We start from the raw sequence: 115,343 nt of genomic DNA, 5'->3' as shown, positions 1-115,343 counted from the left end.
ACAATTAATAATCTTAATGGTGAAAGGTGTCGTAAAGGACGCATAGAGGTAATATGCGGAAGTATGTTCTCTGGTAAGACAGAAGAGCTTATCCGCCGTATGAGACGTGCTCAGTTCGCTAAGCAGAGAGTAGAGATCTTCAAGCCATCGATAGATACTCGCTACTCTGAAGAGGATGTTGTCAGCCACGACCAAAACTCTATTCACTCCACAGCTATCGACTCCTCGGGTAACATCTTATTGTTAGCTTCAGATATAGATGTCGTGGGAATTGATGAAGCGCAGTTCTTAGATGAAGGGCTCGTTGACGTTTGCAACCAACTAGCCAATAATGGTATTCGAGTCATCATAGCCGGTCTTGACATGGATTATAAAGGCGTTCCATTCGGTCCAATGCCTGCCCTCTGTGCCATAGCTGATGATGTAACAAAGGTACACGCCATCTGTGTTAAGTGTGGAGCCTTGGCCTATGTCAGTCACCGACTCACTGCGGATACACGTAGGGTTATGCTTGGCGAACAACAAGAGTACGAACCCTTATGCCGCGATTGTTACCAGAAAAGTATAAAAGACGAGCTTTCTTTAAAAGATAAATAATATGCCTCAGACGATAACATTTGATAAATTCATACGCTGGTCACTAACGGCTCTTGCCGTGGTCGCAGTTTTCTTAATCATAAAAGGGCTTTCGAGTGTATTGCTACCATTCTTCATTGCATGGTTATTAGCTTATCTCCTCTATCCGATTGTGAAGTTCGTACAATACAAGTTACACGTTCCAGGGCGTGCACTCAGTATCATCGTTGCAATGACATTTGTTACTGCCATTATCGCAGGAGTGTTCTACTTCATCGTCCCACCAATGATTGGTCAGATAGACAGACTTATGACTATCTCTAATAGATACTTACATGAGACCGCCCATACGAACAACATCTCGGCTATGATACAACAATGGGTTACGGAGAACCAACATGAGATAGAACGATTCTTAAAGAGCCCCGATTTCACTAATGCGATTAAGAATATCATGCCCAAACTGTTCTCTGTTATAGGACAGACAGCTAGCATCGTGCTATCCATCATAGCGTCATGTATCACCTTACTCTATATGTTCTTTATCCTGCTGGATTACGAGACGCTCACCTCCAATTGGATAAGAATCTTCCCTAAGAAAGCGCGCCCTTTCTGGCGTGGACTAGAGCAGGATGTGGAACGAGAACTCAATAACTACGTGCGTGGGCAGGGACTTGTATCACTCTGCATGGCGGTTCTCTTCTGCATAGGATTTACCATCATCGACTTCCCTATGGCTATTGGTTTGGGCATCCTGATAGGTATTCTCAACCTTATCCCATATCTCCACACCTTCGCCCTCATCCCAACTGCCTTCCTAGCATTGCTTAAAGCGGCTGATACAGGGCAGAATTTCTGGATCATCTTTGGCTCGGCTCTGGCTGTATTCGCCATCGTTCAAGCACTAATGGATATGGTGATTACACCGAAGATAATGGGTAAAGCCATGGGACTTAACCCAGCCATCCTCCTCCTATCACTCTCTGTTTGGGGTGCCTTATTAGGCTTTATCGGTCTTATAATCGCTCTTCCACTCACCACACTCATCATTGCTTATTGGCAAAGATACGTCACGAAGGAGCATCAAGATGAGGAGTTAAAGGAAGTGATGGACGTTATTGAGAAGGGAAATAAGCCCAAAGAATCATAAGATATAGGTTTCCCTACCCCCCACCTCGCCTCCACAAAGAATAGGAGTGGGCAACGGAAGTCAATTAGCATACAACCTACTGATTTAAACAAGACGCTCTCTTTCATTCAAAGAGGGCGTCTTGTCGCATGAAAGAAAGCCTCTCTTCACTTGCAAGAGAGGCTTTCCTTGTTTCCACCTAATGGATAGCTCTTCACGAGAAACGCTATAACTAACTTGCCTTATACGGCAACTTTATACCATACTGCATATAATCTGCGATACTGACTAATAGCTCTCCGCATCCTTTCTCATACGTTTCTGCATCCGTTCTCATACGTTACCTCTTCCTTTCCCATGCGTCTTGCGTCTTTGTGACCCGTATCTTTTCTTAGTTTCACCATGGTGAAACGAGTGTCTCATCATGATGAAACTAGTGTCTCTTCATGATGAAACTTGTGTCTCATCACGATGAAACTAACGTTACAAGCGTGTGTAAAGGATGCGCAACACGCTACACGGAATGCGCACAAACGTATCTAAAAGATGGGAATAAGCCTATCTAAAGGATGGGAATGCTACTAGTTGAGAAAGCACATAGGGTGAGATAATGGAAAAACTAGGCTGTCTTTCCCTTCATTATACCCCTAAGCTAATGATAAGAACTGGTAACTTCTGATCAAAAAAAACGCCTAATATCACTCATGCACGTCATTCGTACAAGTGATATTAGGCGTCGTTTCTCTTGTAAAACAAGTCCTATTGGAGCGCAAAAGTTACACGTAAGACTCCAAGAACTTGATGGTTCCAGACACTTTAATAGTAGTTGCTGTTGCAGGAATAAGCACACTCTCGCCAGCACGGAACGACAAGCTATTGCCTTCCGCATCTGTTATCTCGCCCTCACCCTTCAGTCCGACAAAGATCACGAAAGAGTCTAATTCGCTATAATCCATCGTCATAGGCTCTGTAAGATCATATACCGAGGTGGTGAAATAAGGACAACTAACGAGTTCAACTGGCTCATTCTGGCGTGGTTCGTATTGTGTCTTATAGTCAGGATAGACCGTATAATCAATACACTCAGCAGCCTCCTTAGTGTGTAACTGGCGATAATTGCCGTTCTTGTCCTGGCGTTTAAAGTCGTAAATGCGGTAAGTTACATCGCTAGTCTCCTGTATCTCTGCCAAGAAACAGCCCGTCCCGATAGAGTGGATACGCCCTGCAGGGAGGAAGAATACGTCGCCCTCTTTCACTGGATATTCTGCCAAAGCATTGGTAATGGTGTCATCTTCCACCATCGCTTTGTACTCCTCGGGTGTTATCTGTTGCTTTAATCCACTGCGTAAAGAGGCATTCTCATCACTTTCCATTACGTACCACATCTCCGTCTTACCACGACCTAAACCCTTAGCCTGCGCTTGTTCGTCAGTAGGGTGAACCTGAATGGAGAGTTGCGCACGTGCATCAATAAACTTCACAAGCAATGGGAACTCATTGCCGAAACGTGCATAATTATCTTTACCGACGAGCTTCTCTTTCAGAGTATCAACCAAGTCGTTTAACTTCCAACCCTTGTATTTACCATTAGAGACGATACTCTCGTTGTCTTTCACGCCTGATACTTCCCAGCTCTCACCCACTTGTTGCTCATCAGAAGATAGGTGCTTGAAAGGGATAATCTTCTCTCCTCCCCAGATGGTAGACTTTAGGAGGGGATTAAACTTAAACATTTCCATACGTTATTATTGCTTATTTTAGTTGTTTTGTTATATGCTTATGAGGCAAAGTCATGTATTTGCTTATGCCTGCAAAGGTACACTTTATTCTCTACATGACCAAAGAATCAAAGTGAAGAGACGATATCTATTGTACTGCACACATGATGATTTAGGCTTGATGGAGCCTACTTACAATCCCTTTTCACTGCCTTTTCTATGTCATCTGCATTATGACTAATTACATAACCAACATGAACATGTACTCTTAATAACACTCTTTTCTCACTTTTATTTGCTAACTTTGTAGCCAAATGCACAATCAATTCATAGACATAGAACAACTACTTAGGGATCAATCGGGTGAGAAGCATTTCTCATTTGAGGTACTCCCTCCATTGAAGGGGAATGGTACAGAATCCTTATTCAGTAATATTGCGAAGCTAAAAGAGTTCAATCCGAGCTTTATAAACATAACGACTCACCATAGTGAATACGTATATCACGAGCGTGAAGATGGCTTAATAGAACGTCAGCGCATACGCCGAAGACCAGGAACAGTGGCTATTGCTGCTGCTATTCAGCAACGATACGAAATCCCAGTGATACCTCATGTCATCTGTTCGGGGGCTACCAAGGAGGATATTGAGTATGAGTTGCTTGACTTGCAGTTCTTAGGTGTCAACCACTTATTGCTCTTGCGAGGTGATAAAGCACGTGAGGATCGAATGTTCACACCAACGGAAAACGGGCATAGTCACACAACGGAGCTGATAGAACAGGTCAACCTATTCAACAAAGGAGTATTCATTGATGGTTCAGAGATGAAGAATCCAGGTGCACCTTTTACTTACGGCGTAGCTTGCTACCCTGAGAAACATGAGGAGGCACCTAATATTGAAGAGGATTTAAGATACTTGAAACAGAAACAGGAGTTGGGTGCTACGTTTGCTGTCACGCAATTATTCTATGATAACAAGAAGTTCTTTGATTTCGTAGAGCGCGCTAGAAGCATTGGTATTACCATCCCCATCGTGCCAGGAATCAAGCCTTTTGCAAAGCTATCACAGCTTACAATGGTTCCAAAGACGTTCCATTGTGATATTCCAGAAGAGCTTGCTAGTCTTGCAAAAGAATGTAAGACGGACGAAGAGGCACGTCAGCTCGGTATAGAATGGGCTACTCAACAGGTGAAGGAACTCTATGCGCATGGTTTCAATAACGTACACTTCTATATGGTATCAGCCGTAAAGAGTGTGCATGAAGTGGTCAGCCGACTCTTGAAATAAAGCTTTTCTCAATAACAGAACATCAAGCAAATAAAGATAAAGAGAGGATGAACTTTTCTGATGTAATAGGTCAAGAGGCTACGAAACAACGCCTCCTACAGATGATAAAAGAGGATCGTGTGCCCCATGCAATGCTCTTCTGTGGTCCAGAAGGAGTAGGGAAAATGGCACTCGCAATGGCTTTTGCCAACTATCTCCTTGCTGGCGAAGAGGTCGATAACACTGCCTCTCCACTCATCTCAAACGCTATTGCCATGCTTCGGAAGTGGGAACATCCTGATTTACACTTCTCTTTTCCAACCATAAAGTTGCCCAGTATGAGTGGAGACCACCAACCCGTAAGCGCTGACTTCGCAAAGGAATGGCACGAACTCATCATGCGTGGCGCCTATTTCACTATGGCTCAATGGATGAAACAGATGGGTGCTACAACGCAGCAGGCGATTATTACAGGTGCTGAGAGCGATGAGTTATCACGTGTTCTAGCCTTAAAATCAAGTCAAGGAGGCTATAAGGTGTCCATCATCTGGCGTCCGGAACGCATGAATCTCACCTCTGCCAACAAACTACTAAAGCTCTTGGAGGAGCCACCGCAGGGCACTATCTTCCTCATGGTATGCGAGGAACCAGAGAAGTTACTAGAGACTATTATCAGTAGAACACAGCGAATTGATGTGAAGCGCATTGATGACAATGCCATAGAACAGGCTCTTATCCATAAAAGGGGGATAGAACCTGATGCTGCACAACGCATTGCACATATCGCACATGGCAGTTGGCTCAAAGCCTTAGAGACCCTCGATACGAGCAACGAGAACCGTGAGTTCCTCAATATGTTCCAAATGCTTATGCGCTTATGTTACCTTCGTAACGTCAAAGACCTCAAGCGCTGGAGTGAAGTAGTTGCTGGTTATGGTCGTGAGAAGGAGCGTCGTATGCTCGTTTACTTCCAACAGCAAGTGCGAGAAAACTTCATCTTCAACTTCAGAAATGCTGAACTTAACTATATGACAATCGAAGAGGAGAACTTCGCCAAGAACTTTGCTCGTTTCATCAATGAGGCAAATGTGATAGAAATTAACGAACTCTTCGAACGTGCCAATCGTGATATTGGACAGAACGCAAACGCTAAGGTAGTCTTTTATGATGTAGCTCTAAAGCTCATTGTATTGCTGCTCAAGAAGTGAGAAAACCCACCAACAAAAGAGATACAATCAACAATATATATAGGCAGAAATGCCAAAAAGAAAACAAATAGATAGATTTCAATGGACTATAAAGATATGAAATTCAAGGTCTGGCACGGCTGCGATCGAGGCTTATGTCATAAAGGTTGTGGCAGACAAGATCGTCAACTTAACACATACGATTGGTTAGCTGATGTTCCAGGGAACAACCAGACGACCGATCTTGTTGAGGTTCAATTCAAGAACACACGCAAGGGTTACTATCATAACGTCAACAACTTAGACCTAAAGAAAGGTGATGTAGTTGCTGTCGAAGCAAATCCTGGACACGACATAGGCGTCGTTACATTGACAGGTAGGCTCGTTAAGCTACAGATAAAGAAGTCGACAGCGGTCAAGTCACCCGATGATATCAAGCGAGTATATCGATTGGCTAAAGAAGTCGATATGCAGAAGTATCATGAGGCAAAAGCCCGTGAGCACCGAACAATGATAGAGAGTAGGCAGATAGCTAAGGGCTTGGGACTGAAGATGAAGATTGGTGATGTGGAATACCAAGGCGATGGCAACAAGGCAATCTTCTATTACATTGCAGACGAACGAGTTGACTTTAGACAGCTCATAAAGGATCTTGCAGCTGCTTTCCACGTCCGTATTGAGATGAAACAGATTGGTGCTCGACAGGAAGCAGGGCGCATTGGCGGTACAGGTCCATGTGGAAGAGAGCTTTGCTGTGCTACTTGGATGAAGAACTTCTCGAGTGTCTCCACCACAGCAGCACGTATTCAAGACATCTCTCCGAACCCAACTAAGCTCGCCGGAATGTGTGCTAAGCTCAAGTGCTGCCTCAACTACGAGGTTGACCAGTATATGGAAGCTAGCAGAAAGCTACCAAGTAAGGAGGTATTGTTGGAGACTATGGATGGTGAGTACCATCTCTTCAAGACGGATATACTAAGTGGTCAATGCACTTACTCTACTGATAAGAATCTAGGAGCAAACCTTGAGATAATCAGTGCGGCTCGTGCTAAGGAGATCATAGAGATGAATAAGCGTGGAGAAAAACCTCTCTCGTTGCTTGAGGATGGTAAAGCTAAGCCTGCAAAGAAGTCTGCTGACTTGCTTGCAGGAGCCGACCTCAGTCGTTTCGACAAGGCAAAGAAGCGCAAAAAGGGGAATCAACAACGCAATAACAACCCGCAACAAGGAGGACGCCCACAGCGTGATAACAATCGCAACCAGCGTAACCCACAAGACAACCAACGCCAGAATAACGACAAAAACCGCTATCAACAGAATGGTAATCGCAAGCAGAATAACGTGCGAAAACAGCCCCAAAAGCAGGAAGATGGCGTAACACAAAACAAGAAACAAGAGGACAAGAAGCCTCAACAAACGCAAAGAACACAGGAATGAGGATGAAGGTTTTCACCTTTATATATATAGTGGTACTCGTGCTATGGGGCATGAGTACCACTTCATGTAACGATCCACGCACCTATGACCACTATGAAAGTGTATCGGTAAAGGGCTGGGAACGTAATGATACTCTTACCTTCAACTTACCAAGGCAGTGGGAAGGTAATTATAAGCTAAGCCTTGGGCTTCGCGCTTCGCAAACTTTTCCTTATCGCAGTGTGAGCCTAATCGTGGAGTCGACGATCATCAATTACAAGCATAAGAAGAAGCAGGAAAAGGTGATAAGAGACACTGTTCATTGTGAGATTATCACCGATAAGGGTATGCTAGCAGGTCAAGATGGTATCAGTAATACGGAGATTCGCCAGCACATAGCGTCTTTCCAACTAAATAGGAACGATTCTCTACACATTACCATACACCATGTCATGAGCAGAAATAGTATTCCTGGTATTAGTGACATAGGCTTGAGATTGCAGAGAAGGTAGCCTCTACTATCCCTCCAAAAGCCTCACCCCCACCCCCTCTCCGAATGGAGAGGGGAGTAGATAGTACCATTTCCCACAGAACAAACAAGTCGTTTACTTGTCTACCAGTCAACTCATCAACTCGAAGTAATCATAATTTTGAATTATGAACTTTGAATTTTGAATTACACGAGGGCGTTTCTTTGATGCAAGGAAAGCCTCTCTTCGATACGAAGGAACGCCCTTCTCAATTAGAGAAGAGCGTTCCTTTAATCAATGATATTGCCACAATGTAGGGACAGACGCCCTCGTCTGTCCGCATAGGAAGATGTTTTTCACAAAGAAGTAAGGAGGTTAGACCGGACAGACGAGGGCGTCTGTCCCTACTTTATGATACTGTCTTCGTATGCAAATAATGCTATCTACTCCCCTCTCCATTCGGAGAGGGGACGGGGGTGAGGCTTTAGAAGGGGCTTGATGAGGTTTCTTCTCCCTTCTACTGACGTATCAAATTACGTCCAGCATCTATACGAAGGAAGATGAAAAGAAGTAATGTAAAGCCCCATAGTGACGAACCACCATAACTAAAGAAAGGCAGTGGAATACCAATAACAGGCGTTAATCCAAGCACCATTCCTATGTTGATGAACAAATGGAAAAGGAAGATTCCTGCGACACAATAGCCATATACACGTCCAAACTTGAATGGTTGACGGTCGGCTAAGTACATTAGTCGAAGGATAAGACATAGGAATAACACCAGAACAGACGCTGAACCGAGGAAGCCCTCCTCCTCTCCTACGGTGCAGAAGATGAAGTCTGTGTCTTGTTCTGGTACGAACTTCAACTTCGTTTGAGTACCATTTAGAAAGCCTTTGCCCTGTAATCCACCCGAACCAATGGCTATCTCACTTTGATGCACATTGTATCCAGCACCCGCCAAGTCCTCATCTAGCCCTAAAAGAACATTGATACGCACACGTTGGTGGGGTTGCATCACATCGTTCAGCACGTAATCAGCTGAATAGAAAAAGGCGATTGAGCCCAGAGCAAACAAAGCTATATAGAAGTAATGGGCAAAGCGTGTATTCATTGCATTGTATATCAAATACCCAATCACACATGCCGACAGAACCAGCTGTACCCAAACAATATCGAAAGGAATAACAAACTCAGAGAAAAGGAGAGCCAAACCTGTCATACCGAAGATGTATGTAAGTAATAAACGAGTCTTCCGCTTATCATTAACATATACCCATACCATCACCGAAGAGAATATTTGAACCAGCAACAATACGACAAACTTACCTACAGACGTTGGTGTATCCCATAGCAAAACCTCCTCATATTTAATTCCAACAACGAAGTATATGACCATTGCTAAGCCCATGAAGAGGAAAGAGCCAGGCATTCCTTCACGATACAACATGAGGAAGAAAGACAGATAAACAAGTGCAGAGCCTGTCTCACGCTGCCCAACAATACATAACATGGGTAAGAAGATTATGCCACAAGCACCTGCAAAGTGTTTCCAGTTATGGATAGTAAAGCCGTAAGCAGACATAAACTTGGCTATTGCTAAAGCTGTGGCAAACTTAGCAAACTCGGCTGGTTGCAACCGCAAAGGTCCCATAACAATCCATGACCGTGATCCTTTAATGGAGTGTGGATTGAAGATTGTGGCAAAGAGTAGCAATACCAAGAGCCCATAAATGACGTAGGCAAAGGTATCATAGAAGCGGTCGTCCATCATAAGGAGTATAAAGCCTAAACAGATGGAAGTCCCTATCCATACTATTTGCATACCCGAACGACTGGCAAGAGAGAATATCTCGGTGTCGCCATAAGTATAACTGGCACCGCAAACACTCACCCAGCCGAAGCTAAGTAATGCTATATAGATAGCGATTGTCCACCAGTCTAGTGAACGAAGAACGCCCGGTTGCTTATCTGTTGAATAATTACTTGCCACGATTTATATTCTCCTTACGATTCGACTTAGCCTTATCTTGGTCATTGGACTTTATCTTTGGCTTGTCTTTCGCTTTATTATCTTTACTCTTCTGTTGCTTATCTTTATTATTATCCTTACTCTCTTTGCGTGCTTCTTTAGACTCCTTAGCTTTGTCCCGTTCCTTTTCACGCAGCTTCTCCTTGCCCTTATCAGACTTATCTTTATCCTTGTCTTTCCCCTTCTTCTCGGTCTTTATCAACTCTTCAGGCTCCACCTTTATAGCAGGCTCGTTCTGTGGTTGCTTCTTCTTCTCCTTCTCCTCAGCCTCTTTTTGCTGTTGGGCTTCCTTGAGTTTAGCAGCTTCTGCCGCCTCTAACTTCTGGTTTACCATCTTTAAAGAGTCCTTTATCTGATTAACGCGTTTGATAGAATCAAGGCGAAGAGAGTCTGCTCGAGACAAAGGACGCTTGAAAGGATAAGAGATATGACGCTTCTGAAGGGCGTCAGCTCTAGCTGCGTCACCTGGTGTTAACTTACCATTGATATATTGCTCTATCATCAAAGAACCAATAGGAACACCATAGTCGGCACCAAAGCCACCATTTTCTACATAGACAGCAATGGCAATTTTGGGTGTATCAACAGGTGCAAAGCCCATGAAGACAGAGTGATCTCGTCCTCGGTTCTGCGCAGTACCCGTCTTACCTGCAAGTGAGTAGCCAGGGTGAACAGCATGCGCACAGGTACCACCACGTACTGATGACATCATACCAGCTATGACTTCTTGATAAGATTTAACACTTCCTTTGGTGCGATGGTGCTCCAAATACTTCTTATCAAGTTTCTTTCCTTCAATATGACGAACAATGTGTGGCGTAACATAATAGCCTCGATTAGCTATCGTTGCACCAAGATTTGCTATCTGCAATGGGGTCAAGTTGACCTCTCCTTGACCGATAGAGATAGAGATAACTGATAATGGATTCCATGTTTTGAAGGCATGATCATAGAACTGCGCATTCGGTATCATACCACGCTTCTCACCGGGAAGATCAATGCCTAACTTATACCCGAATCCCATGGATACCATGTAGTTTCGCCATACAGTCATAGCATCATCAAGCGTTTTATACTTCTTTCTATTGGACAGCATGTGGTAAAGTCCCCAACAGAAGTAGCCATTACAGGATGTACTGATGGCTGGTACAAGTGCTAAAGGTGATGCATGTGAGTGACAACCTACATGTAAGCCCTTAAAGTTAAAACCATGGTTACAAACATAACGAGTCGAATCATTGATGATTCCCTCGGTGTAGTAAGTAACCGCCTGGCTAGTCTTAAAGGTAGAACCAGGTGGATATTGACCCATGATTGCACGATTGAGTAAGGGTTTAGCAGGGTCTAGCGTCAAATCGCGTTGATACTTACCACGTAACTTACCAATCATCATACTGGGATTAAAGGTTGGTGAGGAGACCATTGCGAGCACTTGACCCGTCTTGGGTTCAATCGCTACTATAGCACCAAGTTTACCTTCCATTAAGCGTTCACCTAAGGCCTGTAAGTCGGCATCAAGTCCTAGTTGAAGGTCGCGACCTGGCTGTGGTCTTTGGTCATACTCACCATTCTTATAACGTCCTTGTATCTGACCATGAGCATCTCGCAAGAGTATCTGTACCCCCTTTCGACCACGTAGATCTTGTTCGTACTCACGCTCTATACCCATCTTACCTATATAGTCTCCAGGCTGGTAATAATCGTCTTCTTCAATATCACTCTGACTAACTTCTGCCACGTCACCAAGCACATGTGCTGCTATAGGACGTTGATATTGTCTGACACTTCTCTTCTGTATATAGAAGCCAGGAAAGCGATAGAGCTTTTCTTGGAAAGCACTAAATTCCTTATCACTCAGCTGACTCATGAAGAGTTGTTGGGTGAATCTTGAGTAACCAGGGTTCTTGTTTCTATCCTTAATATCGTGTAGGCGCTTTAGGAAGTCTGCCTTCGTTATACCTAAAGCATTACAGAAGTCGAGTGTATCAAGATGACCTGCCATCTCATTAGTAACCACCATGATGTCATAAGCTGGCTGGTTATATACCAACAGCTTACCATTCCTATCTGTGATAGTACCACGTGATGGGAACTCAATCTTCTTTAGGAAAGCATTTGAGTCGGCACTCTTTCTATAGTCGTCACTTGCTATCTGAAGAGCAAAAAGTCGGAGAACATAAATCACAACTATGCCTATTGCAACTGCACTAAGCACTAAGCGACGTTTCTCAAGATCATAATTCTTCATCCTTCTAACGCCTCCTTACGTTCTCAATAACAAGGATTAGAATCAATGTAAGCAATGAACTCCCCCCAATACATTCTAACCACTCTAACACATTAAAGAAGCTGAACATCTCTAAAGAGAAGAACACAACATTATAGATAAACGTTAGGATAGCCGCATACCACGTATATTGGGGCACTCCTAATGTATCCATTCCTGGCTGAAAGTCATCACTACTATCCCTAGGAATGAATGGTTGAAGTATAAAAGGTTGTAAAGCTGCAATGAAGGTAAGCGCACCGGAGGCTACACCTGGCGTATTGGAGAATGTATCTATGATAACTCCCATCAAAAAGCCCCACAACAATATAGCCCACTGGGGATAGTTACGTGGGAATAAGAGAACGAAATATACATATAGTAATGGTGTGGCAACAGCAAACAGATGGATGTGGTTAAGAACAAACACCTGTGCTACTATTAGCACCAAAAACCATAGTAATCGTTTTAAGAAATCTACATTCATTCTCTCTTACCTTATTATATAAAAGAACTGCCAGATGGTTTCTTTCCCACACGGAAGTCCTACTTTACATCAAATAAAAACTCGTTTCTATACCTTACTCACCTTGGTTCGCATTCTGCTCCTCTATTGGCTTGATAGAATCTTGTGCTGCTTTGATAACCTGTCGCTGCTCTCTAATGGATGCATCATCGATGACACAAACATCACGAAGGTTTCCGAAATCGGTTGACAACTCTATGGCTAGACGATAAGAAAGTCCATCCTCAGAATTATAGACATGCTTTATCTTACCGACTAACACGCCTGCGGGGAACACAGAAGAGTAACCACTCGTTACAATACGATCGCCTAACTTAAATTTAGCATGACGTGGGACATCATCAAGATAAGCCATATCTGTTGCGCCACCATTCCAATGGAGATACCCAAAGTAGTCTCTTCCCTGAATAGAACAGCTAATATTCGACTTGGAGTTAAGCACAGGAATTACTACAGCATAATGAATACCAGCCATATAGACAATACCCACAACACCATTACCACAGGCTACTCCCATATCCTTTCTAACACCATCCCATGTTCCTTTATTTATTGTAATAAAGTTATCTGGTCTATCCAGACTATTGGAAACAACCTTTGCTTGTATCAGACGGAACTTTGAAAGGAAACGATACTGACCACGTAAGAAGGTTGAATCTCTCGTCTTATCATAAAGTTGAGAGGATAGTTCACGTACTTGATGTTCTAACTCCAAGTTGCGTTTAGTCAGTCTTTCATTCACCTCACCCATAGTAAGATAGGACGTAACCTTCGAACTCGCCTCATACGCTAAACCAGCAACATAGTTGGCAGATGTGAACCACACACTGCCCTGATAGTCATTGAATCGGAACAAAAGAACCATACTCAAGACTTCCAGGGCAACGAACAAGAACCAATGCTTGTACCTAGCAAGGAACTCTGTCAGATTGTGCATGAACGATGATTGTTATCTCATTAAGAACGAGAAACGATCTACGTTCTTCAATGCAATGCCTGCTCCCTTAGCAACACTGTGCAATGGGTCTTCGGCAATATGGAATGGAATGTTAATCTTATCAGTAAGTCGCTTATCGATACCACGTAGTAATGCACCACCACCACTAAGGTAAATACCGTTCTTAACAATATCTGCATAAAGCTCTGGTGGTGTATTCTCCAATGCTGAAAGAACTGCATTCTCTATCTTAGCAACAGTCTTATCAAGACAATGTGCAATCTCTTGATAACATACAGGAACCTCCATTGGGAGAGCTGTAATACGATTAGGACCATGCACTATGTAGTCTTCTGGCGCCTCATCCCCTAGATCTGTAAGGGCTGAACCAACATGAAGTTTGATACGTTCTGCCATACGTTCACTGACCTTCACATTATGTTGACGACTCATATATTCCTGTATATCAGCTGTGAGGTCATCGCCTGCAACACGAATAGAGTTATTGCAAACGATACCACCTAATGATATAACGGCAATCTCTGTACTACCACCACCGATATCAACAATCATGTTTCCCTCTGGAGCTTCTACATCTAATCCCATACCAAGAGCGGCAGCCATTGGTTCAAAGATTAGATAAACATCACGTCCATCTGCATGTTCTGCAGAGTCACGAACAGCACGCAACTCAACTTCTGTGGACCCAGATGGAACGCCAATTACCATCCTTAATGATGGAGAGAAGAATCGGTTACCACTATGAACCATCTTTATCAAGCCACGCATCATTTGCTCACAAGCAGTAAAATCAGCGATAACTCCATCACGTAGAGGTCGAATAGTACGGATGTTAGGGTGCTCTTTCTCGTACATCATCTTTGCGTCTCCACCAACCGCAATCATCTTATCTGCACGACGATCCAAAGCTACGACTGACGGCTCATCTACCACAATCTTGTCATCACTGATAATGATTGTGTTGGCCGTTCCCAGGTCCATAGCAATCTCCTGGATAAATGAAAATAATCCCATTAATATATGTTTTGTAAGTGTATATTTCTATTTAGAGTATTCCTTCTTGTCAAGAAGTTCCTCTCTTAAAAAGCGACTCTTATATGTTTACTCAGCAACGAACCAAGAGTGAATAGCCGTATCGTAATGACTACTAACACCAAAGGCACGCTCTGCAAACATCTTTCTGTCTTCCACATCTGTTTGTGCTCCTTTCGTATTGAGTACCTGTAACAACACAGGATATTCAGCCTTACTTGGAATGATGACTACATCTTTGAAGTTCTTTGCACCAGCACGAATTAAAGAGATTCCGCCAATGTCTATCTTCTCAATAATATCCTCTGGACTAGCTCCACTAGCAACTGTCTGTTCAAAAGGATACAAGTCTACAATAACTAAATCGATTGCAGGAATATCATATTCTGCCATCTGCTTCTGGTCACCTTCATTATCACGACGTGCCAAAATACCACCAAAGACTTTCGGATGTAACGTCTTTACACGACCACCAAGGATGGATGGATAAGAAGTAACATTTTCTACCTTCTTACATTCATAACCTAGTGACTCTATAAATTCTTGTGTACCTCCAGTACTAAGAAACTTAACCCCTTCGGCATTTAACTTCTTGAGTAAATCCTCAAGCCCATCCTTATGAAAGACCGAGATAAGCGCAGTCTTGATTTGTTTTGTACCAGCCATTGTAAAACATTTTATGGATTTGAATTGCAAAGTTACTAAGTTATAAGCGACTAAGCAACATTTTATCTCAAAAAAAACTAAAACCTATCAACTAATTGTGTAATATCAAATTAGCTACTAGTCTACCGCTTTTAACTACCTCTAACGTTTGATACCAATGGCATCTAAAATACCTTGGATCTCACTTCCAATCCCTAGTATCTGATCCAAGACGCCATCTTTTGCACCCTTTGCCATATAACGAGCACAATCACCTTCGAGCTTTCCTATACGCTGACGTTCAGCCACAGTATAGTCATGACGGGCTATTCTACGACGAATCTTACCAAATTTGTTAACAGCTTTCTTCCATTTCTTTGCTGTATAGTATTGGCTATTATCACGCAATTCATACGAGAAGTTCTGTAAGTCATTAATAGCTGACTCACGTGTAGAACAGGAACTAACGGATATCGTTGCAGCAACTATTGCTACACCCATAAGCATAGTTTTAATATTTCGCTTCATCTTTATAACCTCTAATTTATCACTACTTAATGGGACAAAAGTAGAAAATAATAATGAAGATAACAACAAATGATCTTATTTGTTTTCATTCTTTTTCTACTTTTTAACTACCTTTGCTTCATGAATTTTGCATCATCTCTATTACTTTGGTTCGATAATAACGAGCGCCCATTACCATGGCGCGAGACAAAAGATGCCTATGCGATATGGCTTAGTGAGGTCATCTTACAACAGACTCGCATAGCACAGGGTATGGCATATTGGCATCGTTTCATACAACAATGGCCTACTGTCAACGACTTAGCTAATGCTTCTGAGGACGAGGTTCTAAAGGCTTGGCAAGGATTAGGTTACTACTCACGTGCAAGAAATCTACATAAAGCAGCTCAACAAGTGGTCGATAGAAAGGGATTTCCAAAAACTTCCAAAGAACTAAAGGAACTAAAGGGTGTGGGAGAATATACCGCTGCTGCTATTGCCTCCTTCGCCTTTGATGAAGCGGTGGCAGTAGTGGATGGGAATGTTTATCGGGTACTTGCTCGATTTAAAGGTATCGACACTCCTATAGACACGACATCGGGAAAGAAGGAGTTTCAAGAGCTAGCACAATCACTCTTGCCAACACAGAATTCAGCAAGATATAACCAAGCCATCATGGACTTTGGAGCCATTCAATGTACGCCAACTTCCCCTCATTGCGCAGTTTGTCCCTTATGTGAGTCTTGCGTTGCTTATCGTGAACAGCGTATTCAATTATTACCTGTTAAAAGTAAGACGATTAAACAAAAAGAGCGTAAATTGACCTATCTTTACATCCAATATAATAATGAGATAGCTTTGCATCAGCGTGGCGCGGGAGATATATGGCAAGGACTTTGGGAACTACCACAGGCATGTCATCTCACAAAACAGACTGAGAAGGATTGGAAAAAGAATGCTATAGAAGTTTGTAAAGACGTGAAACACGTTCTTACCCACCAAGTTCTTTTTACAAATCTATATTATTGGGCACCACAAGAACGCCCCACTCTGCCTGCTGACTTTATATGGGTTCCTACAGAAAAGATTGTAGAATATGCACTTCCAAGATTGATGGAGATTCTATTGGGTAAGCTTAGTAACAGCAACTTTACACCTATCCACACGCTTTAATATTGATTTGTATCTATCAAAATAATGCACATAAGTAAGAAAAGATACCATCTTATAGAAAATAACAGAACAACAAATGAGGTTTATACTAAGGAGAAGAAGTTTCTAATAATAGCCAAAATATAAAGAAGCAAGGGATGAGTTCATATGTAACAAAGCAATATCTCGTTAACAATGTACCAAGAAATAAAAAAGAGGAAAGCCTTTCTTCAATTTGAAAAGAGCGTTTCTTTGATGTGAAAAGAGGCTCTCTTCATATCAAGAAGGGCGTCTACTTGTTTTGTTTAGATACATAATTCAAAAACAGAAGATAGTTTGAACCCAAATTACTGATGATAGAAAGCTGATTTTGAGAGCATTAGTGGGATATTAAAACATTACTTAAGTATTATACAACCGACAGCCTATTAAAAGTGATAGGAGTGGATAACACCCCTTATCATGAGCCGAATTCTTCAGGAATTAAGCATTGACAGCATAACATAGGACTTAGTATTTCTTGGGAAAATAGCCTTATGTTAACATTCAATTATTCCCTTACTCTTTCTTGCCAAAGTTCCCTTCGATGCGCAGTTGATGGGCTACAAGGAATGGGAATACGCAGACAATCATCACTATAACAAAGAACCAACGATAGCCAACAGCCTCTGCTAAGGCTCCAGCAAATAGTCCTGGTATCATCATGGAAAGCGCCATGAAGCCTGTACACAAAGCGTAATGACTAGTCTTGTGTTCACCTTGACTGAAATAAATCATGAATAGCATGTAAGCACTAAAGCCAAAGCCATAACCAAAATTCTCGATAAATACAGCGATACTAATAGCTACGACGCTATCTGGGAGTATGTAAGCCAAATAAACATAAGCAATATTAGGTAATGTGATCGCTGCTGTCATTGGCCACAACCAGCGTTTCAACCCATCACGACTAATCATCATTCCACCTATGATACCACCTAATAGAAGTCCAAAAACACCTACAATACCATTCACCGTACCAAATTCTATCTCTGATAATGCTAACCCTCCCTTAGCAACTGGGGCTTGCAAGAATATCTGAGAGATGGGAGTAATTAAGGCTTCTGGCAATCGAAAGAGAAGAAGGAAGGCTATCGTTATTAACGATTGGTCTTTTCGAATGAAGGAAATAAACGTGCGACCAAAATCTAAAAGGAGTTGGGACTTTGAAACACTGACTTTATTTGCATCTTCTGATGGGTTTGGCAGAATAAAACGATGGTACAATGAAAGACCAATAAACAATGCTGTAAGACCATAAAAGACTAATGCCCATGAAAGTTGAATGCCCATCATCTTATGTAAAAGGCCTGCTAAGGCTATCAACCCACCCTTCCCAACAACCATAGAAATGCGATAGAAAGTTGAACGAATACCCACAAAGAAGGCTTGATCGTGCTGATTAAGTCCCATCATATAGAACCCATCAGCTGCAACATCGTGTGTTGCACTACTGAAAGCCAATAACCAAAAGAAGCAGATAGAGCCTTGTAACCATAAAGATGTATTCACGGTGAAGGCTACTCCAGCAAAGGCTGCACCAATAAGGAGCTGCATAACGACTATCCACCAACGTTTCGTCTTAATCAAATCGAGGAAAGGACTCCACAAAGGTTTGATGACCCAGGGAAGATATAGCCATGAAGTATAGAATGTTACTTCGGCATCTGACAAGCCTAACTGCATATAGACTTGGATTGATAAAACAGTCACAGCTATGTAAGGGAGCCCTTCAGCAAAATAGAGCGAAGGTATCCATGCCCATGGAATAATCTTTTTTTCAGCTTTCAATGTGCTTATTCTCTTTTATATGTAAATATCTGCTAACGAGCACAAAGATACACAAAATTAATGAGAATACATAGTGATAGGCTTTTGTAATTACATTGCAAAAACCAATAATCATGATAGATTGGTAATAGATTATCCCTTACATTTTGATTAGCAATAGGCGTTTTAAAAACGAAAACATCGCAAGACTATTCATATAATAGCTACAACTGTCTTACATTAGATGTTCGTTAGGAGGAAAGGATACTAATCGTTCATTCCTAGGTAATATTTCCGTACACATAGTAAGGTTATCCAATTCTCTGCTGAGAAAGTTCTAATTCGCTTATAAGACAATTCAAATTCTCTTATAAGAGAATTTATCTTCAATTCTAAGTACTACTTATCAAGAAGTTACAAAATGCGTATATAACATAAACAAAAGGTAGAAATAATAAACATTTCATAGAACGATATGGTTAAAAGAAATATTGGGTATAGCACTAAATCCAGCAAAGGCTTATACAAAAACAAGAGTTAGGTAATATGCAAAGAAGTAATTTTGCCTTCACTACTATCATTCTTTTATTATTTACAACCAGCTGATAAAGGGATTATGAATTTAAATTTTAAAAGTGACAGCAAATAGTATTAAAACTAAATTAGGGGTTTTATATAAAATACTTAAACTCATGCTCTAGCACAAATAATGTATATGAAGCCTTACCCAACAAGTTGATTCACACATAAAACAGACTATTCTGAAAGAGAGTAAATCGAAAAAGGGCAATAGTCATAATGACTATCGCCCTCATAGATATTGATTGTTTCAGATATTACATACCTAAAGCTTTCTTTGCATTCTCATTGTTTGGATTAACCTTTAATACCTTCTGGAAGTACTCGTCAGCTGCTGCCTTATTGCCTTTCTTTGAGTTGTAGAAACCAAGACCATAGTAAGCACCTTCTAAATAAGCTTTACTATCTTCATCAAGATTTGGCTTAGCTTCCTCGAAAGCAGCAACTTTTTGGTAGATAGCTGCGACCTTATCAGGGTCATTCATCAGTTGGGCTACATTTGCCTGATTCAACCATACCCAGTCAGAGATTGATGGGAACTTTGTTACCATCTGCTCATATACATCAAAAGCCTTCGCTAACACAGCATTCTTCGCAGCACGATCTGTAATGCCTTCAGCCTTTGTTACATAAGTATTGGCAAGTGATGCCCAATCATTATTAGTTGCTTTCTTACTCTTTGAAAGATAATCCTGCTGTACTTCAAGAGCCTTATCATCATTGCCCTGAGCTACATAGATTGCAGCAAGAGTCTTCATTGGCTCTAGGTTATTAGCATCAAGTTCGAGAGCTTTATTAACAGCTGCAATTGCTTCATCATACTGCTTATTACCACAGAGAGCCTTCGCATACATGTCATAATCATTTGAAACCTTCTTACCCTTACCTGCAAACACAGCATTTGCGAAGTTAACTGCTTGTGGATAGTCCTTTAACTCAACTGCAGCCATCATAGCAATACGACTGAGATATTCGCTACCAGGGAACTTAGTTAGACCTTGCTTTGCTACATCCAAGGCTTTACTATAATCTTTGGTGATATAAGCAGCAAAACCATAGTTATAGAAGTTATCTTCTGACATGTTGGCAGGATTAGCCATATTATACCATTTCAAAGCCTCTGCATACTTACCATCATTAAGCATAATCTCTGCGGCGGTAGCTTCAACTGGATAATCTGGCTTTATTTTACGAAGTTCCTCCAACTTTGCAACAGCAACCTTTGCATTCACATGACGATATACCTTTGCATAACGCTCATAAGCCGTTACATTCTGTGGATCAAGGCTGATTGCAGTCTGATATTCTGCTGCTGCTGCACCTGCATTACCAACAGAATCCTTCAAAGCAGCAATATCACCACGAAGAATATAAGCCAAAGCGCCATTAAACTTCTTATTATCAATCACGCTCTGTGCTATCGCTGATGCCTGATCATAATTGTGCTGTAAAAGGTAAACATTACCCAAGGCAACCATAGCTTCCTCATTCTTTTTGAAAGTCTTCTGATACTCCTTGATGAGATCCTTAGCAGCCTTTGGATCATTAGGTGCTGCTTCAAGAGCAGCAACAATAGGCTTTAAAGCCTCGGCATAATTAAACTCCTGTGCCATTGCTGGAGATGACATAACCAACATCAAAGCTCCAGCTACCAAATATTTCTTTGTTTTCATAATTCTCTCTTTTAAATGTTTAATACGAATGAAATCTATCCTTAAGATGTATTTTTAACGATATGGTTTAAGTGAAATTGCTTATAAGAAATTAATATAACCATTTATAAGAGATGATAACATTTATACAACTAATAAAAGATAATCATCCTAACAATAACATAAAACTAATCAAACTGCAATTTTTATTATTCACCTAACTTCTAACAATCGCTTAGTTCCTATCAAAATTTAGCCATTTATTGAGTCTTAACTTCGACTTCTCTGATGTTTATCTGACCACGGTAAGGAAGCAAACCTGCTTTAAAAATAATCTTTTGACCAATAGGATTAGTCACAAAGTTTGCAAATGCCCAAGGCAAGGCCTTATGAGGATCAGCCACAATAGCATAAATTGTTCGAACAAACGGATATCTACCATCTAAAAGATAAGCCTGATAGGGTTGCCAACTATTGCCTGGCTGTGCTATGGTCGCCTTTGAGAGTCCAACCACAATTATATTCTTATTAAATGTGGTGTTGGTTGAGTCTCGATGATCATTTAACCAATTCGAACCAATAACACCTATAGCATTGGGAGTCTTATGAACATAATCAACAACAGACTTACTATTGCTTGCTGCAACAATGTTCGCACTCTTGATATTTTTTCCACCTAAAATGGAGTCGACTACATAATGTAAAGTAGCTGAAGCCTTATTGTCAAAAACAACTTCAATATTACCTTGATTATTCTTAGGATTCAACTGCTTCCAATTTGCAATCTGTCCGCTGAGAATCTTCTTCACATCATTAACCGTCATACATGAATCATTATTTGCACGATTAACAATGAAAGCAATTCCATCATATCCTATTGGAAAAACTTCTGGAATAGGACCTTTCCCTCGTAATATAGCATCTTCTCCTTTTGTCAAAGCATGTGAGGTAAAGAAGAGATTAACCTTCTGATCGAGGATCAGTTTCATACCTGTATTATCGTCTGTATATATAGGCAATAAGTGGGTTTGTGGGTAACGGAACTGATACGTCTGCAACAGCTCCTCAATAATAGGACTAAAACTTTCGTCAGAGGCGAACTTAATCGTCCCTGACGTCGGTGTATCAGTTCTGCCGTCTTTAGCTCTCTTCTGTCCACAAGAGGACAGAAGAAAACTAAGACTAAGCATCAATCCTACTATGATGTAGAATTTGGATCTTTTCATATAATTTGCTTTTACTGCAATTTGAACGTAATAGGTAGAGTGAACCAAACGTTTGCAGCTTGGCCGTTATTCATACCTGGATTCCACTTCGGCATGCTGTTTACAACACGAAGAGCTTCACGATCGAGTGATGGGTCAACGCCACGAACAACCTGAGCTTGACTAACACCACCATCACGTCCTACAACGAACTTAACGATAACACGACCTTGAATACCATTCTCTGCAGCAACTGCAGGGTACTGAAGGTGAGAGCTCAACCATGCATTAACATTACCCTTAAATGAAGGCATCTGCTCTGCCACAGTAAAGATCTTGTTTTCAACCTCTTCTTTTGGCTCTGGTTTTGGAGCCTCAACAACAGGTTTCTCAATCTTTGGCACAATCTGCTCAGGAGTAGCTACGGTTGTACGAGCTGCAGTTTCAGTACGGTTATCCGTACCTTCCTTCGTCTCAACACCGACAGCTTTGGTCTCCTTATTCATCTTGACCATAGGTGGCATCTCTTCCTTTACATCCTTATCATCCTTGATGACAGGGGCTGTAAACTTAACAGTAGCACGAGTCTCAGGAACTACCTTTTCAGGTTCAATTTTCTTTGGCTCTGGCTGTTTCTGCTGTTTCTTACGTTCAGCTTGCTCCTTCTTTGCTGCCTCAAGAGCAGCTAATTCCATCTTAGCTGCATATGCACGTTGAGCTTCTAAGTCATCATTGTGCTTCTTGATCTGGTATGCTAAGTAACCACCACCGAGGAATGCAGCAATAAGCAGAATAGCTAATGCTTTGATATTACGCTGTGAAACAGACTTACGAAGCTTATATGCACCGTATTCCTTATTCTTTTCAGCGAACACCATCTCGACCCATTTAGGATCGTATAGATCTATTTTTGCCATTGTTCTTCTTTCTTTAATTGTTTACGAATCAGTGATTAAGCCTTAATACCCTTCTTGGCTAAGAGAGCCTTGTCTTGGTCTGTCAGCTTGTCAATGACGTAAGTTCCAATGTATGAAATCTGCATTTCATCGAGGATGTCAACCAAATGACGATAAGAAGCTTTATCAGTTGGTTTGATAATAACAGTCATTGTAGATACCTTCTTGCCATTAATCATACCACCCTTTATTTGAGCAATCTCAGACTGATAAACACTATCTGGATAAGCAGCTGGGTTCGCAGCTTTCTTACGATCCAATTCTTTCACAGCAATCTCCATATCTTGATATGGGAGTGAAATAGCCTCACCTGTTGAAGGATCACCTACTTGCTTATGCTGGAGAACGTATCGGATACCCTTAGAAGTATTGCTCCAATCAGCAGCATGCAGCCAATTTGCGTTATCATACTCTGGTTTACCATTACCATAGAAAATCTTGTCCCCATCGGCAATGTAAATCGTAATAGAGTGTGACTCTTTGGCCTCATTCTTCTTGGTATCATCCTGAATCTTATCATTACTTGGCATAGTCAACTCCATAGTTGAAGGCTTGCTAAGTGAGGTACAAAGCATGAAGAAGGTTATAAGCAACATAAGCATATCCACCATAGGCGTAAAGTCTACGCGTACAGTCATCTTCTTCTGCTTACCGCCTCCGCTTTTTCCTGTTTCCATCATATCCATGTCTTAGACCTCCTTTTACTTACCAGCTGCCTGAGCAGCCTTTTTAGCGTCCAACTGTGTGATCATGTAGTAATGGCTCTCATCCATATCTTGGAGTTCGCTCATTACCTTCTTAACCGTTCCATAAGGAGAGTTTCCATCAGACTTGATAGCAAGTCTAACTTTGGGATTCACCTGGCGGGCTGCGTTAACCCACTGCTGAAATTCTGTCATCTCCTGTCCCTGGATACTATCGAGAGGGATTCCCATCTTCGGGAGCTCTTTGCTACGCTCAGCTGCAGGCTTAGAAAGATATGCAGCCAACTTATCAAGTGGAGTACCAAATGTAGACTCTGCCATGAATGTTTTCTTCATCTTAGGAGTCAAATCTGGTGCCATTTGGTCTATAATCTGACCAAGCTCATTTGTATTATCGTAGCTCATAAACACTTGGCCTTCGCCAGTTGGTGTTCCATTAGGTCCTTTTTGAGGACTAACGAGAATAGTTAGGACGCCGTTCTCTGGCACCTTCATCTCAGATACAGATCCTGGAGTATTTACCTTCACTGGCTCATTCTTAACGAATGTAGAAGTCAACATGAAGAAGGTAAGCAACAGGGTCATAACGTCTGACATAGGCGTCATATCGATCCAAACGTCGCTCTTCTTAATTTTTACTTTACCCATAGTGATAAATATTTAAAGGGTTAGCAAAAATTAAGCCTCGTCTGTGTGGTTTGCTTCGTATGTCTGAGCGATAGAATAACCAACCTCGTCGAGGGCATAAGTCAACTTATCAACCTTATTAGAGAAGAAGTTGTAAGAAACTACTGCACACCATGATGTACCAATACCGAATGCTGTATTGATCAACGCCTCAGAAATACCAGCAGAAAGAGCAGCAGAGTCAGCGCCACCACCTGCAGACAAAGCAGAGAAAGACTTGATCATACCAGTTACAGTACCGAGAAGACCAGTAAGAGTACCAAGTGTAACCATCGTTGCGAGGATAGGGAGGTTCATTGTAAGAACTGGCATCTCAAGCTGAGTTGCCTCCTCATGAGCCTGCTGAATCTTTGCAACCTTCTGTGCCTTCTTAAGATTAGCATTAGCACCTGTTTCCATGTCCTTATAAGCATTCAAAGATGCCTTAACGACGTTTGCAACAGAACCCTTCTGCTGATCGCAAAGCTGATTAGCCTTTGCAAGATCATTAGCATTAAGAGCAGCCTTAATGTTTGCTACGAACTTTGGAAGAGAACCCTTACCAAATGCTGTCTTCAAAGCCATCCAACGCTCAATAGACATAGCAAGTACTGAGAGTAAGAGAGTGTGGATTACAGGAACGACGACACCACCCTTAAAGATAGTACCCCAAACGTCTGCTGGGTTTTCACGTGCTGCTCCATCTTGGAAGTGCATTGGGTTATTGAACCATGTGTAGAACAATGTGAATGCAACGATAGCGCAAACGACGATAACCCAGAATGCACCTCTAACTCCTGTGAAGCCCTCAGATTTCTTCTTTGGGGCTGCTTTTTGTTGTGTAGTTGCCATAATTTGATGAAATTTTAATTTTTAGTTATTAATGAATTAAATTGTTAATATCTTTCTGATTTTTAATTGTTTGTGTGAGACAATGCCATTAGATACGTGTCACAGCATCATCTTATTTCCGCAAAGATAACAATTAATGAGGAACTAAAACTACGATTAATAACATTTAACAATTATAGTTATATAGTTTCTAACCTTGCTTTCTTACGATTTAATCAATTACTATTTCAGTTTCAACAAGACCTCCTTTATGCGTGAAAGAGCTTCAATGATATTGTCGTCACTGGTCGCATAACTCATACGAAAATAATCAGGCGAACCAAATGCATCACCTGCGACTGTCGCTACATGACCTTCTTCGAGAAGATACAAAGCAAAATCCGTTGAATTATTAATTACATGCTTTCCGTCAGTCTTACCAAAGTAACTTGAGCACTTAGGAAATAAATAGAAAGCCCCTTCAGGAACGTTTACCTCCAATCCTAGAACCTCCTTCGCCAGAGAAACTATTAAATCACGACGACGCTGAAAAGCCTTGCGGAAATCTTCGACACATCCTTGATCACCTTCATAAGCTGCTAGAGCAGCTATCTGACTAACACTACTTGTACCAGAAGTATACTGACCTTGCAATTTATTCAAGCCTTTGATTATCCACTCTGGAGCAGCTACCCACCCGAGTCTCCAGCCCGTCATGGCATACGCTTTGCTAACACCATTACAAATAATCGTGCGTTCCTTCATCCCTTCACAGGCGGCAATACTTGCATGACAACCTATATAATTAATGTGTTCATATATCTCATCCGAGAGAACAAAGAGGTCATTATGTTCTAAAACTATCTTTGCCAAAGCCTCCAACTCTTCCTTCGTATAAACACTACCTGTGGGGTTACTTGGGGAACAGAGTATGATGAGTTTCGTTTTCGATGTAATAGCAGCTTTCAACTGATCAGCTGTTACCTTGAAATCTTGCTCTATCCCTGCAGAAACAATGACAGGTTCTCCACCCGCCAACTTTACCATCTGTGGATAACTTACCCAATAAGGAGCAGGAATAATAACTTCATCACCAGGATTAACAAGAGCTAAGATTGTATTACAAACGCCTTGTTTTCCACCCGTACCAACAATTACTTCAGATGCAGAATAGCTGAGGTTATTTTCACGTTTGAGCTTATTTGCTATCGCCTTACGCAAAGAGAGATAACCAGGAACAAGTGAATACTTTGAAAAATTATCATCTATAGCTTTCTTACCAGCCTCTTTCACATGATCTGGAGTCATAAAATCGGGTTCACCAACGCTCATATTAATAACGTTAATACCCTGTGCCTTCATCTCACCACTTCGTTGTGACATCGCCAATGTAGCAGAAGGAGCTAACCTATTAAGTCGGTCTGATAACTGTGCCATATATATAATCTTGCCTAATGAATATCGAATACAAAATTACGCATTATTGTTCTTATAACGTAATTTTTCCATCTTTATTTCATATAATTATCGTTTTCACTATCGTTTTGATAATTATCATCAGATACTTGGGGACAATTATTATACACGTTTGTATAATTTGTTATACAAACTTGTAGAACTCTTTATACACACCTGTATAATATGACACATTAACTTTCTGATGAACTCTTCCAATTTAACTAGACAACTTTTTGTTATATTAGCAGAATAAGCAGACTGTCTTTTTGTAAGTCTACTTGAAAGCTAGACACAAGTTGAAAGCCATACTGAAAAGATAGACGTAAAGAGGAAACACACCTTATTATATATATAGCTCAAATAATTTCTTTATGCTTTACTTGTAAGAATGAGAAAAAAATTGAACCTTTGATGTCACAAAAACCTACTTATTACGTATTATAAGCAAAGACGAAAAGAAGTCATGACCATCAACGAGTACAAAGAAGAGGTGAAGCTGGTACGACCACAGATGCTCGCCATTGCCTGTAACTATCTAAAGGACAATGATGAGGCAGAAGATGCTGTGCAAGACGTACTACTGAAGCTTTGGCAACTAATTGACACGCTACATCTCCCGATGTCTCCTCTCGCTTCGGTACTGTTGAAGAACCATTGCATTGACATTCTTCGCCGACATCACTACACAACTGAAGTGAATGAAACCATTCCTAATGAGGAGGAAAAAGCCGACGAACGATACGAAAAGGTAATTGCTCTCATTGACACATTACCTACAATGCAGCAAACTATCATGCGACTGCGGCACATGGAGGGAATGGAGATTAACGATATTGCCAAACTCACGGGCAGTAAGGAGACTGCAGTAAGGAAGGCTCTAAGCCGCGCTCGCCATGCTATTAAGAATCAATTTCTAAAAACTGAATGGGAATGAACAAATACGAAGATATAAAACAACTGGTAAGTCGCTTTATGGAAGGGGAGACTTCACTTGACGAGGAAAGACGACTCTACGATTATTTTAGATACGAGAAAGTGACAGCAGAGCTACTTCCTCTGAAAGAAATGTTTTGTTCGATAAGTACACTCATGGAATCCAAACAGAAGGAAGTGCATCAGAAGAAACAAGCAACGTTTATCCTCCTTCATAGGAAACTGATAGGTATAGCTGCTTTAATAATCATTTTATTGGCAGTTGGAAGTATGGTATGGCATGCTCAACGGCAAGATTATTGCGAAGCATACATCTACGGCAAACACATCACTGATCCACAACAGGTAACAAAGGAGATTAGTGGGACACTACAGGACTTGCAACAAGAAGATGCTACCAACGTAGATGATCAGTTGCACGACATCTTTCATCAATAATAGAAACTAATAAAGTAAACGTTATGAAACAACGATTATGCTTGATATTACTGCTGATGTTTACCTCACTTTGCATTCATGCACAGCAAGGTTTGAATGTTACTCCTCTCTTTCAAGGGAAGATAGTGCCTCATGGTGATTTAATTGATGTGAGAGCAAAAGGAAGAGCTATCAGTAAGTATAAACTTGATTACTATCATAGCATTCGCTTCAAAGCTTCTGAACAGCAACGTGCAACAGTGTTCGAACTGGTTGAACGAGACCATAAGAATGCTATTGGAGCAGAACAAACTATGAAGAAGGGAACCTTCACACTCATCCTCGCCTTACCTACGCAAGGAGCGTTACACAAATACCTCTGTTATTTAACACAACAAAGAGGGCGCACACTTACCATCACATTAGTTTATATGGAAGGAAAGGTTTCAAGTATAACAGAACTTAAAAAATTAATACAATAAAATCAAAGCTTATGAAAACTATCTTACTTAGCATGTTGCTAACTTACAGCTCATCTGCTCTCGCATCCATAAGTATCAATGACACACTAACGGTAGAGGAACCACGACAGGTAAAGATTATCACAAACGATTCTCTACAACATATCGAGGTGCTGGGGAGTAAGGATAATCCCAATTACCGATACGTGAACACCATTCAATTGGTGGATAGCAACTACGTGAGCACTTCGTCAATCAATGAGAAATCATGGGATTTCTCTATTGCGGGGTTTAACAAGCCTAAGGATAGCAGCCGCACACTAGAGTTTGCTACTCGATTAGCTTTCGGTTTCAACAGTGCGCCTGGGATTCCTCATGCTGCAGATATACAACCTTTCAAGTCATGGGAGATATGGTGGATTATTGCTGACTGGGTATATAAGCCATGGCGTAGCAATCATAAATTTTCTGTAGGAGTAGGTGTTGACTGGCGCAACTATCGCATTACGGGCAACCAACGATTTGTAAAAGATAACAACGCAGTGTCACTTACCAGCTATCCCACAAATAGTAGTCCTAAGTTCTCACGCATTAAGGTCTTTAGTGTTAACTTCCCACTTACCTATGAGTATGATGGGAAATACTTTGGTTTCACTCTTGGACCAGTTATAAATCTCAACACATATAGCAGTTTGAAGACTCGTTATAACCTCAATGAACATAAGATAGAAGACGAAAACAGTGGTGTTCGCGTGAAGCCTGTGACCATTGACTTTATGTGTTCTGTCAACATTAATGGCGGTCCTGACTTCTATGTGAAGTATAGTCCATGCGACTTAATGCGTAACGGATATGGACCAAAGTTCAAAACTCTCTCATTCGGTATCTTACTTCGTTAACACCACGAACAATCTCAGACAAACAAAAAGCTTCGAAAGCTATAGGCTTCCGAAGCTTTTTTATTTCTTAGCGATTATAAAGGTTTATAGGTGCAAGTCATGCCCCATACGATCACGCTTTGTCTTTAAATAACGATAATCGAACTTATTAGGAGCTATCTCGATGGGCACGTTCTCTTCAATCTCAAGTCCGTAAGCCTCTAAACCGACACGCTTTGTGGGGTTATTCGTCATCAATCGCATCTTATGAACCCCGAGGTGGCGTAGCATCTGAGCCCCACAACCATAATCACGCTCATCTGGTCGGAAGCCAAGATGTATATTCGCCTCAACCGTATCAAGTCCTTCATCCTGCAATTTATACGCTGCTATCTTATTCATCAGACCGATACCACGCCCTTCTTGTTGCATATAGATAATAACGCCTTTACCCTCTTTCTCTATCATTTCCATCGCTTTATGGAGTTGTTCCCCACAATCACAACGCTTACTGCCAAGAATATCTCCTGTCGCACATGACGAATGAACACGAACAAGGATAGGCTCATCATCCTTCCAAGAACCCTTTATCAGTGCCATGTTTTCCAGTCCATTAGCCTGACGGAAAGGTATCAATCGAAACGAACCATATTGTGTTGGTAGTTCCACTTCATCGCCTACCTCAATACTAGACTCCTTCTTCAATCGGTAAGCAATGATATCTTTTATACTGATAATCTTCATCCCCCACTCCTTAGCACGCTTCTGGAGATCAGGCATCCGAGCCATGGTTCCATCTTCATTCATGATCTCCATCAACACACCAGCAGGGAAACAACCTGCGAGTTTACAGAGATCTACAGCAGCTTCTGTATGTCCAGAACGGCGTAAGACACCATTGTCTTGAGCATAAAGAGGGTTTATATGACCTGGACGACCAAAGGTTTGAGGAGTTGAATTAGGGTCTGCCAATGCCTTAATCGTTGCAGCACGATCATGTGCAGAAACGCCCGTTGAACAGCCTTCCAACTTGTCCACTGTCACCGTGAAAGGCGTTCCTAACATAGATGTATTATCAGATACTTGATGTGGCAAGTCCAACTCATCAGCCCTAGAAAGAGTTACTGGCACACATAAGACACCACGAGCATTCTTCAACATAAAGTTTACTTTCTCTGGTGTTATCATCTCCGCCGCCATGATAAGATCACCTTCATTCTCACGATCTTCATCATCTACGACTATAACAAACTTTCCTTCACGGAAATCTTTTAGTGCATCTTCGATGCTATCAAGCTTAAACTCTTCCATATCTTGTTACTGATTATTATTGTTTTCTAATCTCAATCTCCCTCCACCATGCGCTTCAATCTCTGCTATAACCTCGTTGTTACAAGCTGTGATTGTACGCAAATCACGATAAAGACGGAGCCTAAAACGCCACATTCTTATATATAGGAATATACCCACTGGAAGGATAAATACCGAGGCTATATTCATCCATCTACGATCAAACGGACGTGTATGTGCTTTTACAGCAAGGATTGGATACTTATTTAAAGAGGATAGAATAACTCTGTTTCGAGTGTTTCCTAATTCTTCAATAATGCTCTCCAATTCTACATTTATATTCTCGATGTTATGATCGGCATGGTAACGGAAGAACACTTTAACCACATTTGGCAGTGCTTTCAGATTTCTTGATTGAGCGTAATCAGCAATCTTACCATTCATGACCTTCAATCGTTCCGCTATATTTAAGTAGTCTGGATCATGAATAATAACCTCTTTGCTTGCGATACTACGCTTGATACGCAAACCAAGCATACGCCTCAAAACATTCCTATAAGCGTCAGCATTGAATACTGCCGAATCATTATTTGCCTTATAAGTAAAGAATGCCGCCATCGGAACTAACACTGCCATGGATAGTCCACGACCAAACCATATAGCCCAATCACCCTGTCGAGACATACGGTAACCCGTGTTATCAAGGATGTAATAAACAATGAATACCAACACACTCACTATAATAGGTATACCCAAGCCACCCTTTCGGATGATGGCTCCCAATGGTGCGCCGATGAAGAAGAAGACGATACAAATAAGCGAAAGTGTGAACTTATTGATAAATTCAATATCGTGTTGACGTATCATCTTATCACCATCACTGGTGATCATACCCTTGAAGTCGAGGTCACTCACCTCCTGTTGAACAGTCGACAAAGCCTGATCTACGACCATACGTCGTTGGTCTGCAGGGAGCTTCTTAAACAATGAGTCAATATCGAACTTCTTGTTATCTGCCATCTTAATAGCCTGCTTCTTTTCTGCAGAAGATAGCTTAGGAGCAGGGTAATAAAGCGATTGTGCATCTTTGTAATAAGCCTGTCCTACACTATCATAAACATGCACTAACGAGTCCTTGTCATGGCTTATCTTTTCCAGACTCTTTGTACGTGCATCACTCGAGATACCCGCTACATCCGTCAGATTAAAGTCTCCGTTAAAGTCCAATACAATATGTTTATGAGCGAAAGTCTCCCTTCGGTAAGGAACACTTGCACTATTCCCCATCTCTTGCGAACGCATGTTCTCAAACCATTCCCCACTCCATAAGTTCAAGACGAGGTGCTTCTTTTCAGCCGTAGACTGCAACATTCCAGAGTCAGCAAGGATGATTGCTTGATCCTCATAACTATCTGTCATGCGGTACACCATTATATTATATAGGTGTCCACTCTTCATATCTTTCCGCTCAACATATAGGTTTGTTTGTGGAATACCACCATAGAAAACACCCTCAGGAATCTCTAATTCTGGACTTTTATGTCGCATAGAAATAAGCAGTTGAGCCATATTCTTTTGTGCCATAGGAGCCACATTGTTCTGGAAATAGAATGAGGCTCCAGCAATGATAACGCTTATAACAATCAGTCCACGGAATGATTGAATCAACGAAATACCAGCCGATTTGATCGCAGTAAGCTCTGAACTCTCACCAAGGTTACCATATGCTATCAGCGAAGAAAGGAGGATTGCAAGTGGAAGTGCCTGTGGAACCATCATCAAGCTCATATACCAGAAGAATTGTCCGAGCACCTCCATTGACAATCCCTTACCAATCAAATCATCCACATAACGCCACAAGAACTGCATCATCAGCACGAACAAACTGATAAAGAATGTTCCTGCGAAGAGCATACCAAACTGCTTGGCAATGAAGATATCTAACTTTTTAATACGAAACATGAGATGTTCTTAAGAATGTCTACACGCATTCATTTTACTTGCAAAAGTACATAAAAATATCATAGTAAAGGTCTTTTTTAGTATTTTTATTCTTTTCTCGAAGTCTTAATAACGCCAACTAAAAATGGGTATGCAACTCATCTACATTGCTATCAGTTACTAACAGCAATTTAAAAGAGGCTCTCCTTACAAGAGGGAAACGCCCTTTTCACATCAAACTAGGCGTTTCTTCAAATGGAGAAGGGGCTTACTTCAAATATAAAGATGATACAACCTCTTCCCCTGTCTACACTTCTCTCGTAGTATTCAAATAGGGTGAATCATCATTCCCACATATTTTCTCCACTCCGATTAACTTCTATCTGCTATTCTCTTAACCCTTATCAGCTATCGAACAAAAACCTTATAATCATGATAAAAAAGTCGAATAACATTTGTGAGTATCATTTTTTTTCTATACCTTTGCACCGCTTTAAAGAAATAAAGCGCATGGATGGCGGGATAGCTCAGCTGGTTAGAGCGTCGGATTCATAATCCGGAGGTCGTGGGTTCGGGTCCCACCCCCGCTACAAAGATGGGAGTTACAGATTGTTCTGTAACTCTTTTTTTGTTTACGTAAGTATGAGTATGAGCGTAACAGGGGGTTAGATTGTATCGAATTCACCTCTTGGATAGTGCAACCCATTGAATACCAAGCAACAACAAAAACATCAATAATCATGTAAAAAAATATGAGAAAATCCTTTGTAATACCATAGTTTTTTTTACCTTTGCCCCCATCTACGACTCTCAAAGAATAGTAGCAAAAGACTAGCATGCCCTTAACTAGAATCTAATCAGAGTCACGATTCATCTAATAACCTATAAGATATAATTAAAATGAAAAGGTTTATTCTGTTCATTGCAGCACTAAGTTTTTACGTTAACTTACATGCAAAAGTTGTCATAACAGGGCAAGTTACTGACGAAACAACATCCCCTATCATTGGTGCCGTAGTCAAGTTGGTCAATGAAACAACGTCAATTACACAGACAGTAACCAACAATGAGGGTTCATTTAACTTTACCATGGAGGAGAGCGATGGGCACAAAGAACTCATCATAACCTATATGGGATATGCTGATTATCGTGTATCTCTGGAGAACACACAAAGGAATACCGACCTTGGAAAGATTCAACTGACTCCTTCCACACAAGAGTTAAAGGGCGTAGAAGTGATTGGGAAGCGTGAAATACAGAAGATTGACCGGCGTATTATTACCCCTTCAAAACTTCAGCTAAAGGCTTCTACTAACGGAGTTATGCTCATACAGAACATGCAATTAGCTGGTATTCGGGTCAACACCATCGATAATACCATCAAGACGACGACTGGAGATGCAGTTCAATTACGCATTAATGGTGTCACAGCAAAGATAGAAGAGGTTAAAGCCCTACGCCCTCAAGACATTGTAAAGGTAGAATACCACGATATGCCCGGACTACGTTTTAATGGTGCAGCAGCCGTCCTCGACTTCATTGTGAAGTATAAGAATGAGGGTGGAACTATCAATGGTGACCTCACCGATGGACTATCGATGTTAGGCTATGGAGAGAACCTTTTGTCTGCCAACTATCACAAAGGTAGATCCGAGATAAAGTCTTCTTTCTATTGGAACAGGCGTGATTTGAAGTGGAAAAGAGAGAACTACGAGGAGTACCACTACCCTCATCAGACCATAGAGAATAGAGAGATTGGTGAGCCAACAAAGGTTAAGTTTGATAATATGAGCTTCTCTCTGTGGTACAACTATTCGTTTAAGAAAAGCAGTATTAGTGCTATCTTCCGTGATTACTACAATAAAGAATCTAACTCAATGGAGGATAGAATCAGTACGCTTTATCGTGGTACTGATGCCTACCACATCACCGACTTTAGGCATGGACACGATAACACACCCTCGTTAGATTTGTATTTTCAAACTGAGCTTGCCCATAACCAGCACTTGTACTTCGACCTAATTGGCACTTACATCAATAGCCATAGCCAGCGTACATACACCTTATCATCAACCACACAACCTACTCAGACGATTGCTTCCATTACTGATGGTAACAAGTACTCCATAATAGGTGAGGGCATTTATGAGCGCATGTTCAAGGATAGCAAACTGTCATTTGGGTTGAAGCATACGCAGATGTACACTAATAACACGTATGATGGAAACATCCAAAGTCAGGTAAATATGAATACAGCGGAGACCTACGCTTACACTGAATGGATGTCAAAACTGGGCAAGCTAACCTATACCCTCGGTTTGGGAGGGATGCGTATTTACAACTATCAGCACGATAAGAAGTTATCGAAATTCATCCTTCGTCCAAAGCTCTCCCTCGCTTATCAACCTTGTAGTAACGTAACTTTAAAATATCAAGGATACGTTTCGGCTTATGCTCCTTCACTCTCCGACATGAGCAATGTGTCACAGGATATCGATGTATATCAGCTTAGGAAGGGTAATCCTAACCTAAAGTCTGTAACCTTCGTATCGAATGAGTTGACCTTAAACTGGGGCACAAAATGGTGCGATTTATCGTTATTCGGAAGGTATAGTTACGATTCTCACCCTATCATGGAAGAGACTTATATTGACAACGGAAAGTTTGTTAGGGCAATAGATAACCAAAAGAACTTCCACAGACTACATACCCAAATGGACATAAGATTGCATCCCTTTGGTGATTGGTTCTCGTTACAACTTACTCCATTCTTCAATCGGTACATCAGTAACGGGCATACTTACGCACATACACTCTCGAACTGGGGACTGAATGGAAATCTACTTGTAATGTACAAACAATGGGTATTCACAGCCGAAGTACAGACCAGATACAATGAATTATGGGGTGAAACTCTTACCAAAGGAGAAGCGAATCACTCCATATCAGTAGGTTATAACAAAGACAAATGGGCGTTAAATCTTATCATGGTATTACCTTTCTCTAAACAATACTCAAATGAGACGGATAACTTGTCACGCCTCGCTCCTAATCGTCAACTGGCTTTCTCAAAGAGTTTTAGACGAATACTTCTGCTTAACTTCACATTCAATTTGAATTATGGAAAAGGCAAATCAAGCATCAATAAACGTATTTCCAACTCTGATAATGATTCTGGTATCATGCATGGAAGATAAAACAAACACCTTTCGAATCGCTCCTCTCTTATGAGAGGAGCCATCATCAATACAACAAAAAAGGCGAGCCTCGAAAGGTTCGCCTTATGAATTTAATCAGTAACAGTCGTGTCCTTACTCTGGAAGACTAATTGCCTCGTTAGGACAAACTGATGCACAAGTACCACACTCAGTGCATGCGTCTGCGTCAATCTTATAGATATCGCCCTCAGAGATAGCCTCTACTGGACACTCATCAATACATGTACCACATGCGATACAATCGTTGCCAATTACGTAAGCCATAATATAATGTCTTTAATGTTAATAATGTTTTTGTACTATAAATAGGCTTCTATACCTACTTCTGATGGTGCAAAGGTAACAAGAAAATCGTTAATACCTAAAGATTATGAGATAAATTACAAATATTTAGACGGCATAAAAATAGAAAAAGGGGGCTTTTCAACAAGCCTTTTCATAGAACAATTACACCTATTACAGCTTATTATATCTAACATAAAACACAGCATACTAACATCTTACATCACATCCAAACAATCTCTCACATTGCCCTCTTCCATCTCTCTCAACCAATGTCTCAAGCGATAAAGATTGCATTGTAATATTTTACCAACAAAGTATTAGAACACAGAATACCTACAAGTAAGTAGGTACACAGACAATAAAAAGGAGGTAAAACACGTTTAAGAAGACAAGATGAAGAGAATTATATTATCATTAACTCTGCTTGTCATTGTCCTAGCAAGCGGTGCCCAGGAACGGAAAGTACAGAACCGTCCCTATACAGACTTGCGTAATTTCCACTTCGGTGTACTTGTTGGTACACACTTGCAAGATATTGAATTGAATAATGTTGGACCTCAAATGATCGACTTAGAGGATGGTGCTGGACCTGTGGAAAAGACTGTCTCCGCTGATCAAGACCGATGGGATGCAGGCTTCACTGTCGGTGTCTTGGGTGAACTACGCCTCAACCAAACCCTCCAACTACGCATTGCTCCTGCCATGTACTTCGGTACTCGGCACCTTACCTTCCGCAATCTTACAGACTTAAACAGCCTCGGCGAGCCTACAGAACAGGTGCAGGAGTTGAAGACCGCATACGTTTCTTGTGCCTTCGACCTCATCGCTGCGGCTCCAAGATTCAATAACCATCGCCCTTATGTCATGTTAGGTCTTAACCCAATGATGAATCTCTCGGGTAAAGACAACGACTATCTGAAACTTAAAAAGAGTGATTTCTTCCTCGAGGTAGGTCTCGGCTGTGATTTTTATCTACCTTACTTTAAGTTAAGACCAGAGCTAAAATTCATGTATAGTCTCACTAACAGCCTTGATAAAAACCATTCCAAGAACCTTAGAGACAAGCACATGCTCATGTACACCAACGCTGTCAACGAGTCACGAACTAAGATGATAGCCCTCACATTCTACTTTGAATAACCTTTCGCAATCTTCTTTTACACCCCTATTATCCGTTCAGAGGATTAGTAAAAAAGCCCGATTACAGATAAAGAAAGCCTTTTAAAATCTATGTAAATTTGGAGTTCAACTTCAAAATTACATAGATTTCGCTTTAAAAACACCCTTTTCTCTTGTCTTATCAGTATATTTTATGTAATTTTGAAGTCGTACTTCAAGATTACATAAAACGATCAATTACAAGCATATAGCAAACATTTTCCGATAGAAAAGAGGTATATTTCGAGAAAAAGAGTATATTTGCAATATTATTAACAGCAAACTATAACAGAGCATGAAACAATCTTTTATCTTTATCGCAGCCCTTCTCTTCAGTCTAAACATCAGTGCGCAGAAGGCGGAGAAGCAAGATTCTCTCAACATACCAGTCATTCTAGTGGATGGAGTAGAGGTCAGTAACATGGACAATATAGCTAAAGATGACATCCAAAGTGTCACCGTCATCAAGACTCCAAGCGTCACGAAGCTGTTTGCACCACGCTTGGGTGGAGTGCTATGTATCACCACTAAGTCTAAAAAATACCTCAAAGAGATTATCAAGAAATACGAAGAAGACAAGGAAAAAGCCGCTAAGAAGAAAGAAGAAGGTAAGATTTATATAAGGTAAAGACGATTAATTCTTGTTGAAATAATGCCACAAAGAAGGGACAGATAACCTCATCTGTCCCTATAATTATATACCTGTTCAAATAGAACTAACTAACATGTGATATTAAAGAGACGCTCTCTTCACAACAAAGGAAGCCTCTCTTGAGGTTGAAGAGAGGCTCTCCTTAATACAAGGAAACGCCCTCTTTAAATGGAGAAGAGCATTATCTATCTAGCTTCCGTTAGGCACTCCTCCCCTTAGGGGAGGCTGGGTGGGGTTTCAGGAAGCATCACCACACCCTCTTGTCGTTTACCATCCATCATTATCTTAAGCGGTTTTTGGAAACGAACATGGCGTACCCATTGCGTTTCCTCAACAGCAGGAAGAGCATCAAGAACGCTCCGTTGATAGAAACCATCAGCCTTATAAGGATTGATAGTGAAATAACCTACACCAAAGGAAGTAAGGTTTTGGAAGAAATGAGTGCCTTGGCTCGGGTCAACACGATAATGTTCTAATCCCTCTTCAACGATGATTCGAGCTGCAGAAATGTGTGACCATTTGACAGGAATACCCAACCATGGATCACTAGAACCCCATCGGCCGGGACCGATAAGGATGTAGTTAAGGTGCTGATCAAGGAACTTTTGGTTGATTCTTTCTATTTCTGTTGCAATGATAGGATTATCTTTTGCTGTGAAAGAGCTATCTGTTTTGACATAAACTACATCCATCACATCATCCGATATACCATGTCCAAGGGAATTATTACTGCGTAAGAGACACTGTTCATCAGGTATAGAAGAGAGGTTCTCATCTAGTCGTTGCTTTGAATCAACAATCGGTCTAATCTGAAGAAGATACAATTCTCCTGTCTTATCAGCATTTAGATTGACAGCAAACTCTATCTCCACAGGACGTCGCATAGCGTCAGCACCATAGCGCATAGCCATCTGTAGTAATTCTGGTAATGGGAAAACTCCCTGTTGAAGAACGCCACAGCAGGATATAATCTTTCGACCTTCATAAAGTCCATCATAGATTGTTTCGTCATCAACAGAATAAGTAGAAGCAATGTAAAGGAGGCTTCCGTCAGCCTCAGCATCCTTGAGATTGAGTTTGAGGATATTAAATCCATCATCCACTTTAAAGTCTTCCCCCACATGCTGCATATCGAGTGCATAGAATTGAGTTTGGGTCTCTCGGAGGGCTAACTTCAGTTCACTTAGTTGTAACACATGCTGTGGATGATACGGACAAACACGTAGAGTTTGACCGCCATCAACGATATATTTACCTAATCCTAGTGCCAAAGACACGATTCCTTCTTCGGTTTTCTCCTCCCCTATTGGATAATAATTTAAGGAACGAAGAACGCCTGAAAGATTAGGATAGAATCGATTATCATATTTCTTACCGACCACTTGCTGCAAAATAACTGCCATCTTCTCTTGGTCGATAACATTACTTGTTGCGGTCATATAGGCTTTAGAGTCTCGATAATAAACAGAGGCATATACCGCCTTAATAGCGCATGCCAACATACGTAACATTTCGTATTTATCCTCTAGATAAGGTATCATATAAGTGGAATAAATACCTGCAAATGGCTGGTAATGGCTATCTTCTAGCAGGGAACTGGACCGAACGGCAATAGGCGAACGAGTAGCTTCGAAGAAGGCAAAGAAGTCGCCTATAAACTCATCAGGGAGCTGTGCCTCAAGGAAAGCATGGAGTATTTCATCATCGGTGGCATCGCTTAGTGCAATTTGATAAAGGTTGTTTCTCTCCATGAAACTATCGAAGACATCCGTACAGAGAACGACAGTCTTAGGGATTTGAACCTTTGCATTTGAATATTGATTGAAGTCTGGATGCCGCTTGATAACATTATCCAAGAAGGCTAAACCACGCCCCTTGCCTCCTAACGAGCCATCGCCAATACGTGCAAAGTGGGCATATTGATCGAATTTATGCCTATCGAAAAGGGCGACAACACCTTCATTTCTCATGCGACGATAGGCTACTATGGCATCAAAGATAATCTGTCTGTGTGCATCAACATCTTGTAACTTATGCCAAGTGATGTCTTTTAAGAAGGAGGAAACGGGGAATATGGCACGAGCAGACAGCCAACGACTCACATGATTGCGTGAGATATGATAGAGCATGGAGTCTTTTGGTATCTTAAAGATATTGTCTTGTAAGTCTTTTAGGTTTCTAATGCGCATGACCTCAGCACGTGTTTCAGGATTACGAAAGATGAAGTCACCAAAACCCATGTGCTCTTCAAGAAGATGACGGAGGTCAACACTCATCTTCTTAGAGTTCTTATCAACAAAACGGAAGCCTTCATTCTCTGCTTTCTCACGGTTATCACTCTCAGAACTCTCTATGATTAAAGGTAGATACTCATCCTCTTGATGAATAGCACGGAGCAACTTTAAACCAGCCTCAGGGTCTTTGACAGAATGAATTGGTTGTCCCGTGGTAGATTGTATGCCCTCTTCTCCATCACTAAGAGGGAATCGCATATCGGAAATAACACCTAAGCAATTATCCTTATAACGCTGATAAACATCCCAGGCTTCCTTATAATTGCGGGCAAGAACAACCTTCGGGCGACCACGTTGACGCAAGGAAGCATCGTGCCGAGTCAACGCCTCGGTAGCAAAGTTTTGACTTTGTGTAAGGATATAACTATATAAGTTAGGTAGAATAGACGAATAGAAACGGATGGAATCTTCGACAAGTAAAATCATCTGAACGCCGACTTCACGAATATCATGCTCTATGTTCATCTTGTCTTCCATTAACTTAATGATGGAAAGAATTAGGTTTGTATTACCTAACCAACAGAACACATAATCAAAGATACTTAAATCTTCATGTTCTATTCGCTTCGTTATGCCATGAGAGAAAGGCGTGAGAACAACGCAATGGATGTCTGAAAACTCTGCTTTCACAGCTCTTGCCACATCGAAAGCATCGTTATCTGCATTGCCAGGCATACATATTACAAGGTCAATATCTACTGTATTCAATACTCGAGAAGCCTCTTCAATGGTCGAAACTTGCGTAAATGTTGGTGGATAACGCAATCCTAACTCCATATACTCATTATAGATCTTCTCTTCAACACGCCCATCATCCTCTAACATAAACGCATCGTAGGGGTTAGCAACAATCAAAACGTTGTAGATACGACGCATCATTAGATTGACAAAGCTTACATCTTTTAGGTAAAAGTTGCTCCATTGAACTGGTACTTGCTCCTTCATCGACTTGAAACTTAATTTTCTACAAAAATACAAAATAAACACAATCCACCCTATCTTTTGGTTATTTAAATGATATATTTTTTATTACTTTGCACATTCAACGTGCCTTTGACCTCGCAACAGAGGTATCAAAAAGAAAGGAGAGAACAAAAGTTTTTCGATTTTCATTTGGTTATTTGATAGAATATGGATATATTTGCTGCACCATTCTAACCGAATGACACTAACTAACATAAACAAATAAAGTCAGTTTACTATGGAAGTCGAAAAAATCATGCAAGCGCTGGAGCAGAAGCATCCAGGTGAGTCTGAGTATTTACAGGCAGTTCGTGAAGTTCTTGTCTCAGTACAAGATGTCTACAATCAGCACCCAGAGTTTGAGCGTGCTAGCATCATCGAGCGTATCGTTGAGCCTGAACGTATCATCACATTCCGTGTGCCTTGGGTAGATGATCAGGGCAAGGTGCAAGTGAACATCGGTTATCGTGTTCAATTTAATGGTGCTATTGGACCTTATAAAGGAGGTTTACGTTTCCACGCATCAGTAAATCTTAGTATCTTAAAGTTCCTCGGTTTCGAGCAAACATTTAAGAATGCACTCACAACATTACCTATGGGTGGTGGCAAGGGTGGCTCTGATTTCTCTCCACGTGGTAAGAGCGATGCTGAGATTATGCGCTTCTGTCAATCTTTCATGAATGAGTTATATCGTCATATTGGACCTGATGAGGATGTACCAGCAGGTGATATAGGCGTTGGTGGACGTGAGATTGGTTATCTCTTTGGGCAGTATCGTAAGTTAACCCACCAATTCCAAGGTATGCTCACAGGTAAGGGCAGAGAATGGGGTGGCTCTATCCTCCGTCCAGAAGCAACTGGTTATGGCGCTCTCTACTTCGTTCATCAGATGATGGAGACACACGGACTTGATATAAAGGGTAAGACCGTTGCTCTCTCTGGATTTGGTAATGTGGCTTGGGGTGCCGCTAAGAAGGCAACAGAACTCGGTGCAAAAGTCATCACATTGAGTGGTCCTGATGGATACATTTACGATCCAGACGGCATTAGCGGTGATAAGATTGAATACATGTTAGACCTTCGCAATAGTGGTAACGATGTTTGCGAACCATACGCAGAGAAGTATCCTGGAGCACAGTTCTTCAAGGGGCGTAAGCCATGGGAGCAGAAGGCTGATATCTACTTGCCATGTGCTACACAGAACGAATTGAATGGTGAAGACGCTGATAAGATTTTAGCTTATAAGCCATTGTGTGTTGCTGAGGTTTCAAATATGGGCTGTACCGCTGAGGCTGCTGATAAATTCACCGAGGCTAAACAACTCTTTGCTCCTGGCAAGGCTGTTAATGCTGGTGGTGTTGCTACATCAGGTCTCGAGATGTCACAGAACTCTCTCCGTCTCTCTTGGAGTCCGGAAGAGGTTGATCAGAAGCTCCACTACATCATGAGCTCTATCCATGAGCAGTGTGTGAAGTATGGTAAGCAAGCTGATGGTCACATTGACTATATTAAGGGCGCAAATATTGCAGGCTTTATGAAAGTAGCGAAAGCTATGCTTGCACAAGGTGTCGTATAAATAAAACCAGTCATTCCTCCCCCTCTATTCCAATCTTTATAGATGAGAGGGGGATACAAACTACTAAGAGGAGGCTGGTTTATTAATTGATTATTTATGAATACATTCAGACTTCTCTTGGTAGTTTTTTTATCACTACTAAGTAGTATTAAATTGGCAGCACAATCTTCGCTGCCAGATGGCAAAGCATCTTATTATAGTAACGGACTACACGGTCGTAAGATGAGTAATGGTGAGCGCTATGATAAGAATGCCTTTACTTGTGCACACCGAACCTTACCTTTTGGAACAAGATTAAAGGTTACAAACCCAAGAAATGGTAGGTCTGTAATTGTAAGAGTTACTGACCGCGGTCCTTTCGTGCGTGGTAGAATTGTAGATTTATCCTATGCAGCTGCTCGTGAACTAGGCACCTTGGCTAGTGGAGTTGCTTATGTAAAAGTAGAAGTGGTACCAAAAGACACAGAGATCCCATTCATGAAAGAGTCAAAGGGTATCGAGATGCCTGAGGTGGAATATGGAACTGCAGGTGTATGTTACGAGTTTATACCAGAATGGGAAAAGCAAGAAGAAGATAAGCCAAAGGAGATTGAACGCAAAGTGGATACGCGAATGGATCGTAAACACATCACACAACAGGTGAAAAACGAAAAAGCGCAGAATGCAGAAGCACGTAAGAACGTCCAAACTTCAACGAATCGTTCTTCGGCACAAGAAGCAAAGCCAAAGGGAGGGAATCCTACCGCTCGCACGACACAATCATCAAATAATCAGCAGCAGGGCATACAGCAGAGGAAAGCAAATACACAACAAAATAAGCAGAACACACAAAACCAGAATGCAAAGAATGGTTCTAGTAGTAGCTGGACGAACTTCTTTAAACGAATCAAAGATGGTGTAACAGGCTTATTTGAGTAAGTCGTAGACTTTCTAAGGCATAAGGGAGAATATTCTGTCAAGCAGATGAATAAGGGGGATATATCCCCGCAAATAACGGATATAGATGTTAATTGCCTATCCCCTTCTAATTCACATTGCTAGAAGAAATCATCTTATTGTTACTTCCTTATCAGTTCATCGCCCCCTATAAGCCTTTAAGATAAATAATCAGCCTCAGTGTATTAGGTCTACCCTGCCTTCCCAATCAATAGAAATACTACAGAAAGAAGAACATAACCCAAGGACTTAAACAACAACTGGGATAGACGTTATCGCCTATCCCAGTATCTGTCGTATCAAAGCTAATTATCAGGTGTTAGTCATATATCACAATATATATTCAATCAGTCGTATGATCTATTTACTTGTCTTAATGTTGAATTCTGTTACTTTACTTATACTCTTTTGCCCTTGTAAGACGGTTACAGCAAAGGTTGCCACACCTGCCTTAAGACGCTTATCAGCCTTCACAATAGCTGTATAACGAACGCCCTTACCTGGCGCAATACTCTCTATGTGGACTGATGGACTAATATAAATATGCTGATTACCACTTGTTTCTAATACTGATGGTTGTACATCCGTGATCGTCTTATCACTATGATTCATCACCTCAAAGATAATCTTACCAACTTCATTGCGTGATAAAACACCATCCTGATTATCATCAACAAAACGTGCATTGATTATCTCGATGTTCGGAACGTACTTATAGTTACCTGCCAACTGCTCTACGCTTGATTCTGAAGGGGTCTTGCTCTTTGGTTGAGCAGCACTATAATTGCCAGTATAATCACTTCCTTCGAAATCATAAAGACGATCATCACCAGAATTAGAAGCACTGAACCCACTACTATCTACGCGATTTGGAACAGCATAAACATCTGTTTGATTATCATTTCCATAAGTAGAACGCTCTTTTTGCTCACGTGCTTTACGCTGCTGTACCTTCTCATAATGATCGTGAACATCATCCTTAGCACGCTGATCAGCCTTCTGACCCATTGCCGCACCAATAACAGCTCCACCAGCCATACCAACTATTGTTCCTATATCTGAACCTCGACCGCCACCAGCAATTCCACCGATAGCACTTCCCAAAATACTACCCAACGAACCACCTGACATTGCACCAGAACCAGCATAGGTTCCGCAACTACTCAGCAGAATAGCTGCAGATATGGGGAGGATAAATAACTTCTTCATATATCATTGTTATTATATGTTTGCAAAAGTAACAACTATATTATAGGACGGCAAAGATATTTCCCTACTCAGCGAGGGGAAAACCCTAAAATACCTAAACATATCTTCCACTACTCTGGTTTCCAGAAGTAAAAAAGCAATAAAATTTATTATTCCTCTATCGGAAGATACAACATCAAATGATCAAATGCTATATAATGTTTACCAGCCCAAGTGATAATACCAATAGCATCATTCAACGTACAGTTTCTTAACTCTTCATGCTCAGAAACAGAAACTCTATATGACTTCCCATTCTCATCTTTTACAGAGATAAAATCTGGTGTTATAGCTTCCAATTCTTGATAGAAAGTATAGGAATAGGCTGCAAAATCATTTACTACCTCCATTCCCTTTTCAGTTGGAGCTACCCAATCATCTTTTGCACGTGTCAATTGCATCGGACGAAACCACGACACATCCATCATAAACGACTCAAAAGCTATCTTCGTTGGTTTTTCTCCTCCCCAAAAAACAAAGTGTGGATAAGTGATATCATCCTTTGACAGCTTTTCATTATTCAACCATTGCAATACTGAACGGGGGTGCTGCACACAGGCATAATCCTCACCATTACTATAGAAGCTTACCGTAAACTCTTGCTGATGCAGTTTACCAACCTCGCCTTCCTTCTGAAAATAATGACAGAACAGGTAGCTTGTTGCTAATTCTTCTACTTGCCAGTAGTCTGGTTTATACTCACTATGCTGCTCACCCAGCCAATAACCATCAAGATTAGGATATAACTGGTCCCACTGACCACGCCGACCAGTTTCTGCAACTTGCTCTGCGCTGGCAAGGACTGATAGATTACAAAGTATGTCAGCCGTAAATTTTACCAACCGAATACGCGTCAGTTTCTCTTCCGCTTCCTTTAAAACCTTATGAAAGAGTGTCATCCTTGGCGTTTGTACAAAAAGAATATTCCGATGACATACACGTAGAAAGAAGTTATAAACCAGCTCGTATTTCCCCTTCATCTGCTTCGCATCCCCTTGTCGAGTATCAAAAGACGAGGGCAAGATGCCAAGCAACATCAACAACAAAACCGCAAGGCAATAAGTATCTTCTTCCTGCAATCGCAGTAGAAGTTCTCGCTTCTTTGTTGCCTCACGTTCTGTTATCTCATCATCAAAAATACAAACATTGACAATTTTCTCACAACAATCTATCCTCACATTCCTATCTTCTACATCTTCCTTCAAAGGCTTATACCTTTCCATCAGTCTTTCCGCTAACCCATAAGCGTCTATCAATCTATCAAGAGAAATACCCATTTCATCATTCCACTCACGCTCCAACTCGTGATAAACAGCCTTACGCAAAAAGGCATCTTTCCCACCAACACGACCAAAGGAATTATTTCCACTGCCCGATTTTCCTATATGTTTCCACAGCTCTTCACCACTATTATATAATAGTCTAAGCCGATACACAGCATTTAGTTTTGCCTTTATTGCTTCGTCTTCAGTATCAGTCTCGACAGACTTTCCGCACGTCTTAGCCTCCTCAGTACTTAAGTTGATAGTCTTATCGTCTATATTCATATCTTTCATTCTTAGCTTTGTCATCTTCTATCTGCCTACACATACTATACAGATACAAGTCCTGCCAAATGTTTTCTATTATTAACACCACTTTTCACCCTCAATCTGTAAAAAAGATTCCGAAGTTCTTTCCTACAATTTTGAGTTCCCTTTCTTCATATATTACTAATCGCAGCACTTAAGCTACTCTTCCGCAAAAATACAAATTAATTCCTTTGTACCTCTCACAATTAAATATTTATTTTGCAAACAGAAACAAAAACCTAATGAATTATGAATAAAACAACATTTATCTTTACCCTTGGGATTGCCTTAATCTGCAGCACTACCCTACTCACAACTACCAGTTAAATTGAGTTTTTCTGCTCATAGAGGAGTAAATAGTTCCTACTTTTCAAATATGTTTTATTAACTTGTGATAGTGCAACTCTTTCCCTACAAAGAAGTTGCTTTCTTCACAACAAGACAGAGAATTATAATTTAAATCATCAAACTTATGATCAGAGGTTATATGACTTTCAGATGCGACAACTGCAACAACACTTTCCGTGCATTAGACATTGAGTATGGAGCAACTGCTATGTCAGTTCCAATGCCCTGCCCAAATTGCAACAGCCGCCACACTTACCCTCCTAACTGGCGTATTCTCGGCTTTTATCCTTTCGGCAACAACCATGATCTTTATAAAAGAATCTGGAAAAGAATGGATAAAGAGGAAAACAAGTTTGATAGCCAATAGGCTAAAATGTGATAGCTTCCATTAGCTAAACCAGTAAACAAGCTTTCTACTGAACATATTTTACCAAGCAAATATATCGTAATTATATTCTTTAGAGTAGTATTAATATATACTTTTCATTGTGTTTTCTTTACTTTATTTCATTATTATTTTGCTATTTCCAATAAATTCCCTACATTTGTGCCATGTTTGGTGGGTACTTTACAAACCCCTCGCCATTCATTGCACAAAACTTGCAAACGAGGTTATTCGACCCGGTTAAATCTGGAAAATTCAACTAAGGAGTCGTCACTAATCGAGTTTAGGCAGGTTCTGTGCCCCTATCCTATATGGGGGCATGGACTGTCTTTACTTTATTTTGACTCCAAGGTTTTCCAGAACCGAACCGGATAGATAGAGATAAAGCGGGTCGTGCCCCCTTTCTTCTTTTGACTTCGTCTAATACAATTATAACTAAAAACAAAAAATCATGGCACTTTTCAAAATTACCGTGAAGATGTCAAAGCACTGTGATGGCATGGTTATAGAACCAGGCATGAGCATCCAGTATGCTGCATTCTTCTCAAACGTTCTTTCAAACGACAAAGAACGAGACAAAATCAACACTCTCTTCTTTAACCACTTCGGTGTAGACCTAAAGAAGATGAATGCTTTGACCTCAGCGTATTTAAATATTGAAAAAATATAAATAATGAATATGCCTACATCTATCAGCTTATACGAACTACTCAACAATATTATTGTAGGTTTGGCACTAATGTTTCTATGTTTACCATTAGACTGCAACTTGAATGATCAATGGTGGCTACTTTTTGCAGCTTATATAGCAGGTGCTTTGTATAGTAAACTAAACGAGGCGTCTATCGGTCTCCTTTTTAGAAACTTGGATAAATTAATAAGTGAAGCAGAACACAAAGAAAAAACCACAAAAATAAAAACATATTACGAAGCCTACTATGAGGGCTGGAAATCATACTGCATAAACAACGTTTCTTCCTTAGAAGCCTTATTAGCCTTCTTACGAAATGTCTGGCCAATTATTATAGCAGCCCTCCTTGCTATACTATTTAAGGAGTGTTCTGACGAGAATTCCTACTTTGCTTTAAAGCCTATTATATTACTAATTGCTTCTTTGATCATTATTGCTGTATTGCTAAGAATACCAACAAATCTTGATGACTTTAGAAATAGTATCCAAGGGATTATTCATACTTTTTCAAGTAATCCTGTCTTTTTATTTATAATTAATTTTTTATACTTACAATTTATATATTTACTTCCTCAGATTTTTCCATGTTTAAAATGTATAGATATACAAGACACATCATATAAACAAATATGCACATTGAATCTTATAAGGTTCTTACTAATACTGCTGTTTTTCCTTCCTCAGCTCGGTTATTATCTTCAGATGAAGATATATGGGCTTGTCTTTGAATATAAGAAATATAACAACAAAAATAATTAATATGTCAGAAAAATATCAAAACTGCGTATTTCTTTTGGCCTGTCACTTAATCGTTGCAGACGGAGAAATTAACACAAAAGAAATCAGCGTACTAGAAAATTACCTTAACGTTGACAACACAAAAGAGCTATCCATAGAGAAACAAAAAATATTCTCTGATGATGAAAACAAGAAAAGCATTGAGGAACTTCTACTTGAATTAAAAGAAGAGCAGTTAACTGAAGAACAGAAAAAAGAAATTATAGAGATTCTCTCAGATATAGCATTTAGTGATAACTATATTTCTGCACAAGAACAAGAGCTAATAGAATATATAGCTCAAAGCCTCCAAGTAGATTATAAGGATATTTTATCTCAGAAATCCATACTCAATGAACAAGAAATAGAATCAACAAGACTTAAGCTATATCAAAAAGTATTTGGAAAGATACAAAAGACCTTTTATAACAAGTTTCTAAACAAAGAAAGTGAGAAAAACATGGACCACCTTTTTGGGAGCCTAGGCTTTTCTACTGTGATTGAAAAAATTTCAGATGAAGCAATCATAGATATTAATAGTGTAACAGAAATAATAAAAAAAACCAATGAGGATTTGGTTATTGGAAAACAAGAAATAGACAAACTTACCTATCCTCAAACTTCAAGAAAAGAAGTAGAACAGATTATAGATGTTGTGCAAGGAATTAAAAATCATTTCAACACAATGATAAATAGTTCTCTAGCAGAAAACCTTGCAATATTAGATAAGAAAAAAAGGAATATTCGTTACTTTACTATAGCTTTTATGGGTAGGACAAAAGCCGGTAAGAGTACATTTCACAAAATTATCACACAAGAAAAAAAATGATGATATTGGTGTGGGAAAGCTGCGTACAACACGTTATAACCGTAGTTGGTATTGGGACAAATTACGTATTGTTGACACTCCTGGAATTGGAGCACCAGGGGGGGATGTTGATACAGAAATTGCAAAATCAATTATTGATGAAGCAGACTTAATATGTTATATTGTGACAAGTGATGCTATCCAAGAAACAGAGTTTGATTTTTTTGAGACAATCAAAGAGCGCAACAAACCATTATATATAATTTTAAATGTAAAAAGTAATCTTACAGAAAATATCAGACTCAAAAGATTTTTAAGAGATCCTCATAAGTGGCGTGAGTGCAATGGACCACAATCTATCCAAGGGCATTTCGATAGAATACGAGAAAGACTTGATGGTAAATATAATATGGATGCAGTTAAGGTTATCCCAATCCACCTACTTGCAGCCCAAATAGCAATGCAAGAAAAGGAAAGTAATCCTGAGAATTATAAAAGTTTACTCGAAGGCTCAAATATTATGGAGTTTATACGTTCTGTTAAAAAGGAAGTATATGAGTCGGGCAGTTTAAAGAAAAGTCTTAGTGTTATAGATGGTACAGCATACCAAATACATCTTTTTCACCAACAACTTCAGAGTGATATTGTTCAATTAAAGAAAAGTACAGAATCACTCAAAAAGAAAAATGACAGTTTAAAAGAGTTTTTTCAAAGGGAATCAAGCAAACTGACAAATAATATAGCTAAGTTATTTAAGTCAACTCAAGATGACCTAAATAATTATGCCGCCATCTTTGCAGATATAAATTACGAAAACAAGAATGCAGGCAAGACATGGAAAGAGGATTCTAATGTGGGAAATAAAATATCTGATTTAAACGAACAAATAACAAAAAAACTGAAAAACTTCAATGAAGAAATAAAAGAAAGAATAGAAGAAATAAGTTCTGATATTAAATTTATAGACAAAATTTCATCTACAGTATCTGTCCAAACAGACTCTATCTACGACACAAGACTTGGAGCTGGAATAACAGGCGCAATTATTACAGCCATAGCTCCTGTTATAATTTCACAGTTGTGGCATCCTGGAGGCTGGATATTGGCGGCATGCACACTTATAGTCTCAGGCATAGTTGGATTTTTCACATCCTTATTCGAATCCAAAGAGGACAAAAAGAAAAAAGCCAAGAAAAAGCTCAGAGAACAGCTATACGAAAACATTGAGAAAAACATCAATACTAATAAAAAAGAAGCTCTTAATAAAATACATTCTTCTATAAGTTCAATGAATGATAGTTTAAAAAGCCTATTAGGAACATATATAGATGAAGTAGAACAACTAATAAGAATTTTGGAAGATATACAAGAAAAATGCATAGGAAAGGAGCAGAATATAAATGCTCTTATCAGTCTAAGAATCTTGGAATATGTACATAAAGAACCATTTGCAGTCAAGAAACAATCCCAACTACAAGAAAAAGAGATAAGGCAAATGTTTCCTGTTAAACGAGATTGGGAAAAACAGACTCTAACATACCACTACACGACAAACTGTAGTGATAGAGAGAAAAAAGAAGCTGAAAAAGCTACACAAATGAATATAATCTTTAAATAAAACAAATGGATAAGAAATTGAATTATGCAGTATATCATCAACGTCTTGATATACTCACAGACAAAACAAGGGAACTACTCACTGAAACCAATTGTGAAGATTTAGTTCAACAGTTAAATTCTGATCTTGCTACTGTCACAGATAGAAAGCAATTAAAAATTGCATTCGTTGGACAATATAGTGCGGGTAAGTCTACCATCATTTCTGCACTTACAGGATGTAAAGACATAAAGATAGATGCAAACGTAGCTACAGATAAAGTGTCAGAATATCATTGGAATAATATTATTCTAATGGACACACCTGGAATATTAGCAGGAAAGACAGAAGCACATGATATAAGTACAAAAGAAGCTTTATCTAACTGTGATTTAATATTCTATGTTTTAACAAGTCAACTCTTTGATGACATTGTTTTCAACAACTTCATTGATTTAGCATATAATCAACATTTTGCAGATAAAATGTTTATTATCATAAATAAAATGGGTATGGAATCAGGGAACTATGATGATCTAGTTAGAAACTACACGACCTCTCTTGCTAATATGTTTACTGAAAGAGGATATAAGTTGTCTGATTTCCCCATAGCTTTTATTGATGCCTATGATTATATTGAAGGAATAGAAGAAAACGATGAAGAATTTGTTCAAGTAAGCCATTTTGAGCAGTTTATTGATATGCTTAACTCTTTCGTAAGCAAAAAAGGAGTAATAAAAAAACAATTTGATACTCCTATCCGACTATTACAAAGTTACGCTAAAAACATTGCAGTATCAGCAATTGATACTACTTTAGCCGAATTTTATCGTCAATTTGAACAAAGACTATTAAAAAGTCAAAGAGAACTAAAACAAGAAGTTGAAAATATTCTATATTCATACGATTCCAACTCAATGCGAGAAGTAATAAATCTAACTAATGAAATTGGAGAAGGAATTAAAGAAGAAGACTGGAAACTGAAACAAGACGAACTAAACAAAAAACTTGAAAACACAATTTCAACAACATCTAATGACATAGAACAAAAAATAGAAGAAACGTATAAATCTCTCATGAATGATTTAGAAGATTTTGGTAATAAGGATGCTATAGTTGCATATTCTGATCATTTACAAGAAAAATTAAATGCACCAAATATAACGATGACAGAAAGGCAAAATCTAACAACTCAAAACCTAACAATAGCATGGCTTAGAAATGGTGCAATTAGTATAAATAATTTAGCACCAAATGTTAATTCTGTTTTTGGGGGAATAAGTAATGCTTCTGGTTCTGCTCTACATAATACTGTTTATAATACAGCTAAATTCTTTGGAAAAAATTTCAAACCATGGGAGGCTGTTCGATGGGCTAGCAACATAGCTAAATTCGCTAAATTTGGAATACCTATTATTACAGGAGGACTAGATATATTTCTCCAGCTACGTAATGATCAGCAAGAAAAGAAGATAGAGAAACAAATTAGAGAAGCAAAAAATAAAATGATAACAAGCTATCAAACTGAAATAAATAAAATCAAAGATCAATTCACCCAATATCTACAAAGCGTTTTAAATAACTACAAATCTAAACATGATGAAGTTAATCAATCAATAAATCAAATAATCATTAACTCTAAAAGGAATGATGCAATTACAAAAAAGATAAAGGAACTTGAAGGCGAATATATTGACTTCATAGAAGTTATAGATAAAGAAAAATAAGATTATAGTTTTTGTCAAGAAATACTATTAAGTAGTGGAACTAACAAATACATACAACTCCGACATCATACATTACTATGAGAATCCTCATTTGGAAAGTAGTTACGAAAAGATGGAAACTCTCATCTTTAATCGTCGAATGCTCCTTAACCAACGATTCAAGCCAACAGATGAAAACTATCAGCTGTTAAAGGAATTCAACGAAAGACTTAAAGAAGTAGTAATTAAAAACTATCAACAAAGTAAAGAGTTGTATTACAACACAAAGAAAATGTTGGCAGATAGTGGAAGTAGCTTGCAGTTTGAGGGGGTAGAATGTAAAATCTTCTTAGGAAAAAACAAACAATACTCGAACAGTAATCCTTTTCAAGGAGAAGATTCAGAAATGATTTGGGAGATTCTCAATGATGAGAGTTATAATGACATCTATTGCAAATATGGTTGCTGTATGAGCTTCGACGGATATCATGGAGAGGAAGACGACAAGAGTGAAATGGAACTCATGGGAATGCAAGATGCTGATGATTGTTGGAATGAAGGGTTAGACCGAGAATGGAGTTACGACTTACACCTTCATCAGCATTTCCACAATCTATACGACCATACAAGCTTCAGTATCATCGATTTCATTTATGTTAGGGACTTCTACACAAAGTTTGAACTAAAATTTAATCAGAATACTTAAACAAGAATAAATGGAAAGAAAAGAATTATGCATAATCTCCGACTCAGACATCCCAGCTGGTTCTGGTGGTATCAACGGAGAAGGCTATACATACGGACAATTGCGCCATCAACCCATTATCACAGAGATATTACAACGTATCACCCACCCTATTGCACGTCAAATGGCAGAGGAATGTAACGAACGTAACAGCAGAGATGGGTTTACAATGTATAAAGTAGATGGGGAATACTGCTTTGAAGGACTAAGAGTAGGACCAAAAGTAAAAATCCCTTCTAAAGAAGAGTTATTAGCTCTGTTAGGTGATCAACCCGTCAACGCAGCCTCTATCCGTAACATCACATATACGCTCATACGTGAAGAATTAGCACGTTTATACGGAACATCTGTACAAGAAGCTGCAGACATCATAGGTAACCAACTTGATTGCGCTCCGCACGAAGACATCTCTGGCTATATCTTTATGGTACCCAACTGGGCACATAAATGGTTCCGCCACAATGGGTATGTGTCAAGGATGTTAAAACAGTAAACAAGCTAACTATCACAAATAAAAAACTCCCGATACATTAAGTACCGGGAGTTCTTTATTATAGAGATAAAATCTATTCGGATTATTCAGCCTTTGCCTCTTCAGCAACGTTCTCAGCAGCCTCTGCAGGTGCATCAGCCTTCTTTGTAGAACGACGGCTACGACGAGTCTTCTTAGCTTCAGCCTTTGAAGACTTAGCCATGTTCTCATCATAGTCAACAAGCTCAATGAATGCAATCTGAGCAGCGTCACCCTGACGAGTTCCGAGCTTGATAACACGTGTGTAACCACCTGGACGATCGGCTACCTTTACTGAAATCTCCTTGAAGAGCTCAGTAACAGCCTCTTTGTTCTGAAGATAACGGAATACAACACGACGTGAGTTAGTTGTATCGTTCTTAGAACGTGTAATCAGCGGCTCAACATACTTCTTAAGAGCCTTTGCCTTAGCAAGAGTCGTAGTGATTCTTTTGTGCTGAATCAAAGCAACTGCCAAGTTTGAAAGCAACGCAGCGCGGTGGTCAGCAGTACGACCCAAATGGTTGAATTTCTTATTATGTCTCATTTTGTTTTTAACTTGTTGTGGATAAACCCGTCAACTTGTCTTTAGACAATACGTCAACTATTCTTTATCCAATTTATACTTTGTAATGTCGGTTCCAAACGACAGATTCAGACTCTCGAGCAAATCATCAAGCTCAGAAAGCGATTTCTTACCAAAGTTACGGAACTTAAGAAGATCCGTCTTGTTGTACTGTACGAGGTCGCCCAGTGTCTCTACATCAGCTGCCTTTAAGCAGTTAAGTGCACGAACACTCAAGTTGAGACTTGCGTCGGTCAACTTGGTTTTCAAGAGCTGGCGCATGTGCAGAACTTCCTCATCAAACTCCTGGTTGCCCTCCTGATCTGGATTCTCAAGAGTAATCTTCTCATCAGAGAACAACATGAAGTGATAAATAAGAATCTTTGCAGCCTCTTTCAGTGCATCCTTTGGGTGGATGGAACCATCAGTCGTAACTTCAACAACCAATTTGTCATAGTCGGTCTTCTGTTCAACACGATATGGCTCAACGGCATATTTTACGTTACGAATTGGGGTGTAGATGGAATCGATTGGGAGTACGTTTACATCAGTGCAGTATTCACGATTTTCCTCAGCTGGAACGTAACCACGTCCCTTGTTGATGGTCAAATCAATCTGCATAGAAGCCTTGGAGTCTAAATGACAAATCACCAAATCAGGGTTTAACACTTCAAATCCAGTCAGATACTTACCGATATCACCTGCTTTGAATTCGGTGGAATTCTCTACGGTGATACTAACTTTCTCATTCTCGAATTCTTCTACTACTTGCTTGAATCGAACTTGCTTGAGATTCAAGATGATGTTGGTAACATCTTCCTTTACACCAGGAACTGAAGAGAACTCGTGCTCAACACCTGCTATACGAATGGTATTGATTGCGAAGCCTTCCAGCGATGAAAGGAGGATGCGACGAAGAGCGTTACCAATGGTAACACCGAAGCCAGGCTCAAGTGGACGGAATTCGAACTTGCCGAAATGGTCATTGGCCTCCAGCATCACTACTTTATCAGGTTTTTGAAATGCTAATATCGCCATTAATTTAATGATTTTATTGTTTAGAGTACAACTCAACGATTAACTGCTCCTTAATGTTCTCTGGGATGTCAGCACGATCTGGACGATGAAGGAACTTACCGCACTTAGCGTTATCATCCCACTCAAGCCAAGGATACTTGCTGTGGTTAAAGCCTGCCAAAGCAGCCTCGATAACCTCAAGTGACTTAGCCTTCTCGCGAACGCCAACAACATCACCAGCCTTTACCTGATAAGAAGCAATATTTACGACATTACCGTTAACAACAATATGCTTGTGGCTAACGAGCTGACGTGCAGCAGCACGAGTAGGAGCGATACCAAGACGGAACACTACATTATCCAAACGACTCTCAAGGCTCTGAAGAAGAACCTCACCAGTGATACCATCTGCCTTAGCAGCCTTGTCGAAAAGATTACGGAACTGACGCTCCAAAACGCCATAAGTGTATTTAGCCTTCTGCTTCTCTGCAAGCTGAGCACCATACTCAGATACCTTGCGACGACGATTATTGCCGTGCTGCCCTGGAGGGAAGTTTCTCTTAGCTAATACCTTATCTGCGCCGAAAATTGGCTCACCAAAACGGCGTGCAATTCGTGATTTTGGACCTATGTATCTTGCCATAATTAATATGAATTCTTTTAATTGTTATAAGATGTGATTATACACGACGACGCTTTGGAGGACGACAGCCATTGTGTGGCAACGGAGTAACGTCTACGATTTCAGTTACTTGAATACCTGCTGCGTTCACCGCACGGATTGCGCTCTCACGACCGTTACCTGGACCTTTAACGAATGCCTTAACCTTACGAAGACCAAGATCAAAAGCTACCTTTGAGCAATCCTCTGCTGCCATCTGTGCAGCGTAAGGAGTATTTTTCTTTGATCCACGGAATCCCATCTTACCAGCCGAAGACCAAGAAATAACTTGACCCTCGTTGTTAGCCAAAGATACAATAATGTTATTGAATGAGCTATGTACATGGAGCTGTCCAAGTGCATCAACTCTTACATTTCTTTTTTTAGATGTTGCTGATTTCTTTGCCATAATTAATTTCCTCCTTAGAATTACTTAGTAGCCTTCTTCTTATTAGCAACAGTCTTCTTCTTTCCCTTACGGGTACGAGCATTGTTCTTAGTACTCTGACCGCGAACAGGAAGACCATTACGATGTCTAACACCACGATAGCAACCTATATCCATGAGGCGCTTGATGTTCATCTGGATCTCAGAACGGAGATCACCTTCAACTTTGAATTCAGCACCGATAATTTCACGGATCTTGGCTGCCTGGTCATCAGACCACTCGCTGACCTTCAGGTCACGGCTAATACCAGCCTTATCCAATATCTTTGCTGAACTACTTCGACCAATACCATAGATATAGGTCAATGCGATTTCGCCACGCTTATTCTGGGGCAAATCTACTCCAACAATTCTTATTGCCATTGTTTGATAATTAAAAAATTAATGTCATTTTGCGCTAAAAAGCACGCAAAGGTAAGCATAATTTACGAGAGAGCTTACCTCTTTACGCTTTTTTAACTTAACCCTGACGCATTTTAAACTTAGGGTTTTTCTTGTTAATAACGAACAGACGACCCTTACGACGAACTATCTTACAGTCAGCTGTACGCTTCTTTAATGATGCTCTTGTTTTCATATCTCTATGTTGTTTATTTGTATCTGAAAACGATTCGACCCTTAGTTAGGTCATATGGACTCATCTCAACCTTCACCTTATCACCAGGAAGAATTTTGATGTAGTGCATTCTCATCTTACCGGAAATATGAGCAGTGATATCTACACCATTCTCTAATTCTACGCGGAACATCGCATTTGAAAGCGCTTCGAGAATTGTTCCATCCTGCTCTATCGCAGTTTGCTTTGCCATAAACTAATTAAAATTTTGTCCTTCTAAATGTTCAACTTCCTCAAACGAAGATAAAATATCAGCCTTGCCAGCTCTTATGGCAATAGTATGCTCAAAGTGTGCTGCTGGACGATGATCACGTGTAACAATGCTCCAACGATCTGGCAATAATCCGATTTCTTGATTACCCATTGTAACCATAGGTTCTATCGCAATACACATTCCTGCTTTGAGTAAAACACCAGTTCCCCTCTTTCCGTAATTAGGAATTGAAGGATCTTCATGCATCTCTCGTCCAATACCATGTCCTGTTAACTCGCGAACAATACCATAACCTTGTGCTTGGCAATATTCCTGAATAACATGACCAATGTCTCCAACATGATGACCAGCTTCTGCCACTTCGATACCCTTATAAAGTGATTCCTTCGTTGCTCGAAGCAAATTCATTATATCTTCACTTACTTCTCCAACACAGAAAGTATAACAACTATCACCATTGAAGCCATTAAGCAAAGCCCCACAATCAATTGAAATTATATCTCCATCCCTCAGTACAACATCTTCACTAGGAACACCATGTACGACGACATCATTAACAGACGCACATATACTTCCAGGGAAAAGTGTACCATAAGAACTTGGAAAACCTTTGAATGTAGGTATGGCACCATTGTCACAAATAAACTCTTCAGCTATTTTATCTAACTGGAGAGTTGAGACACCTGGCTTAACATGACGACCAACTTCTGCCAGAGTTTTACCTACCAGCAGGTTGGCCTCACGCATAAGTTCTATTTCATCTTCTGTCTTTAGAAATATATTCATTCCCTAAGATAAAGATTTAATAAGCCGCAACTCCAGTATTGCTACGTGTATGCCCAGAATTAAGCAGTCCATCATAATGGCGCATCATTAAATGTGACTCAATCTGCTGAAGTGTATCTATAACTACACCAACAAGAATCAACAATGACGTACCACCAAAGAACTGACCAAAAGCACTCTGAACATTCAAGAAACCAACTAATGCAGGCATAATAGCAATAAAAGCTATGAATAAAGAACCTGGCCCTGTTATACGTGACATAACAGTGTCAATATAGTCAGCAGTATCCTTACCAGGTTTAACTCCTGGAATAAATCCATTGTTTCGCTTCATATCCTCAGCCATTTGAGTTGGATTCAATGTAATAGCTGTATAGAAATAAGTAAACAAAATGATAAGGACTACATAAACAATATTGTAAGCCAAACTCTTTGTATCCATAAGAGACTGGAGTACAGAACTACCATTGTCCGTTGAATATTGAACTATAGCCAAAGGAATAAACATTAAAGCCTGAGCAAAAATAATGGGCATTACATTGGCTGCAAATAGTTTCAATGGGATATACTGACGTGCTCCACCATATTGTTTATTTCCCACAACACGTTTAGCATATTGTACAGGAACCTTACGTGTACCTTGCACTAGTAGAATAGATGCACATACAACAGCATACAAGATAATCAGTTCGACGATAAACATAACTAAACCACCACTTGTAATTGCTGTAAATCTACTACTAACTTCTTGTATAAAAGCTTGTGGTAGACGAGCAATGATACCAATCATAATAATAAGAGAGATACCATTTCCAACTCCCTTGTCTGTGATGCGCTCACCAAGCCATAATATGAACATAGACCCTGCTGCTAGTATTACAGTCGCAGGAATCATAAATGTAGTCCAATCAACACCTGTAGCAAGTGCTCCAGAGGCCTGCATCTTTAAGTTCATTAGGTAAGACGGTGCCTGAAACAATAGAATAACTACTGTCAGGACACGCGTATACCAATTAATTTTCTTATGACCACTCTCGCCTTCACGCTGCATCTTTTGGAAATAAGGAACAGCAACAGCTAGGAGCTGCATAACAATAGAAGCTGAGATATATGGCATAATTCCTAATGCGAAGATTGACGCATGGGAGAATGCACCACCGGAGAACATATCCAAAAGCGACATAAGACCGCCGGCTGTCTGCGACTGCAATTTCTCTAATAAGGCTGGATTGATACCTGGGAGTACTACAAACGAGCCGAATCGATAAATAGCTGTAAACAGAATCGTTATTAGAAGTCTCTGACGTAGGTCTTCAACTTTCCAACAGTTCTTCAGTGTCTCAATAAACTTTTTCATTAACTTAGATTATAGTTGTGTTACCACCCACTGCCTTAATAGCTTCTTCAGCAGTCTTAGAGAAAGCATTTGCTGAAACTTCCAACTGAGCCTTCAATTCTCCATTACCGAGAACCTTAACAAGTTCCTTACCATTGGTAAGTCCAGCAGCCTTAAGCTCCTCAACACCAATCTTAGTAAGATTGTTCTTCTCAGCAAGTGCCTGAAGAGTAGAAAGATTTACAGCGAAATATTCCTTGTGGTTGATGTTCTTGAAACCAGCCTTCGGTACACGACGCTGGAGAGGCATCTGACCACCCTCAAAGCCAATCTTCTTCTTATAACCAGAACGTGACTTTGCACCCTTATGACCACGAGTAGAAGTACCACCGAGCCCAGAACCTGGACCACGACCAATACGACGACGTGAATGTGTAGAGCCAACAGCTGGTTTCAAATTATTTAATTTCATAATTACTGTTTTCTTTAAAAGATTAATTAATCAATTACTGATACCAGGTGATGCACCTTACGGATCATACCTCGGCAGCTTGGAGTATCCTCTACCTCAACAACCTGAGAAATCTTACGAAGTCCCAATGCCTGCAAAGTTTCCTTCTGGTCCTTAGGAGCACCAATACGGCTCTTAATCTGCTTAATCTTAATTGTTGCCATAATTTAATACCTCCTAAAATTAACCGTTAAATACTTTATCCATGCTAATACCACGCTCACCAGCGATTGTATATGCGTCACGCATATCAGCGAGTGCAGCGATAGTAGCCTTTACAAGGTTATGAGGGTTAGAAGAGCCCTTTGACTTTGCAATCACGTCAGTAACACCTGCGCTCTCAAGAACAGCACGCATAGCACCACCGGCCTTCAAACCAGTACCGGCAGCAGCTGGCTTAAGGAGAACATGAGCACCGCTAAAGCGAGCCTCTGCCTCATGAGGAACAGTACCCTTCAAAACAGGAACTTTAACAAGGTTCTTCTTTGCTGAATCTGTACCCTTCTGGATAGCAGCAGTAACCTCACCAGCCTTACCAAGACCCCAGCCAATAACGCCCTTACCGTCACCTACAACGACGATAGCTGCGAATGTGAAAGTACGACCACCCTTTGTAACCTTAGTTACACGGTTGATAGCAACCAAGCGATCTTTCAGTTCAACATCACTATTTACTTTTACTCTATTCATTGCCATAATCGTTTAGAATTTAAGTCCTCCCTCACGTGCAGCATCAGCCAAAGCCTGTACACGTCCGTGATAGAGATAACCGTTACGGTCAAAAACAACCTGCTCTACGCCAACAGCCTTAGCATGCTCAGCAACGAGTGCACCTACTTTCTTAGCCTGTTCAATCTTAGCCATCTTATCAAGGCCAAGTGAAGAAGCAGAAGCGAGTGTTGTTCCTGTCAGATCGTTAATAACCTGTGCATAAATCTGCTTATTACTGCGGAAAACGCTCAAACGTGGGCGCTCAGCAGTACCGTTCACACTCTTACGAATGCGGAACTTTATCTTAATTCTTCTTTGTTCTTTCTTTGTTGTCATAATCGTAATGATGTATTAAAGTTACTTAGCTGCAGCTGTCTTACCAGACTTTCTGCGAATAACCTCACCCTGGAACAGGACACCCTTACCCTTGTAAGGCTCAGGCTTACGGAAAGAACGAATCTTTGCACAGATGAGACCAAGCAGCTGCTTGTCAGCTGATTCAAGAGTGATGATTGGATTCTGGTTACGCTCGCTCTTTGTCTCAACCTTAACTTCTGAAGGAAGCTGAATAAAGATTGGGTGAGTATAACCAAGAGAGAACTCTACCAAGTTACCCTGGTTAGAAACACGATAACCTACACCAACAAGTTCCAATGTCTTTTTGTAACCCTCACTTACACCAACAACCATATTGTTAACAAGTGAACGATAAAGACCGTGGAAAGCCTGCTTCTGCTTGTAGTTTACTGGGCTATTCTCATCAATTTCGAATGTTACCTGACCGTCCTCGATGATAGTCTTAATAGAAGAATCTACCTTCTGAGAAAGTTCACCCTTAGGACCCTTTACTGTAACAACACCATTGTTAAGAGCAACTGTAACGCCAGCTGGAACACTAATTGGTAATTTTCCTATTCTTGACATATTCAATCCTCCAATTAATAAACATAGCAAAGAACCTCACCACCGATCTTCTCTGCAGCAGCTTCCTTGTCTGTCATTACACCTTTAGACGTGGAAAGGATAGCAATTCCAAGTCCGTTAATTACTCTCGGCATGTCTTTGTAACCAGTATACTGGCGAAGACCTGGGGTAGAAACACGCTTCAACTTCTTGATAGCGCTCTGCTTTGTTACAGGATCGTACTTAAGTGCGACCTTGATTGAACCTTGGGGACCATCCTCAATGAACTTATAGTTCAAGATGTAACCCTTCTCGAAGAGAATCTTAGTAATAGACTTCTTCAAGTTAGACGCAGGAACATCAACAACACGGTGATGAGCCATGATTGCGTTTCTGAGTCTTGTCAGATAATCTGCTATTGGATCTGTCATAAAATATAAATGTTTAATTAATCGGGACTACCCCGACAATATTAAAAAATCGCTTGAAAGCGGATAATGAGCTGCAAAGATACAAAATCTTTTTCACAATTCACTATCCGCGTCGATATATTTGCTTACCAGCTTGCCTTCTTAACTCCTGGAATGAGTCCCTGAGATGCCATCTCACGGAACTGAATACGAGAGAGACCGAACTGACGAATGTAACCCTTTGGACGTCCTGTTATCTTGCAACGATTGTGCAAACGGATAGGATTAGCATTCTTAGGAATAGACTGCAACTTGCGAGCAGCCTCATAAGCCTCTTCAGGATCATTTGAAGTAGCGATAATCTTCTTCAGAGCAGCGCGTTTCTCAGCATAGCGAGCAACAAGCTTTGCACGCTTTACCTCGCGAGCTTTCATTGATTCTTTTGCCATATCAATTAATCGTTTTTAGCATTCTTGAATGGAAGTCCGAAGCCCTTCAGCAAAGCATAACCTTCTTCATCAGTCTTAGCTGATGTTACGAAGGTAATGTTCATACCCTGGATGCGGTCAACCTGATCGATATTAATCTCTGGGAAAATAATCTGCTCGGTGATACCGAGAGTATAATTTCCACGACCATCGAACTTGCTCTCGATACCCTTGAAGTCACGGATACGTGGCAAAGATACGCGAACGAGTTTCTCGAGGAACTCATACATACGCTCACGACGCAGAGTTACCATTACGCCGATAGGCATCTTCTTACGCAGTTTGAAGTTTGCAATATCCTTCTTTGAATAAGTTGCAACCGCCTTCTGACCTGTAATAGAAGAAATCTCGTTAACAGCAACCTCGATAAGTTTCTTATCCTGAGTTGCATCACCAAGACCCTGATTGATAACAATCTTCTTCAAAACAGGAACCTGCATAGCTGAAGAATAGTTAAACTGCTTCTGCAAAGCAGGAGCAATCTGCTCCTTATACTGTTTCTTTAACTGAGCTGTATTCATTATTTAATTTCCTCCCCTGACTTTTTAGCGATACGCTTAACAATCTTGCCTTCACGCTCAATCTTGATACGTGTAGCCTTACCGCTCTTCGGATCGATGAGACTTAAATTTGAGATATGAATTGCAGCCTCCTGCTTAATGATACCACCTTGTGGGTTAGCAGCAGAAGGTTTTGTGCTTTTAGAGACCATATTCAAGCCCTCTACAATAGCACGTTCCTTATCTGCGATGACCTTAAGCACCTTTCCAGTCTTGCCCTTATCTGCACCAGCAAGAACAATGACCTGATCGTCTTTCTTTATATGGAATTTTGCCATTTTATTATTCTATTTAATAATTAAAGAACCTCAGGTGCCAAAGAAACGACCTTCATATTCACTGCACGCAGCTCACGAGCAACAGGACCGAAGATACGGCTACCACGAATTTCGCCTGCGTTGTTCAGTAATACACATGCATTATCATCGAAGCGGATGTATGAACCATCAGCACGACGAATCTCCTTCTTTGTGCGAACGATCAAAGCCTTTGATACTGCACCCTTTTTCAATTCACTTGATGGGATGACGTTTTGTACAGCAACTACGATAACGTCACCAACACTTGCGTAACGACGGCCAGTACCACCGAGTACACGAATGCACTTAGCTTCACGAGCACCGCTGTTATCACATACTGTAAGTTTTGATTCTGTCTGTATCATAATTACTTAGCTTTTTCTACGATTTGAACTAATCTCCATCTCTTTGTCTTAGAAAGAGGACGAGTCTCCATAATGAGAACTGTATCACCTACATTAGCCTCATTCTTCTCGTCATGAGCATGGTACTTCTTTGTCTTCTGGACAAACTTACCATAAATAGGGTGCTTCTCCTTGAACTTAGCTGCAATAACGATGGTTTTATCCATTTTGTTGCTGATAACGACACCCTGTCTTACTTTTCTTAAATTTCTTGTTTCCATCTGGACCATTGTTATTTATTAAGTTCTCTCTGAGAAAGTTCTGTTTTCATACGTGCAATATCACGACGAGCGGCCTTAATCTGAGATGGATTCTCAAGTGGAGTAATCTGATGATTCAGCTTCATCTTAGCAAGAGCTGTCTCAGCATTCTCAATCTTCTCAACCAAATCCTTGGTATCGAGTTCTTTTACTTCTTTAATCTTCATCTTTCTTAAGCGTTTTTATCGAAATCACGTCTAACAATAAACTTTGTCTTAACAGGCAGCTTCTGTGCAGCGAGACGAAGAGCCTCCTTTGCAATATCAAAGCTTACGCCCTCTACTTCAAAGAGAACACGACCTGGAGTAACTGGTGCAACCCATCCTGCTGGATCACCCTTACCCTTACCCATACGAACATCGGCAGGCTTACGAGTGATTGGCTTATCAGGGAAGATGCGAATCCAGACCTGGCCCTGACGGTTCATATAGCGGTTTACTGCTATACGAGCGGCCTCAATCTGACGGCTGTCGATCCACTTAGCCTCAAGTGTCTTGATGCCGAATGAGCCGAAAGCCAGCTGTGTACCTCTGTGGGCGTTGCCTTTATTGCCACGTCCGTCTTGAGGTCTTCTATATTTTACTCTTTTTGGCTGTAACATGATAGCTTCTTCTTTTAACGGTTATTGTTTCTTCTACGATTACCTCTTCCAGAACGGCCACCATTGTTAGAACGGCCATTGCTCTTCTCCTGAGTAAAGTTAGGAGTAAGATCTACCTTGTTGTAAACTTCACCACGGCAAATCCATACCTTAATACCCAACAGACCAACCTTTGTAAGGGCTTCTGTCTGACAATAATCGATGTCTGCACGGAATGTATGCAGAGGAGTACGACCCTCTTTAAACATTTCCTTACGAGCCATTTCGGCGCCGTTCAGACGACCTGTAATTTGAACTTTGATACCCTCAGCACCAGCACGCATAGTGTTAGCGACTGCCATCTTGATAGCACGACGGTAAGCAATCTTACCCTCTACCTGGCGAGCGATATTGTTACCAACGATGTTTGCATCAAGTTCAGGTTTCTTAACCTCGAAGATATTAATCTGAATTTCCTTCTTGAAAAGGTTCTTCAACTCTTCTTTAAGCTTATCAACATCCTGACCACCTTTACCGATAACGATACCCGGACGAGCGGTGCAAATAGTAATGGTGACGAGCTTCAATGTGCGCTCAATGACAATACGGGAAACGCTTGCTTTTTCCAAACGCTTGTTCAGGTAAGTACGAATCTTGCGATCCTCTACGAGATTATCCCCGAAATTCTTGCCACCGAACCAATTTGACTCCCAACCGCGGATGATACCTAGACGGTTGCTAATTGGATTAACTTTCTGTCCCATTCTACTATTTATTTATCATCATTATTAGCGTCATTCTTTGAATCAACGAAAAGAGTGACGTGGTTAGAACGTTTGCGGATTCTGTAGCCACGGCCCTGTGGTGCAGGACGCATGCGCTTCATTGTAACGCCTTCATCAACGAAGATCTTAGAGATATAAAGTTCACCGTCTTCAGCCTTGCGGTCATTCTTTGTCTCCCAGTTGTTGATAGCTGAACGCAGAAGTTTCTCAACGTTCTGAGCAGCAGCCTTCTTGGAGAATCTCAGCACGCCAAGGGCACGATTGACTTCCATACCACGAACCATGTCTACAACATAGCGCATCTTACGTGGAGAAGAAGGACAGTCCTTGAGCTTTGCAAAATACTGGCTTCTCAAAGCTTCTTTACGAGCTTCAGCCTTTATATGTTTTCTTGCTCCCATTATATTTTTCTATTTTCTAAATGGATTATGACCTGCTTACCTCTTATTATTACCAGAGTGACCACCGAAACGGCGTGTAGGGCTGAACTCTCCGAGCTTGTGACCTACCATATTCTCAGTAATGTAAACAGGGATAAATTTATTTCCGTTATGAACTGCAACAGTGTGACCCACAAAATCAGGGGAAATCATTGATGCTCTGGCCCATGTCTTAACTACATTCTGCTTACCACTCTCATTCATAGCAAGAATCTTCTTCTCGAGTGATACGTTGATGTATGGACCTTTTTTTAATGAACGACTCATAATTTACTCTTAATTACTTTGATTACTTCTTGTTAGCTCTCTCAATAATGTACTTGTTTGAAAGCTTCTTAGGTGCACGAGTCTTAAGACCCTTAGCGTACAAGCCCTTACGTGAACGTGGATGACCACCAGACTGGCGACCTTCACCACCACCCATTGGGTGATCAACAGGGTTCATAACAACACCACGGTTGTGAGGACGACGACCCAACCAACGAGAGCGACCAGCCTTACCAGACTGCTCAAGAGCGTGGTCAGAGTTACCTACACTACCTACAGTTGCCTTACAAGCTGACAAAATCTGGCGTGTTTCACCAGAAGGGAGCTTGATAACACAATAACTGCCTTCACGAGAAGTAAGCTGAGCAAAATTACCAGCCGAACGAACGAGCAATGCACCCTGACCTGGACGTAACTCAATATTATGAATTACAGTACCAATAGGAATGTTAGCCAAAGGAAGTGCGTTACCAACCTCAGGTGCTGCCTCAGCACCTGACATTAGTGTTGCACCAACCTGCAGTCCGTTAGGAGCAATAATGTAACGTTTTTCACCATCAGCATAGTATAACAGCGCAATACGAGCTGATCTGTTAGGATCATACTCGATTGTTTTCACTACAGCTGGAACACCATCTTTCTCTCGCTTGAAGTCGATAAGACGATACTTCTTCTTGTGACCACCGCCTATATAGCGGACAGTCATCTTACCGGTGTTGTTTCGACCACCGGTAGAACGTTTACCGTAAACGAGAGACTTCTCTGGCACGGATGCAGTAATATCCTCGAACGTGCCAATAACCTTGTGTCTTTGTCCCGGTGTAACCGGGTTTAATTTACGTACTGCCATTTTTTATTTAAATATTGCTATAAAAATCGATTGAATCGCCATTCTTCAAAGTGACGATAGCCTTCTTGAATGCGTTCTTCTGTCCTTTCACAAGACCTGCCTTGGTATAACGTGCTTGACGCTTACCTGCGTAACGAACGGTATTCACATCTACTACTGTAACGTTGTACAAAGCCTCAACTTCTTTCTTAATCTCAAGCTTGTTGGCCTCAGGCTTAACGATGAAACCATACTTTGGCTGTGCCAAAATAGTTCTCTTCTCACCCTTGTGCTTTACAACCTTATCCTCAGAAGACTTGTCTGTCAACTTGGTCATCTTTTCAGTGACCACTGGTTTAATGATAAATCCCATAATTCTTCTTGTCTCCTAATTATTACTTGGTTAAGATTTCGTCAATAACCTTCAGAGAGTTTTCTGTAATAACTACTACATCAGCATTCAAAACTTTGTATGAATTTACCTGTGAAGCAGTCATAACCTCAGCCTTCTGCAGATTACGAGCTGACAAATATACGTTTTTCTCTACTTCTGGCAAAACGAGAAGGACTTTCTTGCTATCAACTTTAAGATTTTTCGCAATATTTACGAAATCTTTAGTCTTTGGAGCATCAAGATTGAAATCTTCTACTACAACAATAGCATTATCCTGTGCCTTATAAGCCAATGCAGACTTACGAGCAAGAACCTTTACCTTCTTATTCAGCTTGAAGCTGTAATCGCGTGGCTTAGGACCGAATACACGACCACCACCTACGAGGACTGGAGAATTGATATCACCACGACGAGCACCGCCGCCGCCCTTCTGACGACCCAACTTACGAGTAGAACCAGCGTGCTCACTTCTTTCCTTTGACTTAGCTGTACCCTGACGCTGATCAGCGAGATACTGCTTAACTGCGAGATAGAGGACGTGATCGTTAGGCTCAATTCCGAAGATATTCTCGTTAAGAGTTACCTTACGGCCGGTCTCCTGACCTTTGATATCTAATACGTTAATATCCATTACTTCTTAATTATTACGGTTGAACCATTACATCCAGCAACACTACCCTTAACAAGGATAAGATTGTGCTCTGGAATAACCTTTAACACCTGAAGGTTCTGAGTAGTTACTCTGTCGCCTCCCATCTGGCCGCCCATGCGCATGCCCTTGAAGACCTTAGCTGGGTAAGAACAAGCACCAATAGAACCCGGCTTACGAGCGCGGTCATCCTGACCGTGAGTAGACTGACCTACACCACCGAATCCGTGACGCTTTACAACACCTTGGAAACCTTTACCCTTAGATGTACCTACAACGTCTACAAACTTAACGTCATTGAACAATTCAACAGTAATAGTGTCACCGAGGTTATATTCCTCGTCAAACTTGAACTCGGCCAAGTGCTTCTTTGGTGTTGTGCCGGCTTTCTTAAAGTGTCCCTGCTGTGGCTTAGAAGTTCTCTTCTCTTTAGCCTCGCCGAAACCTAACTGAACAGCCTTGTAACCATCCTTTTCTACGGTTTTAACCTGGGTTACAACACAAGGACCAGCTTCGATAACAGTGCACGGAACATTCTTACCGTCGGCACTGAAAACGGATGTCATTCCGATTTTCTTTCCTAATAATCCTGGCATTTCAATTAATGATTTTAAAATGAATGTAAATGCTTTTTGTATTAATTTGTTTCTTATTTGTCAACAGATGACTACACCTTGATTTCAACCTCAACACCTGAAGGCAACTCAAGCTTCATCAAAGCATCAACAGTCTTTGCTGTAGAGCTGTAAATATCGATGAGACGCTTGAAATCTGAGAGCTGGAACTGCTCACGTGACTTCTTGTTAACGAATGTAGAGCGGTTTACAGTGTAAATACGCTTGTGTGTTGGCAATGGAATAGGACCGCTAACAATAGCACCTGTTGCCTTTACAGCCTTCACAATCTTCTCTGCTGACTTGTCAACCAACTGGTGGTCGTAAGACTTCAGCTTAATACGAATCTTCTGACTCATGTTTAATTTATTATTTATTATTAATATACATAAAGGTTGCTCCCTCATAAGAGTCATTCGCTATGAGAGAGCACTTCCTTATATTCTTTACTTAACAAGGTCTGAGTTACCCTTCAACTCATCAAGAATCTCCTTTGCAAGAGAGCTTGATACTGGTGAGTGGTGATCATACTCCATAGAAGAAGTAGCACGACCAGAGGTAATTGTACGGAGAGCAGTTACGTAACCGAACATCTCTGCCAATGGAACCATAGCCTTAACGATACGAGCACCGCTACGAGCTTCTTCCATACCCTGTACAAGACCACGACGCTTGTTCAAGTCACCAATAACATCACCCATGTTCTCCTCTGGAGTAACAACCTCTACCTTCATGATAGGCTCCATAAGAACAGGACCAGCCTTAGGACAAAGAACCTTGAATGCTTGATGAGCAACGAGTTCGAATGACAACTGATCAGAGTCAACTGGGTGGAAAGAACCATCAGTCAAAGTAACCTTAAGACCTGTCAATGGGAAACCACCGAGTACACCACTATTGAGACAGTCTTTGAAACCCTTCTCTACAGATGGAATGAACTCCTTAGGTACGTTACCACCCTTAACGACATTGATAAACTGCAAGTCGCCCTCTTCGTAATCCTCATCTTTTGGCTCGATTGTTACATCGATACAAGCAAACTTACCACGACCACCAGACTGCTTCTTATAAGTCTCACGGCTCTGTGCAGCCTTTGTGATAGCCTCTTTGTAGTTAACCTGTGGCTTACCCTGGTTACACTCTACCTTAAACTCACGCTTCAAACGGTCGATGATAATATCAAGGTGAAGCTCACCCATACCAGAGATAATAGTCTGACCACTCTGCTCGTCAGTACGAACGGTGAATGTTGGATCCTCCTCTGCAAGCTTAGCAAGACCATTATCGAGCTTAGCAACGTCTGCCTGGCTCTTTGGCTCAACTGCAATAGAGATTACAGTATCAGGGAATGTGATAGACTCAAGGATGATTGGTGCATTCTCATCACAGAGGGTATCACCAGTACGAATATCCTTGAAACCTACACCAGCACCGATATCACCTGCGTCGATAGACTCCATAGGAATTTCCTTATTAGAGTTCATCTGGAACAGACGGCTGATACGCTCCTTCTTACCAGAACGTGTATTGAATACATAAGATCCAGCAGAAACCTTACCTGAGTAAACACGGAAGAATACCAAGCGACCCATGAATGGATCAGTAGCAATCTTAAATGCCAACGCTGCAGTAGGCTCGTTCTCGCTTGGCTTACGAGACTCTTCTTCCTCAGTATCTGGATTAACACCTACAATAGCTGGTGTATCCAATGGAGAAGGCAAGAAAGCACAAACATAGTCGAGAAGAGGCTGTACACCCTTGTTCTTGTAAGAAGAACCGAGGAGCATTGGGCAGCATTCCATTGAGATACAACCCTTGCGAATAGCAGCAATAATTTTATCCTCTGGAATATCCTGACCTTCAAGATACATCTCCATCAACTCATCGTCGTAGTTAGCTGCACCCTCGAGCAACTTCTCACGCCACTCAGCAGCCTCATCAGCAAGATCTGCTGGGATTTCTTCGATGTCGTATTCAGCACCCATAGTCTCATCATGCCACAAGATAGCCTTCATCTTGATAAGGTCTACTACACCCTTGAAGTTCTCCTCTGCACCGATAGGAATCTGAATAGCGATTGGGTTAGCACCAAGAATATCCTTCATCTGCTGTACTGTCTCGTAGAAGTCAGCACCAGAGCGGTCCATCTTGTTTACATAACCAATACGTGGAACATTGTACTTATCAGCCTGACGCCATACAGTCTCTGACTGTGGCTGTACACCATCAGCTGCAGAATAAGTAGCAACTGCACCATCAAGAACACGAAGTGAACGCTCTACCTCAGCAGTAAAGTCAACGTGTCCCGGAGTATCAATCAAGTTAATCTTATAAGACTTGCCAAGGTAGTTCCAGTTACATGTTGTAGCAGCAGATGTAATTGTGATACCACGCTCCTGCTCCTGTGCCATCCAGTCCATGGTAGCAGCACCATCATGAACCTCACCAATCTTGTGAGTCTTACCTGTATAAAAAAGAATACGTTCAGATGTTGTCGTCTTACCGGCATCGATGTGTGCCATAATACCGATATTACGAGTCAAATGTAAATCGTGATTTGCCATTTCTTTTTACCTTATTATAATAACTTGATTAGAATCTGAAGTGAGCAAATGCACGGTTAGCCTCAGCCATGCGGTGCATATCTTCCTTACGCTTGTAAGCACCACCTTGGTTATTGAAAGCATCCATAATTTCAGATGCAAGCTTATCTGCCATGCTCTTACCCCCACGCTTACGTGCAAAAGCAATCATATTCTTCATTGACACACTCTCCTTACGATCAGGACGAATCTCTGTTGGTACCTGGAAAGTAGCACCGCCAATACGACGGCTCTTTACCTCTACCTGTGGAGTGATGTTATCAAGAGCCTGCTTCCACACCTCAAGTGGAGACTTCTCTTCATCCTTCATCTTACCGCCTACGATATCGAGGGCTGCATAGAAGATTTCGTATGAGGTATTCTTCTTACCATCATACATCAAATGATTTACGAACTTTGATACCTTCTGATCATTGAACTTTGGATCTGGAAGGATTACACGCTTCTTTGGTTTTGCTTTTCTCATTTTTTATTTTAAACTTTAATTCTGCGGAGGCTGTCGTCTTTCGTTCTTCAACACCCTCTCTTGGGCGTTTACTCAACCTTTGTGATTACAAATCTCCAGCAAAACTGTTTGTTTTTAGTTTATTCTTTTTGAAAGAGCCTTGGAGCATCGACCATCACCGGCCGTTGCACCTCGGCTTTATGGATTGAAGTTTCTTTGTTGCCTTTGAGCAACGCAGATATTACTTCTTAGCTGCCTTTGGACGCTTAGCACCGTACTTAGAACGACGCTGTGTACGATTGGCAACACCTGCGGTATCAAGAGTACCACGAACGATGTGATAACGTACACCAGGAAGGTCCTTCACACGACCACCACGAACGAGAACAATACTATGCTCCTGCAAGTTGTGACCCTCTCCTGGGATGTAAGAGTTAACTTCCTTCTGGTTGGTCAAACGAACACGGGCAACCTTACGCATTGCCGAATTAGGCTTCTTAGGAGTTGTTGTGTAAACACGAACACAAACACCACGACGCTGTGGACAGTTGTCCAAAGCAGGTGACTTGCTCTTGTCTACGATGTCCTTTCTGCCCTTTCTTACTAATTGTGAAATAGTAGGCATAATTTTACTTTTTATTGTTATATATTTATTTTGTTTATTTTCAATCCATTACAAACAAGAGTAAAACGTCTAAGAACGCTATAATTTACTCTATTGTTTCGGGTTGCAAAGGTACGAATATTCCCTCAAATGACCTAATAATAAGAAAAATAATAAGTTCACAAATTACCCACGTTAACAATAAATAACTTTTTACTTATTATTTAACACACCTTACCCCACTCCAACAAGTGAGTTCATGACAATAATGAGGAGAACAATACCCGTTATGACCACATATAGCCAGTCACGTTGGATGCTAAAATCTACCAATGATAATATGACACGCATTACTGGTGTGAGCATGAGAACGACTACGCCTAATTGTACCCAACCTGCAGCTGACAGCGCAAATACCGACTTAAAAATGCCTTCAAAGGTCGTATAACTTTCATCTCCTTTATAGAAAACCTTATAATCTGGTAATGCTGATCCCGAAGTACTTACAACATACCATATACCACCTATCAGCGCAATGATACATGCCGTGAAGACTCCAATACGCAAAGTATTGCCTATCAGAGTATTCATATCATTCTTAGTGTTTCTATTATCTTCCATATTAGAACTTTCCTATTATGCCATTATATATCATGTTTAATGCCGCCAATAGTATGGCTACAGCAAATATCTTTCTCAACACTTTCACATCTAAGTGTTTCAGTAACTTTGCTCCACTCATTGCGCCTGCTAACACGCCCACCATTATTGGGAAGGCAAGACCTGGCTCTATATAACCACGCTGTAGATAAACGACGGCGGAGGTTACCGCTGTAACACCTATCATGAAATTACTCGTTGTGGTACTAACCTTAAATGGGACTTTCATGCATCCGTCCATAGCCAACACCTTTAATGCTCCACTACCAATTCCTAATAGGCCAGACAATGCTCCAGCAAGTATCATCACAGAAAAGCCGCCCGACACGTTGGTTAGCTCATATTTTTGCGACTTCCCTTCTTTCGTAGGATAGGAGCCAAAAAGCTTCAGTTTCATCGCTAACTGACTACCTTTTACATTGACGTAATCGGCTTTCTGACGAAATTGTAAGGCTATTGTGAGAAGGAGAACTGCTCCGAAAACAATAGCTATTCCATTAGTAGGCATCCACAAAGCAACTGCAGCACCAATTACGGCACCAATACTTGTTGCTATCTCAAGAAACATTCCTAAACGAATATTGGTCATTCCTTCTTTTACATAAGCACTAGCCGAACCAGAAGAGGTTGCTATGGAAGCAACCAAAGCAGCTCCAATAGCATAATGGAAATCGATACCGAAAACTAAAGTGAGTAGAGGAATGACAATTACACCTCCCCCCAAACCTGTCAAGGAGCCTAACAAACCTGCACAATAGGCACCTAACAATAAGAGAATAGTAAATACGATAATACTCATTGAGATATTTTTTGCTTGCAAAAGTAAGCAAATACTTCGAAAGTAGATAGCCTCTTTTTAAAAATTAAGTTGAACCTTATCTAAAAACAAAGAAACACCATTGACAAATAGAAGCACATTTATCATTCTAAGGATCTAACATTCTCAAACATGCGAGCGCAATTACTGCCTAAAATATGTCTGGACCTCATCTATAATTATTAACTTTGCCGAAAAATAAGCAAACGATGGACAAAAGAACAAATGTAATTACCAAGAATCCTATTAATTTCATTGGAACACGATTTTTAAAACTGTATCTACTCATTGGATTCATCCTAAGAATTATCTTAATGTCGAATGTCCCCGAAGATTCTTCTTTCTCATTCTGGGAGATAATCAGATTTTTAAGTGTTGGCTTCGTAACAGACATTTGTATGGCAATTTTGCTTGCCTTACCATTGCAAATTATAAACCTTGGGCTAAATGAAGCTAAATATCATCGCGTCACAGGATGGATTATTGAACTTCTACTAGCTATCGCCTTTGCCTACGTATTATTCTTCCATACCATCTTCCACGAATACGGAGGCGGCGCACCAAAGATTGCACGAATATTCCTCGGATGGAAACTATTTAGTTTCTCCATACGCTTTTTCATTCCAAGAACAAGAGAAACATGGCGTAAGATCTCCCTCTATATAACTTGGGCTGTATATGTTTTCTTATTACTTTGCGTCACAGCAGGAGAATACATCTTCTGGGGAGAGTTTGGCGTAAGATATAATTTCATTGCAGTAGACTATCTCGTCTACACTCACGAAGTTATTGGGAACATCATGGAGTCTTATTCTATTGTTCCGTTGATTGGCATTACATTACTCTTAACTGCTGCAATTATCTTCCTTCAATCACGACATTACAAGCTAAAGGTTACTCATCTTTACAATGCGAAGAAGTTTCTTATACACTTTTCTATATATATGGTCTTAGCAATAAGCTCATATTTTATCTTACAAGGCACCCATGCTCTACGAAGTAACAATCAATACGTTACTCAACTTGAACAAAACGGAGCCTGCGACTTTGTCATTGCTTTCCAAAGTAACAAGTTAGAGTATGATAAGTTCTATACCATGTTACCCAAACAACAATGTGTGTCTCTGTATCGTCAACTAAGTGGACTTAATAATGAGGGAAAGAAGGCGATTGGAGAGTCCCTTGCGCCACAACGCCCTAACATCGTCTTAATAACAGTAGAAAGCCTAAGTGCTGATTTCCTTACGCGATATGGAAATAAAGAGAACCTTACCCCACAACTTGACAAGCTCATGCAAGGGAGTATTGTCTTTGACAGTCTATACGCAGCGGGAAACAGAACAGTTAGAGGATTAGAAGCATTATCTCTTTGCATTCCACCAAGTGCAGGAGAAAGCATCATCAAGCGAAAGGCTAACCGAATGGGGAACTTATCAATAGGTCCTATCCTTTCTCACTTGGGATACAAATCGCAATTCATCTATGGCGGAGATAGTTATTTCGATAACATGGGCGACTTCTTCAGTCATAATGGCTACGAGGTAATAGACCGAAAAGACATACCGAACAATCAAGTAACATTCGCAAACATTTGGGGTGTCTGTGATGAAGATATCTTCAACAAGAGCTTACAAGTATTCGATAAGAACTATCAGTCGAAGCTTCCTTTCTTCGCACAGATTATGACCACGAGCAATCATCGCCCTTACACCTATCCCAGTGGCAGAATTAAAGTAGACGGTGACCCTAACACAAGAGAAGCCGCAGTAAAATATACAGACTATGCAATCGGTAAATTCATTAATGACGCCCGAAAGAAAGCATGGTTCCAGAATACCGTATTCGTAGTTATTGCTGATCACTGTGCATCCAGTGCCGGAAAAACATCACTTCCTATAGACCGCTACCATATTCCATGCCTCATCTATGCGCCAGCTATTCTCCAACCAAGAAAGATTGAAACTATATGCTCGCAGATTGATGTCATGCCTACCCTACTTTCTCTCCTCAAGTTACGTTGCACTGTAAGTTTCACAGGACAAGACATCCTCGCACCAACCTATCATCCTCGTGCATTCATGGCAACTTACCAAGACCTTGGTTATCTTGAAGGTAACCGACTAACTGTTTTATCGCCAGTCCGCAATGTACGACAATACATCGTTCGTCCATTACACGATGGTACATTTGAAGAGCAACCTACAAAGCAGATGAATCAAGAACTCATCCGCAAAGCGCAGGCTTACTACCAATACACAAACTTATACGTGAAAGCGCAATAGCTTAACCAAAGTAGTGACTTTGTAACATGCTTACAAGCCCCCCTGAAACAGAAAGTCGCCCCCAATATGGAGGCGACTTTCAAGTATTTTAATCTTAAAGGGATTGCTTATGCTTCAACCTTACCATTGCCGAATGGAGCGATAGTGCGTGGTCCCTGCTCTTTTGGTTCGTGGCGATCAATCTTACCAAACTCTTTCTCATAGCGTACTACATTATCCTGCAAAGCTGCAAGAAGACGAAGAGCATGCTCTGGAGCGATGATAACACGACTGGTTACTGTTGCCTTTGGAACACCTGGAAGAAGTGTAGCAAAGTCGAGCACAAACTCTGAACTAGAGTGAGAGATTATCTGGAAGTTTGTATAAACACCATTAGCGATTTCCGGTGAGAGATCAATCTGCAACTGCTGTCCCTCTTGATTCTGATTGTTATTGTCCATTTTACTTAAAAGATTTAGATAAATAATTCGTTTGTATTGCTTGAATAAACCGAACAAGGTTAAGCATTATCTACAACTTATATGCCTCGTAGGGTCTAGCTTATGCAAAGGTAATACTTTCATTGCACTTACCCAAATCTTAACGCAATAGTTTTACAGAACTTATCAAAGGTCTGTACAGAACAACGAATCGACTAATAGGCTATGGCAGAATCTAGACAAACACTATCAGCGTACTCCGTATCATCTGCATATGAGTCACTTGTGGTCGTAACAGTATCATCACTGCCCGTAAACATATTAAGGTTTATGGCATTAACATCAAAATTGCCATAATTCAAATAAACCTTATCACCATCGCTACCAACAAAATAATAAGCATTGCCACTAGCGACTATCAACGCATACTCAGTCTCCTTGACAACCGTACCCACCTTCTTCAGCTTCGCCTTTAAACTTCTCGTAAGCTGACTCAAATGTCCTTTTAATAGCTTTTCATTGTAGAAGGTAACAGATATTTGATTAGGACTAATATTACTAAAGCCTGATGAGAAAGTGTAATCAGCAACATTATCATCAAACAAAGCTGCTATCTGAAACTTCACATTGTTGAAGTTCAAGTCAACACTAATATCATTAGAATATCGATACGATGAAGCATTGTTGCTAAAATCGCCTTCTCCATACTGCTTATCTAGGAAACTAAACGACTTTATGACATCTGCTACTTCCATGGTTAGGTTAAGCCCCAAGAGCCCATCCTTCTTTATATGTAATTGGTTAATGAATGACGTAAGATCTAAGTACTGACTTTCAAACTCGGTGTCTCCCTGATTATAGCTGAACTCATAAATATCAGCTTTCGTCTTAACTTCTTTACCCTTATCATCTATAATAATCCAACTATCACCATCATCCTTAACAAAATATTTATCACCTGACAAAGGATAAACATCATCAAACTCATTAGGAGAAACCACATCCTCCTCCTCGGTAATGAGTTTCCATTGCGGATCAGTATGGTCATCAAGAACAAAGAGCTGGTTAGCCCCCGTAAACTTAATGTTTGAATACTTTGGACGTATCAGAACATCACCATTAAAGTCCATCAAGCCACATTGTTCACCATCACTAAAGATGAACTTACCATTCCTCATACCTTTAATAGATCGTATCTTATGGGAGGCATGAAGAATCCACTCCCCTTTCTCATTGATAAGTCCCCAATAATTATTACCATCGGTGTCCTCCTTTGCTACAGCCAAGACATCATCACAGAAATAATCAACACCATCGGAAATCTTTGCTAAGGGGAACTCAGAAAGAACCTTACCAGACGTATCCAACACGGTTATTTTAACCTTAGATCTATCTTTTACTCCCTTATATTTGTTGTGAACTCCTATGAACTTACCATCCTTAGCTGATTCCAGTACAAGATAGTCTGGCTTTATAACTACATTACCTGATGCGTCAATTGCTCCATAATAGCCGCCACACTTAAACACTGCAAGTCCATCAGTAAAGTTCCTACACGAGGTAATAGCTACGCCATCTACATTACCCAATGTAAACCTTACTTTGCCGTTCTTATCAATAAAGTCAATAGCTTTACCTTTCTCAACGACAGGGGCAACATCCTCTATAAAAGCTCCTGCTTGCACATACTCCTTACCTACTTGTCTTGCATTCTTATCAGCGGTGTACATCTCCCAATACCCTGCTTTATTCTTAACAAAGAATCGGTCATTCGACACGATGGTTGGCTCGCTCTTAAATTCATCTTCTAAGAGTACATCTCCATCTAAATTAATAAATCCCCATTTACCATCCTTTTCTGATCTGAAAGGTATATACTCTGCTACACTTTCCTCTTTCTGACAAGATGACAACAAGGAGATAAGGGCGAACACGAAACTTAGTAATAGGTATTTTCTCATTATGATAAGGTTTTTAGATATGTGACATTGATAATTATTGTAGTTTAAAAGTAATAGGAAGAGTAAACCAGACATTAGCAGGCTTTCCATGATTCATTCCTGGATTCCATATTGGCATACTATTCACAACGCGCAACGCTTCTCGATCGAGCGATGGGTCAACTCCTCTTACAACCTGTGCTTGACTAACATAGCCTCCAGCAGTTACCACGAACTTCACAATAACACGACCTTGAATACCATTCTCTGCAGCCACAGCTGGATATTGTAAATGGCTAGACAACCAAGCATTCACATTCCCCTTAAACGAAGGCATTTGTTCTGCAATCGTATAAATTTTATCAGCATCTTCTGACGACATATCATCCGAACTATCGTATTCAGACTCTTCACAATCAGAGTCCTCGCACGAATTACGGCTCTTGGATTTCGCTTTCTTCTTCGCAGTAGGACAATCATCATATACATATACATCATAGTCGCTAACTGGTCTAGACGGACGAGGTTGCACCGAACGTGGCTTAACAACACGTGGTCTATTCACAACGACTTTACGCTGTGGCGCAGGCTTCTTCACTGTTACTCTTACAGCAGGAGCCGTAGAATGTTGCCGTCTGGTGGGGAGTCTCAAACCTTGTGCCTCAACATTCAAAGCTATTAGACAGAATAAAACAAGATATATCAATCGGGGCATAATAGTTATATTTTAAATTAATCATTCACCTGTTATAAATCGGTCTGTAGAGTATCCATCGCCATCAAATTACGTAATGATTCAAATCATAAGTAACACTTGCAAAAATACGAAATAATATCCCACGAGGCAAACGAATGTATAAAAAACTACTAAAAAAGATAAATAAAGGCTCTTCTAACAAGTATCTTTCCCTATGTAACCTCCTTGTCTAACCATCTAAAATCATACAACTTCCCACTCTTTATGACCTTAACTTCCTTTCCCATTACTCAAGATAATTCATCATCTTCCCTATTAGGAATAAAGACATACCGCATAAGGAACATTAACATTCCAGTGTAGGAACATTGACGTTCCAGTGTGGGAACATGGATGTTCCAGTGCAGGAACATTGCTCATTGCCCAAAGGAGAAAAGCAACAGGTAGCTTACTATAAGATAGAAGATGCTACTTTGAAGTAAAGCAAAGCCTCTCCTTGCCTATTAATAAGCACCGCTTCAATCGAAAGGATGATAAGGTATAAAGTACAGAACACCTTACAATGAAAAGAGGGGCTCACAGCATATTGCCATGAACCCCTCTTATCTTTATGAATTGGATGCTATAAATTATTCTTTTGTAGCTTCAGCTACTTCTTGATTGGCATAATCTATAACATTCTTCTTATTTGCCTCCATACGCTCGTGTTCCTCTTGTGAGCCAACAACAATCTTCTGCCACTGGCGAAGACCAGTACCGGCTGGGATGAGGTGACCGCAAATTACGTTCTCCTTCATGCCCTCAAGGCTATCGCTCTTACCACGAATAGCTGCCTCGTTGAGTACCTTTGTTGTCTCCTGGAATGATGCTGCACTCATGAAGCTCTTCGTACCAAGGGCAGCACGGGTGATACCTTGTAGGATCTGAGTTGCTGTTGCTTGTACGGCATCACGAACCTGAACAAGTTTGAGGTCACGACGCTTCAAGCTTGAATTCTCATCACGCAACTTGCGTACAGAGAGGATCTGACCCTTATAGCAGTTCTCAGAGTCGCCTGGATCGGTAACAACCTTCTTACCCCAGATACGATCATTCTCTTCAGTAAAGTCGAGCTTATCAACCAACTCTTGCTCCAAGAATGTTGTATCACCTGGGTCATCAATACGCACCTTACGCATCATCTGACGGACGATAATCTCAAAGTGCTTGTCGTTGATCTTCACACCTTGTAGACGATAAACGTCCTGCACCTCATTCACAATATACTCCTGAACGGCTGTTGGACCCATGATAGAAAGGATATCAGCTGGAGTGATAATACCGTCTGACAATGGGGTACCAGCACGAACAGCGTCATGCTCCTGTACCAGAATCTGCTTTGACAAGCTAACAAGGTACTTGCGTTGCTCGCCAGTCTTAGATGTTACCACAATCTCACGATTACCACGTTTCACCTTACCCATTGTAATCTCACCATCAATCTCAGATACGACAGCAGGGTTAGATGGGTTACGAGCCTCGAAGAGCTCGGTAACACGTGGAAGACCACCCGTGATATCACCAGCACCACCAACAGAGCGTGGAATCTTAACAAGTGTCATACCAGTCTTGATCTCTGCGCCATCCTGGAGAACTTGTTCCAAGTGACCACCAACAGGGAGGTTATAAATTCCGAGGATGTCACTAGCTGCATATTGACCATCGTCACCCTTCTTAGCACCAACCTTAACAATGTCTACAGTTGGAACCTTTGTCTTATCACGAGAATCGGTGATGATACGCTCAGTCAAACCAGTTGCATCATCGGTTTCTGCCTTATAAGTTACACCTTCAACAACATCATGTAAACGAAGTACACCTTCATATTCACTAACGATAACGGCATTGAATGGGTCCCACTTACAGATTACATCACCCTTCTGTACTCTGTCACCTGACTTGAAGTAGAGAGAGCTACCATAAGGTACGTTATCAGTAAGTAATACGATACCAGTGTTTGGATCGACAAAGCGGATTTCAGCCAATCGACTAACTACCATCTGGCATTCCTTATCATCGTCATCAACGAATGGCACGGTACGAAGTTCATCAAACTCAATCTTAGCTTCGTTCTTAGCTGTGATAGTTGCGTTAGCGGCTGCGTTACCAGCGACACCACCGGCGTGGAACGTACGAAGTGTAAGCTGTGTACCAGGCTCACCAATAGCTTGCGCTGCAATGACACCAACAGCCTCACCCATCTGTACCATACGAGCAGTAGCAAGGTTACGACCATAACACTTCTTACATACACCCTTCTTGCTCTCACAAGTAAGTACAGAGCGGATCTCAACCATCTCAATAGGAGAATCCTCGATAGCCTGTGCCTTTGCTTCAGTGATTTCCTCACCTGCTGCAACAATAATCTCGCCTGTTGTAGGGTTTACAACATCGTGAACAGACACACGACCCAAGATACGCTCGTAAAGGGTTGCTATAGTCTCGTCACCACTCTTCAAGGCGCGACACTCAAGACCGCGGAGTGAACCACAATCCTCCTCATTAATGATAACATCATGAGAAACGTCTACAAGACGACGTGTCAAGTATCCGGCATCGGCTGTCTTCATAGCGGTATCAGCCAAACCCTTACGAGCACCGTGTGAAGCAATAAAGTACTCCAACACTGACATACCCTCCTTAAAGTTAGAGATGATAGGGTTTTCAATAATCTGTGCACCTTCAGCACCAGCCTTCTGTGGCTTAGCCATAAGACCACGCATACCAGCAAGCTGAGCAATCTGGTCAGAAGAACCACGGGCACCAGAGTCAAGCATCATATATACAGCGTTGAATCCCTGGTCGGCCTCGGTCATGTGCTTCATCACACTTGCCTTAAGGTTATTGTTAACGTGTGTCCACGCATCAATTACCTGGTTGTAACGCTCCTTATCAGTGATGAAACCCATTTCGTAGTTAGCCTTCACCTGATCAACCTCATCCTGACCCTTACCAACAATGTCTTTCTTCTCTACAGGAACGATGATATCGTCCAAGTTGAAGGATAGACCTGCTACGTATGCCATGTGGTAACCGAGGTTCTTGATACCATCAAGGAACTCACAAGCACGTGCCATACCGACAGCCTTAATTACATCAGCAATAAGACCACGGAGAGACTTCTTTGAGATAATACCATTGAAGAAACCGATCTCGGTTGGGATAATCTGGTTAACAATAACACGACCAACAGAGGTTTCAACCATTCGCTTCTGTATCTTACCACCTACAAGGTCGTCAACAACAACCTTTACTTGAGCATGAAGGTCACACTTCTTCTCATTGTAAGCAATGATAGCCTCTTCCGAACCATAGAATGATAGACCTTCACCCTTAGCGCCTGGACGAATCTTAGTAATATAGTAGAGACCAAGCACCATATCCTGTGAAGGAACGGTGATAGGTGCACCATTAGCAGGGTTAAGGATGTTATGGCTCTGAAGCATCAAGATCTGTGTCTCTAAGACTGCCTCATTACTCAATGGGAGGTGAACAGCCATCTGGTCACCATCGAAGTCGGCATTGAACGCTGTACATGCCAATGGGTGCAGCTGGATAGCCTTACCCTCAATGAGCTTAGGCTGGAATGCTTGAATACCCAAACGGTGAAGTGTCGGCGCACGGTTCAACATTACTGGGTGACCCTTCATTACATTCTCAAGGATATCCCAAATAACTGGCTCACGACGATCAACAATCTTCTTAGCACTCTTTACAGTCTTCACGATACCGCGCTCGATGAGCTTGCGGATGATGAATGGTTTGTAAAGCTCTGCTGCCATCAACTTAGGAAGACCGCACTCACCCATCTTCAACTCAGGACCAACAACGATTACTGAACGAGCAGAATAGTCGACACGTTTACCGAGGAGGTTCTGACGGAAACGTCCTTGCTTACCCTTCAAGGAGTCTGAAAGAGACTTCAATGGTCGGTTACTCTCACTCTTAACAGCTGATGACTTACGGCTGTTGTCAAAGAGAGAGTCAACAGCTTCCTGAAGCATACGTTTCTCGTTACGAAGAATAACCTCAGGAGCTTTGATTTCCATCAAACGCTTCAAACGATTGTTACGGATGATAACACGACGATAAAGGTCGTTAAGGTCTGATGTTGCAAAGCGACCACCATCCAATGGAACCAATGGACGAAGCTCTGGTGGAGTAACAGGGATAATCTTCATGATCATCCACTCTGGTCTATTTACACCTATTGACTGACGGAAGCCCTCTACTACTTGAAGACGCTTCAAGGCATCTGTCTTACGTTGCTGACTAGAATCTGTTGTGGCACGATCACGTAATTCACCAGCAAGACGATCAAGATCGATACCAGTTAACAAATCATAGACAGCCTCTGCACCCATCTTAGCAATAAACTTACTTGGGTCAGAATCATCTAGACGCTCATTGCCTTCTGGGAGTTTATTATCAAGGATATCGAGGTATTCATCCTCTGAAAGAAGGTCGAACTTATGAGAACCATTCAAATCCTCATCCGTATCGGCATTCTTCATACCCTCTACAACACCAGGCTGGATAACAACATACTTCTCGTAATAAATAACAGCATCTAACTTCTTGGTTGGCATACCAAGGAGGTAACCAATCTTGTTAGGAAGACTACGGAAGTACCAGATATGCGCAACTGGAACAACCAATTCAATGTGACCAGCACGTTCACGACGAACCTTCTTTTCTGTTACCTCAACACCACAACGATCACAAACAATACCTTTATAGCGAATACGCTTATACTTACCACAAGCACACTCATAATCCTTTGTAGGACCAAAGATACGCTCGCAGAACAAACCATCACGTTCTGGTTTATAGGTACGATAGTTTATAGTCTCTGGCTTGGTTACCTCACCAAAAGAATTTTCAAGGATTTCTTCAGGTGAAGCCAGTCCGATAGTAATCTTGCTGAAATTACTCTTTACTTTATTATCTTTCTTAAAAGCCATGTTTTACTTCTATTATAGGGGTGTACGTATTAATCAAGTTTGATGCTTAAACCGAGACCACGTAATTCGTGTAACAACACATTGAGAGACTCAGGAATACCTGGTGTTGGCATTGGTTCACCCTTAACGATTGCCTCATAAGCCTTAGAACGACCTACGACATCATCAGACTTGATTGTCAAAATCTCCTGAAGAACATGAGATGCACCAAAGGCCTCAATAGCCCAAACCTCCATCTCTCCAAAACGCTGACCACCAAATTGTGCTTTACCACCAAGTGGCTGTTGGGTTATCAATGAGTATGGACCGATACTACGTGCGTGCATCTTATCCTCTACCATGTGGCCAAGTTTCAAGAAGTAAGTGATACCAACTGTAGCTGGCTGATCGAACTTCTCACCTGTTTCACCATCATAGATATATGTAGAACAGAGATTTGGTAGACCTGCCTTATCTGTCCACTCCTTCAAATCAGAGAGCTTAGCACCATCAAAGATAGGAGTAGCAAACTTAACACCCAACTTACGACCTGCAGCACCAAGGATAGCCTCGAAAATCTGACCAAGGTTCATACGAGAAGGCACACCCATTGGGTTCAATACTAAATCTACAGGGCGACCATCTTCGAGGAATGGCATATCTTCCGTACGTACAACCTTTGATACAATACCTTTATTACCATGACGACCAGCAAGTTTATCACCAACTTGAATCTTACGTTTCTTTGCAATGTAAACCTTAGCCATCTGAAGAACACCAGATGGAAGTTCATCACCGATAGTAATTGCAAACTTCTTACGTTTAAGTTCAGCATCCATTTGCTTATACTTATGTATGAAGTTCATTATCAACTTCTGAATCAAGAGGTTGGTATGCTCATCATCAGTCCAACCATTTGATTGGATTCCCTCATAGTCAAGGTTCTTTAATGCAGCAACAGTGAACTTACTTCCCTTTGTAATGATTTCTGCATCAGAGTAATCTTTAACACCCTCGGAAACTTTATCCTCTGTCAACTCTAGAAGTTTATCAACCAAGAGATCCTTCAAATCATTTACCTTAGCCTCCTGTTCTTCATCAATCTTAGCAAGTGTTACCTTATCTTGTCGTTTGCTCTCACGTGTTTTTATAGCACGAGCAAAGAGTTTCTTATCGATAACGACACCACTCAATGAAGGATTAGCCTTCAGTGAAGAATCTTTCACATCGCCAGCCTTATCACCAAAGATAGCACGAAGGAGCTTCTCTTCAGGAGAAGGATCGCTCTCACCCTTAGGTGAAATCTTACCAATCATGATATCACCAGGTTCTACACGAGCACCTACACGAATAATACCATTGTCATCAAGATCCTTTGTAGCTTCTTCGCTTACATTTGGAATATCAGAAGTAAATTCTTCAACACCACGCTTAGTCTCACGTACCTCAAGAGAGTACTCATCTACATGGACTGATGTTAATACGTCTTCACGTACCATACGCTCAGAGATTACAACAGCATCTTCATAGTTATAACCCTTCCAAGGCATGTAAGCAACGAGAAGATTACGACCTAGAGCCAATTCACCATTCTCTGTTGCATAGCCTTCAGTAAGAATATCACCCTTCTTCACACGTTGTCCCTTGTCACATATAGGGCGAAGGTCAACAACCATATTTTGATTCGTTCGACGGAACTTAGGAATACGATATTCTTTCAATGCTGGTTCGAAACTAACAAACTCTTCGTCCTCTGTACGATCGTAAAGAATTCGAATAGTTGTAGCATCAACATATTCGATAACTCCTTCACCTTCTGCTGTAATCATCGTACGTGAATCTTCACATACTTGTTTCTCAAGACCTGTACCAACAATCGGGGCATCATTATGTAGCAATGGAACTGCCTGGCGCATCATGTTACAACCCATCAATGCACGGTGACCATCATCATGCTCTAAGAAAGGAATGAGACCAGCAGAAACAGAAGCTATCTGTTGTGGAGAAACATCTATTAAGTTAACAGAGTCAGGTCTCACAACAGGATAATCTGCATCTTGACGACACTTTACGGTGTCGCGAACGAAAGTTCCATCATCATTCAATGGAGCATTACCTTGTCCAATAATCTGATCTTCCTCCTCTTCTGCCGTCAAGAATACAACATCCTTGTTGTCCATATCAACCTTAGAATCACGAACACGACGATAAGGTGTAACGATGAATCCTAGATCGTTTATTTTCGCATACATACAAAGTGAAGATATCAAACCAATGTTTGGTCCTTCAGGAGACTCAATTGGACAAAGGCGACCATAGTGAGTATAGTGAACATCACGCACCTCAAAACCTGCACGTTCACGAGAAAGTCCACCAGGACCTAACGCAGAAAGACGACGTTTGTGGGTCACTTCGGCTAAAGGATTAGTCTGATCCATAAATTGGCTCAATGGATTAGTACCGAAGAATGAGTTGATAACACTTGAGATCGTCTTTGCATTAATCAAATCCGTTGGCTGGAACACCTCACTATCACGAACATTCATACGTTCACGAATAGTACGATTCATACGAGCAAGTCCTATTGAGAATTGGTTAGCTAACTGCTCACCAATAGTACGTACACGACGATTTGATAAATGGTCAATATCATCAACGGTTGCATTTGAATTGACTAAGCTAATGAGGTACTTGATAATCTCAACAATATCATCCTTAGTCAACACACGCGTATCCATGTCCGTATCCAAGTTCAATTTCTTATTGATACGATAGCGACCGACCTCACCCAAGTCATAACGTTTGTCTGAAAAGAAAAGGTTTTGGAATACCTCACGTGCACTTGCATCGTCTGCAGCATCAGCATTGCGAAGTTGACGATAAATGTAATTAACGGCCTCTATTTCAGAGTGACTAGGATCTTTTGCCAGTGTATTAAATATAATAGAATACTTATTTGCTGCATCCTCATCCTTATGAAGCAAGATTGTTGAAACAGAACTATCAAGTATCTCGTCAACATTCTCCTCGGTAATAACAGTTTCTCTCTCTACAACAACCTTATTACGCTCGATAGAAACAACTTCACCAGTATCCTCATCAACAAAATCCTCAGTCCATGTCTTCATCACATTACCTGCAATTTTACGTCCAATGGCTGCCTTCATATTCTTCTTATTGACCTTTACCTCTTCACAAAGGTCAAAGATTTGAAGAATATCACGATCTGACTCATACCCAATGGCACGTAACATCGTTGTAACAGGTAATTTCTTCTTACGGTCAATGTAAGCATACATAACATTATTTATGTCTGTCGCAAACTCTATCCATGATCCCTTAAAAGGTATAATACGTGCACTATACAATACCGTACCATTAGCATGAACACCTTGACCAAAGAACACACCAGGAGAACGATGTAACTGAGATACAACTACACGCTCAGCTCCATTGATAACAAATGTACCATTGCTAGTCATGTATGGGATTGTACCCAAGAATACATCCTGAATAAATGTACCAAAATCCTCATGATCTGGATCTGTACAATACAGCTTCATCTTAGCCTTTAAAGGTACACTATATGTCAAACCACGTTCCAGACATTCTTCAATAGTATATCTAGGTGGATCAACATAATAGTCCAAGAACTCAAGAACGAAATTATTACGTGTATCGGTAATAGGGAAGTTCTCTGCAAACACCTTATATAGACCGTCATTCTTGCGTTCCTCAGGCGGAGTATCTAGCTGCAAGAAGTCACGAAAAGACTTCAGTTGCACATCTAAGAAGTCCGGATATGGGTAAGGATTCTTAACGCTGGCGAAACTTACTCTGGGTTTATTATCTAATGCCATAAACTGAAATTAAATATTCGAATATTCAAAGTTCAATAACGAACTTAAAGCGTGATTAAACAATCAACGAATGTGTCAAAAGACACAAAAAGGTTAGGACTCACCTACTTGGTAAATCCTAACCAAATTATATTTTATGCAAAGTATGAAGAAATTACTTCAACTCTACCTTTGCACCTTCAGCCTCGATAGTCTTCTTCAAGTTCTCAGCTTCAGCCTTAGCCATACCCTCCTTCAATGTAGAAGGTGCGCCATCTACTAAGTCTTTAGCTTCCTTCAAACCAAGACCACAAGCCTCTTTAACAGCCTTTACTACTTTAAGTTTATTAGCACCAGCCTCAACGAGAACTACGTCAAACTCTGACTTCTCTTCTGCACCACCAGCTGCACCACCAGCAGCAGGACCAGCAACAGCAACAGCTGCAGCTGCAGGCTCAATACCATACTCTTCCTTGAGCACAGTTGCCAACTCATTTACTTCCTTAACAGTAAGGTTTACTAACTCTTCTGCAATAGCTTTTACGTCTGCCATCTTATTCTAAACTTTTTAATTTTTTGTTCTAAAAATAATATATCTTTGACTTTATTAGATTTCTTACTCAGCGCGCTCACCTAAAGTCTTAAGTACACCATGAATAGTGCCAGCGCCTGATTGAAGAGCAGAAACAACGTTCTTGGCTGGAGATTGTAGCAATGCAACAACATCTGCAATAACTTCGTTCTTACTCTTGAGAGCTGCAAGTTCTTCGAGCTTATCTGCACCAATAAATAGAGTTTCCTCTACATAAGCTGCCTTTAGAGCAGGAATAGCTTCCTTCTTATACTCTTTCAACAGTTTAGCTGGTACATTTGCAGTATGAGCAAACATAACTGCAGTATTGCCCTTCAAAGAACCATACAGTGGTTCAAAATCTACATCTGAAGCTTCAAAAGCCTTGTGAAGAAGAGTATTCTTCACTACGACCATATTGATCTCACTCTTAAAGCACTTACGGCGAAGAGAACTTGTAGCCTCAGCATTCAAACCAGTTACATCAACTAGATAGAAATGAGGGAAGTTCTTCAACTTCTCACCGAGTTCAGCGATAATTGTATCTTTTACTTCTTTCTTCATTGTACAAAACTTTTAGAGTTATTCAGCTGATTTAGGATCAATCTTGACACCCTTACTCATTGTGCTAGAAATAAAGATACTCTTGATATATGTACCTTTAGCTGCAGCAGGCTTCAACTTGATAACGGTAGAAATAAATTCTTTCGCATTACCATAAATCTGCTCAGCAGTCATACTAACCTTACCAATTGATGTATGGATAATACCAGCCTTATCAACCTTAAAGTCAATCTTACCCTGCTTTACTTCCTTCACTGCCTTAGCAACATCCATAGTCACAGTACCGCTCTTTGGGTTTGGCATCAATCCACGAGGACCAAGTACACGACCTAAAGGACCTAACTTACCCATGCATGATGGCATAGTGATGATGACATCAACATCAGTCCATCCACCCTTTATCTTCTCAACATATTCGTCGAGACCAACGTAATCAGCACCAGCTTCCTTAGCGGCAGCTTCCTGATCAGGAGTACAGAGACAGAGTACACGTGTCACCTTACCTGTACCATTTGGTAATGACACAACGCCACGAACCATTTGGTTAGCTTTACGTGGGTCAACACCAAGGCGAACATCTACATCTACAGAAGCATCAAACTTAGTTGTGGTAATTTCCTTAACCAACTTAGCTGCTTCAGCTAATGTGTATGCTTTCCCTGCTTCAACCTTCTCAGCGACTGATTTCTGATTTTTTGTCAGTTTACTCATTTTTACTTTTGAAGTTTAAATTATTTACCAGGGAAGTCCCCTTTTACAGTGATACCCATACTACGAGCAGTACCTGCAATCAGTCTCATCGCACTTTCTACTGTGAAGCAGTTAAGATCTGGCATCTTATCTTCAGCAATTGCCTTTATCTGCTCCCAAGTTACGGATGCAACTTTCTTGCGGTTTGGCTCACCTGATCCGCCTTTTACTTTAGCAGCCTCCATAAGCTGTACTGCTGCAGGAGGAGTCTTGATAATAAAGCTAAAAGACTTATCATTGTAGTAAGTAATTACGACTGGAAGAACTTTACCAGCCTTGTCCTGGGTACGGGCGTTGAACTCCTTGCAGAATCCCATAATATTGATACCCTTAGAACCCAATGCAGGACCTACTGGGGGGGATGGATTTGCAGCGCCACCTTTAATCTGTAATTTGATTAATCCAGCTACTTCTTTAGCCATTTTCTTGTTAATATTAAAAATTAAACTATAAAAGTCAGAATAGTGTCCGTAACAACACTAGTCTTCTTTTGCGACTTGCATAAAACTTAACTCCAATGGATTCTGACGACCAAAGATCATAACCATCACTTTCAACTTATGCTTCTCAGCATTCACCTCTTCGATGATACCATGGAAACCACTGAAAGGACCATCAGTAACCTTAACAGTCTCACCAACCTCATATGGAACATCTTGAACTTCATCAAGTTCCGTTTCTTCCACGTTACCAAGTAAACGATTAATATCTGCTTGGCGAACTGGAGAAGGCTCAGACATACCACCGAGGAACCCCAATACATTAGGCATGAAACGTAACGTAGAAGCTACATCTGGAGTCATGTTGGCTTGAACAAGCACGTAGCCAGGAAGACTTAATTTCTCTTTGACAACGCGTTTGCCATTACGCAAAGTTGCGTGCTTCTCCATAGGCAACAAAACCTCGAAAACACGCTCAGCAAGCTTATCGTTCTGTCGTAATTGAGCATCGATATATTCCTTTACCTTAGCCTCTTTACCACTGACAGCCCGAAGAACATACCATTTCTTTTCTGTATCAGCCATTTTCTAATGAATTAACTCGGATATACAAAATCCATCACATGTTGGAAAACAAAATCCATAGCAAACACTACCAATGCAATGACAAGGGAAGCAGATAAAACAACCATTGCACTATGTGTAAGCTGAGCACGTGATGGCCATGTAGTTTTATGCGCAAGTTCGTCGTAGCAAGCCTTGCAATAATTAACTATCTTCTTAAACATAAAATCTTCTCTTTTTGCACGGGTTGAAGGGCTCGAACCCTCGACACCTGGTTTTGGAGACCAGTGCTCTACCAACTGAGCTAAACCCGTAAATAAGTTCCCAAGCCCGAAGACTCGGGAACTATTTATGATGTAAATCTATGATTTACTTAATATCATCGAGGATTGCTGTAATCTGACCAGAACCTACTGTACGACCACCCTCACGGATAGCGAAACGAAGACCCTCGTTCAAAGCAACCTTGTAGATCAATTCTACTTCGATCTCAACGTTATCACCAGGCATTACCATTTCAACGCCCTCTGGCAACTTGATTTCACCAGTACAATCCATTGTACGGAGGTAGAACTGTGGACGATACTTGTTACCGAATGGTGTGTGACGACCACCCTCTTCCTTCTTCAAGACATAGATAGAAGCCTTGAAGTGATCGTGAGGAGTAATAGCTCCTGGGTGTACGACAACCATACCGCGCTTAACTTCAGCCTTATCAATACCACGGAGGAGAAGACCTACGTTATCACCAGCCTGACCTTGTGCGAGGTTCTTACGGAACATCTCAACACCAGTGATTACAGACTTCTTGTCCTCACCAAGACCGAGCAACTGAACTTCATCACCTACCTTACATACACCAGTCTCAATACGACCAGTAGCAACAGTACCACGACCTGTGATAGAGAACACATCCTCAACAGGCATCAAGAATGGCTTATCAACCTCACGCTCTGGCTCTTGAATCCAAGTATCAACAGTGTCCATGAGCTGCATTACAGAATCAACCCACTTCTCTACGCCGTTCAAAGCACCAAGTGCAGAACCACGGATAATTGGAGTATCCTCCTCGTAACCATACTGCTCAAGAATCTCGTGAACTTCCATTTCAACGAGGTCAAGCATTTCCTCATCGTCAACCATATCGCACTTGTTCAAGAAAACAACCAAACGAGGTACGTTTACCTGACGAGCGAGCAATACGTGCTCACGAGTCTGTGGCATAGGACCGTCAGTAGCAGCTACAACCAAGATAGCACCATCCATCTGAGCAGCACCAGTTACCATGTTCTTTACATAGTCGGCGTGACCTGGACAGTCTACGTGTGCATAGTGACGATTAGCTGTTTCGTATTCAATGTGTGCAGAGTTAATGGTAATACCACGCTCTTTCTCCTCAGGAGCATTATCAATCTGATCAAAAGACTTAACATCTTCAGAACCAAAGCCCTTCTCGTGAAGAACCTTTGAGATTGCTGCAGTAAGAGTGGTCTTACCGTGGTCAACGTGACCGATAGTACCAATGTTTACATGCGGTTTGGTACGCACGAATTCTTCTTTAGCCATAGCTTTTCTTATTTAATATTAAATGAATAATCTGCGTTTTTGTTATACTAACTTAGAAAAATGTAGCAGAGCTGTAACTGAGAGTTGAACTCAGGACCTCTTCCTTACCAAGGAAGTGCTCTACCACTGAGCTATTACAGCAAAACCATAGAGCGGAAAACGGGGCTCAAACCCGCGACCCCCAGCTTGGAAGGCTAGTGCTCTATCAACTGAGCTATTTCCGCAAATAACATTTGAGTGGGTAGTGATGGATTCGAACCACCGAAGCTAGAAGCAGCAGATTTACAGTCTGCCCCATTTGGCCACTCTGGAAACTACCCTTATTTCAAATGTTCTCTCCTCTCAAGAAGAGCCTCTTGTCGGATTCGAACCAACGACCCCGAGATTACAAATCACGTGCTCTGGCCAACTGAGCTAAAGAGGCAAACTTTGCAGCCAAAGGCTACCTGTAGTAAAACGGCTGCAAAGGTAATGATTTATTTTCAATCTCCAAAATATTTAGGAGATTTTTTCAACGTTTTCTTTGCTTTTCCTTAAACTTGGTAAGCTGAACCTTCATTGCATCAACACACTCATCAACTCCTTCTTCAAAAGTATCGAATGTTTTTTCCACAAAAAGCGTTGTACCTGGCACAACAACTGATACACTTGTAGTCTTATTTAATGCAGTAGCAGGTTTCTCCACCTTTAATTGCACCTCAACTTTCTGAATGTCTTCGTAAGACTTTTCTAATTTCTCGATCTTTTTAGCAATAAAACTCTGCAACTTTTCGGTAGTGTCAAAGTGAATTGACTGAATTTTAATTTCCATAGGTACCTCCATTTTTAAAAGGTTACGCCCTTGGGTGGGCATTTTTATAGACTTTTTTCAATTGCTCGAAGGTCGTATGCGTGTAAATCTCTGTCGTAGACAGACTCTCATGACCAAGCAATTTCTTAACACTTTCAAGCCCTGCTTCATGATTAAGCATTGCAGTAGCAAATGTATGCCGAAGCACGTGTGGAGAACGTTTCTTCAGTGTCGAAACCTTCGAGAGGTTTGTTTTCACTATTTGTCTCACTTGTGCATCAGTCACCCTCTCTCCTTTCTCTGTTCGAAAAAAAGCCTCAGACCCACATTTCATTACAGCATTACGTCTATGCTGGTAACTAATGAGCGTTTCTGATAATTCATCACCAAAGGGTATTATGCGCTGTTTATCTCTCTTTCCTGTGACCTTTATTTCACAATTTATATAGTCAACATCTTTATCATTGAGACCAATCAATTCAGAAATACGAATCCCTGTTTCATAGAATGTTACAATAATTGTACGAGCAAGCACATCTTTATAACAATCTGTCCACATATTTTCATCAAGAAGTCGATCCATTTCAGACTCTTTCAGAAATTGTGGAAGAGGTCTCTTCCTTTTTGGTCCTTGAATCCCGTGAACAGGATCCCTCTCAATAAGATTACGTCGGAGTGTATATCTATAAAAAGATCTTAGTGCACTGAGTCTTCTATTTACGGAAGAGGCTACATTACCTCTATCCATCATTGCCTCCATCCAACGCCTAACTATATCAGAATCAACAGTCTCCCAAGAGAGTTGTGAATCAAGTTCTTGAAAAAAACGTTCAAACTCTTTCAAGTCATCACGATAATGCTTTACCGTTGCTGGAGAATAATTTCTCTCTAACTTCAAGTAATCCAAGAACAAGTCTACCATTAGCACAATGTCATATCATTTACTGGCAACGAATTTACGGAATTAATTCTAAACTACCAAATTCCTTAAGAAGATTTTACTCTTCTGCGTCGCGAAGCTGCTGTACGTAAACGGCATGCTCCATCTTCAAGCGCTTCTTTACAGAAGGTTTGTCAAACTGCTGACGAGCGCGAAGCTCCTTTACAACACCTGTTTTTTCAAACTTTCTCTTGAACTTCTTAAGAGCGCGCTCAATGTTCTCGCCATCCTTTACTGGTACAATAATCATGCTTTTTTGTTTTAATTAAATTAATTGTTATACATAACACAAAAGGGTAATGACACCACTTCTGCGGCTGCAAAGTTACACTTTATTATCTTAACTTCCAAACATTTGTAGACTTTCTTGGCATATTTATCATTGATTATATCCATCACAATATCTCATTCATCATTCATTTTAAGTTGTATGAAAGCAAATTAGCGAACTACCTAAACGACTCCTTCCAGACATTAAGAACGCCTTTCTGTATATATGAGAAGCGTCTTTAATAATGGAGATAAGGCTCTCTTCATATATAGTTCAGTATCTCTTAGATTGGAAGAGTTGCTTTTTCTAACCATTCTTGCTCTCTTCCATTCAGATAAGGAGAAAGACTCTCATAGACACGACGATGATAGTTGTTCAGCCACTCACGTTCCTCAACACTCAACATCTCAAGTACTATCGGGGTTGTATCAATCGGTGCAAGTGTAAGTGTCTCAAACTTGAGGAACTCACCAAAAGCGGTTGTCTCCGCAGGAACAATGAGTAAAGTATTCTCTATGCGCACACCGAATTTCCCTTCAAGATAGAGTCCTGGTTCGTTGGTTACCGTCATACCAGCTTGCATAGGTGCTGGTCGCCACTCCATACGAATTTGATGAGGACCTTCATGTACATTGAGGTAACTCCCTACCCCATGTCCTGTACCATGCAGATAATTATAACCTTCACGCCACATCGGTGCACGAGCTATCGCATCCAACTGTGATCCACAGGCTCCTGCAGGGAAATGAAGCCTATCAAGTTGGATATGTCCTTTCAATACTAAGGTATAGATTCTTCGTTGTTCCTCCGTTAGTTCGCCCAAGGCAATGGTTCTCGTTATATCTGTCGTACCATCTAAATACTGTGCACCACTATCAATGAGTACCAATCCATGTGGCTTTACTGGGATATCCGTCTCTGGTGTTGCCTCATAATGTACGATTGCTCCATGCTCTTCATACCCCACAATCGTGTCGAAGGAGATACCCTGAAACATAGGTTGCTCTGCACGAAGCCCCGTCAGACGCTCGTCAAGCGATATCTCTGTCTCTCCACCTTTCTCAACAGCAGCCTTAATCCATGCTAAGAACTTAACCATTGCGACTCCATCACGCAACATAGCAGCACGGAAGCATTCCTGTTCTACCTCGTTCTTTATAGCTTTCATCATCGGGATTGGAGACGTTCCTACATGTAACTTTTCACTCTCCACCGCAGTAGATAAGTTGTAGTTAGTAGAACTAACATCTATCAAAAGTGCTTTCCCAGCATATCTCTTCAAGCCCTCCACGACCGCATCATACTCCTCTACATCTACATGCTCTGTAGAAAGATAGGCCTGCACTTCTTCTGATAATTTATCCTTATATATATATAAGGTAACTTTATCAGGAGCTATTAATAGATAAGAGACAAAGACCGGATTACAATGAACATCGTTTCCACGCAAATTCAGCACCCAAGCAATCTCGTCTAAGGCTGTAACTAACAGTCCGTCCGCACCTTGTTTAACTAAACACTCACGTATTCGAGACAGTTTACTTTCTGTTGTCTCACCAGCATACTTCAATGGATGAAGACAGATCTTATTATTAGGAATGACAGGTCGGTCAAGCCATAGTACATCCATTGGATCATCAACACAACGCACCTGCATGTTCCCTTTTGTCGCCAAACTCTCTTTCAAATCAGCAACACTAACAAAAGTATTGACACTTCCGTCCACTCCAACAGTAGGACTATCGTATTCTGTCAGCTCACTTGCTAACCACTCACTAATAGAAGGAGTACCTTCTACACGTTCTTTCATCAATAGAAACTCACTCCCCGCAAGTTCCTTAGCAGCTGCAATAAAGTAACGAGAATCCGTCCATAAGGCGGCGTGATGCAACGTTACTACGGCAGTACCAGCCGAGCCCGTGAAACCAGATATCCATTCACGAGTCTTCCAGTGGTCGGCCACATATTCACTATTATGGGGGTCACTACTTGGGAAAATAAAAGCAGTAAGTGCATTCTCCTTCATCCATCTACGAAGAGCAACAAGGCGTTCATTGATTGTTTGCATAATATTTATTGGGTTAGAGGTTATAAAACAATACAAGAAAAGAAAATCTCTCCTATCCGCCTGCTAAGTTAATCAATAATTTCATAACATCCAAATCAAGAAGAACAAGAAATATCTATAAATGCAAAACCGACTTTACAAAGGCTTACCCTTTTATAAATAATAACACAAATAATTCATTCTTTTTCTTCTCACATACTCTTTTTTTATTAACTTTGCGGTATCGAACAAAAGGGAAAATATACTTTTAAAATAAAATATTTATTATGAATTACTTAACAAACGAGAAACTTGTTATCGTCGGTGCAGGCGGTATGATTGGTTCAAACATGGTTCAGACCGCTCTTACACTCGGTCTTACTCCTAACATCTGTCTATATGATATCTATGAGCCAGGCGTTCATGGTGTATTCGACGAGATGGAGCAGTGCGCTTTCCCAGGTGCTAACCTTTCTTACACCGTTGACCCTGCAGAGGCTTTCACTGGTGCTAAGTACATTATCTCTTCTGGTGGTGCTCCTCGTAAGGAAGGTATGACACGTGAGGACTTGTTGAAGGGTAACTGCAAGATTGCAGCTGACTTCGGTGAGAACATCAAGAAGTACTGCCCAGACGTTAAGCACGTTGTTGTTATCTTTAACCCAGCTGACGTTACAGCATTGACAGCTCTTATCCACTCTGGCTTGAAGCCAAATCAGTTGACATCACTCGCTGCTCTCGACTCTACTCGTCTACAGCAGGCTTTGGCTCATGAGTTCGGTGTACAGCAGGATAAGGTTACTGGTGCACACACCTACGGTGGTCACGGTGAGCAGATGGCTGTATTTGCTTCTCAGGTTAAGGTTGATGGCAAGCCATTGTCAGAGATGGGTCTCTCAGCTGAGCGTTGGGAAGAGATTAAGCATCACACAGTACAGGGCGGTTCAAACATCATCAAGCTTCGTGGCCGTAGCTCATTCCAGAGCCCAGCTTACAATGCCGTTAAGATGATTGAGGCTGCTATGGGTGGTGAGAAGTTCACCTTGCCAGCAGGTTGCTACGTTAACGATGAGAAGCTCGGCTTCAAGAACGTTATGATGGCTATGCCTACAACTATCGATGCTACTGGTGTTCACTACACTGAGCCAACAGGTACTCCAGAGGAGATGGCTTCTCTCCAGGCTTCTTATGAGCACCTCTGCAAGATGCGTGAGGAAATCATCAGTCTCGACATCGTACCAGCTGTTGCTGAATGGAAGAACGACAACGCAAATTTGTAAGCAAGTTGACGAGTTGACAAGTGAACTTTTAAGTTGACAAGTTGACAGCAGATATTATTAAAGAAAGGCAACTGACATTTATAGTCGGTTGCCTTTCTTATTGGACAGATAAAACGTGTAAGGAACTCAAAGGTCTCCCCCAAAAAACTTAGGAGCTTTTCAAAGAAAGCTTAGGAGCTTTTTACAAAAAGCTTAGGAGTTTTTCACAAAAAGCTTAGGAGCTATTCAAAGAAAGCTTAAGAGCTTTTCAAAGAGGCTTAGGGACTTTTTTTAACGTTTGTAGGTCATCCTCAAAATACTTTCGAACAGTTCTACCTGTCTTCTGCAACTAACGGGCAGAAACAGGAGACGGAACTATTCTATCTCAATCCTGACAATACGCTGATTGAATCGGCGATGGAAATAAGGAATGCGCAGGAACAGATGGAAAGCGAATGGGAATCGCCCTTCATCGTACTCACTCATAAAATATTCCTTCCTCACGTGCAATCGACTGTTCCATTTCTCCATCTCCTTTGTATTGAGTAGTGACCACTTGAACTCAACACCTTTGTCCATCTTCTGCAGCATATCATGTTTCTTCTCTCGTCCAACAAGCACAAAAGCAAGCATATCAAACAAAATGGTAGCTGATGGGAGTTTGTCACAGATATGGCGGAATAGTTCTCGCACTCTTTCCTCAGGGAAATACATCAGCACTCCCTCAAGGATAATTAGTACAGGCGACTTACTATACGCTCTCACTTTGTCCAGCCAGTCCTCATCAAACATGGATTCAGCCAAATAAGTGTTGCGTTCCGTTTCCATAAGGAAGCGACGGCGCAAATCAATAGCTTCTTTGAGATCAAGGTCGAACCAGTGCGTCACTTCTGGTCTTCCCAGCCGCTCGTAACGTGCATCCAACCCTGCTCCCAACTGTATTACCACAGCATCGGGGTGCTGGGCAAGGAACTCCCTCGCCTCATTATCAATCAGCTTGGCACGAATGCAGCAGCCTAACTGTGAGAGCTTGGCTTTCTTAAACTTAGAAAAATCATAGTCAATCTGTCCAATGATTTCCTTTGCATTCTCGTCACGCAGCAATGGATCGGGACGATTGGTTTCCACAGCTTTTGCCCACAGCGTGGTAAGCATCGTCTCGGGAATCTCCGTCAGAGTGGATTTAACCTTTTCCATTTGTATTCTATATGAATATCATTTGAGTGATTAGATAACAGGAAGGCTCCTTTTACTTTTACTTATTATTAAGTGAGGAGCCCTCCTTTTTTACTTCTCAAAGCTATGGAAGAAACAAGGGTTACCCTTTACCTGAAGGATAGGACCTGCAACTTCTTTCGTATCTGGATTGTAAGTGTAGAAGCCTGTAGCCTTCTTATTAGCACTACCGAAGACTATCAAATTCTTATGCTTAGCAACTGCAATACATTGAGGATCAGAAATCTCCATTCCGTTGATAAGCGTCATCGTCTTTTGCTTCAAATCAACAACGATTGGAACAGATGTAAAGCTGAGGTATGGATTTGTCAGACCATCAGGAGCAAGTGCGAATGAGTTTCCATAAATATATAGTAAACCCTTACCCGCATAACACATAGCTACGATATAGTCTATATGCTTGGTTGAAAGACCTGCAACCTCTGTCTTATCAAGACGAATCAGGAAGTCTGGATCAATCTCTGTAGAACCATTCTTTATACGAGCGATACCACCATTCAGTCCAGGAACAAAACCGAATGAACCAACACAGTTAAAGTAAATATCCTTTTTCTCATCCATAAAGATTGAACCAGCATCAATAGGGCGAGTAGCAAAGCACATGCCCAAAGACTCATTAACAATGTGTTTCTCTACCTTATCCGTCTTCACATCAATCATAGCAAACTCAATGTTATTACGTGTTGGCATATACTGAGCATTCATTTGGTTCAGTCCAACAAAGAGTTTACCATCACGAATAATCATTGCAGCAGGTGCAACCCTCGTATCTGACTGTTTCAGATTATTAAGGTCAATATCTGCAATCTTTGTCATAGTTGTTGGGTTGAATACCATCACAACACCAATACCTTGTAAACTGACGTATGCTTTCTCACTACTTGCTTCTACGATGTTACATGCTGCAGCACCAGCAGGAATAGACAATGCACCTTCTTTCTTCCATGTACCATCGTTCATAATTCTATAGCGATTTATCTCCGCCTTCGTGTTACCCATATAATCAGGGAATGAGTAGACATTGCCCGACTCTGTTACAATTGGCGTAGCACCAAAACCGCAAGGAATACTATTGCTATTATCATAAGTACCAGGCAAGAAACTTGGTAATGCTTGCAAATATACATTACCACTACTACCCTCTGGATTGGTAATTCCCGTTGCGAAGACAACTCCATGGAAGTCCTTATTACCAGGATTAGGTTTAGGACCTGGTGTTGGGTCGTCACCATTGTTTCCACAAGCGGTAAACATAGCCATCACAACAATGGCTGAAAGAATTGATTTTAGCTTTTTCATTTTTCTCTTTATTTAATATTAATATTATCTCTATAGACACACAATATGCCCTTTCTTTATGAATCATACTTTATTCTTTCATATTGCAAAATAAAGTCTTATTGCCTCTTACTTCAGAAGATATCTAACTTTTACTCCTATATATCTTCCTGGCAGAGGACGATTAAACTCTGATACAACATGGCGATCCATAAGATTCTTTACCTTAAACGTTAAAACCCATTGGTCATTCTTGAAACTATGTTCTATGGCTGCATCCATCGTCAAAGCTGAAGGAATCTTCTTGTCTTGATACCGACTTACTTCAAAATCATAGAAATACGTATGCACGTATGAAGCATCAAAGAGGAAACGTGTATTCTGTTCCTTTCCTCCAAAGAGATTTTCTTTATGGAACTCTGCACCAAAGTTTGCTAATAGATAAGGTACGTTTGGTATACGTTTCATATAAGTGGGATTCTCGACAGTAGTACCAGGAGTTAACTTTCTCACGTCACGAAGGTCTTGATAAGTACCATTCGCATAAAGATAAAGTACTGGACAGACATCTCCTTTAACATCAAGTTCAACACCTCTCGTCCGAACACTACCAAAGTTACGATAGCGAGCCATCGTAGGAATCATATCAGGCGTGAACCTTATCATGTCTTTCAACTGATTATAAAAGCCATTCAACTCTATCTCAACAAGTCCACCATCTTGTTTTAAGTGACGATAAAGCATACCAAGATTGACACCAGATGTACGCTCAGGCTTCAAAGCTGGGGATGCAAGGATAGAATACCCATTACCTATCAACTCCTCACTTGTAGGTATTCGCACCTCTGAATTAAAAGAGGCCTTTAGCATCAAGTCATCTGTAAACTTATAACGAAAGGCATCACTAAAACCGAAATAAGATTTAAACACCTTTACAGGCTCTGGCGCACGTACCGAATAAACATCTATACTACGAGAATGAGATGAGAAAATAAAGTTCTTTAAAGTAAAAGCATTCTGGAAACGACCATCAAAGAGGGTCAGATCGTATGACAAACCCGTTGTTAAGGTTTTCATCTTACTTGGGAAATTTGATTGAAATCCCAAGGCTTTATCCATTAAAGAGTCATTTGGATGAAGTGAATTCCTATCAAAGTAAACATTCAGATTAATGCCATGATGCTTATCTATGGTATATCCCAAATTAAGCTTCGACGTCAACTCGTTCGACCGGTTTCTTCCATCTGAAGGGAAGTTATTCTGCTCTCCTCCGTATGGAGAGACAGCAGGCAACTTGTTTCCGTCCCAATCATAACGATTTGAAGCCTTATCATTCAAACCATACCTGCCAATGATATATCCTATATCAAAATCAAAATCAAGACCATCCAAAAAGAAATTCTTACGCTTTAGTGTCAATGCTGTCAATCCACTGACAGAATGGTTATAAGCCTCACGCACATCGAGGTCGATTCCTTGTATTTCCTGACGTGTCTTGAGAAAAATAAGTTCCCACTTCATTTCATCAAACCACCATTTCGTAGCCTTAACAGACATTCCAGCCATGACTTTATTGAACTTATCATGGTCTCTTTCCACGATTCTATTGTCCAAATTTTCCAAAGTCATCTTGTAATTGTTCTTTGAAAAAGAGAAGGCTCCGCCAATACCAAATTGTAGACCCGTTTTATGATTGGTACGTTTAAACACCGTTGATACTTGATGTGTGTTAAATGAACCTAACTCGTATGAGAAGTCAAAATAAACAGGTGGGTATTCCTTTGTTACTACATTAACAGCTCCTCCCAAGGCTGAGCCACCAAACTTATAAGGGACAATACCTTTATAAACCTCAATACGCTCTATCATATTCGTAGGAATATCATTTAAGGCAACAAAGTTACTCAATTGCGACATCGGGACTTCATCCACATACATTCCCATACGCTTACCTTCTAAGCCACGAAGTGAGATGCGAGAGGCACTACCTAAACCTCCTGTATTTCGAACGGTTACACCAACTGTACGCGCAAGTACGTCATTAATATTTGTCGCTGTACCTTGTAACTGACGCTGTCCTATAACGGATATAGGCATAGCCGACTCCTTCAGCTTCCTAATCTCGCTACGTGCTGTCACAGTAACTTCCTTCATCTCTAAGGTTGTATCACGCTTAACAATGTCCTGCGCATAGCATGTAAGCAGGCTAAGACTCAAAAACAATATTAAACAAAATGCTTTCTTATACAACAAATAAACATTAGAAGCTACTTCTCCTATAGGTTTCTTTCTCTGTCTCTCCATCTGACTTGCTAATTAAGGACTTAATTGGAAATATTGATTTAAGTCCTTACTATTAAACTAAAATGTAATTAAATAACGTTGCAAAGATAGAGAATAACAAAATATAAGACAATACCTAAAAGTAAGTAAATTGAAAAAGAACCTGGTGAAGAAATTGACAAATTGAATGATAAAATGACTAAATGGCAGACCATATCAATCACAAAATCACAATCACACAATCACAAAATCAATTATGGTAATATCGCATTTTTTCTTACATAGATAATGTATCATTATATATTATTATTTATTAATAAGGTATTATATTATATAAGAATCCCTTTTTACACATTGAAAATCCTTTTTGTGATTTTGTGATTGTGATTTTGTGATTGGGAATAAAAAGCCTCCCCCGACCCCTCCGAACCAACGGTCACTGACCGAAGGGAAGTAAAGGAGGGGAGTGCAAGTTCGCAAGTATTTTGCAGAAAACTATCAGATAAAGAGCCCTGCCCCTTATCCCTCGTGTGCGCATAGGCACTCCCCTCCTTTCGGAGGGGTCGGGGGAGGCTGTAGGGGCTTGGGGAGGCTTTCTCTATCTATACATATCTTTCTGTAAAACAGATAGTTACAATGGCGTTTGCGGAACTTATTACTCCAGTACCCCGAAAAACGATTGTTTTCAGAATAAACTTGCTTACCTTTGCAAACAGAAAGAAACAGCCCCACCCGACCTCCCCGAGAGGGGAGGAGTGCAGATAGCGAGATTGCCCCAAGAAGTTTAGAAGTTAGTGTTCTCAAGTTTTAGAAGTTAGTGTTCGTATGCTTGAAGATTAGCGTTATTAGAACAAAAGATTAGCGTTGGTAGAACAAAAGATTAGCATTGGCAAGATCAAACATAAATCAAAATCCTGAGTTCAAAATTATGATTACTGGTTAACCTAATAATTCTTCTCCACTCAAAGGGGACATCAACAATTCACAAGGAAAGACTCTCGCCAATTACACAAGACGATGTTCCCCAAAAAGAAGGAACGCATCAAAGGTTAAATAAACCTCTAACACGTCCCTATCATTAGTTTAACTTCTCACAAAAAAGGAGAACGTTCTTTGACTTTATGATTTACTTCTTCCTGAACTTCTCAGCCTGACTCTGAATCAAAGCTGTGTCTTCGAAGTAATTGATCTGCATAGCTGCACGAACTTCATCCATCGTCTTTGCAGCTACTTCACGAGCCTCAACAGATCCTTTCTTCAAGATGTTATAGATCTCTGGAATGTCTTGCTCGTATTCATGGCGACGAGTACGAATAGGGTCAAGTATCTTATTGAGCACATTATTCAAGAGCTTCTTACACTTCATATCACCGATACCACCAGCTGAATAAGCAGCTTTCAGTTCGTCAAGATTCTGGAACTCTGGCCAGAACTCAGCAAAATCTTCATCGGTTGAGAAAGCATCAAGATAGGTAAACACAGCGTTACCTTCAACATGACCAGGATCAGAAACATTCAAGTGAGTTGGGTCGGTGTACATTGTCTTCACCTTCTTCCATACCGTATCAGCATCATCAGACAGGTAGATACAATTACCCAAGCTCTTACTCATCTTCTCTTTTCCATCCGTTCCAGGCAAGCGACGAGCCGTTGCATTCTCTGGTAACATGATATTTGGTTCAACTAATACATGTGCATAAATCTGATTGAAGCGACGTACAATCTCGCGTGTCACCTCAATCATTGGCTCTTGATCTTCACCCGCAGGAACGGTAGTTGCCTTGAAGGCGGCAATGTCAGCAGCTTGAGACACAGGATAAGCAAAGAACCCCATTGGAATATTGGCTTCAAAGTTACGCATCTTGATTTCAGTCTTCACAGTAGGGTTACGCTGCACACGACTTACACTGATAAGATTCATAAAGAATGTGGTCAGTTCTGCCAATTCTGGAATCTGACTCTGAATGTAGAGCGTACATTTCTCTGGACTAAGTCCTGCAGAAAGATAATCCAAAGCCACCTCAATAATGTTCTGGCGAATCTTCTCTGGATTGTCAGCATTATCTGTCAACGCCTGTACGTCTGCCATGAAGACAAACATCTTATCGTAGTCGCCAAGGTTCTGTAACTCCACACGACGGCGAAGTGAACCCACATAGTGACCAAGATGCAACTTACCAGTTGGGCGGTCACCCGTTAAAATAATCTTTCCCATGTATCTTTATTTCTTATTTACGTTATTAATAGGAAGTCTGCATAATCCTATTGCCGATGTTCCTCTTCGACAGCAGCGGTATCAGCTTGCTGTTTCTCTTCCTCGGGCGCAGGAGTTGCTTCTTCCTCGGGCTCCGCTGGCTCTGGCGCAGTAACAACTGTATCAACAACAGGAGGAGCTGTGTTCTGGACTGGCGCTTCATAAGGAATTGTATCGACAGACAAGCTATCTGAAGCAACTGCCGCTGGTGGTGTTGGACGGAAAGCAACATAAGCACCAATTCCTATCGCTAATACAACTAAACCAATCAAGATACCCCATAAGATGGCATGATTGTTCTTCGTGTTTGTTTGAGCCGTTTGTGGAACTTGTGCATTAGCATTCACTTGATTCTGTGGTTGATACTGCTGTCCTGCACTAATAAGAGGTAATGTTACCTCCATCGTTCCACGACAATGAGGGCACTGACATTCGATTGTCTGCCCCTCACTAGCTTCCACTATAAATTGTGTACCACAATTATCACATGTTATCTGATACTTCATCTATTCGATTTCTATCATTAACCAAGTACTTCTATAGCCTTGCGCATACGTTTTAAGGTTTCAGCTTTGCCAAGGAAAGCTGAGATATCAAACATACCAGGTCCCTTACCAATACCAACCAATGTCAATCGGAAAGCATTCATTATATCGCCAAGCTTATAGCCTTTATCCTCTACCCATTTCATCACAACAGGTTCCTGACCTTCAATGGAGAAGTCGTCTATACCTTCAAGCACCTCAGCCAATTCTGTCATCTGCTGTGCAGAATATTCCTTCCAACGCTTCTTAACCGTCTTCTCATCATAACTTGTTGGAGCGATAAAGAAGAAAGAACAAAGTTCCCAAAGCTCTTTCACGAAACTAACACGATCCTTCATCATGTGAACAACCTGTCTTACTTGTTCCATCGTAGCTTCAACACCATTATTAGCAACGATAGGGGCAAAGAGTTCTGCTATCTCGTCATCGCTTTTACGAAGGATATACTCGTGATTGAACCACATTCCCTTCTGATAATCAAACTTAGCTCCGCTCTTTGAACATTTCGTTATATCGAATGCTTTTACTAACTCATCAAGAGAGAAGAGTTCCTGTTCGGTTCCTGGATTCCAACCTAACAATGCTAAGAAGTTAACCACTGCCTCTGGGAAATATCCACTCTCACGATAACCTGAGCTAACCTCTCCTGTCTTAGGATCATGCCACTCTAATGGGAACACAGGAAAGCCTAAACGATCACCATCACGCTTACTTAACTTGCCCTTTCCTTCTGGTTTCAATAACAATGGAAGGTGTGCGAAACGTGGCATACTATCTTCCCAACCAAAGGCACGATAGAGCAATACATGCAAAGGAGCACTTGGCAACCACTCTTCACCACGGATCACATGAGAGATTTCCATTAAGTGGTCATCAACGATGTTAGCAAGGTGGTAAGTAGGCAACTCATCTGCGCTCTTATACAAGACCTTATCATCAAGGATATCACTCTTAATGCAGACATCACCACGAATCATATCATTGACATGAATCTCCTCACCCGGCTCTATCTTAAAGCGAACAACATACTGTTGACCATCGTCTATCAAGCTATCAACCTCTTCTTTCGACATGGTCAAAGAGTTGCGCATCTGAAGACGAGTATGTGCGTCGTATTGGAAGTTCTGAATCTCCTTGCGCTTAGCATCTAATTCCTCTGGAGTATCAAAGGCAATGTATGCTTTGCCAGCCTCTAACAACTGATTAACATACTTCTTATAGATTTCACGACGCTCACTCTGTCGATAAGGACCATGCTCACCTCCAAAGCTAACGCCCTCATCAAACTCTATTCCTAACCATTTAAACGAATCAAGGATATATTCTTCTGCTCCTGGAACAAAGCGATTAGAGTCTGTATCCTCTATACGGAAGATAAGTTTACCGCCATGCTGACGTGCGAAAAGATAATTATACAATGCTGTACGTACACCACCAATATGCAATGCGCCCGTTGGACTAGGTGCAAAACGTACTCTTACATTTCTCTCTGCCATTGTCTTAAATATTATTTTTCCTGCAAAATTAATGCTTTTTTTTGAGTATACGCCATATTTTTAGTATTTTCGCAAGTCCTTAGAAGTTAATAGAAACAATATAGAAATATGATAAGATTCAGAAACTTAGAAAACCACTATTGGCGGAATATAGCATCAAGAACGGCATTGGTCATTGTTGCTGTGGTTATGATAGTGCTTTTCTTACCACGAACAAAGGGAAAACTCTTCCATTATGATGAGGGGAAACCATGGATGTATGGGCAGTTGATTGCCAAATTCGACTTTCCAATCTTCAAGACTGATGAAGCATTGAAGGCGGAACGTGACTCGATGATGAAGCATTTCCAGCCGTATTATAACGTTAATCCGTCTATCGAAGCAAAGAAGATTGAACAATTCAAGACTGCTTACAAGAATGGTATTCCAGGATTACCGCAATCGTATGTAGAAATCATTGCGCAACACTTGCATGATATTTATCAAGCAGGAGTGATTGACCCACTGCAATATTCCAAACTCGTGAAAGATAGCGATAATGTGATTCGTGTAGTCACTGGTAAACAAGCAGTGAGTGTTCCAATCAATAAGACCTTCTCAACCCTCGGAGCTTATGAGCATCTCTTTGTGAATCCTACTTTAGGTTCGAAACGTGCTATCTTACAACAATGTAATCTAAACGAATACATTGAACCAAACCTTATTTATGATAAAGATCGTAGTGAGACAGAGATGAATGATATGCTCAGTCTCATTCCGCAAGCATCAGGAATGGTATTGGAAGGACAGAGAATCATCGACCGAGGGGATATCGTGGATGCAAAAACGTATCGTGTGCTCAATTCATTCGAGCAGGCTATGGAGAAGCGTAACGCATCCGAAGCAGAGATAACATCAACCATCATTGGGCAAAGTATCTATGTTTTAATTCTCATCGGATTATTCACCCTTTACCTCGCTCTCTTCCGCAAAGATTATTTCGACAAGCCGCGTTCCATATCACTACTTTATGTGATGATAGTCATCTTCCCTATCCTCACTTCGCTAATGATGGAACATAACATTCTCAGTGTCTATATCCTGCCTTTCTCCATGGCGCCCATCTTTTTCCGAGTGTTTATGGACTCACGAACAGCCTTCATAGCGCACGTAACAATGATTCTTATCTGTGCGGTTGCCGTGAAATATCAATACGAATTTATTATCGTACAATTAGTGGCAGGCTTGATTGCCATCTATTCTCTTAGAGAATTATCCAAACGTAGTCAGATTTTCCTTACGGCTTTATTGGTTACTATCGGTTCTGCTGCTATGTATTTAGCTTTACAACTCATCCAAGCCGACGATCTCTCTAAGCTCGACCACACAATGTATTATCACTTTGGGGTCAATGCTTTCTTCCTTCTCTTTACTTATCCGCTTATGTTAGTGATTGAGAAGACGTTCGGTTTCGTTTCCACTGTAACGATGTTCGAGTTATCCAATACGAATAACGAACTGCTAAGACGATTGAGCGAGGTTGCACCTGGTACTTTCCAACATTCAATCACAGTTGGAAATCTCGCAACAGAAATAGCAAACAGGATTGGAGCTAAGAGCCAACTGGTTCGTACAGGGGCACTATATCACGATATCGGTAAAATGCTTAACCCTGCTTTCTTCACAGAAAATCAAGCGGGTATTAATCCGCACGATAAATTGACGGATCTTGAGAGTGCACGCATTATTATCAGTCACGTAACCGAAGGCTTGAAACTCGCAGAAAAATATAATCTCCCAAGGGAAATCAAAGAGTTTATCACCACACATCATGGTGCTGGAATGGCAAAATACTTCTACATCCATTACAAGAATGAGCACCCTGACGAGGAAGTCAATGAGGATCTTTTCCGTTATCCAGGACCTAATCCGTTCACACGAGAGCAAGCAATTCTCATGATGAGTGATACGGTGGAGGCAGCTTCAAGATCGCTGAAGGAGTATACAGAGGATAGTATCAGCGAACTCGTCAATAGACTTATTGATGGGCAGGTCGCTGACGGAAACTTTACAGACTGCCCAATCACCTTCCGAGATATTACTGCGGCAAAGGCTGTACTCATCGAACGACTCAAATCAATGTATCATACACGTATTCAATATCCAACGTTAAAGGCGTAAACAACTATCCTATTTTGTAATAGAATATTGTTAATTCTGCCACTCGTTTTGACGTTATTCTGAAAAGCTACCATAATTGGACTCAAATATCCAAATTATGGTGGCTTTTTGTATAGTAAGCACAACCCATTAACAATCAACCTTTTATATAAAAACAACTTACAATATAAAGAGAAAGAACCCACTTATTTTGTGAAAATAGACTTAATTTTAACCGAAATCATCGTATTATTTGCAAAAAACAATACTACCTTTCATCAAAAATGATAGTACTTTTTCATGAAAACGATACTACTTTTCACTCAAAACGATACTACTTTTTTTCAAAAACCTACAATCAATACCATTTTCTGGCTTGTTACTTTGCTATAAAACGCTAGAATAAAAAAATAGAATGTAAAGTATATTCTTATAAAAGCACCTATCATTTCACAAACAACTTCCCTTACTTTCGCACTTAACATATATATGCACATTTTAAGACGAAATGAGAAAAAGATAGGAAAGATTTGGAAGTTTAGAACAATATATATAACTTTGCAACCAAATTTATAGGTTTTTTATATACAAACAAACAACCAATGAAGTATTCAAAAATCATCATTGCTGCAACAATGTTAGCAATGACTACAACAACACAAGCCGGAGGTTTACTCACAAATACCAATCAAAGCATTGCTTTCAACCGTAATTTTGCACGTGTTGGTGCGATTGGAATCGATGGAGTTTACTTTAATCCTGCCGGCGTTGCATTTCTCAGTAATGGATTCCACCTATCTCTCAACTTCCAAAACGCTTATCAAACACGTGAAATAACATCATCTTTCTCTGTTCCAGCATTTGAACAAGTACCTGCATTGCAGCCGTTTGCAAAACCTTTCAAGCTCAATGGAGGAAAAGAAGATGGCAGTAAGTTTTATAAAGGTAAGGCTTCTGTGCCCATCCTTCCATCATTTCAAGTAGCTTATAATAAGGATAAATGGAGTTTTCAAGCTGGTTTTGGCTTGACAGGTGGCGGTGGAAAGGCAACTTTCAACGAGGGACTCCCTAGTTTCGAACGCCAGGTATCACTTCTTCCTGCATTAATCAACCAAAAACTCCCAACTTTCGCTGCACTTCTTGATCAGAAGGAGACGCCTGCAACGGCTTATAGTATGCAGAGTTATATGAGTGGACAGCAATACGATTTCGGTTTGCAACTCGGTGCAGCATATAAAATCAATGATCACCTTGCTGTTTATGGGGGTGCACGATTCAATTATGTTTATAACAAATACGAAGGAAACCTTACCAACATCTCTGCAAATGTTGGTGGGAACAATCAAAATCTATACGATTACTTCGATTCTAAGGTAAAAGCTCTTAACGAAAAAGCTACTTCGTTACAGGCGGCAGCTACTGCAGCTAGAACGCAAGCCGCAGCTTTACAGGCACAAGCTAATGCAACGACAGATCCAACAGCAAAGGCACAACTATGGGCTGCAGCAAATCAATATGCAGCGGGTGCTGAGAAAGCTAGTAACGGAGCGATGTTAGTGAGTGCTGGAGCCGACAAACTCAGTAGCAGTAAGGAACTCGTAAAGGATCGTTATGTAAAAGTGAGCCAACGTGGTTGGGGTATTACTCCTATCCTCGGCATTGATTATCACAATGGAAAATGGAATCTTGCAGCTCGCTATGAGTTCACAACTAAGTTCAATGTTGAGACAAAGGCTAACCCAGATGATACGCACAGTTATGAAGATGGCGTAACAACTCCTAACGATATTCCTGGTATTCTTTCTCTCGGCGCACAATATGAAGTATTGAAAAACCTGCGCGTTATGGCTGGTTACAACTATTACTTCGATAAAGAAGCACGAATGGCAAATAATAAGCAGAAGCTCCTTGCGCACAATACACAGGAATTCCTTGCTGGTGTTGAGTGGGATATTACTCCTGCAGTGACGGTTAGTGCTGGCGGACAACGCACAAAGTATGGACTCGGCGATGGTAAGTATCTTACTGATCTCAGTTTCGTTACGAGCAGTTACAGCTTCGGCTTTGGTGCAAAGATTAAAGTTGCTAAGAATGCACACCTCAACGTTGCTTACTTCTTTACGAACTATTCTAACTTTAAGAAGGAATACAACGATGCAATTACTGTCGGTAAAGAGCAAGTCACACAACCTGATGGTTCTGTAAAGGTACAACCTATCGTAATTAATACCAAGAATACAGATATCTTCACCCGCACGAATAAAGTATTGGGTGTCGGACTTGATATTGATTTCTAAAAACAATAACTCACAACCGAGTTAATCTAACCACAAAGCGGAGATAATTGAATGACTTCAACTTATCTCCGCCTTATTTTTTCCTTCACTTCAATTCATTAAGATTCGAAAAGACTTCCTTTTAAACACTTGCAAATATCAAGTAATATTCATATATTTGCAGCAGAAAATATTCAGCAATATGGGAACAACTACCACAGCACTTGCAACTAAGATTGCACGCAAGCAAGCACATCAAGAGAAGAAGAAACAAGAAGACTTGTTACGAATAGCACGTTATCTGTCAGCAGAAGAAAGAGAGATTCTCTTCAGCGGAGATGGCTTTGTCCGTGTTCCCAAAGAAGAAGCAAGAAGAATGAGAATTGATGCATATCTTCACACTTAATTATCGCTGACAAATGGGACTAGACTATTATCCTTACAGGTATATACAGAAAATAGAAGAGCCATGGGATGGACCCCAAGGTTTCTTATTATATAAGCTTCTTTACTCTTTCAAATCGACAAAAACCCATCAGACATATTGGGTGTGGGTTGAAGTTTATAAGGAACATTTTTATGCTGTTAAGTTCCATCTGAAATCACATCGTGATAGTGATAAGAAGTACAATGTTATGACTGGACTTAACGAGCCGAGACAGTGTATACAGACTTGCATGAAGATTATGTTAGAGGTTGCAGCTAAAGACGATAAATCTTCATTTGGGTTTATCGGTGCAAACTCTATTGGAGAATCTGAATTAGAAACCAAAAGATTCCGTGTTTATAGTAGATATATGCAAACTTTCTTTAATTCAGAAAATTATACTCACCATTATAACCTTGCTAAGAGTGCTTACCTCCTAATAAACAAAAAGGAGATGGAGAAGAATCCTCAGCTTATCACAGACATTGTTAATGGTTTTAAGGAGCTGTATCCCTATTTCGATTAAGTAATCCTTTCTAGGCAAACAACCATATCACCTTACAACGGATCAACATCATAATACACCTGCAAAGCACCATAACGCTTATCTTTCATCATGGCGTCTAATGCTCCACGAAGATACTGGCGGACACGAGGATAATCAATACCATTCTCTAATTTCAGTACTATCTTTCGAATACTTAATGTCTTCACACGTGCTACTGCAGGCTTATCAGGACCAAGAACACGAGCCCCGAAGATATCACGCAACCTACTTCCAAGTTCTACCCCAGCCGTATTGACAATGTTCTCATCCCTATGCTTTAAGTAGACATACACCAGATGATAGAACGGGGGATAATGAAATTCGCGTCGCTCGTCCAATAGTTCCTTAAAGAATGTCGGGTAATCATTATGAACAACATACTGGATAACGGGTAAATCAGGAGTCTTGGTTTGAAGTATCACCTCTCCCCTCTTTCCCTTTCTACCGGCTCTACCACTCACCTGACTCATCATCATAAAGGCTTGCTCATAAGCTCTAAAGTCTGGATAGTTCAACATTGAGTCAGCATTTAGTATGCCCACAACAGAGACTTTACCAAAGTCTAATCCCTTAGTAACCATTTGCGTACCAATTAGAAGATTGTTCTTGCCCGTCGAGAAGTCATTAATCAATCGCTCATAAGCATTGCGCGTATGGGTTGTATCTAAGTCCATTCGTGCAATACGAGCCTCTGGAAAGATGGAACGAATCTCATCCTCTATCTTCTCCGTACCATAACCACGTCCTCGAATATCCTTACTTTCACAACAAGGACATACCTCGGGCACCTTCATTGTATATCCGCAATAATGGCAACTTAGGTAGTTCATACTCTTATGATAGGTCAGTGATATATCGCAATTAGGACATTTCGGTACCCAACCACATTGTCTACATTCTATCATAGGTGCGAAGCCACGCCTATTCTGGAATAAGATTGCTTGTTCCCCACGCTCTAAAGCACCACGCACAGCCGACAACAAGCGAGGAGAGAAAGGACCTGACACCATCTTCCGACGATAGAGATCTTTCATATCCACCACTTCTATTGATGGTAACTGAATATCTTTATAACGACGGCTTAGCTCCACAAGTCCATACTTGCCTTGTTTTGCATTATAATATGATTCCATTGAGGGAGTTGCTGTACCCAACAATGTCTTCGCACCAGCATACATTTGTGCCAATACGATGGCTGCAGAGCGAGCATGATAGCGTGGCGCAGGATCTTGCTGCTTAAAACTTTGCTCATGCTCTTCGTCTATTATGACAAGATCAAGCCGATGAAAAGGAAGAAAAACGGCACTTCTCGCACCAAGGATAACATCGTATGGATTGGAGGAAAGCTGTTTCTTCCATATTTCCACACGTTCGGCATCGCTATACTTACTATGATATATACCCAACCGATTGCCAAACACGGCTTTTAATCGTTCTGTTATCTGCACAGTAAGGGCTATTTCTGGAAGAAGGTAAAGCACTTGCTTATGCTCATTGATGGCTTTCTGGATTAAATGGATATATATTTCCGTCTTACCCGAAGAGGTTACTCCATGTAACAAAGTCACAGGATGCCCCATCATCTGCACCAAAATATGATTGTAAGCCTCGGTTTGTGCTTCGTTCAAAGGCTTTATCTTCTCTGGATGAGGAGCAATATTATGATTAAGACGTCCCACTTCCTTCTCATAAGTAACAAGTATCATCTTTTCTTGAAGCGATCGAATGACAGCTATTGACGCATGAGACTCATTCATAAGTTCCTCTCTTGTAACCTCACGAAGCTCTGTTTCTGGCAAAAGATGTTCTATATTATCAACTCCCGTCAATCTAAGATAAGTCATAAGAACATCCAACTGCTTTACAGCTCTCTTCATAGAACTGATTAAAAGAGTGAGCGTTTGTTCGTCACGATACTTATCCGCCAAACGAATAAACAATTCCGTGCGAGGTCGAAAGCCATCTTCTGCCTTCAAACCTGAAGGAAGGGCAGCTTTATAAACGTCTCCAATAGGCGACATATAATAGTCGGCTATCCATTTCCAAAGCCTCAACTGCTGCAGAAGAAGTATCGGGCTATCATCCAATACATCAGCAACGTTCTTATATTCAATCTTCTTCTTCCCTTGCTGTGCAACCTCTTCTGCAGGCTTAGGAACATCAACAGGATATTCAGCAACGATACCCACATAAGTCTTACTCTTACCAAACGGAACTGTAACACGCATCCCATTCTGCACCCGTGAAGCCAAGTCATCAGGTACACAATATGTAAAATAGCCATCAAGTGGCAAAGGTAAGATGATATTTGCGTAAGTCATTTGCTAAAGATTACCATTCTATAGTGGCGCAAAGGTACAAATAAACTTTCTATGTCTTCAAATCCTGTGTCATTAAATAATATGTTCTCATGTCATTCCGCCTAAAACCTATGTTACTACCCCCTTGTGTTCGTATGTTACTCTGTCTTCAGAGCCTATGTCATTAAATAATATGTTCTTCTGGCATTATGTCTTCAAAACCTATGTTACTACCCCCTTGTGTTCGTATGTTACTCTGTCTTCAAAGCCTATGTCATTAAATAATATGTTCTTCTAGCATTATGTCTTCAAAACCTATGTTACTACCCCCTTGTGTTCGTATGTTACTCTGTCTTCAAAGCCTATGTCATTAAATAATATGTTCTTCTGTCATTCCGTCTCTAAATCCCATGTTCCTCTGTCTCACACAAAAGCCCCACCCCGTTAGGCGCCCCCCTCTCTGTAGGAGAGGGGCTGGGGGTGAGGCCGTACCACGGAAGCGAGAGAACCAAATTAATACACTAGTTTTGAAAGACATTAATTTCACAATTAATATAATCGAGTTGTCTTACTACAGAACGATTAATACCCTGAATCAATCTAAAATGCTCCCGTGGTAAAAGCCGACACTAAA

110 protein-coding genes, 6 tRNA genes and 1 pseudogene (1 of these 117 running past the window's edge) are annotated in these 115,343 nt (G+C 40.8%); 32 read left to right on the top strand and 85 right to left on the bottom strand.

Annotated elements, in window-relative coordinates:
• Together O3603_RS01535 and O3603_RS01530 are read left to right on the top strand one after the other, a co-directional pair.
• A protein-coding gene (locus O3603_RS01535; RefSeq protein WP_009435653.1) for a thymidine kinase crosses the window boundary here: on the top strand, positions 1-597 show its 3' portion. Its footprint begins 6 nt before the window's first position; only the last 597 of its 603 coding nucleotides appear in the window; the start codon falls outside the window, past its left edge; its stop codon occupies positions 595-597.
• 1 nt (position 598) lies between these two features.
• Positions 599-1,726 carry an AI-2E family transporter gene (locus O3603_RS01530; RefSeq protein WP_009435668.1) on the top strand — a complete coding sequence of 376 codons (1,128 nt, stop codon included), beginning with the start codon at positions 599-601 and terminating at the stop codon, positions 1,724-1,726.
• 755 nt (positions 1,727-2,481) lie between these two features.
• Here O3603_RS01530 and O3603_RS01525 read toward each other — a convergent pair.
• Complete coding sequence (locus tag O3603_RS01525) at positions 2,482-3,444, bottom strand: type I phosphomannose isomerase catalytic subunit (protein ID WP_371519848.1); 963 nt, start codon at positions 3,442-3,444, stop codon at positions 2,482-2,484.
• Between the two features lie 293 nt (positions 3,445-3,737).
• Here O3603_RS01525 and metF point away from each other — a divergent pair, with 293 nt between their 5' ends.
• The 5 genes from metF (at position 3,738) to O3603_RS01500 (ending at position 8,081) form a co-directional block, all read left to right on the top strand.
• The gene (gene metF / locus O3603_RS01520) at positions 3,738-4,712 is read left to right on the top strand and encodes a methylenetetrahydrofolate reductase [NAD(P)H] (RefSeq protein ID WP_371519846.1); all 975 of its coding nucleotides are present in this window, start codon (positions 3,738-3,740) and stop codon (positions 4,710-4,712) included.
• Between the two features lie 47 nt (positions 4,713-4,759).
• A complete protein-coding gene (locus tag O3603_RS01515; RefSeq protein WP_314572445.1) occupies positions 4,760-5,899 on the top strand; it encodes a DNA polymerase III subunit delta in 1,140 nt (379 codons plus the stop codon).
• An 81-nt stretch (positions 5,900-5,980) separates the two neighbouring features.
• Positions 5,981-7,315, top strand: a complete 1,335-nt coding sequence (ricT, locus tag O3603_RS01510) for a regulatory iron-sulfur-containing complex subunit RicT (protein ID WP_287315424.1) — start codon at positions 5,981-5,983, stop codon at positions 7,313-7,315.
• The gene (locus O3603_RS01505) at positions 7,312-7,806 is read left to right on the top strand and encodes a gliding motility lipoprotein GldH (protein WP_009435184.1); all 495 of its coding nucleotides are present in this window, start codon (positions 7,312-7,314) and stop codon (positions 7,804-7,806) included. The genes ricT and O3603_RS01505 overlap by 4 nt, the downstream gene beginning before the upstream one ends.
• Positions 7,807-7,958: 152 nt before the next feature.
• Complete coding sequence (locus O3603_RS01500; protein ID WP_314867747.1) at positions 7,959-8,081, top strand: hypothetical protein; 123 nt, start codon at positions 7,959-7,961, stop codon at positions 8,079-8,081.
• A 200-nt stretch (positions 8,082-8,281) separates the two neighbouring features.
• Here the strand turns inward: O3603_RS01500 and rodA are convergent, their stop codons facing one another.
• The 7 genes from rodA to O3603_RS01465 form a co-directional block, all read right to left on the bottom strand.
• On the bottom strand, positions 8,282-9,757 hold the full coding sequence (gene rodA, locus O3603_RS01495) for a rod shape-determining protein RodA (protein WP_273539459.1): 1,476 nt from the start codon (positions 9,755-9,757) through the stop codon (positions 8,282-8,284).
• Positions 9,747-12,044 (bottom strand): penicillin-binding protein 2, encoded by a 2,298-nt coding sequence (mrdA, locus tag O3603_RS01490; RefSeq protein WP_371519841.1) that lies wholly within the window; start codon positions 12,042-12,044, stop codon positions 9,747-9,749. The genes rodA and mrdA overlap by 11 nt, the downstream gene beginning before the upstream one ends.
• 4 nt (positions 12,045-12,048) lie before the next feature.
• A complete protein-coding gene (gene mreD, locus O3603_RS01485; RefSeq protein WP_371519838.1) occupies positions 12,049-12,549 on the bottom strand; it encodes a rod shape-determining protein MreD in 501 nt (166 codons plus the stop codon).
• 94 nt (positions 12,550-12,643) lie between these two features.
• The gene (gene mreC, locus O3603_RS01480; protein ID WP_155716339.1) at positions 12,644-13,525 is read right to left on the bottom strand and encodes a rod shape-determining protein MreC; all 882 of its coding nucleotides are present in this window, start codon (positions 13,523-13,525) and stop codon (positions 12,644-12,646) included.
• Positions 13,526-13,537: 12 nt separating this feature from the next.
• Positions 13,538-14,560 carry a rod shape-determining protein gene (locus O3603_RS01475; protein WP_371519835.1) on the bottom strand — a complete coding sequence of 341 codons (1,023 nt, stop codon included), beginning with the start codon at positions 14,558-14,560 and terminating at the stop codon, positions 13,538-13,540.
• Between the two features lie 87 nt (positions 14,561-14,647).
• Entirely contained in the window at positions 14,648-15,244 is a 597-nt protein-coding gene (locus tag O3603_RS01470; protein WP_371519834.1) for an IMP cyclohydrolase, read from the bottom strand.
• A gap of 141 nt (positions 15,245-15,385) precedes the next feature.
• Positions 15,386-15,751, bottom strand: coding sequence for a hypothetical protein (locus tag O3603_RS01465; protein WP_371519831.1), 366 nt, complete (start codon positions 15,749-15,751; stop codon positions 15,386-15,388).
• A 120-nt stretch (positions 15,752-15,871) separates the two neighbouring features.
• On the opposite strand from O3603_RS01465, the gene mutY reads away from it, so the two are divergent.
• The gene (gene mutY, locus O3603_RS01460; RefSeq protein ID WP_371519828.1) at positions 15,872-16,903 is read left to right on the top strand and encodes an A/G-specific adenine glycosylase; all 1,032 of its coding nucleotides are present in this window, start codon (positions 15,872-15,874) and stop codon (positions 16,901-16,903) included.
• 537 nt (positions 16,904-17,440) lie between these two features.
• Here mutY and O3603_RS01455 read toward each other — a convergent pair.
• The 8 genes from O3603_RS01455 to O3603_RS01420 all read right to left on the bottom strand — a co-directional run bounded on the left by O3603_RS01455 (position 17,441) and on the right by O3603_RS01420 (position 26,721).
• A complete protein-coding gene (locus O3603_RS01455) occupies positions 17,441-18,712 on the bottom strand; it encodes an MFS transporter (RefSeq protein WP_314572456.1) in 1,272 nt (423 codons plus the stop codon).
• An 815-nt stretch (positions 18,713-19,527) separates the two neighbouring features.
• Positions 19,528-20,943, bottom strand: a complete 1,416-nt coding sequence (locus tag O3603_RS01450) for a tetratricopeptide repeat protein (protein ID WP_371519825.1) — start codon at positions 20,941-20,943, stop codon at positions 19,528-19,530.
• 239 nt (positions 20,944-21,182) lie between these two features.
• Positions 21,183-22,148, bottom strand: a complete 966-nt coding sequence (locus tag O3603_RS01445; protein ID WP_371519822.1) for a PstS family phosphate ABC transporter substrate-binding protein — start codon at positions 22,146-22,148, stop codon at positions 21,183-21,185.
• A gap of 11 nt (positions 22,149-22,159) precedes the next feature.
• Positions 22,160-23,044, bottom strand: coding sequence for an energy transducer TonB (locus O3603_RS01440; RefSeq protein ID WP_009435204.1), 885 nt, complete (start codon positions 23,042-23,044; stop codon positions 22,160-22,162).
• A gap of 35 nt (positions 23,045-23,079) precedes the next feature.
• On the bottom strand, positions 23,080-23,769 hold the full coding sequence (locus O3603_RS01435) for a biopolymer transporter ExbD (protein WP_009435188.1): 690 nt from the start codon (positions 23,767-23,769) through the stop codon (positions 23,080-23,082).
• A 15-nt stretch (positions 23,770-23,784) separates the two neighbouring features.
• On the bottom strand, positions 23,785-24,435 hold the full coding sequence (locus O3603_RS01430; RefSeq protein ID WP_009435212.1) for a biopolymer transporter ExbD: 651 nt from the start codon (positions 24,433-24,435) through the stop codon (positions 23,785-23,787).
• A 30-nt stretch (positions 24,436-24,465) separates the two neighbouring features.
• Entirely contained in the window at positions 24,466-25,305 is an 840-nt protein-coding gene (locus O3603_RS01425; protein WP_288953906.1) for a MotA/TolQ/ExbB proton channel family protein, read from the bottom strand.
• A 222-nt stretch (positions 25,306-25,527) separates the two neighbouring features.
• A complete protein-coding gene (locus tag O3603_RS01420) occupies positions 25,528-26,721 on the bottom strand; it encodes a pyridoxal phosphate-dependent aminotransferase (protein ID WP_371519819.1) in 1,194 nt (397 codons plus the stop codon).
• Between the two features lie 484 nt (positions 26,722-27,205).
• Between O3603_RS01420 and O3603_RS01415 the strand changes: the two genes are divergently transcribed.
• Genes O3603_RS01415 through O3603_RS01400 form a run of 4 tightly spaced genes read left to right on the top strand, consistent with a single transcriptional unit; the run spans position 27,206 to position 29,452 of the window.
• Entirely contained in the window at positions 27,206-27,676 is a 471-nt protein-coding gene (locus O3603_RS01415; protein WP_371519816.1) for an RNA polymerase sigma factor, read from the top strand.
• On the top strand, positions 27,673-28,113 hold the full coding sequence (locus O3603_RS01410) for a hypothetical protein (protein WP_371519813.1): 441 nt from the start codon (positions 27,673-27,675) through the stop codon (positions 28,111-28,113). Before O3603_RS01415 ends, O3603_RS01410 begins: the two co-directional genes overlap by 4 nt.
• 23 nt (positions 28,114-28,136) lie before the next feature.
• A complete protein-coding gene (locus O3603_RS01405) occupies positions 28,137-28,574 on the top strand; it encodes a DUF6108 family protein (protein ID WP_024985774.1) in 438 nt (145 codons plus the stop codon).
• 11 nt (positions 28,575-28,585) lie between these two features.
• Positions 28,586-29,452: a hypothetical protein gene (locus O3603_RS01400; RefSeq protein WP_371519811.1), complete on the top strand. Its 867-nt coding sequence runs from the start codon at positions 28,586-28,588 to the stop codon at positions 29,450-29,452.
• An 84-nt stretch (positions 29,453-29,536) separates the two neighbouring features.
• On the opposite strand, the gene O3603_RS01395 is transcribed toward O3603_RS01400, so the two are convergent.
• Positions 29,537-30,742, bottom strand: a complete 1,206-nt coding sequence (locus O3603_RS01395; RefSeq protein WP_371519808.1) for a bifunctional 3,4-dihydroxy-2-butanone-4-phosphate synthase/GTP cyclohydrolase II — start codon at positions 30,740-30,742, stop codon at positions 29,537-29,539.
• 6 nt (positions 30,743-30,748) lie between these two features.
• Positions 30,749-32,683, bottom strand: coding sequence for an LptF/LptG family permease (locus tag O3603_RS01390; protein WP_371519807.1), 1,935 nt, complete (start codon positions 32,681-32,683; stop codon positions 30,749-30,751).
• Positions 32,684-33,178: 495 nt separating this feature from the next.
• Between O3603_RS01390 and O3603_RS01385 the strand changes: the two genes are divergently transcribed.
• Positions 33,179-33,252: transfer RNA gene (locus O3603_RS01385), tRNA-Met, on the top strand.
• Positions 33,253-33,562: 310 nt separating this feature from the next.
• Entirely contained in the window at positions 33,563-35,860 is a 2,298-nt protein-coding gene (locus tag O3603_RS01380) for a carboxypeptidase regulatory-like domain-containing protein (RefSeq protein ID WP_371519805.1), read from the top strand.
• A 114-nt stretch (positions 35,861-35,974) separates the two neighbouring features.
• On the opposite strand, the gene O3603_RS01375 is transcribed toward O3603_RS01380, so the two are convergent.
• Positions 35,975-36,145, bottom strand: a complete 171-nt coding sequence (locus tag O3603_RS01375) for a DUF362 domain-containing protein (RefSeq protein ID WP_004383733.1) — start codon at positions 36,143-36,145, stop codon at positions 35,975-35,977.
• A gap of 414 nt (positions 36,146-36,559) precedes the next feature.
• Between O3603_RS01375 and O3603_RS01370 the strand changes: the two genes are divergently transcribed.
• Complete coding sequence (locus O3603_RS01370) at positions 36,560-37,306, top strand: porin family protein (RefSeq protein WP_371519802.1); 747 nt, start codon at positions 36,560-36,562, stop codon at positions 37,304-37,306.
• A 313-nt stretch (positions 37,307-37,619) separates the two neighbouring features.
• Complete coding sequence (locus O3603_RS01365) at positions 37,620-37,952, top strand: hypothetical protein (RefSeq protein WP_273539424.1); 333 nt, start codon at positions 37,620-37,622, stop codon at positions 37,950-37,952.
• 239 nt (positions 37,953-38,191) lie between these two features.
• On the opposite strand, the gene O3603_RS01360 is transcribed toward O3603_RS01365, so the two are convergent.
• Positions 38,192-41,215, bottom strand: a complete 3,024-nt coding sequence (locus O3603_RS01360) for a PEP/pyruvate-binding domain-containing protein (protein ID WP_371519799.1) — start codon at positions 41,213-41,215, stop codon at positions 38,192-38,194.
• Between the two features lie 256 nt (positions 41,216-41,471).
• On the opposite strand from O3603_RS01360, the gene gdhA reads away from it, so the two are divergent.
• Both gdhA and O3603_RS01350 read left to right on the top strand, forming a co-directional pair.
• On the top strand, positions 41,472-42,809 hold the full coding sequence (gdhA, locus tag O3603_RS01355) for an NADP-specific glutamate dehydrogenase (RefSeq protein ID WP_273539420.1): 1,338 nt from the start codon (positions 41,472-41,474) through the stop codon (positions 42,807-42,809).
• A 96-nt stretch (positions 42,810-42,905) separates the two neighbouring features.
• Entirely contained in the window at positions 42,906-43,727 is an 822-nt protein-coding gene (locus O3603_RS01350) for a septal ring lytic transglycosylase RlpA family protein (protein ID WP_371519796.1), read from the top strand.
• Positions 43,728-44,105: 378 nt separating this feature from the next.
• On the opposite strand, the gene O3603_RS01345 is transcribed toward O3603_RS01350, so the two are convergent.
• Together O3603_RS01345 and O3603_RS01340 are read right to left on the bottom strand one after the other, a co-directional pair.
• Positions 44,106-44,954 (bottom strand): hypothetical protein, encoded by an 849-nt coding sequence (locus tag O3603_RS01345; RefSeq protein ID WP_371519793.1) that lies wholly within the window; start codon positions 44,952-44,954, stop codon positions 44,106-44,108.
• A gap of 149 nt (positions 44,955-45,103) precedes the next feature.
• Positions 45,104-46,564: a hypothetical protein gene (locus O3603_RS01340; RefSeq protein ID WP_371519791.1), complete on the bottom strand. Its 1,461-nt coding sequence runs from the start codon at positions 46,562-46,564 to the stop codon at positions 45,104-45,106.
• A gap of 487 nt (positions 46,565-47,051) precedes the next feature.
• Between O3603_RS01340 and O3603_RS01335 the strand changes: the two genes are divergently transcribed.
• From O3603_RS01335 to O3603_RS01300, 8 genes are all read left to right on the top strand, one after another.
• The gene (locus O3603_RS01335) at positions 47,052-47,279 is read left to right on the top strand and encodes a hypothetical protein (RefSeq protein ID WP_371519788.1); all 228 of its coding nucleotides are present in this window, start codon (positions 47,052-47,054) and stop codon (positions 47,277-47,279) included.
• Between the two features lie 469 nt (positions 47,280-47,748).
• Positions 47,749-47,967 (top strand): DUF6140 family protein, encoded by a 219-nt coding sequence (locus O3603_RS01330; protein WP_287315449.1) that lies wholly within the window; start codon positions 47,749-47,751, stop codon positions 47,965-47,967.
• Positions 47,968-47,970: 3 nt separating this feature from the next.
• Positions 47,971-48,747 (top strand): hypothetical protein, encoded by a 777-nt coding sequence (locus O3603_RS01325; protein ID WP_287353090.1) that lies wholly within the window; start codon positions 47,971-47,973, stop codon positions 48,745-48,747.
• Between the two features lies 1 nt (position 48,748).
• Positions 48,749-49,594, top strand: a complete 846-nt coding sequence (locus tag O3603_RS01320) for a TerB family tellurite resistance protein (protein ID WP_371519785.1) — start codon at positions 48,749-48,751, stop codon at positions 49,592-49,594.
• A 10-nt stretch (positions 49,595-49,604) separates the two neighbouring features.
• Positions 49,605-51,191: a GTPase gene (locus tag O3603_RS01315; protein ID WP_371519782.1), complete on the top strand. Its 1,587-nt coding sequence runs from the start codon at positions 49,605-49,607 to the stop codon at positions 51,189-51,191.
• Positions 51,192-51,196: 5 nt separating this feature from the next.
• Complete coding sequence (locus tag O3603_RS01310; protein WP_287353087.1) at positions 51,197-52,897, top strand: GTPase; 1,701 nt, start codon at positions 51,197-51,199, stop codon at positions 52,895-52,897.
• 34 nt (positions 52,898-52,931) lie between these two features.
• Complete coding sequence (locus O3603_RS01305) at positions 52,932-53,582, top strand: hypothetical protein (protein WP_287353085.1); 651 nt, start codon at positions 52,932-52,934, stop codon at positions 53,580-53,582.
• Positions 53,583-53,592: 10 nt separating this feature from the next.
• The gene (locus O3603_RS01300) at positions 53,593-54,114 is read left to right on the top strand and encodes a hypothetical protein (protein WP_371519778.1); all 522 of its coding nucleotides are present in this window, start codon (positions 53,593-53,595) and stop codon (positions 54,112-54,114) included.
• An 82-nt stretch (positions 54,115-54,196) separates the two neighbouring features.
• Here O3603_RS01300 and rplQ read toward each other — a convergent pair whose 3' ends face one another.
• The 35 genes from rplQ to O3603_RS01125 form a co-directional block, all read right to left on the bottom strand.
• Positions 54,197-54,679: a 50S ribosomal protein L17 gene (gene rplQ / locus O3603_RS01295; protein ID WP_371519776.1), complete on the bottom strand. Its 483-nt coding sequence runs from the start codon at positions 54,677-54,679 to the stop codon at positions 54,197-54,199.
• A gap of 57 nt (positions 54,680-54,736) precedes the next feature.
• Positions 54,737-55,735, bottom strand: coding sequence for a DNA-directed RNA polymerase subunit alpha (locus O3603_RS01290; RefSeq protein WP_004361631.1), 999 nt, complete (start codon positions 55,733-55,735; stop codon positions 54,737-54,739).
• 13 nt (positions 55,736-55,748) lie between these two features.
• The gene (gene rpsD, locus O3603_RS01285; protein WP_009012408.1) at positions 55,749-56,357 is read right to left on the bottom strand and encodes a 30S ribosomal protein S4; all 609 of its coding nucleotides are present in this window, start codon (positions 56,355-56,357) and stop codon (positions 55,749-55,751) included.
• Positions 56,358-56,394: 37 nt separating this feature from the next.
• Positions 56,395-56,784: a 30S ribosomal protein S11 gene (gene rpsK / locus O3603_RS01280; RefSeq protein WP_004383890.1), complete on the bottom strand. Its 390-nt coding sequence runs from the start codon at positions 56,782-56,784 to the stop codon at positions 56,395-56,397.
• Between the two features lie 20 nt (positions 56,785-56,804).
• A complete protein-coding gene (gene rpsM / locus O3603_RS01275) occupies positions 56,805-57,185 on the bottom strand; it encodes a 30S ribosomal protein S13 (protein ID WP_004361628.1) in 381 nt (126 codons plus the stop codon).
• 97 nt (positions 57,186-57,282) lie between these two features.
• Positions 57,283-57,399 carry a 50S ribosomal protein L36 gene (gene rpmJ, locus O3603_RS01270; RefSeq protein ID WP_004352823.1) on the bottom strand — a complete coding sequence of 39 codons (117 nt, stop codon included), beginning with the start codon at positions 57,397-57,399 and terminating at the stop codon, positions 57,283-57,285.
• A gap of 13 nt (positions 57,400-57,412) precedes the next feature.
• Positions 57,413-57,631 carry a translation initiation factor IF-1 gene (gene infA, locus O3603_RS01265; RefSeq protein ID WP_004352768.1) on the bottom strand — a complete coding sequence of 73 codons (219 nt, stop codon included), beginning with the start codon at positions 57,629-57,631 and terminating at the stop codon, positions 57,413-57,415.
• A 3-nt stretch (positions 57,632-57,634) separates the two neighbouring features.
• Positions 57,635-58,438 carry a type I methionyl aminopeptidase gene (gene map / locus O3603_RS01260; RefSeq protein WP_371519771.1) on the bottom strand — a complete coding sequence of 268 codons (804 nt, stop codon included), beginning with the start codon at positions 58,436-58,438 and terminating at the stop codon, positions 57,635-57,637.
• A gap of 16 nt (positions 58,439-58,454) precedes the next feature.
• Positions 58,455-59,795, bottom strand: coding sequence for a preprotein translocase subunit SecY (gene secY, locus O3603_RS01255; protein WP_009435221.1), 1,341 nt, complete (start codon positions 59,793-59,795; stop codon positions 58,455-58,457).
• 4 nt (positions 59,796-59,799) lie between these two features.
• Entirely contained in the window at positions 59,800-60,246 is a 447-nt protein-coding gene (gene rplO, locus O3603_RS01250) for a 50S ribosomal protein L15 (RefSeq protein WP_155716317.1), read from the bottom strand.
• A gap of 26 nt (positions 60,247-60,272) precedes the next feature.
• Entirely contained in the window at positions 60,273-60,449 is a 177-nt protein-coding gene (rpmD, locus tag O3603_RS01245) for a 50S ribosomal protein L30 (RefSeq protein WP_004361623.1), read from the bottom strand.
• A gap of 19 nt (positions 60,450-60,468) precedes the next feature.
• Positions 60,469-60,981: a 30S ribosomal protein S5 gene (gene rpsE / locus O3603_RS01240; RefSeq protein WP_004361622.1), complete on the bottom strand. Its 513-nt coding sequence runs from the start codon at positions 60,979-60,981 to the stop codon at positions 60,469-60,471.
• 6 nt (positions 60,982-60,987) lie between these two features.
• Positions 60,988-61,332, bottom strand: coding sequence for a 50S ribosomal protein L18 (gene rplR / locus O3603_RS01235; RefSeq protein WP_371519767.1), 345 nt, complete (start codon positions 61,330-61,332; stop codon positions 60,988-60,990).
• Between the two features lie 21 nt (positions 61,333-61,353).
• Positions 61,354-61,920, bottom strand: coding sequence for a 50S ribosomal protein L6 (gene rplF, locus O3603_RS01230; RefSeq protein WP_009012402.1), 567 nt, complete (start codon positions 61,918-61,920; stop codon positions 61,354-61,356).
• A 14-nt stretch (positions 61,921-61,934) separates the two neighbouring features.
• Positions 61,935-62,330, bottom strand: coding sequence for a 30S ribosomal protein S8 (gene rpsH, locus O3603_RS01225; RefSeq protein ID WP_155716316.1), 396 nt, complete (start codon positions 62,328-62,330; stop codon positions 61,935-61,937).
• A gap of 125 nt (positions 62,331-62,455) precedes the next feature.
• Positions 62,456-62,758 (bottom strand): 30S ribosomal protein S14, encoded by a 303-nt coding sequence (gene rpsN, locus O3603_RS01220; RefSeq protein WP_004361619.1) that lies wholly within the window; start codon positions 62,756-62,758, stop codon positions 62,456-62,458.
• A 5-nt stretch (positions 62,759-62,763) separates the two neighbouring features.
• A complete protein-coding gene (gene rplE / locus O3603_RS01215; RefSeq protein WP_004361618.1) occupies positions 62,764-63,318 on the bottom strand; it encodes a 50S ribosomal protein L5 in 555 nt (184 codons plus the stop codon).
• Complete coding sequence (gene rplX / locus O3603_RS01210) at positions 63,318-63,635, bottom strand: 50S ribosomal protein L24 (protein ID WP_371519763.1); 318 nt, start codon at positions 63,633-63,635, stop codon at positions 63,318-63,320. Before rplX ends, rplE begins: the two co-directional genes overlap by 1 nt.
• A 20-nt stretch (positions 63,636-63,655) precedes the next feature.
• Positions 63,656-64,021: a 50S ribosomal protein L14 gene (rplN, locus tag O3603_RS01205; protein WP_004352833.1), complete on the bottom strand. Its 366-nt coding sequence runs from the start codon at positions 64,019-64,021 to the stop codon at positions 63,656-63,658.
• Positions 64,022-64,023: 2 nt separating this feature from the next.
• Complete coding sequence (rpsQ, locus tag O3603_RS01200; RefSeq protein ID WP_004361615.1) at positions 64,024-64,290, bottom strand: 30S ribosomal protein S17; 267 nt, start codon at positions 64,288-64,290, stop codon at positions 64,024-64,026.
• 2 nt (positions 64,291-64,292) lie between these two features.
• On the bottom strand, positions 64,293-64,487 hold the full coding sequence (gene rpmC, locus O3603_RS01195) for a 50S ribosomal protein L29 (RefSeq protein ID WP_155716315.1): 195 nt from the start codon (positions 64,485-64,487) through the stop codon (positions 64,293-64,295).
• Positions 64,488-64,492: 5 nt separating this feature from the next.
• Positions 64,493-64,921, bottom strand: coding sequence for a 50S ribosomal protein L16 (gene rplP, locus O3603_RS01190; protein ID WP_004361613.1), 429 nt, complete (start codon positions 64,919-64,921; stop codon positions 64,493-64,495).
• Between the two features lie 14 nt (positions 64,922-64,935).
• The gene (gene rpsC / locus O3603_RS01185) at positions 64,936-65,664 is read right to left on the bottom strand and encodes a 30S ribosomal protein S3 (RefSeq protein WP_004352815.1); all 729 of its coding nucleotides are present in this window, start codon (positions 65,662-65,664) and stop codon (positions 64,936-64,938) included.
• 8 nt (positions 65,665-65,672) lie between these two features.
• The gene (rplV, locus tag O3603_RS01180) at positions 65,673-66,086 is read right to left on the bottom strand and encodes a 50S ribosomal protein L22 (protein ID WP_009435168.1); all 414 of its coding nucleotides are present in this window, start codon (positions 66,084-66,086) and stop codon (positions 65,673-65,675) included.
• 36 nt (positions 66,087-66,122) lie between these two features.
• Complete coding sequence (rpsS, locus tag O3603_RS01175; protein WP_004361611.1) at positions 66,123-66,392, bottom strand: 30S ribosomal protein S19; 270 nt, start codon at positions 66,390-66,392, stop codon at positions 66,123-66,125.
• A 22-nt stretch (positions 66,393-66,414) separates the two neighbouring features.
• Positions 66,415-67,242 (bottom strand): 50S ribosomal protein L2, encoded by an 828-nt coding sequence (gene rplB, locus O3603_RS01170; RefSeq protein WP_371519758.1) that lies wholly within the window; start codon positions 67,240-67,242, stop codon positions 66,415-66,417.
• A gap of 7 nt (positions 67,243-67,249) precedes the next feature.
• Positions 67,250-67,594, bottom strand: a complete 345-nt coding sequence (rplW, locus tag O3603_RS01165; RefSeq protein ID WP_009012400.1) for a 50S ribosomal protein L23 — start codon at positions 67,592-67,594, stop codon at positions 67,250-67,252.
• A 22-nt stretch (positions 67,595-67,616) separates the two neighbouring features.
• Entirely contained in the window at positions 67,617-68,246 is a 630-nt protein-coding gene (rplD, locus tag O3603_RS01160) for a 50S ribosomal protein L4 (RefSeq protein WP_004383901.1), read from the bottom strand.
• A complete protein-coding gene (gene rplC / locus O3603_RS01155; protein WP_009435213.1) occupies positions 68,246-68,860 on the bottom strand; it encodes a 50S ribosomal protein L3 in 615 nt (204 codons plus the stop codon). Before rplC ends, rplD begins: the two co-directional genes overlap by 1 nt.
• A gap of 71 nt (positions 68,861-68,931) precedes the next feature.
• Positions 68,932-69,237 (bottom strand): 30S ribosomal protein S10, encoded by a 306-nt coding sequence (rpsJ, locus tag O3603_RS01150; RefSeq protein WP_004352787.1) that lies wholly within the window; start codon positions 69,235-69,237, stop codon positions 68,932-68,934.
• An 87-nt stretch (positions 69,238-69,324) separates the two neighbouring features.
• Positions 69,325-71,442, bottom strand: a complete 2,118-nt coding sequence (fusA, locus tag O3603_RS01145) for an elongation factor G (RefSeq protein WP_009435164.1) — start codon at positions 71,440-71,442, stop codon at positions 69,325-69,327.
• 28 nt (positions 71,443-71,470) lie between these two features.
• Positions 71,471-71,947 (bottom strand): 30S ribosomal protein S7, encoded by a 477-nt coding sequence (gene rpsG, locus O3603_RS01140; RefSeq protein ID WP_008821977.1) that lies wholly within the window; start codon positions 71,945-71,947, stop codon positions 71,471-71,473.
• Between the two features lie 220 nt (positions 71,948-72,167).
• Entirely contained in the window at positions 72,168-72,551 is a 384-nt protein-coding gene (rpsL, locus tag O3603_RS01135; RefSeq protein WP_004335835.1) for a 30S ribosomal protein S12, read from the bottom strand.
• A 213-nt stretch (positions 72,552-72,764) separates the two neighbouring features.
• Positions 72,765-73,151 carry a DUF1634 domain-containing protein gene (locus tag O3603_RS01130; protein WP_371519753.1) on the bottom strand — a complete coding sequence of 129 codons (387 nt, stop codon included), beginning with the start codon at positions 73,149-73,151 and terminating at the stop codon, positions 72,765-72,767.
• A 1-nt stretch (position 73,152) separates the two neighbouring features.
• The gene (locus O3603_RS01125; RefSeq protein WP_371519751.1) at positions 73,153-73,989 is read right to left on the bottom strand and encodes a sulfite exporter TauE/SafE family protein; all 837 of its coding nucleotides are present in this window, start codon (positions 73,987-73,989) and stop codon (positions 73,153-73,155) included.
• 227 nt (positions 73,990-74,216) lie between these two features.
• Between O3603_RS01125 and O3603_RS01120 the strand changes: the two genes are divergently transcribed.
• Complete coding sequence (locus O3603_RS01120) at positions 74,217-76,289, top strand: LTA synthase family protein (RefSeq protein ID WP_371519748.1); 2,073 nt, start codon at positions 74,217-74,219, stop codon at positions 76,287-76,289.
• A gap of 107 nt (positions 76,290-76,396) precedes the next feature.
• Here the strand turns inward: O3603_RS01120 and O3603_RS01115 are convergent, their stop codons facing one another.
• From O3603_RS01115 to O3603_RS01015, 21 genes and pseudogenes are all read right to left on the bottom strand, one after another.
• On the bottom strand, positions 76,397-76,729 hold the full coding sequence (locus tag O3603_RS01115; protein WP_371519746.1) for a DUF3467 domain-containing protein: 333 nt from the start codon (positions 76,727-76,729) through the stop codon (positions 76,397-76,399).
• A 194-nt stretch (positions 76,730-76,923) separates the two neighbouring features.
• Entirely contained in the window at positions 76,924-78,669 is a 1,746-nt protein-coding gene (locus tag O3603_RS01110; protein WP_371519743.1) for a WG repeat-containing protein, read from the bottom strand.
• A 34-nt stretch (positions 78,670-78,703) separates the two neighbouring features.
• Positions 78,704-79,009: pseudogene (locus O3603_RS01105) on the bottom strand (energy transducer TonB); the annotation flags it as partial.
• Between the two features lie 965 nt (positions 79,010-79,974).
• Positions 79,975-84,348 carry a DNA-directed RNA polymerase subunit beta' gene (rpoC, locus tag O3603_RS01100; protein ID WP_371519739.1) on the bottom strand — a complete coding sequence of 1,458 codons (4,374 nt, stop codon included), beginning with the start codon at positions 84,346-84,348 and terminating at the stop codon, positions 79,975-79,977.
• Positions 84,349-84,377: 29 nt separating this feature from the next.
• Positions 84,378-88,187, bottom strand: a complete 3,810-nt coding sequence (rpoB, locus tag O3603_RS01095; protein ID WP_371519736.1) for a DNA-directed RNA polymerase subunit beta — start codon at positions 88,185-88,187, stop codon at positions 84,378-84,380.
• A gap of 154 nt (positions 88,188-88,341) precedes the next feature.
• Positions 88,342-88,719, bottom strand: coding sequence for a 50S ribosomal protein L7/L12 (gene rplL, locus O3603_RS01090; protein ID WP_009435172.1), 378 nt, complete (start codon positions 88,717-88,719; stop codon positions 88,342-88,344).
• Between the two features lie 63 nt (positions 88,720-88,782).
• The gene (gene rplJ, locus O3603_RS01085; protein WP_009435193.1) at positions 88,783-89,301 is read right to left on the bottom strand and encodes a 50S ribosomal protein L10; all 519 of its coding nucleotides are present in this window, start codon (positions 89,299-89,301) and stop codon (positions 88,783-88,785) included.
• 18 nt (positions 89,302-89,319) lie between these two features.
• Positions 89,320-90,012: a 50S ribosomal protein L1 gene (gene rplA, locus O3603_RS01080; protein WP_004383921.1), complete on the bottom strand. Its 693-nt coding sequence runs from the start codon at positions 90,010-90,012 to the stop codon at positions 89,320-89,322.
• Positions 90,013-90,032: 20 nt separating this feature from the next.
• The gene (gene rplK, locus O3603_RS01075) at positions 90,033-90,473 is read right to left on the bottom strand and encodes a 50S ribosomal protein L11 (protein WP_009435207.1); all 441 of its coding nucleotides are present in this window, start codon (positions 90,471-90,473) and stop codon (positions 90,033-90,035) included.
• A gap of 57 nt (positions 90,474-90,530) precedes the next feature.
• Positions 90,531-91,076, bottom strand: coding sequence for a transcription termination/antitermination protein NusG (nusG, locus tag O3603_RS01070; RefSeq protein WP_155716307.1), 546 nt, complete (start codon positions 91,074-91,076; stop codon positions 90,531-90,533).
• An 11-nt stretch (positions 91,077-91,087) separates the two neighbouring features.
• On the bottom strand, positions 91,088-91,279 hold the full coding sequence (secE, locus tag O3603_RS01065) for a preprotein translocase subunit SecE (protein ID WP_009435163.1): 192 nt from the start codon (positions 91,277-91,279) through the stop codon (positions 91,088-91,090).
• Positions 91,280-91,296: 17 nt separating this feature from the next.
• Positions 91,297-91,369, bottom strand: a tRNA-Trp gene (locus tag O3603_RS01060).
• Positions 91,370-91,424: 55 nt separating this feature from the next.
• On the bottom strand, positions 91,425-92,621 hold the full coding sequence (gene tuf / locus O3603_RS01055) for an elongation factor Tu (protein WP_009435189.1): 1,197 nt from the start codon (positions 92,619-92,621) through the stop codon (positions 91,425-91,427).
• Between the two features lie 69 nt (positions 92,622-92,690).
• A tRNA-Thr gene (locus O3603_RS01050) sits at positions 92,691-92,762 on the bottom strand.
• Positions 92,763-92,772: 10 nt separating this feature from the next.
• Positions 92,773-92,845: transfer RNA gene (locus O3603_RS01045), tRNA-Gly, on the bottom strand.
• Between the two features lie 14 nt (positions 92,846-92,859).
• A tRNA-Tyr gene (locus tag O3603_RS01040) sits at positions 92,860-92,941 on the bottom strand.
• A gap of 30 nt (positions 92,942-92,971) precedes the next feature.
• Positions 92,972-93,045 (bottom strand) — tRNA-Thr (locus O3603_RS01035).
• An 87-nt stretch (positions 93,046-93,132) separates the two neighbouring features.
• On the bottom strand, positions 93,133-93,432 hold the full coding sequence (gene hpf, locus O3603_RS01030) for a ribosome hibernation-promoting factor, HPF/YfiA family (protein ID WP_036894905.1): 300 nt from the start codon (positions 93,430-93,432) through the stop codon (positions 93,133-93,135).
• Between the two features lie 22 nt (positions 93,433-93,454).
• Complete coding sequence (xerC, locus tag O3603_RS01025) at positions 93,455-94,333, bottom strand: tyrosine recombinase XerC (RefSeq protein ID WP_371519730.1); 879 nt, start codon at positions 94,331-94,333, stop codon at positions 93,455-93,457.
• Between the two features lie 76 nt (positions 94,334-94,409).
• Positions 94,410-94,601, bottom strand: coding sequence for a 30S ribosomal protein S21 (gene rpsU, locus O3603_RS01020; RefSeq protein WP_009434519.1), 192 nt, complete (start codon positions 94,599-94,601; stop codon positions 94,410-94,412).
• A gap of 304 nt (positions 94,602-94,905) precedes the next feature.
• Positions 94,906-96,690, bottom strand: a complete 1,785-nt coding sequence (locus tag O3603_RS01015; RefSeq protein WP_371519727.1) for an aminopeptidase P family protein — start codon at positions 96,688-96,690, stop codon at positions 94,906-94,908.
• A gap of 266 nt (positions 96,691-96,956) precedes the next feature.
• On the opposite strand from O3603_RS01015, the gene O3603_RS01010 reads away from it, so the two are divergent.
• Positions 96,957-97,949 (top strand): malate dehydrogenase, encoded by a 993-nt coding sequence (locus O3603_RS01010; RefSeq protein WP_009012366.1) that lies wholly within the window; start codon positions 96,957-96,959, stop codon positions 97,947-97,949.
• Positions 97,950-98,303: 354 nt separating this feature from the next.
• Here the strand turns inward: O3603_RS01010 and O3603_RS01005 are convergent, their stop codons facing one another.
• The 6 genes from O3603_RS01005 to gltX form a co-directional block, all read right to left on the bottom strand.
• Positions 98,304-99,125, bottom strand: coding sequence for a class I SAM-dependent methyltransferase (locus tag O3603_RS01005; protein WP_371519724.1), 822 nt, complete (start codon positions 99,123-99,125; stop codon positions 98,304-98,306).
• 90 nt (positions 99,126-99,215) lie between these two features.
• Complete coding sequence (locus tag O3603_RS01000) at positions 99,216-100,463, bottom strand: hypothetical protein (protein ID WP_371519722.1); 1,248 nt, start codon at positions 100,461-100,463, stop codon at positions 99,216-99,218.
• A gap of 108 nt (positions 100,464-100,571) precedes the next feature.
• A complete protein-coding gene (locus O3603_RS00995) occupies positions 100,572-102,746 on the bottom strand; it encodes a TonB-dependent siderophore receptor (protein WP_009434524.1) in 2,175 nt (724 codons plus the stop codon).
• A gap of 1,105 nt (positions 102,747-103,851) precedes the next feature.
• On the bottom strand, positions 103,852-104,940 hold the full coding sequence (gene trpS / locus O3603_RS00990) for a tryptophan--tRNA ligase (RefSeq protein ID WP_371519719.1): 1,089 nt from the start codon (positions 104,938-104,940) through the stop codon (positions 103,852-103,854).
• A 47-nt stretch (positions 104,941-104,987) separates the two neighbouring features.
• A complete protein-coding gene (locus tag O3603_RS00985) occupies positions 104,988-105,485 on the bottom strand; it encodes a hypothetical protein (protein WP_371519716.1) in 498 nt (165 codons plus the stop codon).
• A 17-nt stretch (positions 105,486-105,502) separates the two neighbouring features.
• Positions 105,503-107,020, bottom strand: a complete 1,518-nt coding sequence (gltX, locus tag O3603_RS00980) for a glutamate--tRNA ligase (protein WP_004383937.1) — start codon at positions 107,018-107,020, stop codon at positions 105,503-105,505.
• Between the two features lie 108 nt (positions 107,021-107,128).
• On the opposite strand from gltX, the gene O3603_RS00975 reads away from it, so the two are divergent.
• The 4 genes from O3603_RS00975 to O3603_RS00960 all read left to right on the top strand — a co-directional run bounded on the left by O3603_RS00975 (position 107,129) and on the right by O3603_RS00960 (position 112,388).
• Positions 107,129-109,180: an HD family phosphohydrolase gene (locus tag O3603_RS00975; RefSeq protein ID WP_371519713.1), complete on the top strand. Its 2,052-nt coding sequence runs from the start codon at positions 107,129-107,131 to the stop codon at positions 109,178-109,180.
• 581 nt (positions 109,181-109,761) lie between these two features.
• A complete protein-coding gene (locus O3603_RS00970; protein ID WP_371519710.1) occupies positions 109,762-111,456 on the top strand; it encodes a hypothetical protein in 1,695 nt (564 codons plus the stop codon).
• 181 nt (positions 111,457-111,637) lie between these two features.
• Positions 111,638-111,841: a hypothetical protein gene (locus O3603_RS00965; RefSeq protein ID WP_371519707.1), complete on the top strand. Its 204-nt coding sequence runs from the start codon at positions 111,638-111,640 to the stop codon at positions 111,839-111,841.
• 13 nt (positions 111,842-111,854) lie between these two features.
• Entirely contained in the window at positions 111,855-112,388 is a 534-nt protein-coding gene (locus O3603_RS00960) for a hypothetical protein (protein ID WP_371519704.1), read from the top strand.
• A gap of 32 nt (positions 112,389-112,420) precedes the next feature.
• On the opposite strand, the gene priA is transcribed toward O3603_RS00960, so the two are convergent.
• Entirely contained in the window at positions 112,421-114,730 is a 2,310-nt protein-coding gene (priA, locus tag O3603_RS00955) for a primosomal protein N' (protein WP_371519701.1), read from the bottom strand.
• Between the last annotated feature and the right edge of the window lie 613 nt (positions 114,731-115,343).

The organism is Prevotella sp. 20925_1_30, from assembly GCF_041433025.1.
GTDB lineage: Bacteria > Bacteroidota > Bacteroidia > Bacteroidales > Bacteroidaceae > Prevotella > Prevotella vespertina.
This window is presented reverse-complemented; position numbering and strand designations above follow the sequence as displayed.

Excerpts from the sequence above, each read along its gene's own strand:
- O3603_RS01120 (WP_371519748.1), top strand. The coding sequence starts at position 74,217 with ATGGACAAAAGAACAAATGTAATTACCAAGAATCCTATTAATTTCATT.
- O3603_RS01115 (WP_371519746.1), bottom strand. The coding sequence starts at position 76,729 with ATGGACAATAACAATCAGAATCAAGAGGGACAGCAGTTGCAGATTGAT.
- mreD (WP_371519838.1), bottom strand. The coding sequence starts at position 12,549 with ATGAATGTAGATTTCTTAAAACGATTACTATGGTTTTTGGTGCTAATA.
- rplX (WP_371519763.1), bottom strand. The coding sequence starts at position 63,635 with ATGGCAAAATTCCATATAAAGAAAGACGATCAGGTCATTGTTCTTGCT.
- O3603_RS01310 (WP_287353087.1), top strand. The coding sequence starts at position 51,197 with ATGGATAAGAAATTGAATTATGCAGTATATCATCAACGTCTTGATATA.
- trpS (WP_371519719.1), bottom strand. The coding sequence starts at position 104,940 with ATGGGAAAGATTATTTTAACGGGTGACCGCCCAACTGGTAAGTTGCAT.
- gltX (WP_004383937.1), bottom strand. The coding sequence starts at position 107,020 with ATGGCAGAGAGAAATGTAAGAGTACGTTTTGCACCTAGTCCAACGGGC.
- O3603_RS01130 (WP_371519753.1), bottom strand. The coding sequence starts at position 73,151 with ATGGAAGATAATAGAAACACTAAGAATGATATGAATACTCTGATAGGC.
- rplV (WP_009435168.1), bottom strand. The coding sequence starts at position 66,086 with ATGGGAGCAAGAAAACATATAAAGGCTGAAGCTCGTAAAGAAGCTTTG.
- O3603_RS01465 (WP_371519831.1), bottom strand. The coding sequence starts at position 15,751 with ATGAAGCGAAATATTAAAACTATGCTTATGGGTGTAGCAATAGTTGCT.
- O3603_RS01000 (WP_371519722.1), bottom strand. The coding sequence starts at position 100,463 with ATGAAAAAGCTAAAATCAATTCTTTCAGCCATTGTTGTGATGGCTATG.
- xerC (WP_371519730.1), bottom strand. The coding sequence starts at position 94,333 with ATGGTAGACTTGTTCTTGGATTACTTGAAGTTAGAGAGAAATTATTCT.
- rplN (WP_004352833.1), bottom strand. The coding sequence starts at position 64,021 with ATGATACAGACAGAATCAAAACTTACAGTATGTGATAACAGCGGTGCT.
- O3603_RS01015 (WP_371519727.1), bottom strand. The coding sequence starts at position 96,690 with ATGCAAACAATCAATGAACGCCTTGTTGCTCTTCGTAGATGGATGAAG.
- fusA (WP_009435164.1), bottom strand. The coding sequence starts at position 71,442 with ATGGCAAATCACGATTTACATTTGACTCGTAATATCGGTATTATGGCA.
- metF (WP_371519846.1), top strand. The coding sequence starts at position 3,738 with ATGCACAATCAATTCATAGACATAGAACAACTACTTAGGGATCAATCG.
- O3603_RS01365 (WP_273539424.1), top strand. The coding sequence starts at position 37,620 with ATGAAACAATCTTTTATCTTTATCGCAGCCCTTCTCTTCAGTCTAAAC.
- rpmC (WP_155716315.1), bottom strand. The coding sequence starts at position 64,487 with ATGAAGATTAAAGAAGTAAAAGAACTCGATACCAAGGATTTGGTTGAG.
- O3603_RS01395 (WP_371519808.1), bottom strand. The coding sequence starts at position 30,742 with ATGGAAGAGTTTAAGCTTGATAGCATCGAAGATGCACTAAAAGATTTC.
- rpsH (WP_155716316.1), bottom strand. The coding sequence starts at position 62,330 with ATGACAGATCCAATAGCAGATTATCTGACAAGACTCAGAAACGCAATC.
- secY (WP_009435221.1), bottom strand. The coding sequence starts at position 59,795 with ATGAAAAAGTTTATTGAGACACTGAAGAACTGTTGGAAAGTTGAAGAC.
- rpsQ (WP_004361615.1), bottom strand. The coding sequence starts at position 64,290 with ATGGTCCAGATGGAAACAAGAAATTTAAGAAAAGTAAGACAGGGTGTC.
- O3603_RS01335 (WP_371519788.1), top strand. The coding sequence starts at position 47,052 with ATGACTTTCAGATGCGACAACTGCAACAACACTTTCCGTGCATTAGAC.
- O3603_RS00965 (WP_371519707.1), top strand. The coding sequence starts at position 111,638 with ATGGGAACAACTACCACAGCACTTGCAACTAAGATTGCACGCAAGCAA.
- rpoC (WP_371519739.1), bottom strand. The coding sequence starts at position 84,348 with ATGGCTTTTAAGAAAGATAATAAAGTAAAGAGTAATTTCAGCAAGATT.
- secE (WP_009435163.1), bottom strand. The coding sequence starts at position 91,279 with ATGTTTAAGAAGATAGTTAATTATTGCAAGGCTTGCTACGACGAACTT.
- O3603_RS01320 (WP_371519785.1), top strand. The coding sequence starts at position 48,749 with ATGTCAGAAAAATATCAAAACTGCGTATTTCTTTTGGCCTGTCACTTA.
- O3603_RS01390 (WP_371519807.1), bottom strand. The coding sequence starts at position 32,683 with ATGTTTCGTATTAAAAAGTTAGATATCTTCATTGCCAAGCAGTTTGGT.
- rplC (WP_009435213.1), bottom strand. The coding sequence starts at position 68,860 with ATGCCAGGATTATTAGGAAAGAAAATCGGAATGACATCCGTTTTCAGT.
- rplE (WP_004361618.1), bottom strand. The coding sequence starts at position 63,318 with ATGAATACAGCTCAGTTAAAGAAACAGTATAAGGAGCAGATTGCTCCT.
- rpsJ (WP_004352787.1), bottom strand. The coding sequence starts at position 69,237 with ATGAGTCAGAAGATTCGTATTAAGCTGAAGTCTTACGACCACCAGTTG.
- rplD (WP_004383901.1), bottom strand. The coding sequence starts at position 68,246 with ATGGATATTAACGTATTAGATATCAAAGGTCAGGAGACCGGCCGTAAG.
- O3603_RS01420 (WP_371519819.1), bottom strand. The coding sequence starts at position 26,721 with ATGGCACAGTTATCAGACCGACTTAATAGGTTAGCTCCTTCTGCTACA.
- O3603_RS00995 (WP_009434524.1), bottom strand. The coding sequence starts at position 102,746 with ATGGAGAGACAGAGAAAGAAACCTATAGGAGAAGTAGCTTCTAATGTT.
- O3603_RS01440 (WP_009435204.1), bottom strand. The coding sequence starts at position 23,044 with ATGGCAAAAATAGATCTATACGATCCTAAATGGGTCGAGATGGTGTTC.
- O3603_RS01300 (WP_371519778.1), top strand. The coding sequence starts at position 53,593 with ATGGAAAGAAAAGAATTATGCATAATCTCCGACTCAGACATCCCAGCT.
- rpsG (WP_008821977.1), bottom strand. The coding sequence starts at position 71,947 with ATGAGAAAAGCAAAACCAAAGAAGCGTGTAATCCTTCCAGATCCAAAG.
- mutY (WP_371519828.1), top strand. The coding sequence starts at position 15,872 with ATGAATTTTGCATCATCTCTATTACTTTGGTTCGATAATAACGAGCGC.
- O3603_RS00960 (WP_371519704.1), top strand. The coding sequence starts at position 111,855 with ATGGGACTAGACTATTATCCTTACAGGTATATACAGAAAATAGAAGAG.
- nusG (WP_155716307.1), bottom strand. The coding sequence starts at position 91,076 with ATGGCTGATACAGAAAAGAAATGGTATGTTCTTCGGGCTGTCAGTGGT.
- O3603_RS01125 (WP_371519751.1), bottom strand. The coding sequence starts at position 73,989 with ATGAGTATTATCGTATTTACTATTCTCTTATTGTTAGGTGCCTATTGT.
- rpoB (WP_371519736.1), bottom strand. The coding sequence starts at position 88,187 with ATGGCATTAGATAATAAACCCAGAGTAAGTTTCGCCAGCGTTAAGAAT.
- O3603_RS01475 (WP_371519835.1), bottom strand. The coding sequence starts at position 14,560 with ATGGGATTATTTTCATTTATCCAGGAGATTGCTATGGACCTGGGAACG.
- map (WP_371519771.1), bottom strand. The coding sequence starts at position 58,438 with ATGAATATATTTCTAAAGACAGAAGATGAAATAGAACTTATGCGTGAG.
- O3603_RS01450 (WP_371519825.1), bottom strand. The coding sequence starts at position 20,943 with ATGAAAACAAAGAAATATTTGGTAGCTGGAGCTTTGATGTTGGTTATG.
- O3603_RS01330 (WP_287315449.1), top strand. The coding sequence starts at position 47,749 with ATGGCACTTTTCAAAATTACCGTGAAGATGTCAAAGCACTGTGATGGC.
- O3603_RS01430 (WP_009435212.1), bottom strand. The coding sequence starts at position 24,435 with ATGGGTAAAGTAAAAATTAAGAAGAGCGACGTTTGGATCGATATGACG.
- O3603_RS01530 (WP_009435668.1), top strand. The coding sequence starts at position 599 with ATGCCTCAGACGATAACATTTGATAAATTCATACGCTGGTCACTAACG.
- rpsK (WP_004383890.1), bottom strand. The coding sequence starts at position 56,784 with ATGGCAAAGAAATCAGCAACATCTAAAAAAAGAAATGTAAGAGTTGAT.
- rpsN (WP_004361619.1), bottom strand. The coding sequence starts at position 62,758 with ATGGCAAAAGAATCAATGAAAGCTCGCGAGGTAAAGCGTGCAAAGCTT.
- O3603_RS01290 (WP_004361631.1), bottom strand. The coding sequence starts at position 55,735 with ATGGCGATATTAGCATTTCAAAAACCTGATAAAGTAGTGATGCTGGAG.
- O3603_RS01425 (WP_288953906.1), bottom strand. The coding sequence starts at position 25,305 with ATGGCAACTACACAACAAAAAGCAGCCCCAAAGAAGAAATCTGAGGGC.
- tuf (WP_009435189.1), bottom strand. The coding sequence starts at position 92,621 with ATGGCTAAAGAAGAATTCGTGCGTACCAAACCGCATGTAAACATTGGT.
- rpsS (WP_004361611.1), bottom strand. The coding sequence starts at position 66,392 with ATGAGTCGTTCATTAAAAAAAGGTCCATACATCAACGTATCACTCGAG.
- rpsM (WP_004361628.1), bottom strand. The coding sequence starts at position 57,185 with ATGGCAATAAGAATTGTTGGAGTAGATTTGCCCCAGAATAAGCGTGGC.
- rplB (WP_371519758.1), bottom strand. The coding sequence starts at position 67,242 with ATGGCAGTACGTAAATTAAACCCGGTTACACCGGGACAAAGACACAAG.
- hpf (WP_036894905.1), bottom strand. The coding sequence starts at position 93,432 with ATGGAAATTAAAATTCAGTCAATTCACTTTGACACTACCGAAAAGTTG.
- rplR (WP_371519767.1), bottom strand. The coding sequence starts at position 61,332 with ATGACAACAAAGAAAGAACAAAGAAGAATTAAGATAAAGTTCCGCATT.
- O3603_RS01345 (WP_371519793.1), bottom strand. The coding sequence starts at position 44,954 with ATGAAGAAGTTATTTATCCTCCCCATATCTGCAGCTATTCTGCTGAGT.
- O3603_RS01360 (WP_371519799.1), bottom strand. The coding sequence starts at position 41,215 with ATGAAGGAGCAAGTACCAGTTCAATGGAGCAACTTTTACCTAAAAGAT.
- O3603_RS01325 (WP_287353090.1), top strand. The coding sequence starts at position 47,971 with ATGAATATGCCTACATCTATCAGCTTATACGAACTACTCAACAATATT.
- O3603_RS01515 (WP_314572445.1), top strand. The coding sequence starts at position 4,760 with ATGAACTTTTCTGATGTAATAGGTCAAGAGGCTACGAAACAACGCCTC.
- O3603_RS01470 (WP_371519834.1), bottom strand. The coding sequence starts at position 15,244 with ATGGCTGGTACAAAACAAATCAAGACTGCGCTTATCTCGGTCTTTCAT.
- O3603_RS01415 (WP_371519816.1), top strand. The coding sequence starts at position 27,206 with ATGACCATCAACGAGTACAAAGAAGAGGTGAAGCTGGTACGACCACAG.
- mreC (WP_155716339.1), bottom strand. The coding sequence starts at position 13,525 with ATGCACAATCTGACAGAGTTCCTTGCTAGGTACAAGCATTGGTTCTTG.
- O3603_RS00975 (WP_371519713.1), top strand. The coding sequence starts at position 107,129 with ATGATAAGATTCAGAAACTTAGAAAACCACTATTGGCGGAATATAGCA.
- rplW (WP_009012400.1), bottom strand. The coding sequence starts at position 67,594 with ATGGGATTTATCATTAAACCAGTGGTCACTGAAAAGATGACCAAGTTG.
- O3603_RS01435 (WP_009435188.1), bottom strand. The coding sequence starts at position 23,769 with ATGGATATGATGGAAACAGGAAAAAGCGGAGGCGGTAAGCAGAAGAAG.
- O3603_RS01505 (WP_009435184.1), top strand. The coding sequence starts at position 7,312 with ATGAGGATGAAGGTTTTCACCTTTATATATATAGTGGTACTCGTGCTA.
- O3603_RS01375 (WP_004383733.1), bottom strand. The coding sequence starts at position 36,145 with ATGGCTTACGTAATTGGCAACGATTGTATCGCATGTGGTACATGTATT.
- O3603_RS01445 (WP_371519822.1), bottom strand. The coding sequence starts at position 22,148 with ATGAAAAGATCCAAATTCTACATCATAGTAGGATTGATGCTTAGTCTT.
- infA (WP_004352768.1), bottom strand. The coding sequence starts at position 57,631 with ATGGCAAAGCAAACTGCGATAGAGCAGGATGGAACAATTCTCGAAGCG.
- rpsL (WP_004335835.1), bottom strand. The coding sequence starts at position 72,551 with ATGCCTACTATTTCACAATTAGTAAGAAAGGGCAGAAAGGACATCGTA.
- rplJ (WP_009435193.1), bottom strand. The coding sequence starts at position 89,301 with ATGAAGAAAGAAGTAAAAGATACAATTATCGCTGAACTCGGTGAGAAG.
- O3603_RS01410 (WP_371519813.1), top strand. The coding sequence starts at position 27,673 with ATGAACAAATACGAAGATATAAAACAACTGGTAAGTCGCTTTATGGAA.
- ricT (WP_287315424.1), top strand. The coding sequence starts at position 5,981 with ATGGACTATAAAGATATGAAATTCAAGGTCTGGCACGGCTGCGATCGA.
- O3603_RS01525 (WP_371519848.1), bottom strand. The coding sequence starts at position 3,444 with ATGGAAATGTTTAAGTTTAATCCCCTCCTAAAGTCTACCATCTGGGGA.
- rplP (WP_004361613.1), bottom strand. The coding sequence starts at position 64,921 with ATGTTACAGCCAAAAAGAGTAAAATATAGAAGACCTCAAGACGGACGT.
- rplA (WP_004383921.1), bottom strand. The coding sequence starts at position 90,012 with ATGAGTAAACTGACAAAAAATCAGAAATCAGTCGCTGAGAAGGTTGAA.
- O3603_RS01340 (WP_371519791.1), bottom strand. The coding sequence starts at position 46,564 with ATGACAAAGCTAAGAATGAAAGATATGAATATAGACGATAAGACTATC.
- O3603_RS01350 (WP_371519796.1), top strand. The coding sequence starts at position 42,906 with ATGAATACATTCAGACTTCTCTTGGTAGTTTTTTTATCACTACTAAGT.
- O3603_RS01405 (WP_024985774.1), top strand. The coding sequence starts at position 28,137 with ATGAAACAACGATTATGCTTGATATTACTGCTGATGTTTACCTCACTT.
- rpsU (WP_009434519.1), bottom strand. The coding sequence starts at position 94,601 with ATGATTATTGTACCAGTAAAGGATGGCGAGAACATTGAGCGCGCTCTT.
- O3603_RS00970 (WP_371519710.1), top strand. The coding sequence starts at position 109,762 with ATGAAGTATTCAAAAATCATCATTGCTGCAACAATGTTAGCAATGACT.
- rplK (WP_009435207.1), bottom strand. The coding sequence starts at position 90,473 with ATGGCTAAAGAAGTAGCTGGATTAATCAAATTACAGATTAAAGGTGGC.
- O3603_RS01380 (WP_371519805.1), top strand. The coding sequence starts at position 33,563 with ATGAAAAGGTTTATTCTGTTCATTGCAGCACTAAGTTTTTACGTTAAC.
- rplL (WP_009435172.1), bottom strand. The coding sequence starts at position 88,719 with ATGGCAGACGTAAAAGCTATTGCAGAAGAGTTAGTAAACCTTACTGTT.
- O3603_RS01005 (WP_371519724.1), bottom strand. The coding sequence starts at position 99,125 with ATGGAAAAGGTTAAATCCACTCTGACGGAGATTCCCGAGACGATGCTT.
- rpmJ (WP_004352823.1), bottom strand. The coding sequence starts at position 57,399 with ATGAAAACAAGAGCATCATTAAAGAAGCGTACAGCTGACTGTAAGATA.
- rpsD (WP_009012408.1), bottom strand. The coding sequence starts at position 56,357 with ATGGCAAGATACATAGGTCCAAAATCACGAATTGCACGCCGTTTTGGT.
- rplF (WP_009012402.1), bottom strand. The coding sequence starts at position 61,920 with ATGTCAAGAATAGGAAAATTACCAATTAGTGTTCCAGCTGGCGTTACA.
- mrdA (WP_371519841.1), bottom strand. The coding sequence starts at position 12,044 with ATGAAGAATTATGATCTTGAGAAACGTCGCTTAGTGCTTAGTGCAGTT.
- O3603_RS01110 (WP_371519743.1), bottom strand. The coding sequence starts at position 78,669 with ATGAGAAAATACCTATTACTAAGTTTCGTGTTCGCCCTTATCTCCTTG.
- rplO (WP_155716317.1), bottom strand. The coding sequence starts at position 60,246 with ATGAAATTAAATAATTTGAAACCAGCTGTTGGCTCTACACATTCACGT.
- rplQ (WP_371519776.1), bottom strand. The coding sequence starts at position 54,679 with ATGAGACATAATAAGAAATTCAACCATTTGGGTCGTACTGCTGACCAC.
- O3603_RS00985 (WP_371519716.1), bottom strand. The coding sequence starts at position 105,485 with ATGAAGTATCAGATAACATGTGATAATTGTGGTACACAATTTATAGTG.
- gdhA (WP_273539420.1), top strand. The coding sequence starts at position 41,472 with ATGGAAGTCGAAAAAATCATGCAAGCGCTGGAGCAGAAGCATCCAGGT.
- rpmD (WP_004361623.1), bottom strand. The coding sequence starts at position 60,449 with ATGGCAACAATTAAGATTAAGCAGATTAAGAGCCGTATTGGTGCTCCT.
- O3603_RS01010 (WP_009012366.1), top strand. The coding sequence starts at position 96,957 with ATGAATTACTTAACAAACGAGAAACTTGTTATCGTCGGTGCAGGCGGT.
- O3603_RS01370 (WP_371519802.1), top strand. The coding sequence starts at position 36,560 with ATGAAGAGAATTATATTATCATTAACTCTGCTTGTCATTGTCCTAGCA.
- O3603_RS01400 (WP_371519811.1), top strand. The coding sequence starts at position 28,586 with ATGAAAACTATCTTACTTAGCATGTTGCTAACTTACAGCTCATCTGCT.
- rpsE (WP_004361622.1), bottom strand. The coding sequence starts at position 60,981 with ATGGCAATGAATAGAGTAAAAGTAAATAGTGATGTTGAACTGAAAGAT.
- priA (WP_371519701.1), bottom strand. The coding sequence starts at position 114,730 with ATGACTTACGCAAATATCATCTTACCTTTGCCACTTGATGGCTATTTT.
- rpsC (WP_004352815.1), bottom strand. The coding sequence starts at position 65,664 with ATGGGACAGAAAGTTAATCCAATTAGCAACCGTCTAGGTATCATCCGC.